Source organism: Vibrio profundum, from assembly GCF_050337555.1.
In the GTDB taxonomy this organism is placed as follows: Bacteria; Pseudomonadota; Gammaproteobacteria; order Enterobacterales; family Vibrionaceae; genus Vibrio; species Vibrio profundum.
Genome location: NZ_JAKJTA010000004.1, coordinates 57,672 through 173,014, shown reverse-complemented (window position 1 = coordinate 173,014; position 115,343 = coordinate 57,672). Strand labels below are relative to the sequence as shown.

Annotated in this window: 110 protein-coding genes, 1 tRNA gene and 5 pseudogenes (1 of these 116 only partly in view); 41 read left to right on the top strand and 75 right to left on the bottom strand. The window is 42.4% G+C overall.

The genetic code is table 11. From position 1 onward, the window contains the following. Nucleotides 1–51: 51 nt before the first annotated feature. The gene (gene glgC / locus L4C34_RS03380) at nt 52–1,284 is read left to right on the top strand and encodes a glucose-1-phosphate adenylyltransferase (RefSeq protein ID WP_428787940.1); all 1,233 of its coding nucleotides are present in this window, start codon (nt 52–54) and stop codon (nt 1,282–1,284) included. A 95-nt stretch (nt 1,285–1,379) separates the two neighbouring features. On the opposite strand, the gene L4C34_RS03375 is transcribed toward glgC, so the two are convergent. Further along, nucleotides 1,380–2,261 (bottom strand): AraC family transcriptional regulator, encoded by an 882-nt coding sequence (locus tag L4C34_RS03375; protein WP_428787939.1) that lies wholly within the window; start codon nt 2,259–2,261, stop codon nt 1,380–1,382. Nucleotides 2,262–2,438: 177 nt separating this feature from the next. On the opposite strand from L4C34_RS03375, the gene L4C34_RS03370 reads away from it, so the two are divergent. From L4C34_RS03370 to L4C34_RS03360, 3 genes are all read left to right on the top strand, one after another. Then, a complete protein-coding gene (locus L4C34_RS03370) occupies nt 2,439–3,587 on the top strand; it encodes an iron-containing alcohol dehydrogenase (protein WP_428787938.1) in 1,149 nt (382 codons plus the stop codon). A 142-nt stretch (nt 3,588–3,729) separates the two neighbouring features. Then, nucleotides 3,730–4,344 (top strand): lysoplasmalogenase family protein, encoded by a 615-nt coding sequence (locus tag L4C34_RS03365; protein WP_428787937.1) that lies wholly within the window; start codon nt 3,730–3,732, stop codon nt 4,342–4,344. Nucleotides 4,345–4,405: 61 nt separating this feature from the next. After that, a complete protein-coding gene (locus L4C34_RS03360; protein WP_428787936.1) occupies nt 4,406–4,861 on the top strand; it encodes a methylglyoxal synthase in 456 nt (151 codons plus the stop codon). A 68-nt stretch (nt 4,862–4,929) separates the two neighbouring features. Here L4C34_RS03360 and helD read toward each other — a convergent pair whose 3' ends face one another. Continuing rightward, nucleotides 4,930–6,999, bottom strand: coding sequence for a DNA helicase IV (gene helD, locus L4C34_RS03355; RefSeq protein WP_428787935.1), 2,070 nt, complete (start codon nt 6,997–6,999; stop codon nt 4,930–4,932). 240 nt (nt 7,000–7,239) lie between these two features. On the opposite strand from helD, the gene yccS reads away from it, so the two are divergent. The 5 genes from yccS (at nt 7,240) to L4C34_RS03330 (ending at nt 13,000) form a co-directional block, all read left to right on the top strand. Beyond that, complete coding sequence (yccS, locus tag L4C34_RS03350; RefSeq protein ID WP_428787934.1) at nt 7,240–9,438, top strand: YccS family putative transporter; 2,199 nt, start codon at nt 7,240–7,242, stop codon at nt 9,436–9,438. A 252-nt stretch (nt 9,439–9,690) separates the two neighbouring features. Beyond that, nucleotides 9,691–9,867 (top strand): hypothetical protein, encoded by a 177-nt coding sequence (locus L4C34_RS03345; RefSeq protein ID WP_428787933.1) that lies wholly within the window; start codon nt 9,691–9,693, stop codon nt 9,865–9,867. A 132-nt stretch (nt 9,868–9,999) separates the two neighbouring features. After that, nucleotides 10,000–10,314, top strand: coding sequence for a hypothetical protein (locus L4C34_RS03340; RefSeq protein WP_428787932.1), 315 nt, complete (start codon nt 10,000–10,002; stop codon nt 10,312–10,314). 348 nt (nt 10,315–10,662) lie between these two features. Beyond that, nucleotides 10,663–12,201: a glycerol-3-phosphate dehydrogenase gene (gene glpD / locus L4C34_RS03335; protein ID WP_428787931.1), complete on the top strand. Its 1,539-nt coding sequence runs from the start codon at nt 10,663–10,665 to the stop codon at nt 12,199–12,201. 103 nt (nt 12,202–12,304) lie between these two features. Beyond that, nucleotides 12,305–13,000: a PilZ domain-containing protein gene (locus L4C34_RS03330; protein ID WP_428787930.1), complete on the top strand. Its 696-nt coding sequence runs from the start codon at nt 12,305–12,307 to the stop codon at nt 12,998–13,000. A gap of 33 nt (nt 13,001–13,033) precedes the next feature. On the opposite strand, the gene L4C34_RS03325 is transcribed toward L4C34_RS03330, so the two are convergent. From L4C34_RS03325 to L4C34_RS03305, 5 genes are all read right to left on the bottom strand, one after another. Then, a complete protein-coding gene (locus tag L4C34_RS03325; protein ID WP_428787929.1) occupies nt 13,034–14,188 on the bottom strand; it encodes a conjugal transfer protein TraF in 1,155 nt (384 codons plus the stop codon). A 121-nt stretch (nt 14,189–14,309) separates the two neighbouring features. Next, nucleotides 14,310–15,407, bottom strand: a complete 1,098-nt coding sequence (locus tag L4C34_RS03320) for a sensor histidine kinase (RefSeq protein WP_428787928.1) — start codon at nt 15,405–15,407, stop codon at nt 14,310–14,312. Nucleotides 15,408–15,493: 86 nt separating this feature from the next. Next, nucleotides 15,494–15,790 (bottom strand): GIY-YIG nuclease family protein, encoded by a 297-nt coding sequence (locus L4C34_RS03315; protein ID WP_428787927.1) that lies wholly within the window; start codon nt 15,788–15,790, stop codon nt 15,494–15,496. 10 nt (nt 15,791–15,800) lie between these two features. Further along, on the bottom strand, nt 15,801–16,466 hold the full coding sequence (locus tag L4C34_RS03310; protein WP_428787926.1) for a YceH family protein: 666 nt from the start codon (nt 16,464–16,466) through the stop codon (nt 15,801–15,803). A gap of 67 nt (nt 16,467–16,533) precedes the next feature. Continuing rightward, nucleotides 16,534–16,731 carry a hypothetical protein gene (locus L4C34_RS03305; protein WP_428787925.1) on the bottom strand — a complete coding sequence of 66 codons (198 nt, stop codon included), beginning with the start codon at nt 16,729–16,731 and terminating at the stop codon, nt 16,534–16,536. A 189-nt stretch (nt 16,732–16,920) separates the two neighbouring features. Between L4C34_RS03305 and L4C34_RS03300 the strand changes: the two genes are divergently transcribed. Both L4C34_RS03300 and L4C34_RS03295 read left to right on the top strand, forming a co-directional pair. Next, nucleotides 16,921–17,238 (top strand): DUF496 family protein, encoded by a 318-nt coding sequence (locus tag L4C34_RS03300; RefSeq protein ID WP_428787924.1) that lies wholly within the window; start codon nt 16,921–16,923, stop codon nt 17,236–17,238. Between the two features lie 393 nt (nt 17,239–17,631). Further along, a complete protein-coding gene (locus L4C34_RS03295; protein WP_428787923.1) occupies nt 17,632–17,871 on the top strand; it encodes a YgjV family protein in 240 nt (79 codons plus the stop codon). 114 nt (nt 17,872–17,985) lie between these two features. Here L4C34_RS03295 and glpK read toward each other — a convergent pair whose 3' ends face one another. The 8 genes and pseudogenes from glpK to L4C34_RS03255 all read right to left on the bottom strand — a co-directional run bounded on the left by glpK (nt 17,986) and on the right by L4C34_RS03255 (nt 28,352). Then, complete coding sequence (gene glpK, locus L4C34_RS03290) at nt 17,986–19,506, bottom strand: glycerol kinase GlpK (RefSeq protein ID WP_428787922.1); 1,521 nt, start codon at nt 19,504–19,506, stop codon at nt 17,986–17,988. 138 nt (nt 19,507–19,644) lie between these two features. Continuing rightward, nucleotides 19,645–20,427: pseudogene (locus tag L4C34_RS03285) on the bottom strand (MIP/aquaporin family protein); the annotation flags it as partial. Between the two features lie 463 nt (nt 20,428–20,890). Continuing rightward, entirely contained in the window at nt 20,891–21,823 is a 933-nt protein-coding gene (locus L4C34_RS03280) for a DMT family transporter (protein WP_428787921.1), read from the bottom strand. A gap of 262 nt (nt 21,824–22,085) precedes the next feature. Next, entirely contained in the window at nt 22,086–24,515 is a 2,430-nt protein-coding gene (locus L4C34_RS03275) for a fimbria/pilus outer membrane usher protein (RefSeq protein ID WP_428787920.1), read from the bottom strand. 73 nt (nt 24,516–24,588) lie between these two features. Then, nucleotides 24,589–25,119 carry a spore coat protein U domain-containing protein gene (locus tag L4C34_RS03270; RefSeq protein ID WP_428787919.1) on the bottom strand — a complete coding sequence of 177 codons (531 nt, stop codon included), beginning with the start codon at nt 25,117–25,119 and terminating at the stop codon, nt 24,589–24,591. Beyond that, nucleotides 25,116–25,826 (bottom strand): fimbrial biogenesis chaperone, encoded by a 711-nt coding sequence (locus L4C34_RS03265; RefSeq protein WP_428787918.1) that lies wholly within the window; start codon nt 25,824–25,826, stop codon nt 25,116–25,118. The genes L4C34_RS03270 and L4C34_RS03265 overlap by 4 nt, the downstream gene beginning before the upstream one ends. Nucleotides 25,827–25,859: 33 nt before the next feature. Continuing rightward, complete coding sequence (locus L4C34_RS03260) at nt 25,860–26,453, bottom strand: spore coat protein U domain-containing protein (protein WP_428787917.1); 594 nt, start codon at nt 26,451–26,453, stop codon at nt 25,860–25,862. Between the two features lie 405 nt (nt 26,454–26,858). Continuing rightward, nucleotides 26,859–28,352 carry a lytic polysaccharide monooxygenase gene (locus L4C34_RS03255; protein WP_428787916.1) on the bottom strand — a complete coding sequence of 498 codons (1,494 nt, stop codon included), beginning with the start codon at nt 28,350–28,352 and terminating at the stop codon, nt 26,859–26,861. A gap of 245 nt (nt 28,353–28,597) precedes the next feature. Here L4C34_RS03255 and L4C34_RS03250 point away from each other — a divergent pair, with 245 nt between their 5' ends. Beyond that, on the top strand, nt 28,598–29,344 hold the full coding sequence (locus L4C34_RS03250) for an outer membrane protein OmpK (RefSeq protein WP_428787915.1): 747 nt from the start codon (nt 28,598–28,600) through the stop codon (nt 29,342–29,344). A gap of 297 nt (nt 29,345–29,641) precedes the next feature. Then, a complete protein-coding gene (locus L4C34_RS03245) occupies nt 29,642–31,180 on the top strand; it encodes a methyl-accepting chemotaxis protein (protein WP_428787914.1) in 1,539 nt (512 codons plus the stop codon). Between the two features lie 187 nt (nt 31,181–31,367). Here L4C34_RS03245 and L4C34_RS03240 read toward each other — a convergent pair whose 3' ends face one another. Both L4C34_RS03240 and L4C34_RS03235 read right to left on the bottom strand, forming a co-directional pair. Continuing rightward, complete coding sequence (locus L4C34_RS03240; protein WP_428787913.1) at nt 31,368–32,138, bottom strand: substrate-binding periplasmic protein; 771 nt, start codon at nt 32,136–32,138, stop codon at nt 31,368–31,370. Between the two features lie 370 nt (nt 32,139–32,508). Next, nucleotides 32,509–32,583: transfer RNA gene (locus tag L4C34_RS03235), tRNA-Gly, on the bottom strand. Between the two features lie 273 nt (nt 32,584–32,856). Here L4C34_RS03235 and dsdA point away from each other — a divergent pair. From dsdA to msrB, 5 genes are all read left to right on the top strand, one after another. Beyond that, the gene (gene dsdA / locus L4C34_RS03230) at nt 32,857–34,215 is read left to right on the top strand and encodes a D-serine ammonia-lyase (protein ID WP_428788130.1); all 1,359 of its coding nucleotides are present in this window, start codon (nt 32,857–32,859) and stop codon (nt 34,213–34,215) included. Between the two features lie 368 nt (nt 34,216–34,583). Further along, entirely contained in the window at nt 34,584–35,255 is a 672-nt protein-coding gene (locus L4C34_RS03225; RefSeq protein ID WP_428787912.1) for a 2'-5' RNA ligase family protein, read from the top strand. A gap of 15 nt (nt 35,256–35,270) precedes the next feature. Beyond that, nucleotides 35,271–35,987 carry an acid phosphatase AphA gene (gene aphA, locus L4C34_RS03220; protein WP_428787911.1) on the top strand — a complete coding sequence of 239 codons (717 nt, stop codon included), beginning with the start codon at nt 35,271–35,273 and terminating at the stop codon, nt 35,985–35,987. A 194-nt stretch (nt 35,988–36,181) separates the two neighbouring features. Next, nucleotides 36,182–36,370 carry a hypothetical protein gene (locus L4C34_RS03215; protein WP_428787910.1) on the top strand — a complete coding sequence of 63 codons (189 nt, stop codon included), beginning with the start codon at nt 36,182–36,184 and terminating at the stop codon, nt 36,368–36,370. 153 nt (nt 36,371–36,523) lie between these two features. Next, nucleotides 36,524–37,657, top strand: a complete 1,134-nt coding sequence (msrB, locus tag L4C34_RS03210; RefSeq protein WP_428787909.1) for a peptide-methionine (R)-S-oxide reductase MsrB — start codon at nt 36,524–36,526, stop codon at nt 37,655–37,657. Between the two features lie 95 nt (nt 37,658–37,752). Here the strand turns inward: msrB and L4C34_RS03205 are convergent, their stop codons facing one another. Further along, nucleotides 37,753–38,646: a LysR family transcriptional regulator gene (locus L4C34_RS03205; protein ID WP_428787908.1), complete on the bottom strand. Its 894-nt coding sequence runs from the start codon at nt 38,644–38,646 to the stop codon at nt 37,753–37,755. 143 nt (nt 38,647–38,789) lie between these two features. On the opposite strand from L4C34_RS03205, the gene L4C34_RS03200 reads away from it, so the two are divergent. Continuing rightward, on the top strand, nt 38,790–39,239 hold the full coding sequence (locus L4C34_RS03200) for a hypothetical protein (protein ID WP_428787907.1): 450 nt from the start codon (nt 38,790–38,792) through the stop codon (nt 39,237–39,239). A 120-nt stretch (nt 39,240–39,359) separates the two neighbouring features. Here L4C34_RS03200 and folE read toward each other — a convergent pair whose 3' ends face one another. Further along, complete coding sequence (gene folE / locus L4C34_RS03195; RefSeq protein WP_428787906.1) at nt 39,360–40,013, bottom strand: GTP cyclohydrolase I FolE; 654 nt, start codon at nt 40,011–40,013, stop codon at nt 39,360–39,362. A 163-nt stretch (nt 40,014–40,176) separates the two neighbouring features. Between folE and moeA the strand changes: the two genes are divergently transcribed. The 4 genes from moeA (at nt 40,177) to L4C34_RS03175 (ending at nt 43,403) form a co-directional block, all read left to right on the top strand. Further along, entirely contained in the window at nt 40,177–41,412 is a 1,236-nt protein-coding gene (moeA, locus tag L4C34_RS03190) for a molybdopterin molybdotransferase MoeA (protein WP_428787905.1), read from the top strand. Between the two features lie 11 nt (nt 41,413–41,423). Next, nucleotides 41,424–42,170 carry a molybdopterin-synthase adenylyltransferase MoeB gene (gene moeB, locus L4C34_RS03185; protein ID WP_428787904.1) on the top strand — a complete coding sequence of 249 codons (747 nt, stop codon included), beginning with the start codon at nt 41,424–41,426 and terminating at the stop codon, nt 42,168–42,170. A 77-nt stretch (nt 42,171–42,247) separates the two neighbouring features. Further along, on the top strand, nt 42,248–42,556 hold the full coding sequence (locus tag L4C34_RS03180; protein ID WP_428787903.1) for a hypothetical protein: 309 nt from the start codon (nt 42,248–42,250) through the stop codon (nt 42,554–42,556). 16 nt (nt 42,557–42,572) lie between these two features. Next, a complete protein-coding gene (locus tag L4C34_RS03175) occupies nt 42,573–43,403 on the top strand; it encodes a sulfurtransferase (protein ID WP_428787902.1) in 831 nt (276 codons plus the stop codon). Nucleotides 43,404–43,660: 257 nt separating this feature from the next. On the opposite strand, the gene trhO is transcribed toward L4C34_RS03175, so the two are convergent. After that, nucleotides 43,661–44,650, bottom strand: a complete 990-nt coding sequence (trhO, locus tag L4C34_RS03170; RefSeq protein WP_428787901.1) for an oxygen-dependent tRNA uridine(34) hydroxylase TrhO — start codon at nt 44,648–44,650, stop codon at nt 43,661–43,663. Nucleotides 44,651–45,149: 499 nt separating this feature from the next. Between trhO and L4C34_RS03165 the strand changes: the two genes are divergently transcribed. Together L4C34_RS03165 and L4C34_RS03160 are read left to right on the top strand one after the other, a co-directional pair. Then, nucleotides 45,150–46,832, top strand: a complete 1,683-nt coding sequence (locus L4C34_RS03165; RefSeq protein WP_428787900.1) for an ABC transporter substrate-binding protein — start codon at nt 45,150–45,152, stop codon at nt 46,830–46,832. A gap of 11 nt (nt 46,833–46,843) precedes the next feature. Further along, nucleotides 46,844–47,569, top strand: a complete 726-nt coding sequence (locus L4C34_RS03160) for a substrate-binding periplasmic protein (RefSeq protein ID WP_428787899.1) — start codon at nt 46,844–46,846, stop codon at nt 47,567–47,569. A gap of 669 nt (nt 47,570–48,238) precedes the next feature. On the opposite strand, the gene L4C34_RS03155 is transcribed toward L4C34_RS03160, so the two are convergent. Beyond that, nucleotides 48,239–48,733, bottom strand: coding sequence for a GlcG/HbpS family heme-binding protein (locus L4C34_RS03155; protein ID WP_428787898.1), 495 nt, complete (start codon nt 48,731–48,733; stop codon nt 48,239–48,241). Nucleotides 48,734–48,771: 38 nt separating this feature from the next. Then, nucleotides 48,772–49,515 (bottom strand): hypothetical protein, encoded by a 744-nt coding sequence (locus L4C34_RS03150; RefSeq protein ID WP_428787897.1) that lies wholly within the window; start codon nt 49,513–49,515, stop codon nt 48,772–48,774. Between the two features lie 297 nt (nt 49,516–49,812). Here L4C34_RS03150 and L4C34_RS03145 point away from each other — a divergent pair. The 3 genes and pseudogenes from L4C34_RS03145 to L4C34_RS03135 all read left to right on the top strand — a co-directional run. Beyond that, a pseudogene (locus tag L4C34_RS03145) lies at nt 49,813–50,010 on the top strand (IS1 family transposase); the annotation flags it as partial. A 184-nt stretch (nt 50,011–50,194) separates the two neighbouring features. Then, nucleotides 50,195–51,010, top strand: coding sequence for a hypothetical protein (locus tag L4C34_RS03140; RefSeq protein ID WP_428787896.1), 816 nt, complete (start codon nt 50,195–50,197; stop codon nt 51,008–51,010). A 138-nt stretch (nt 51,011–51,148) separates the two neighbouring features. Continuing rightward, a pseudogene (locus tag L4C34_RS03135) lies at nt 51,149–51,469 on the top strand (transposase); the annotation flags it as partial. 77 nt (nt 51,470–51,546) lie between these two features. Here L4C34_RS03135 and L4C34_RS03130 read toward each other — a convergent pair. Both L4C34_RS03130 and L4C34_RS03125 read right to left on the bottom strand, forming a co-directional pair. Then, nucleotides 51,547–52,302, bottom strand: coding sequence for a substrate-binding periplasmic protein (locus L4C34_RS03130; protein WP_428787895.1), 756 nt, complete (start codon nt 52,300–52,302; stop codon nt 51,547–51,549). Nucleotides 52,303–52,460: 158 nt separating this feature from the next. Continuing rightward, complete coding sequence (locus tag L4C34_RS03125; RefSeq protein WP_428787894.1) at nt 52,461–53,444, bottom strand: sugar-binding transcriptional regulator; 984 nt, start codon at nt 53,442–53,444, stop codon at nt 52,461–52,463. Nucleotides 53,445–53,833: 389 nt separating this feature from the next. On the opposite strand from L4C34_RS03125, the gene tal reads away from it, so the two are divergent. From tal to L4C34_RS03105, 4 genes are all read left to right on the top strand, one after another. Then, nucleotides 53,834–54,784 carry a transaldolase gene (tal, locus tag L4C34_RS03120; protein WP_428787893.1) on the top strand — a complete coding sequence of 317 codons (951 nt, stop codon included), beginning with the start codon at nt 53,834–53,836 and terminating at the stop codon, nt 54,782–54,784. Between the two features lie 99 nt (nt 54,785–54,883). Continuing rightward, nucleotides 54,884–56,875, top strand: coding sequence for a transketolase (gene tkt / locus L4C34_RS03115; RefSeq protein WP_428787892.1), 1,992 nt, complete (start codon nt 54,884–54,886; stop codon nt 56,873–56,875). Between the two features lie 171 nt (nt 56,876–57,046). Next, nucleotides 57,047–57,874 (top strand): substrate-binding periplasmic protein, encoded by an 828-nt coding sequence (locus L4C34_RS03110; RefSeq protein WP_428787891.1) that lies wholly within the window; start codon nt 57,047–57,049, stop codon nt 57,872–57,874. A gap of 193 nt (nt 57,875–58,067) precedes the next feature. After that, the gene (locus L4C34_RS03105) at nt 58,068–58,589 is read left to right on the top strand and encodes a DUF2058 domain-containing protein (protein WP_428787890.1); all 522 of its coding nucleotides are present in this window, start codon (nt 58,068–58,070) and stop codon (nt 58,587–58,589) included. A gap of 102 nt (nt 58,590–58,691) precedes the next feature. Here the strand turns inward: L4C34_RS03105 and L4C34_RS03100 are convergent, their stop codons facing one another. From L4C34_RS03100 to L4C34_RS03010, 19 genes are all read right to left on the bottom strand, one after another. Then, nucleotides 58,692–59,135, bottom strand: coding sequence for a GNAT family N-acetyltransferase (locus L4C34_RS03100; RefSeq protein WP_428787889.1), 444 nt, complete (start codon nt 59,133–59,135; stop codon nt 58,692–58,694). Between the two features lie 106 nt (nt 59,136–59,241). Continuing rightward, nucleotides 59,242–59,520 carry a putative quinol monooxygenase gene (locus tag L4C34_RS03095; protein WP_428787888.1) on the bottom strand — a complete coding sequence of 93 codons (279 nt, stop codon included), beginning with the start codon at nt 59,518–59,520 and terminating at the stop codon, nt 59,242–59,244. Nucleotides 59,521–59,610: 90 nt separating this feature from the next. Continuing rightward, entirely contained in the window at nt 59,611–60,531 is a 921-nt protein-coding gene (locus tag L4C34_RS03090; protein WP_428787887.1) for an SDR family NAD(P)-dependent oxidoreductase, read from the bottom strand. A 54-nt stretch (nt 60,532–60,585) separates the two neighbouring features. Then, nucleotides 60,586–61,368, bottom strand: a complete 783-nt coding sequence (locus L4C34_RS03085; RefSeq protein WP_428787886.1) for an SDR family oxidoreductase — start codon at nt 61,366–61,368, stop codon at nt 60,586–60,588. A gap of 235 nt (nt 61,369–61,603) precedes the next feature. Then, nucleotides 61,604–63,790: an ATP-binding protein gene (locus L4C34_RS03080; RefSeq protein ID WP_428787885.1), complete on the bottom strand. Its 2,187-nt coding sequence runs from the start codon at nt 63,788–63,790 to the stop codon at nt 61,604–61,606. Between the two features lie 1,275 nt (nt 63,791–65,065). Then, nucleotides 65,066–65,710 (bottom strand): two component system response regulator, encoded by a 645-nt coding sequence (locus L4C34_RS03075; RefSeq protein WP_428787884.1) that lies wholly within the window; start codon nt 65,708–65,710, stop codon nt 65,066–65,068. 522 nt (nt 65,711–66,232) lie between these two features. Beyond that, on the bottom strand, nt 66,233–66,502 hold the full coding sequence (locus L4C34_RS03070; protein ID WP_428787883.1) for an IS1 family transposase: 270 nt from the start codon (nt 66,500–66,502) through the stop codon (nt 66,233–66,235). A 349-nt stretch (nt 66,503–66,851) separates the two neighbouring features. After that, nucleotides 66,852–67,919: a DUF1521 domain-containing protein gene (locus L4C34_RS03065; RefSeq protein WP_428787882.1), complete on the bottom strand. Its 1,068-nt coding sequence runs from the start codon at nt 67,917–67,919 to the stop codon at nt 66,852–66,854. 155 nt (nt 67,920–68,074) lie between these two features. Beyond that, nucleotides 68,075–69,637, bottom strand: coding sequence for an inositol phosphate phosphatase SopB (locus L4C34_RS03060; RefSeq protein ID WP_428787881.1), 1,563 nt, complete (start codon nt 69,635–69,637; stop codon nt 68,075–68,077). A 2-nt stretch (nt 69,638–69,639) separates the two neighbouring features. Then, complete coding sequence (locus L4C34_RS03055) at nt 69,640–70,056, bottom strand: hypothetical protein (protein ID WP_428787880.1); 417 nt, start codon at nt 70,054–70,056, stop codon at nt 69,640–69,642. A 114-nt stretch (nt 70,057–70,170) separates the two neighbouring features. Continuing rightward, nucleotides 70,171–70,578 (bottom strand): hypothetical protein, encoded by a 408-nt coding sequence (locus L4C34_RS03050; protein ID WP_428787879.1) that lies wholly within the window; start codon nt 70,576–70,578, stop codon nt 70,171–70,173. A 43-nt stretch (nt 70,579–70,621) separates the two neighbouring features. Next, nucleotides 70,622–71,284: a hypothetical protein gene (locus tag L4C34_RS03045; RefSeq protein WP_428787878.1), complete on the bottom strand. Its 663-nt coding sequence runs from the start codon at nt 71,282–71,284 to the stop codon at nt 70,622–70,624. 19 nt (nt 71,285–71,303) lie between these two features. Further along, entirely contained in the window at nt 71,304–72,794 is a 1,491-nt protein-coding gene (gene sctE / locus L4C34_RS03040; protein ID WP_428787877.1) for a type III secretion system translocon subunit SseC family protein, read from the bottom strand. Nucleotide 72,795: 1 nt separating this feature from the next. Next, entirely contained in the window at nt 72,796–73,254 is a 459-nt protein-coding gene (locus L4C34_RS03035; RefSeq protein ID WP_428787876.1) for a SycD/LcrH family type III secretion system chaperone, read from the bottom strand. A gap of 7 nt (nt 73,255–73,261) precedes the next feature. Continuing rightward, on the bottom strand, nt 73,262–73,822 hold the full coding sequence (locus tag L4C34_RS03030) for a hypothetical protein (RefSeq protein ID WP_428787875.1): 561 nt from the start codon (nt 73,820–73,822) through the stop codon (nt 73,262–73,264). Nucleotides 73,823–73,870: 48 nt separating this feature from the next. Beyond that, complete coding sequence (locus L4C34_RS03025) at nt 73,871–74,230, bottom strand: hypothetical protein (RefSeq protein ID WP_428787874.1); 360 nt, start codon at nt 74,228–74,230, stop codon at nt 73,871–73,873. 136 nt (nt 74,231–74,366) lie between these two features. After that, nucleotides 74,367–74,822, bottom strand: coding sequence for a CesT family type III secretion system chaperone (locus tag L4C34_RS03020; protein WP_428787873.1), 456 nt, complete (start codon nt 74,820–74,822; stop codon nt 74,367–74,369). A gap of 137 nt (nt 74,823–74,959) precedes the next feature. After that, a complete protein-coding gene (locus L4C34_RS03015; protein ID WP_428787872.1) occupies nt 74,960–75,367 on the bottom strand; it encodes a hypothetical protein in 408 nt (135 codons plus the stop codon). 19 nt (nt 75,368–75,386) lie between these two features. Next, on the bottom strand, nt 75,387–77,051 hold the full coding sequence (locus L4C34_RS03010) for an SNARE domain-containing protein (protein ID WP_428787871.1): 1,665 nt from the start codon (nt 77,049–77,051) through the stop codon (nt 75,387–75,389). A gap of 239 nt (nt 77,052–77,290) precedes the next feature. Between L4C34_RS03010 and L4C34_RS03005 the strand changes: the two genes are divergently transcribed. After that, nucleotides 77,291–77,782, top strand: coding sequence for a GNAT family N-acetyltransferase (locus L4C34_RS03005; RefSeq protein WP_428787870.1), 492 nt, complete (start codon nt 77,291–77,293; stop codon nt 77,780–77,782). Between the two features lie 22 nt (nt 77,783–77,804). Here L4C34_RS03005 and L4C34_RS03000 read toward each other — a convergent pair whose 3' ends face one another. From L4C34_RS03000 to L4C34_RS02950, 11 genes are all read right to left on the bottom strand, one after another. Continuing rightward, a complete protein-coding gene (locus L4C34_RS03000; RefSeq protein ID WP_428787869.1) occupies nt 77,805–78,854 on the bottom strand; it encodes an EscU/YscU/HrcU family type III secretion system export apparatus switch protein in 1,050 nt (349 codons plus the stop codon). After that, nucleotides 78,847–79,638, bottom strand: coding sequence for a type III secretion system export apparatus subunit SctT (gene sctT, locus L4C34_RS02995; protein ID WP_428787868.1), 792 nt, complete (start codon nt 79,636–79,638; stop codon nt 78,847–78,849). The genes L4C34_RS03000 and sctT overlap by 8 nt, the downstream gene beginning before the upstream one ends. Beyond that, the gene (sctS, locus tag L4C34_RS02990; protein ID WP_428787867.1) at nt 79,635–79,907 is read right to left on the bottom strand and encodes a type III secretion system export apparatus subunit SctS; all 273 of its coding nucleotides are present in this window, start codon (nt 79,905–79,907) and stop codon (nt 79,635–79,637) included. The genes sctT and sctS overlap by 4 nt, the downstream gene beginning before the upstream one ends. Further along, nucleotides 79,904–80,554: a type III secretion system export apparatus subunit SctR gene (gene sctR / locus L4C34_RS02985; RefSeq protein WP_428787866.1), complete on the bottom strand. Its 651-nt coding sequence runs from the start codon at nt 80,552–80,554 to the stop codon at nt 79,904–79,906. Before sctR ends, sctS begins: the two co-directional genes overlap by 4 nt. Nucleotides 80,555–81,159: 605 nt before the next feature. Continuing rightward, complete coding sequence (locus tag L4C34_RS02980; protein WP_428787865.1) at nt 81,160–81,927, bottom strand: hypothetical protein; 768 nt, start codon at nt 81,925–81,927, stop codon at nt 81,160–81,162. 178 nt (nt 81,928–82,105) lie between these two features. Beyond that, nucleotides 82,106–83,155: a type III secretion system cytoplasmic ring protein SctQ gene (sctQ, locus tag L4C34_RS02975; RefSeq protein WP_428787864.1), complete on the bottom strand. Its 1,050-nt coding sequence runs from the start codon at nt 83,153–83,155 to the stop codon at nt 82,106–82,108. Next, entirely contained in the window at nt 83,145–83,654 is a 510-nt protein-coding gene (locus L4C34_RS02970) for a hypothetical protein (protein ID WP_428787863.1), read from the bottom strand. The genes sctQ and L4C34_RS02970 overlap by 11 nt, the downstream gene beginning before the upstream one ends. Next, nucleotides 83,635–84,024: a hypothetical protein gene (locus tag L4C34_RS02965; protein WP_428787862.1), complete on the bottom strand. Its 390-nt coding sequence runs from the start codon at nt 84,022–84,024 to the stop codon at nt 83,635–83,637. Before L4C34_RS02965 ends, L4C34_RS02970 begins: the two co-directional genes overlap by 20 nt. Continuing rightward, the gene (sctN, locus tag L4C34_RS02960; protein WP_428788129.1) at nt 84,018–85,346 is read right to left on the bottom strand and encodes a type III secretion system ATPase SctN; all 1,329 of its coding nucleotides are present in this window, start codon (nt 85,344–85,346) and stop codon (nt 84,018–84,020) included. The genes L4C34_RS02965 and sctN overlap by 7 nt, the downstream gene beginning before the upstream one ends. Continuing rightward, nucleotides 85,339–87,390, bottom strand: a complete 2,052-nt coding sequence (locus tag L4C34_RS02955; RefSeq protein ID WP_428787861.1) for an EscV/YscV/HrcV family type III secretion system export apparatus protein — start codon at nt 87,388–87,390, stop codon at nt 85,339–85,341. The genes sctN and L4C34_RS02955 overlap by 8 nt, the downstream gene beginning before the upstream one ends. Beyond that, the gene (locus tag L4C34_RS02950; protein ID WP_489686355.1) at nt 87,390–87,758 is read right to left on the bottom strand and encodes a hypothetical protein; all 369 of its coding nucleotides are present in this window, start codon (nt 87,756–87,758) and stop codon (nt 87,390–87,392) included. The genes L4C34_RS02955 and L4C34_RS02950 overlap by 1 nt, the downstream gene beginning before the upstream one ends. Nucleotides 87,759–87,909: 151 nt before the next feature. Here L4C34_RS02950 and L4C34_RS02945 point away from each other — a divergent pair. Beyond that, a pseudogene (locus L4C34_RS02945) lies at nt 87,910–88,524 on the top strand (transposase family protein); the annotation flags it as partial. Between the two features lie 64 nt (nt 88,525–88,588). Here L4C34_RS02945 and L4C34_RS02940 read toward each other — a convergent pair. The 12 genes from L4C34_RS02940 to L4C34_RS02885 form a co-directional block, all read right to left on the bottom strand. After that, nucleotides 88,589–89,668: a TyeA family type III secretion system gatekeeper subunit gene (locus tag L4C34_RS02940; protein WP_428787859.1), complete on the bottom strand. Its 1,080-nt coding sequence runs from the start codon at nt 89,666–89,668 to the stop codon at nt 88,589–88,591. Between the two features lie 15 nt (nt 89,669–89,683). After that, nucleotides 89,684–90,352, bottom strand: a complete 669-nt coding sequence (locus L4C34_RS02935) for a hypothetical protein (RefSeq protein ID WP_428787858.1) — start codon at nt 90,350–90,352, stop codon at nt 89,684–89,686. Continuing rightward, nucleotides 90,349–90,951: a type III secretion system domain-containing protein gene (locus L4C34_RS02930; RefSeq protein ID WP_428787857.1), complete on the bottom strand. Its 603-nt coding sequence runs from the start codon at nt 90,949–90,951 to the stop codon at nt 90,349–90,351. The genes L4C34_RS02935 and L4C34_RS02930 overlap by 4 nt, the downstream gene beginning before the upstream one ends. Nucleotides 90,952–90,953: 2 nt before the next feature. Then, nucleotides 90,954–91,673, bottom strand: a complete 720-nt coding sequence (gene sctJ / locus L4C34_RS02925; RefSeq protein WP_428787856.1) for a type III secretion system inner membrane ring lipoprotein SctJ — start codon at nt 91,671–91,673, stop codon at nt 90,954–90,956. Further along, complete coding sequence (gene sctI, locus L4C34_RS02920) at nt 91,670–92,011, bottom strand: type III secretion system inner rod subunit SctI (protein ID WP_428787855.1); 342 nt, start codon at nt 92,009–92,011, stop codon at nt 91,670–91,672. The genes sctJ and sctI overlap by 4 nt, the downstream gene beginning before the upstream one ends. A gap of 13 nt (nt 92,012–92,024) precedes the next feature. Further along, nucleotides 92,025–92,348 carry a DUF1039 domain-containing protein gene (locus tag L4C34_RS02915; protein ID WP_428787854.1) on the bottom strand — a complete coding sequence of 108 codons (324 nt, stop codon included), beginning with the start codon at nt 92,346–92,348 and terminating at the stop codon, nt 92,025–92,027. After that, nucleotides 92,345–92,560: a type III secretion system needle filament subunit SctF gene (gene sctF, locus L4C34_RS02910; protein WP_428787853.1), complete on the bottom strand. Its 216-nt coding sequence runs from the start codon at nt 92,558–92,560 to the stop codon at nt 92,345–92,347. Before sctF ends, L4C34_RS02915 begins: the two co-directional genes overlap by 4 nt. Nucleotides 92,561–92,600: 40 nt before the next feature. Then, complete coding sequence (locus tag L4C34_RS02905; RefSeq protein ID WP_428787852.1) at nt 92,601–93,305, bottom strand: helix-turn-helix domain-containing protein; 705 nt, start codon at nt 93,303–93,305, stop codon at nt 92,601–92,603. A gap of 131 nt (nt 93,306–93,436) precedes the next feature. Next, the gene (locus L4C34_RS02900; RefSeq protein ID WP_428787851.1) at nt 93,437–93,658 is read right to left on the bottom strand and encodes an EscE/YscE/SsaE family type III secretion system needle protein co-chaperone; all 222 of its coding nucleotides are present in this window, start codon (nt 93,656–93,658) and stop codon (nt 93,437–93,439) included. 9 nt (nt 93,659–93,667) lie between these two features. Continuing rightward, nucleotides 93,668–94,894: a type III secretion system inner membrane ring subunit SctD gene (sctD, locus tag L4C34_RS02895; RefSeq protein WP_428787850.1), complete on the bottom strand. Its 1,227-nt coding sequence runs from the start codon at nt 94,892–94,894 to the stop codon at nt 93,668–93,670. Nucleotides 94,895–94,903: 9 nt separating this feature from the next. Beyond that, nucleotides 94,904–96,379, bottom strand: coding sequence for an EscC/YscC/HrcC family type III secretion system outer membrane ring protein (locus tag L4C34_RS02890; protein ID WP_428787849.1), 1,476 nt, complete (start codon nt 96,377–96,379; stop codon nt 94,904–94,906). A 12-nt stretch (nt 96,380–96,391) separates the two neighbouring features. Then, a complete protein-coding gene (locus tag L4C34_RS02885; RefSeq protein WP_428787848.1) occupies nt 96,392–96,802 on the bottom strand; it encodes a hypothetical protein in 411 nt (136 codons plus the stop codon). A 162-nt stretch (nt 96,803–96,964) separates the two neighbouring features. Here L4C34_RS02885 and L4C34_RS02880 point away from each other — a divergent pair, with 162 nt between their 5' ends. Beyond that, complete coding sequence (locus L4C34_RS02880) at nt 96,965–98,827, top strand: ATP-binding protein (protein ID WP_428787847.1); 1,863 nt, start codon at nt 96,965–96,967, stop codon at nt 98,825–98,827. 357 nt (nt 98,828–99,184) lie between these two features. Further along, on the top strand, nt 99,185–99,478 hold the full coding sequence (locus tag L4C34_RS02875; RefSeq protein ID WP_428787846.1) for a hypothetical protein: 294 nt from the start codon (nt 99,185–99,187) through the stop codon (nt 99,476–99,478). A 233-nt stretch (nt 99,479–99,711) separates the two neighbouring features. Here L4C34_RS02875 and L4C34_RS02870 read toward each other — a convergent pair whose 3' ends face one another. Then, nucleotides 99,712–100,989 carry a S53 family peptidase gene (locus L4C34_RS02870; RefSeq protein ID WP_428787845.1) on the bottom strand — a complete coding sequence of 426 codons (1,278 nt, stop codon included), beginning with the start codon at nt 100,987–100,989 and terminating at the stop codon, nt 99,712–99,714. An 880-nt stretch (nt 100,990–101,869) separates the two neighbouring features. Between L4C34_RS02870 and katG the strand changes: the two genes are divergently transcribed. Together katG and L4C34_RS02860 are read left to right on the top strand one after the other, a co-directional pair. Beyond that, nucleotides 101,870–104,044, top strand: coding sequence for a catalase/peroxidase HPI (gene katG, locus L4C34_RS02865; protein ID WP_428787844.1), 2,175 nt, complete (start codon nt 101,870–101,872; stop codon nt 104,042–104,044). A 240-nt stretch (nt 104,045–104,284) separates the two neighbouring features. Continuing rightward, nucleotides 104,285–105,037, top strand: a complete 753-nt coding sequence (locus tag L4C34_RS02860; RefSeq protein WP_428787843.1) for a substrate-binding periplasmic protein — start codon at nt 104,285–104,287, stop codon at nt 105,035–105,037. Nucleotides 105,038–105,116: 79 nt separating this feature from the next. Here L4C34_RS02860 and L4C34_RS02855 read toward each other — a convergent pair. The 3 genes and pseudogenes from L4C34_RS02855 to L4C34_RS02845 form a co-directional block, all read right to left on the bottom strand. Next, nucleotides 105,117–105,539: pseudogene (locus tag L4C34_RS02855) on the bottom strand (OmpA family protein); the annotation flags it as partial. A 151-nt stretch (nt 105,540–105,690) separates the two neighbouring features. Beyond that, nucleotides 105,691–106,470: an SDR family oxidoreductase gene (locus tag L4C34_RS02850; protein ID WP_428787842.1), complete on the bottom strand. Its 780-nt coding sequence runs from the start codon at nt 106,468–106,470 to the stop codon at nt 105,691–105,693. A 229-nt stretch (nt 106,471–106,699) separates the two neighbouring features. After that, entirely contained in the window at nt 106,700–107,311 is a 612-nt protein-coding gene (locus L4C34_RS02845) for an OmpA family protein (protein ID WP_428787841.1), read from the bottom strand. Between the two features lie 146 nt (nt 107,312–107,457). Here L4C34_RS02845 and bamJ point away from each other — a divergent pair, with 146 nt between their 5' ends. Then, nucleotides 107,458–107,937 carry a BamJ family beta-barrel-assembly machinery protein gene (gene bamJ, locus L4C34_RS02840; RefSeq protein WP_428787840.1) on the top strand — a complete coding sequence of 160 codons (480 nt, stop codon included), beginning with the start codon at nt 107,458–107,460 and terminating at the stop codon, nt 107,935–107,937. Nucleotides 107,938–108,106: 169 nt separating this feature from the next. Here bamJ and L4C34_RS02835 read toward each other — a convergent pair whose 3' ends face one another. Next, complete coding sequence (locus tag L4C34_RS02835) at nt 108,107–108,706, bottom strand: beta-phosphoglucomutase family hydrolase (protein WP_428787839.1); 600 nt, start codon at nt 108,704–108,706, stop codon at nt 108,107–108,109. Nucleotides 108,707–108,743: 37 nt separating this feature from the next. Between L4C34_RS02835 and arfB the strand changes: the two genes are divergently transcribed. Beyond that, nucleotides 108,744–109,157, top strand: coding sequence for an alternative ribosome rescue aminoacyl-tRNA hydrolase ArfB (gene arfB / locus L4C34_RS02830; RefSeq protein ID WP_428787838.1), 414 nt, complete (start codon nt 108,744–108,746; stop codon nt 109,155–109,157). A 125-nt stretch (nt 109,158–109,282) separates the two neighbouring features. On the opposite strand, the gene L4C34_RS02825 is transcribed toward arfB, so the two are convergent. The 3 genes from L4C34_RS02825 to L4C34_RS02815 form a co-directional block, all read right to left on the bottom strand. Next, entirely contained in the window at nt 109,283–110,560 is a 1,278-nt protein-coding gene (locus L4C34_RS02825) for an LssY C-terminal domain-containing protein (protein ID WP_428787837.1), read from the bottom strand. Nucleotides 110,561–110,578: 18 nt separating this feature from the next. Then, nucleotides 110,579–111,307, bottom strand: a complete 729-nt coding sequence (locus L4C34_RS02820) for a glycosyltransferase family 2 protein (RefSeq protein ID WP_428787836.1) — start codon at nt 111,305–111,307, stop codon at nt 110,579–110,581. Between the two features lie 564 nt (nt 111,308–111,871). Then, nucleotides 111,872–113,641, bottom strand: a complete 1,770-nt coding sequence (locus L4C34_RS02815; protein WP_428787835.1) for a methyl-accepting chemotaxis protein — start codon at nt 113,639–113,641, stop codon at nt 111,872–111,874. A 302-nt stretch (nt 113,642–113,943) separates the two neighbouring features. Here L4C34_RS02815 and ylqF point away from each other — a divergent pair, with 302 nt between their 5' ends. Beyond that, a complete protein-coding gene (ylqF, locus tag L4C34_RS02810) occupies nt 113,944–114,879 on the top strand; it encodes a ribosome biogenesis GTPase YlqF (protein WP_428787834.1) in 936 nt (311 codons plus the stop codon). A 66-nt stretch (nt 114,880–114,945) separates the two neighbouring features. On the opposite strand, the gene iolG is transcribed toward ylqF, so the two are convergent. Beyond that, on the bottom strand, nt 114,946–115,343 hold the end of the coding sequence (gene iolG, locus L4C34_RS02805) for an inositol 2-dehydrogenase (protein ID WP_428787833.1). Its footprint extends 586 nt past the window's final position; 398 of the gene's 984 nt are visible here — the last part of the coding sequence; its start codon lies beyond the right edge, outside the window; the stop codon is at nt 114,946–114,948.

Sequence of the window (115,343 nt, the reverse complement as noted above, 5' to 3'; positions counted from 1 at the left end):
TTGTACGTATTACCTAACCATCAAAGTTGCACTATTTCTGGGAGAAAAGGAATGCAAGACTCTATCGCTATCGTCCTCGCCGGCGGGATCGGCTCACGATTAAGCCCGTTAACCGACGAACGAGCTAAACCCGCGGTTCCGTTTGGGGGTAAATATAGAATTATAGACTTTACTCTCACCAACTGTTTGCATTCCGGCTTGCGCCGAATACTCGTGTTAACCCAGTATAAATCGCACTCATTACATAAACATGTCCGCGATGGCTGGTCTGTCTTCAACCCTGAGCTAGGTGAGTACGTGACCGTTGTCCCCCCGCAAATGCGTAATGGCAGTAGCTGGTATCAAGGCACTGCAGACGCCATCTACCAAAATCTCTGGCTGCTTTCACGCAGTGACGCAAAATACGTCGTTGTCTTGTCGGGCGATCACATCTATAAGATGGACTACGCTGCCATGCTAGCCCAACACAGGCGAACTGGCGCTGAATTAACCATCGCATCAATGCAAGTCAAGCGAGCAGAAGCATCGGAGTTCGGAGTCATGAGTATTGAAGAATCCGGGCTCGTGACTGGTTTTACAGAAAAACCGAGCGAACCCGCACCTCTTCCTAGTGCGATAGATCAAAGCTTAGTTTCTATGGGGGTGTATATCTTTAGCACCGAAGTATTACAGCAGGCTCTCATCGAAGATGCGGAACATCCTTGCTCAGAGCATGATTTTGGCAAAGACATTATCCCAAAACTTATTGATAAACGTGGTGTTTATGCTTACCACTTTGGTGACGACCTAGGCCGTGTAGCTAAAGACAGCTATTGGCGAGATGTGGGGACTATTGATTCCTATTACCAAGCCAATATGGATTTATTGGAACCTGTACCTCCAATGAATTTATATCAACCTGATTGGGCGGTCCGCACCTATGAAGCTCAATACCCGCCCGCTCGCACTGTCTCATCCGCAACAGGAAATGAAGGGATTTTTATCAACTCTATCATTGCAAACGGCGTGGTAAACGCAGGCGGTTCCGTACACAGTTCCATCGTCTTTTCTAATGTTCAGATCCGCGACCATTCTACAGTATCAAACTGCATCATATTTGATGATGTCGATATAGGTGAAGGTTGCCAGCTTCGCAACTGCATCATTGATCGGCACGTTAAGGTTCCTGCCCAAACTAACATCGGCATTAACCCAAGAGAGGACGCCAAACGATTTCATGTTTCAGCCAATGGCATAGTCGTTATCCCTAAACACTATTGCTTTGGCGACTACAGTCAACTTTAGCGAACAGGCTCAACTTTAACGAATGCCGTCGTTTTCGACGAATAGGCTCAATTTCAACGAAAAACTGAGTCAGGCGCTGAGCGATCGCTCAGCCATTATTTGGCTTGCGCTGGCGTCTGATTGAAGTGGCGTTTGTATTCTCGGCTAAACTGTGATGAGCTGTTGTACCCCACAATCAAAGCCGCTTCGCTCACGCGCTTGCCTTCTATTTGAATGAGCTCCTTCGCCTTATTCAATCTTACTTTCTTAATGTATTGTAATGGGGACTCAAAGGTCACCGCCCTAAAAGCTTGATGGAAAGCCGAGACGCTCATATTTGCTTCATCCGCCAAATGTTGTACTGTCAGTAAACCTTGGTAACTGCTGTGAACTCGATTTAGCGCTTTAGCCACTTTCGCATAGGCCCCTTCATGATGCGCGAGATCAAACAATACGTGGCCTTTTTCACTAGTAAGGGCGCGAAAGATAAGCTCTTCATACAATAATGTCCCCATCATCTCTGCTTCGAGTGGATGACATAATGCTTTCACTAAACGTAAACACACATCTATCATAGTCTCGTTCATGTGTACTGAATCGAGCCCAAGTAAACCTTGCCCGAGCTTAGAGGTAGAACGGTGTTCCATATACTCTAATTTGTTGACCATTCTTTGCAGCATCGCTTGGTCGACAGAAATCGACAACCCCAAAAGTGGTCTCTGATTGTCTGCAAAAGCCTCGCATTCAAGTGGCAATGGGACGCCCACGACTAGAAAGTCGTCGTTGCCATAAGACATACGAGTCTCACCTAAGTAAATATTTTTACTCCCTTGCCCTAAAATCAAAATCCCTGACTGATAGGTAAATGGTTGGCGAGGATTACCTGTGCTGCTGCGATAAAAACGCACATTAGGAATCTGTGTGTCAGCCACACCTTCTAACGAACTCAAGCCATTCAAACTGGCGTATTGTTGCATCATAAACCCAAGCTGGGACATTGGTCGTTTCCTTATTAAACTTAAAAAGTCAGTATTTATTTTCTATGCGAAAATGAGAATGTAGAAATAGGCAAGCTTTATCCAGAATCTTGCCTTTTAAAGCTAACACTTCAAGACTAATATGCATATTACCGTCCGTTGAGACAGTCATCAACCGTTCATTCAGAGGTAGAGACCATGAAATTTAGTTATTCTAATCCGACACAAATTCATTTCGGCCAAGGCCAGATCGCCGAGATCTCAAAAGCAATTCCACAGGGGAAGCGTGTACTGTTTCTCTATGGTGGCGGATCGATTAAAAAAAATGGCGTGTATGATCAAGTGGTAGCAGGACTAGAAAATCATACTTGGGTTGAATTTTCAGGCGTTGAGCCAAACCCGACTAAAGAAACGTTAGACAAAGCAATTGCTACCGTACGTGAGCACAACCTTGATTTCGTTCTTGCCGTTGGTGGTGGCTCGGTCATCGATGGATCAAAATATGTGGCAGCGGCTTCTCTTTACGACGGCGATGGCTGGGATATCCTCACTGGTGATTACACTGTCACAAAAGCCCTGCCGATTGGCGCAATTTTAACGTTACCAGCAACTGGATCAGAATCTAACAAAGGTGCTGTAATTACTAAATCTGAAACCCAAGATAAACTTGCGTTTGGTTCACCACTTGTTCAACCTGCGTTCGCAGTTCTAGACCCAGATACAATGAAAACGCTGCCTGAACGCCAACTTATCAATGGTATTGTCGATGCTTGGGTACACGTTTGCGAACAATACGTCACCACCCCGGTTGGAGCAATGGTTCAAGATGGTTACGCTGAAACCTTGCTGAAAAATCTAAAAATGTTGGGCGAGCAGTATGCGAACCGAGACAACAATGAATGGCGTGCAACGCTAATGTGGACGGCCAACCAAGCGCTAAACGGCTTGATTGGCAGCGGCGTTCCAAACGATTGGGCGACCCACATGATTGGTCACGAGCTCACCGCTCTATACGGCGTTGACCATGCACGTTCACTAGCGATTATCCAACCGTCATTGTTTAGAAACCAAATTGAATCCAAGCGCGATAAGCTTGAGCAAATGGGTAAGAGTGTTTTCGGTCTAGCTGATCAAGATTCTTTGGCAGAAAAAACAATTGATGCCATCGAAGCGTTTTACAACATGCTCGACGTACCAACACAGCTAAGTACTCATGGTACCAGCAAAGAAAATGCTATCGAACAAATCATGGGACAACTGAGCGAACATAAGATGGTCGCATTGGGTGAAAACCAAGCAATCACCTTAAACGAAAGCCGTCAGATACTAGAACATGCGGTATCGTGATCATATTTCACGATCAAAAATCAACTTTCTATCGTATTTCTACTACTTCTAGGTAAAATAACTAAACAGCGCTTCGTGCGCTGTTTTTTGTTAACCCATCGCGTCTTCATGATTGAAGTATAGGAGAAGCTAGGAAGATGGTATGTGGCTGATTATTATTATCTTTTGTTGTATCCATTTATATTTGCTTAACCGAACACCTAAGTGGTTTTTCTCGATTTCACGGTTGTTACCGATTGCCCTTATATTAGGTGACGTTGTCACCAACACCCAGCTTTCCACAACAGCCACGCTGCTGCTCTCACTTGGATTGTTATGTGCTGCATTGGGCGATTCATTGCTATTTGGTACCGAAAAGACCTATACCCCCGGCTTTATTGCCCTATTGAGTGCACATTTGGCTTTTTTTGGATCGTTTGTCAACCAAATACACCACGAGCCCACTCTTTGGCTATCCGTCGTCGTTGTTAGCATCGGCGTTATCATTTACTTATTGCTGTTGCCAATACTAGGCGAACGTAAACTCCCTGTCGCGGCCTACCTAATAACCATCTGCCTAACCATATGGGCAACGACTGAGTATTGGATCAACACCCACAGCCAATCGGCGTTCTTAGGACTACTAGGAGGCTTCGCGTTGATCTTCTACGGTATCCTGATATCCACTCGGCGTTCACATATTTTCGGTCAGTACTCGCCATATATTATTACGCTCAGCTACTTTACAGCGCAAACATTACTGGCTTTCGCTATTTAACTGGCAATGATTCCCATATTGGCTTACTTAAGTTCCGCGAAATAAACTCAAAGGCTCTTGAATGAACAAAACAACTCGGACCATCGCTGCAAGTAAACATGTCGCATTGGTCGCCCATGACAATTGTAAGCAAGACTTACTTAACTGGGTGCAAACACACCAATATGAGTTACAACGTCACATGTTATACGCAACAGGCACTACTGGCCACTTGCTAACCAAGAATACACCGTTAGACATCACTAGCATGATTAGCGGGCCGATGGGGGGCGATCAACAACTTGGGGCTCTAATATCGGAAGGAAATATTGATGTGTTGATTTTCTTCTGGGATCCACTGAATGCCGTCCCTCACGACCCAGACGTTAAAGCGCTACTTAGAATCGCCAGTGTATGGAACATTCCAGTGGCGACCAACAAAGCCACTGCGGATTTCTTGGTAACTTCTGCCCTTATTAGCGAAGAAGTCGCCATTGAAATTCCAGACTACCAAGCTTACCTGAACGAGCGTACCTAAGGCCTAAACCTAAGATGAGTTCGCGCTGCTCGTAAGCCCTTGCTTGCTACCACCAGCGCGATTCATCACTATTTCTGTTTAACCACAGGGTAATCGCCGTCGATCAACTCTTTGACAAAGCACGAGCCGCTACCTGAATAAGTCACCCATACTTTTTCCTTTGCTCGCGTCAGCGCAACATAAAACAAACGCCGTTCTTCTGCGTAAGGGAAATCATCTTTAGTTTGGGTCAACGCGGTATCCAAATGCAGAGTTTTCACTTTTGCAGGAAATTGCCCTTCGTCCACCGATAAAACAATCACGAAATCCGCTTCCCGACCTTTGCTTGCGTGGCAAGTCATAAATTGCAGCTGTAGCATTGGATACTGTTTTTCCCAATCACTAAACAGTTCAGGCTTGTGATAATGATTTCGGCCGAGTAACAAAACAGACTTATCCTGATTTGCTTGACGGCTGATCTGTTCGAGAATTTTTTCAACGTTAGCCGATGGCGCTAAGTATACTGCTTTCTGTTTTTGTTGCTTGTAACTGACAAGAGGTTTGGTAATTTGATTCGGGTTTTCCTGAACAAACGCATTCGCCACCTCGCCTATTTTACTGTTGAATCGATATGTCGTATCTAAGTAATGTCGACTCGTATGTGTGAATCTCTGCTCAAAGTCTGTGGTCAGCTCAATGTCGGATCCAGAAAACTGATAAATCGATTGCCAATCATCACCGACTGCGAATAATACACACTCATCCACTTTATTAACTTGGTCACATAAAGACTGAACAAGATTTAGACGCTGCGGAGATATGTCTTGATACTCATCAATCATGATGAACTTCCAGCTCGACTTATAACTTCCTTTGTTAACAAGGTCAGCAGCCTGAGCAATCATCATATTAAAATCGATATGGCCACTTTCTTTAAACTCAGTTTTCCACGCCTGATAGCAGGGCCAAACCAACGACAATTCACTATTCAAGCGGGCGTATTGATCATGTTCGACTAAAGCTTGCTGGATGTGTTTTTTACTACACGTAAGAGCTGAGAGTTGCATTAGCTGTTTATCTAGCCATGCTATTAGCTTTTCATTTTCCACATGACTGCCCAACTCATCGTCGCCCGCAATATAAGCAATTGGCCACTTAGCCAGATGTTTTTTCCAGCGATTAAAGTTCGTTGGAGTCATCCAGTGCTTTTTAAGCCAGTTGATACACCACGCTTGACGGAGTTTATCATCCGTCGCCATCGGTGACAGCGTCACGTCAGAAGGGTTGCCGTCATTTATAATACTCAAGCCCAATTGATGGAAGGTTTTAACCTGGACGCCCTGTGCTGCTAACCCAACTTTATCATCGAGTCTCTGCCGCATTTCCTCTGCGGCTTTTCGGCCGTATGACACTAACAAAATATCTTCAGGCTTAGCTAAATGGCTTTGCAATAAATACGCAACGCGCGCACTAAGCACTGCCGTTTTCCCGGAGCCAGCACCAGCGAGCACCAAGTTGTTGTCATCGTTAAGTAACACGGCTTCTTGCTGGCTTACATTCAATGGTGAAGATTCGAGCTGAGCAAATAGCACTTCCCAGTTTTGACGTTCTTGTTCCATCCAATCGCGGTTGCGAGATTCCAACATTTGATTGGTGCTCTCTAACCAAGGTCGAAATATCTGTTCTTTATCGGGAAGCTGCCGCCACAGATCGGTATGAGAAAAGCCGATTTGATCGATTCCGTCTTGTACTTGCTGGGCCCAATTTGAAATTTTCCCATGGCTTAAGAATGCCGGTAGCGTACGTAACCGGTTTAATTCTTGTTCCCATACAGGATGAAACTGCTCAAGTTGTGCGCTCTGCTGATCGTGCCATTTTTGATAACACTCAACCGCTTGACGAGCAAAGTACTTACAGTCTCGCTTCGGTAATCCTTGAACAACCCAGACAACACTTTGACCATCGGCAGCATGAGCATAAAAATGCAAATCACTCCAAAGTAAGCCTTGTTTCACCAAGACCTGCCCATTCCAATCGTTAAACGAAATTTCTTCTTTGTTTCTGTGGGATGACAACACAATCTGTTCTGCGTCCAACAGCACACTATGATATTCGTTTTGTACGAGAAACTGCGCCGTTTTCGTTGCACTCAGTTCCATAGACTTATTTTCCTATTTCTCTTGATTGGCTACATGATATACCTAAACAGCGTGTAGATGTTATCCCGCAAAAGTAAAAATTCTATCAGATCAGCGATCTAAACCAATAAGGCTAAAAAACACAAATAGATTGAAGTCACACGGCAGAAAGCCGTAAAATTCTCGTTAACAACGTTTTCTCAACTTTAAGCAAAGCAGCCAGTAAAGTTCTTTGCGTAAATCAGCCTAAGAGTCATTTTTGTGCGCGTTTTCCACCAAATTCGATTGTATTCAGCTAACAAATCCCTACAAGACAGCATTCTAATGCTCATTGCCTTAATCGGCGTAGTGGCCGCAAGAGAGATATGGCAACTCAATACTTATGTCATTCCGCTAATTCTTGGCGTGATTGGCGGCGCATTATCAGACGACGACAGCAACACTCTAGGCAAAATCAAACTATACATTATGGCTCTCGCCTGCTTTGCGTTCGCTTCTTTCTCGGTCGAGATATTGATGCCGTATCCTTGGATATTTGCCTCGGGATTGGTTGGCTCCACGTTCGTTTTTATTTTAATTGGCGCCATAGGCCCTAGGTATTCCACTCTAGCGTTCAGCTCACTATTGATCGCTATCTACACTATGATGGGGTCAAACGGCTTTACAAGTCTTTGGTTACAACCCAGCTTATTGCTACTGGGGGCCGCTTGGTATTTCACTATATCGTTTGCTTGGCATTTACTGTCTCCCACGCACCCTATAGAAAGAGAACTCGCCAATATCTTCAGGGATTTATCCAGTTATATTGACTCAAAGTCAGAATGGTTTTACCCGACAACTAAAAGCCGGTCTAGTGCGCATAGCATCCAAGAATCAAAGTTTAATGCTAAAATCGTCTCGTCGCTGAATCGGTGTAAAACTCTCCTTCTCAATCGAACGCAGCATCGCGGGGCAGATAGCCGTACCGACGCCTACCTATCTACGTATTTTATCGCTCAAGATATCCACGAGAGGTTTAGCTCAAGTCACATAGAGTATCGCCAAATCGCGGCCAAATTCTATCACTCCGATGTCATGTTTCGATTCAAATACCTGCTGCAATCACAAGCAACCGCATGCCGCTCGATAGCGCGTTCACTCATTGTTGGCAAACAATACCAACACAGTCACGAGCTGTATTCTCACCTGCACGAAGTTGAGCAGTCGTTAAACTATTTGGAGAAACACACCCCGTCACTTGCCCCAGAGCTCGATAGGCTTAAATTGCTATATAAGAACCTTGGGGTCGTCGAGGCGCTTCAATCACAGGTCGCGGCTCCTGATGACTTAGGTCCTCCTGATCGTGTCTTGTATAACAGTCAGGCTTACTCTTGGCCAGCTATGTATTATCGAATGAAACAGGGCCTGAGCTTAGAATCTGCAATATTTCGCCATGCGGTTCGGTTGTCACTCGCGTTTCTAGTGGGCTATGGGGTGCAAAACGTCCTTGGGTTACAGCACGGCTTTTGGATACTGTTAACTATCCTCTTTGTCTGTCAGCCAAATTACAGCGCGACCAAACATAAAATCGTCGCCAGAGTAATAGGCACAATCGCAGGATTACTCACAGGCCTACCATTACTGTACTTATTCCCTTCTCCTGAAGGGCAATTAACCATGATAGTCATATCAGGTGTCCTCTTCTTTGCTTTCCGCGTCAGACGCTATGGCCTCGCCACTTTATTTATCACTTTACTGGTATTATTTTGTTCTACCCAGCTTGGGGAAGGCTTCGATGTTATCTTACCGCGCCTCATTGACACACTGCTTGGAAGTATTATTGCTGCGTCTGCCGTTACTTATATCCTTCCATCATGGCAATCCCATAAATTAATGACCGCGATTAGCGAAGCAATCAATAGCAATAGAAACTATCTCAATCAAGTGATTGCACAATATCAAAGCGGCCGACAAAACGACTTAGATTATCGAGTCTCCCGTAGACATGCTCACGATAAGGATGCAACGCTCACTCAAACGGTATGCGATATGATGGCGGAGCCTGGAAAACATCAATTTTCTCCAGAAAACAGTTTCCAGCTGCTCACTTCAAATCATGCTTTGTTGAGTTATATTTCCACATTGGGAGCGCATAGAGAGCAACTCACTGATGCAAGCGCCTTAACGTTGTTATCAAAAGCTCACCGAATTATTGATGACAGGTTGACGAAACTCACTTCTCGCCCTTCAATACAAACTCAGTCTTCCTCATCCATAGAGAAAAAAACTGGTGATGTTGAAGAACTCGAGGTCGGGGCTAATCCGCTAGAAACGAGCTGGTTCGAACGACACCTATCGTTTGCTAATAAACCGATAGAACCCGCGACCAGAAATGTCCTTCAACAACTGTTGTTAATGCAAAAATTGATGCCAAGGCTTGCCGAAATCATTACACAATTACCTGACGACAAAGGACGCTAAACCTGTTTTAGAATGGTTCGACATTTTCCATTTCAATATGTCCATACCTTCTATCGTCAGATCTATGAATAGTTACAATAAAAGTGCTCAGATTAACAATTGTAATACGTTGTTTTGACAATTCTCGGACAATCCATGGCTCTCATTTTTTATCCTAGTTAGTGCACATATAGTACGAGGGTAAGCGGATGAAAGGAGACGTCTCTTGCTTTCAAGATGATGCAAACTGCATTTATTTTGAGGAAAGATACCATGAACCAACAACAATTTGAGTTTTTCAAAGCTCAGCTCAACCGCCTAACCACTCAGCAGCTTCACACATTACAAGGTGAGATTCGAAGTCGTAATGAAGTTCGTCGCCCGGCAATCAAACCTGCAGCGCTATTAACCGAAGAAGAAATCAATGTGATTTCAAGCTTGTTCGCTTAACATCGCTTAGACGTAGGCAGAGCTACTCATTTGATGCACTTAGCACAACTTGCTAGATTTGCAATACCATTGTAAACTTTATGTGAGCCTAATTGGCTTCGAAAGTTAAATTACTTCTTGGGTGCGCAAATTATGTCCATGTCTGTCAGTAAGTCTGGTTACCAGATGATGCAACAGTCATCTCAGATGGCTCAAGAAGCAGCGCGGGACATCCAAGAAAACTCCTTACCTGTCGCCCAAGATAAGGATCAAGGCACTGAATTAGATTTCAATAAAATCGACGCTACCGCTCCTCCCCAACAGGCCGAAGAACGTTCTGATGTTCCTCAGTCGTATACCGATGCTCTAGTCAAATTAAATCAAGCAAGCCAATACAGTTCAGTGGGCGCGAATATGCTTCAACGTGATCAAGATATGATTGGTACCCTACTCGACGTCCACATTTAGTTCCCTACAGTTGTACCCTTCATTACTTCATTACTTCATTACTTCATTACTTCATTACTTCATTACTTCATTACTTCATTACCGATTATCAAGATATTGCTACCGCACTTCCAATCACCTTGCGACAAACCAAGAAGTCGACTTCAAAAAACCGCCAATACTCCCTCTCTCTCCAGCTAATTTGCTTATGTAACTTGTCAACATAAGAGCACAGAACGCACATCCGACATATTTTTGCTTTCATATGTTGAGCTACATCAAATAATAAAAAATTCATCATACCTTTATTGACTAAACTTTGTTTATATACGAACATTAAAAGCGCGTACGAACATAAAGGAACAAGACATGACCATGAGCGTTATTAAAAACGAGCAACAGAAAGACGAAATGCTGGATCTTATCGTGGTTGGAGGCGGTATCAACGGGGCTGGTATCGCAGCTGATGCTTCTGGGCGAGGCCTGAAAGTTGGTTTATATGAAGCGAAAGACTTCGCAAGTGCGACTTCCTCTGCAAGCTCAAAACTCATTCATGGCGGTCTACGTTATCTTGAACACTATGAATTTAGGTTGGTAGGAGAGGCACTTGCAGAACGTGAAGTGTTGCTAAAAAAAGCGCCTCATATTGCATTTCCAATGCGCTTTCGTTTACCACATCGACCATTTTTGCGCCCAGCCTGGATGATTCGAGCAGGTTTGTTCCTATATGATCACCTAGGTAAGCGCACTTCTCTACCTTCTAGTAAGAAAGTGGCACTCGACGCTGGGAATGTCACTAAAAGTGAAATGAAAGTCGGTTTCGAATATTCAGATTGCTGGGTGGACGATGCACGCTTAGTTGTGCTCAACGCAATGCAGGCAAAAGAATACGGCGCTGAAGTTAAAAACTATTGTTCAGTGCAAGAAGCTAAAAGGCTCGACGGACACTGGCAAGTCACCATGTTCGATCACCGTACACAATCGAGCTTCACTCGACGTTGTCGAGCACTGGTCAATGCGACAGGCCCATGGGTTAAAGAGTTTATCGACGAAAACATCGATATCAAATCCCCATACGGCATTCGCTTGATCAAAGGTTCGCATATTATCGTGCCGAAGATTCATGACGAGAAACAGTGTTACATACTGCAAAATGAAGACAAGCGTATCGTCTTCGTGATCCCGTATCTAAACAAATTCTCTCTGATCGGTACAACCGATGTTGAGTACAAAGGTGATCCAAGAAAAGTCTCTATTTCAGATGAAGAACGTCAATATCTACTTGATGTGGTCAACAAGCATTTCGTCAAACAAGTTTCTCTTGATGATATTGTCGGCGATTACAGCGGCGTGCGACCATTATGCGACGATGAGTCTGACTCTCCGCAGGCAGTAACCCGTGATTACACACTATCTCTCAACAATGACGGCGACAAGCCACCGCTATTATCAATATTTGGCGGCAAATTGACCACCTATCGTAAGCTGGCAGAATCTGCAATGACCCAACTCCAGCCATTTTTCGCCAACATGGAATCACCTTGGACTGCCGATTCTTTGCTGCCGGGCGCAGAGTCATACGATAAAGCGGCACTGATTAAACAATATAAGCAAAAGTTCCCATTTTTGAATTCAGAGATGCTAGAACGATGGACGAACACTTATGGTAGCCGTATCAACCGAATGCTAAAGCATGTTTCTCATATTGACGATTTGGGTACAGCGTTTTCAGATACCGTGTATCAAATAGAGATTGATTACCTGCTAGAGAATGAATTTGCATTGAATGCGGAAGATATATTGAAACGTCGCACCAAGTTGCATTTGCTGCTGACACAAGATGAATGCCAAGCGATTAAAGACTACGTTCATTCCAGTTCAGATGTCGATCATTTAGTTTCTGCATAATCAACGTATTATCCAATAATGGGCGACTAAAAAGGGTGTTTTTCGGGAAAAAGTAACTGCACCAGTCTATAGTATTGATAGTTTTATTTATTAAAAAGACTGTATGATTCCGACTAACACCCCAGCTCAAGATCTCTTTACGCTCCTCACCCCTGGGATGAAGCTGTCTGGGGTGATAGAATTCGGCCCGAAGGATCATTTTAACTTCAACTCATCCTATCTAGGTGGCAAGCTCGACCAATACCTTATCTTAGAATTTCCTGTTAAAGCCAAAGAGCAACTTATCATGCGTAAAGTCGCGAATACTCGTGTGGTTGTCCGAGGAGTTAGCGATACAAAAGACGGCGATGTCATCGCATTCAAAACCAGTACACTCACGTTGCTACATAAACCCGTTGGCCTGCTGTTTGTCCGGTTCCCACAGAACTTCGCCTCCAAGGCTCTCAGGGAGCACGAAAGATACAAGGTAGATATCACTGCAAAGCTAGAAATCGATAGCCAAATGTATGAGGCCAAAATCCTCGACATATCTCTGTCGGGGGCCGCATTGATTGTCGACCACGGTGAAGAGATACATGAACATGACTCGATAAAGATTAATTGCGGACTGGATAAATTTCTCTCTTGTCCGCTGCAATGCGAAGCGATGTCCGTGACCGTAACAAAACAAGGCACCAAAATCGGTGCCAAGTTTAATGAAGTGATCACTTTGTCTGACTCGCTCAAGGCCCAACTACTCCAAGAAACATTCAATGCGACCTCTCCAACATGTTGCCAAGCATTGGATAAACTCGATTAAATGGTCTTAGAAACCAATCATCAGCCAAGAGACCTAAAAGGTAAATTCTAAATTAGCCCCGACGCCAAACTCATGCTCTCCGGCATAGCTCCCCGCAATATCGATACTAACCAAATCCCCTGGGCTCAAACCTACACCAGCGGTAAAAGAGTTATCAATCGTATCTTCCATATCAATTTGATAGCCCGCGCGAAGTTGCACCCAATCCCATGCGTTACCTTCAACGCCAAAGCGCCAAAACTTAGTGTCGTCATTTACGTCAATAAAGCGAGATTGCTTGGTGAGATCTAAGTCACTGGTCACCGTCAACATCCGCGTTGCGTAGGCCCCAGAAACAGTCACTTGTGTGTCGAGTTTATAGGTACTCACCCCACTTACGTCCTGCGTATCAATTTTTTGCGAAAATAGATCTTTCACTGCCATACCCGCTCGAAATTGATCCTTAAACCACACGACACCTAAATCCAAGTTGCCTGATTTTTTTGATGTTTCCGTCGTGTCATAATCGCTGAGATCAAACGTCTCAACGTTGATGTTTTGCTTGTAAGTTTTTAACTGCTGCGCTTTGGGCGTAATGCCAAATGCCATATCCTGCCCGTACACTGTCATTCGTTTCGCGAGGGCAACACCAAATTCCGTGTAGCCAAACGCGATCAAATCTACCGATGATGATTGATAACGTGTTTGAACGTCTGACAAGGTGCTCCCTGTATTCGCCGCAACATCGGGCGTACCAATAATTTCAGCATATCCACGTACAAATACGTTGGCAGAGAACAATTCAAATGGCACAGCAAAAGCCGCCCCCGCCCCCGCGGCGACATTGAGAGGTTTGTTGGTTGCAAGAGTATCTAAATATCCATTAAGTTCATCTAACCTTGCTTGGCTGGTATCTCCCCCCTCAATGGCATTGATCGTATCCTGCATATCATCAACCAAATTCAAGGTGTCATCGCTATCTCTGATCTCAGCGCCTATTGCAGGCAACAACATGCCAAACTTGTCCTTATCTCGATAAACCGCGACTAGCGCTGGATTATAAAAAGGGGCCATGACATAGCTTGCGGTAGTAACGCCAGTATTACCCATTCCGTTACCGCGGCCGTCCGCCACGGTCGATGCCGATTGTGCAGCAAAACTGAACATGCCAACCGCACCAACCAAAGACACTGCTAATATCCGTTTCATATCCTTATCAACCTTTTATTAGTATTCACACTAAAGATTAATACATGGAGTTAGATTCAGCATGTAAATACCAATAAGAGCTGAGGGTAAATAATGAAAGGAGGCTCTGGGTACTCTACGGTCAGTCGTAGCTAACTTTGGTCTCAATATGAAGGTTGGGTGAGTCAGAGTCTCCATCTGTCGCTATTTCTTTCCCATCAAAGGGAATAACGATATGAAAGTGCGCGCCTTTTCCAACTTCACTATCGCAACGGATGTTGCCATGCAGCTTATGAGTAACCAAGTTATAGATAATATGGGTGCCTAACCCACTCCCACCTTGGCCACGCTTTGTCGTGACAAAGGGATCAAACAATTTTGGCAATAGCTCAGCATCAATACCCATGCCGTTATCGCGATAATCGATGATTAAATTCCCTTCTTCTCGAGACAACACGATGGAAATCTTGTGCGGCATATTGCTCTCGTCGAAACCATGCAAGATCGAGTTAAGGACTAAATTGGAGTAAATTTGTGTAAATGCACCGGGGTAGCTATCTATCTCTAGCTCTGGGCTACATTGCCATTCGATCTCTGCATGACTTTTTTTAAGCTTATGTCGGAGAGAGGTAACCACCTGCTGCAAATGTTCATCTAAATGAAAGAGATAACGTGCTTCAGAGGCTTGATCGACGGCGACTTGTTTAAAGCTGGTGATAAGCTCTACCGCCCGCTTCAGATTGGTTTGCATTAATACTACAGATTCACTGACATCTTCAAGAAATTGATTCACAAAGCGTTCAGATAGTTCATCAGACGTTAAATGTGCTTTAAATTCATCGACGTTTTCTTGAATATAAGAAGAGGCGGTCATGCTAATACCGATGGGTGTGTTCACTTCATGTGCGACTCCGGCGACCAAAGAGCCTAACGCCACCATTTTTTCTGACTCAAGTAACGTTTGTTGAGCTTGCCTAAGCTCTTCGTTTGCTTTTTCCAGTTGCTGCTTGTTCTGCTTGTCCATTTCTGCGGCTTTGGAAGCCGCCATCAAGGCAGATTTTTCAGAGACCTCCTTCTGGAGAAGGTGTATTCCCCGATACCCACACACCAGCAACAAAACAATCAATATCGAAAGAGCCGACCATGACACTTGTGGTGATCCGGAAAAAAAATAGCCCAGCAGCATCGACAATAGTGCGACGACTACGACGAGGAAAATGAGCTTTTTGTCAAACGTCATTGCCAAGCCTCGGTTAATGGATCTTATTTCATTAACTTTAGCCTGTTTACCCTAAAAAACCATTGATAATATAATTATCAATAAAGTTATTCTGTTAGGTCTTTTAAGTGCAGTTCATCACTAACGAGTGCTTCCTTTCGAGCTTTTGAGATTCGCTTGATTCGATATTCCAACTTCAGAGCTTGAGAGTGGCACATGCCGTCTTCACTATGCCAAACCAATTCAAGCGGCCCTCTTCCTCGAAGCGCTTTCGCGCCCTGTCCGGCGCTATGCTGAGCGAAGCGACGTTCTAAATCTGTGGTGATCCCACAATACAGTGAGTTTACCCGCGTACGAATGAGATAGATGTACCAGTTGTCTAGAGGCTCCGTAGAGTCCGTCATCTATGATGTCCTATAACAATCCGTTGACAATTTCTCGCAGTTCCTTCAATTCAGCTCTAAGTTCGGCTACCTGCTGTTCGAGTGCCTGAATTTTCTCTGGCTGACTTTCCCTAGGTTCAAACGACGACAGCGGCGTGGACGAATGATTCTCAGCCTCCACTTCAACCGCACCACTAAATAGATGCTGGTAGCGTGATTCTCTTTTGCCTGCTTCCCGAGGTAGCTTAACAACTAAAGGGCTACCTGAACGCTGAGCCAGTGCTTCTAAAATTGCTTCCACTTCTCGCACATCTTCAAACTGGGCTAAGCGATTTGTACGGGTGCGGAGCTCTCCCGGAGTCTGCGCTCCACGCAATAGTAAACAACAGACAATTCCCTTCTCTTGTTCAGTTAGTTTTAAATCACCAAACTCTGTGTTGCAGAAACGGTGAATAAACTTACTCGTTCGACTATTAAAGCTACTTTCATCACTCATTAAATGCCGCGCAATCAACTGATCAACGCCTTGCTGAACATCAACATCCGACAGTGCCATGACAGGCTCTCGATTGCTTTTCTGGTTGCAAGCACTCGTTAAACTATTGAGAGTCAATGGGTAGTAGTCTGGTGTCGTGATCTCTTTCTCAATCAGACAGCCAATAATTCTCGCCTCAATTGGAGCAAGCTCAATGTTCATCTTCGATCCTTTGTTGTTTTCTCTATAGAGTTCTAGGGCAGTTTTTCCAGACCCGCCGCTAAATTATTTAGTGATCTAGAAATAATGGGTGACGGATAATATTGCCTTTGCTATCCAGAACAATCACTTTACTGCGGCATATCTCGACTTCAGCTAATTCAAGCCTGTCTCTTTCACTTAAATAGCTACTAGCAAACTTGGATTGCTCCTCCCATGTAGGTTCCTTAGTCGCCACTTTAGGAACCAAAATTTGTGACTTTTTCATATCAGAACCATCTCCTTATCTTCGCTTACCCGCATCATATAACGGTCGTGAGAACGAATACAATCCACTTGTAACAAAGCGGTCATTAAAGCATCAAACTAAGGTCAGTATTGATCTTATCGCTGTTCTCATAAGACTTGATGTGATTTAATCAACGGCAATAAACATTTACCTAAGGGGCCACAGACTATGAATAGTGTATTTGAAATTGTCAGCCAAGCACGCCAGAAAAACAAACTAAAGCGTGAACTGATCGACAACGAGAAAAAAGTTCGCGACAACAGAAAACGTGTTGATTTGCTAGAAAACTTGCTTGATTACATCAAACCGGACATGACAACTGATGAGATCTTTATCATCATCAAAAACATGAAAGCGGATTACGAAGATCGCGTTGACGATCACATCATCAAAAGTGCCGAGATTTCTAAAGCTCGCCGTGATATTAGCCGCCGTATCCGCGAGCTAACCGCTGAAGATAAGCAAACGATCAAAGGTAAAAAATAATCACTTCTGCCACCTAGGCTGTTAATCTTTCGCTAAGCTGAATTCGTCCAGAGCAAGCCGCCGGGCTCTGCTTAAACGGTTATTAGATGATTATGGCCCTCTATCAAGAGGGCTCCTCGCTTCAAGCTTCTAAAGCTCTAAAGCTCTAAAGCTCTAAAGCTCTAAAGCTCTAAAGCTCTAAAGCTCTAAAGCTCTAAAGCTCTAAAGCTCTAAACTTTAGCTACCTTTATCACCTTTCCAAGCCCGTTTCTCGAATGCCTGAACCTGATGACTCTCCTCAGAACCTAATCTCCCTCACCAAGCCAGTTGACCAATTACTGCTATAGTTATTTCTAGCTTACCCAAAGACCTCTTGACGTTAATGACAGGTGAGCACTGACGCCGAGGAAGATTATGGAGTTGACCCAATTTTTAGGCTATGCAGCATCCGTTATGGTCGCAATATCGTTGACTATGCGAGATCTAGTGCGACTGAGAATTCTTAATTTCGTTGGGTGTGCGTTGTTTATCTTCTATGGGTTCGCCATTAGTGCGTGGCCAATCGTCCTGACCAATAGCTTTATCGCTATCGTTAATCTCTACTTTTTGACCAAAGCATACAAAGCTTATGTGCGTCATCGCCCCTATCCATGACCCATAATGAAATTTCCCTTACAGCACAGAATCACAAAAGGCCTCATAACGACGTTATGAGGCCTTCCAATTTCCCTATGGACTATGCCATATCGCTACATACTAAATAAGCGATTAAGCATCCTCTTCATCGTGCAGTTCTGCCCAAACCTGCGCGCATTTAACCGCACGTTTCCAACCGCTGTAACGGCGTTGACGTTTGGTTTCATCATTCGCTGGGGTAAAGTTCTTTTCAATTTCGGCTTTACCTTGCAGCTCTTCCAAGCCGTCCCAGAAACCAACCGCAATACCCGCTAGGTAAGCTGCGCCAAGCGCCGTCACTTCCGTTACTTTCGGGCGATTCACTTCGGTATTTAGAACATCCGATTGGAACTGCATCAAAAAGTTGTTCGCCACTGCTCCGCCGTCTACTCGTAGGCCAGCTAAAGTAATACCGGAATCCGCTTGCATTGCGTCCAGCACGTCACGAGTTTGGTAGGCAATGCTTTCTAGTGTTGCGCGAACAATATGATTAGAGTTAGCACCACGCGTTAAACCAACAATAGTGCCACGGGCATATGGGTCCCAGTATGGTGCGCCAAGACCGGTGAACGCAGGTACAACATATACGCCGTTGGCTGTATCGACTTTCGTTGCAAAATATTCTGAATCTGTCGCATCTTCAATCAGTTTCAATTCGTCGCGTAACCATTGAATTGATGCACCGCCCATGAATACTGCGCCTTCCAGTGCGTATGTCGGCTCGCCTTTAGGGCCGCACGCTAAAGTCGTTAGCAAACCATTATTCGAGGTGACTTTATCTTCACCCGTGTTCATGAGTAAGAAACAACCTGTACCATAGGTATTTTTCGCTTGACCGGCACCCACACACATGTGGCCATACAGAGCCGCTTGTTGATCTCCAGCAATACCAGCAATTGGAATACGAGTGCCGCCTTTACCGCCAAGGTTCGCTTGACCGTAGACTTCGGAAGACTTACGAACTTCAGGCATCATCGACAACGGAATATCAAACTCTTTGAGTAGTTTCTCATCCCATTGCTTCGTGTTGATGTTAAACAGCATAGTTCGAGAAGCGTTCGTGTAGTCAGTAACGTGTACACGGCCGTCAGTCATTTTCCAAACTAACCAAGTGTCGACTGTACCAAACAACAGTTTACCTGCTTCAGCGTCTTCACGAGCACCTTCCACATTGTCTAAAATCCATTTGATCTTGGTGCCAGAAAAGTATGGGTCAAGAACAAGACCTGTATTCTCTTTAATGTAGCCTTCTAAATCTCTTGCTTTCAGCTCATCACAAATTTCAGCTGTACGACGACACTGCCAAACAATCGCGTTATAAACTGGCTTACCCGTCTCTTTGTTCCAAACAATCGTCGTTTCACGTTGGTTAGTGATGCCGATTGCGGCCACTTCATCAGTGTGAATATCTTTCTGGTTCAGAGCTTCCGTTAACGTTGAGCTTTGCGTAGCGTAGATCTCCATTGGATCATGCTCTACCCAGCCCGCTTGAGGATAAATTTGAGTGAATTCGCGCTGAGAGGAGCTCACGATATTAGCATCATGGTCCAACACTACCGTTCTTGAACTTGTAGTACCCTGATCGAGGGCAACGATGTATTTCTTCTCAGTCATGTCTATCTTCCTTATCTTTGTCGGTCGTTTGACTTTATCTTTCTATTATTAATTTTAGTTTGAATATCGAAATGCTTACGCTTTTGAATCTGCTAGTTCTTGCTGTGCAGAGCCTTCCGTCGTTTTATTCAAGTTAGCTGGCAAGTAAGGTGCAATAAGGTTCGGGTAAGCCCAGCCACCAAAACAAGCGCCTAAAATTGGTGCAACGATTGGTACGATGAAATATGGAATTTGTTTCCCACCAGATAAGGCGTAATCCCAACCTGCAAGGTAAGCAAATAGCTTTGGACCAAAATCACGTGCAGGGTTCATCGCAAATCCAGTTAGTGGGCCAAGTGAAGAACCGATCACAGCAATCAATATACCGATAAGTAGCGGAGTCATCGCGCCACGGTTTACGCCATTGTTCGCGTCAGCCAGTGCCAAAATACCGAACATCAGAATAGCGGTAATACTAAATTCTACAGCCATTGCGCCCATAAAGCTTAAGGCTGCGTTAGGGTAAGTTGAGAAGATACCCGCTGTCGCCAATGCCGCTTCGCTGCTGCGCGCAAAGTGGTGAGTAATTTCGTAGTTGGTAAACAGGTTACTATACAGACCATATACAAGCGCCGCAGAGCAGAACGCACCAGCAACTTGAGCAACGATGAATGGAGCTACTTTCTTTTTATCAAAACCGTGGAAAAGTGAAAGTGAGATGGTGACGGCTGGGTTAAGATGCGCTCCTGATACACCTGCAGTGCAATAAATAGCGATAGCAACACCCAAACCCCAAACAACACTCACTTCCCACTGACTAAGTTGAGCGCCTGTAAGTACAAGGGCAGCAACACAGCCAACTCCAAAAAATATTAGTATGCCAGTGCCGATGAATTCGGCAATACATTCGCCCAGCAACGATGGCGTTTTATTCACACTCATTTCCCCTATTCTCCTCAAATCCTGTAATTATTATTCGCACTCCAGTTTGCGTGCTTGGTGTATTTTGCATAATTTGGCATAAGAGAAAACGTTGCCACCAACCAAATGAGCGTTCGAGCACACTTTTACTAACTCATTGTATGCTTTTTGTTATTAAGATCTATCTTCGCTTCTTTTTTGTTCTCTTTCGAACAATTAGAGTTGGTGTTCTAGTCAGGAGGATTTGCCAAGGAATGTCGCCCTTTCAAGATAAAAAGTAGCGGCTGGGACTAAGACGAAAGTAGCAAGAGCCAATTTCATAAAGATAATTGTTTTCGTTCGCGCATTTTTACGTTAATACGAGATCGCCTGTGCTAAAACGAAAAAACCTGGCTAGTTCACCAGGTTCGTAGGGATGCTTGTCAAGCTGTTAGCTGATGCAGAGCTATTAGCCTATGTAAAGCTATTAGCCAATATACAAAAGTTAGCCAATTTGACCTTCATGCTTGCTAGAACGCAAATTGAACCTTTGCAACAGTTTATCAAACGGCAGCTTAGTCACTAAAATTCCGCTGAGCAATGGTACGAGCATGAGCAGCGACTCTCTAGACATCGTTTTGTGCGTCACAATGTCAGACAGGCCCAAGGCAATCAGTGGGAAAATAAGGAAACATATCGATGCTGTAAAAGGCGTTGATACTTGTCCCAATTTGAAGTAAGCAACGATTCCTCCAACGCTGGCTATCACTCCTAAGTATACAACCGCGAGAATAGAGTGAGTGGTAAAGGCTGCGAAATGTACGTTCTCAGCAAAAAACGACGTCGCGAATAGGCACATAGAAGCAATGTAGCATGGCAGCGCATTGTAAGTAATCACTTGGATACCCTTACACTTAGTTTGCACAAATACATACATTAACGAATGAATGATCACGGCCAAAATAAGAGCGCCAGCCCCTAGTAATACGTTGTCACCACTAATTCCTAATTCATTAGACAAAATCATGTAGAGGCTGAATACGGAAATAAAAATCCCAACATACTGGTGCGGCTGTAAACGAAGTCCTAAGAAGACCATAGATGTCGCCATCACAGCAATCGGCATGTTGGCAAAAATAACCGACGCTAGGCCAGAAGAAATATATTCTTCACCAGCAATCATCAAGGTGAACGGAATCGCAAAGTAAAATATTGCTATAATAAACATCCACTTACGCTTACCTTTAGGGAACATTAATGGCTGCTTAAACGCTTTCGATAGCAAAATAAGAATCGGTGACGCGATGAAGAAACGCATACCCGTCGCAAAGATAGGCGGTATGCTGCTCAGTGCGACTTCCATCGCTAACCAAGTTGTCCCCCAGATCAAACAAACCGAGCAGAACAGTATTGGCAATAACATCTTGTTATTATTCATGATTTTCACACTTATTGAATCTTCTGCTCTTAAGCAGAATACATTTAAATTATGTGAATAATATACGTTTAATGACGGAGAAATACTTTGCTAACCACAAACCAAACGCCGTATTGATTGGAAAATTTTTCTCCACTTTCACTGAAAATGGAGAAAATACCTCTCACAGAGATCTTGATTGATGAAAGTTAAATCTTATTTATAAAACCGATAGTTAGCGACACTAAGTTGACAATTAATCCGGGATATCTAGAGAAAGCCTTTAGCTTGTAGGAGACAAGCAAACGGCAGAGGTACGGACAACGACGTTCTCGGTCGGGTTGAAATCAACAGTAAACTCACCGCCTTTACCTTTCCCAGATAACACTTCCCCGTGAAAGTGATGGCCACTATGCGCAAAATACAGCAAGCCATTGGTGCCAATAACACTATTGTAAAAGTTATCGCCTCGCCCTACTTTCACCTCAGTTCCAAGCTTCAGTGGAACGCCATCTTTAGTCGTCACTCGAACTAGGATCTGGTGTATATGCTGAATATCAAAATCCGCGATGACGCCGGATCGATAGGATGGCATCACCTTTTGTTCTTGCTTGCTCGCCTTCAAATCAAGCGGTAAATTTGGCGAGAGTGTTATCTCACTGGCCATATAGGAGGGTAAATTCGGCACAACAAATAAGCCATCTTTATCTGATTTACCTAAGTACGCGCCATTTTGATAAATACCGACTCCAGACACCCCAGATGTATCAGCAACCGAAAAACCGCTATTCAGAGTAGGTGTCATAAAGACATGATTATCCATCCAAAGTAACCCGCCATTCACCGTCGCTGTGATTTGATTTTGCGTCCCGTATTGATAGAAACGCGCGCTATAATCTCCGGTTGATGTTCCTCCTAGATACATGGAACCGTTGAGCTGATTTTGATCATCAAGGCTGTTCTGAGAAACCGATAGGTTACTCGATAAGTATTTTCGACCGGGCAATCGGTAGTTGTTCGAATATGACATGAGCTGAGTGTCCGATTCTTGGTCTTGCTGATAAGACGTCATCACAGAGCTGTTTTGACCAAATTGATAACTAATATTACACCCAAGGTTCCACAGGTGACTGTCGCCAAAGTTCGCTTGGTAGCTCCCCGTTAAACTTAGGTTCCGAGTGACACTGGCTTGGAACGTAGACGTATAAACATGGGACGAGTTGCTACTTTCAGAATTCTCTCGCTGGTAAAGGGCACTAACACCAAAAGTCCCCCAACCCCACAGTGGCAACGTCGCGCCCACACTGGTTTGAGAGCCGTTGCTATTATCAAGGCCAACCGATGACACTTGAGTAAATAGGGAGGACGTTAATTGATAATTACTATATAAATCAACACTACTGAAACGATATTGGTAGCCGAGGCCGATAAGGCCACCCACTCCTGAAGAAGCGTTGCTTACAGCGGTATCTGTGGTAACGATTCCGCGACTCCCTAGACGATAAAATTGTGTTGAGGCGAGAGTTTGTTGCTGTTTGAGTAAACTGGTGTGCAACTCATAGGTCCAATCCGAAGAAACCCCGCACATATAATTCGCAGTCGCCACAGCTTGCCCATAGTCAAAGCTTTCTACGCCATAGTTACGCCGTATCCAACCGAACTGGTAAGAATAACTAGACATCCCCGCTCGAAGAAGATCATCATCCACAAAGTAAGGAACACTGTAACTGGTGACTTTTCCATCTTTGTCTTTTGTTTGTACCGTAATCAAACCGGAACCATTAGATACTGGAATATTATAAAATTGATACGACCCCGGGTTCACTTGATAATTAGCAATGGGTACGCCATTCACCTCTAGCTGCATGTTTTGAGGTAAATTTGAATTTCCAGTGATTGCTGGCAGAGAGCGAATGTCGAGTGAAGGTTGGAGTGAGAAGTTTTTGTAATAACTGATACCAGCAAAGTTAACACTGCCGCCCCAATGAGCGTTGCTGGTTGTGCTGTCGCCCAACTCCAATGTATTCAAATGGTGCCAGTTATCCTTTCGCCAAGTGCTATCTAACCTGAGCCATTGGGGAGCCTGTGTGTCGCTTACGACTTGTGACGCTTCTTCGTTTAAAAGTTCTGGGGTATACACACCAGTTTGCAGGAAAACACCTTTATCCTTGCGAAATACTCCCATTTCTCCGGTTGCAGAAGTAAAGTGCCCGCCAGATTGATTAACCACCGTGGTCATCACACTATAGTTCACAAACTCTCCGCTGGCCGACGATGGTTTTGTGGGGGTGGCAGGCACGCCATCAGTCCGCTGCATATCAGTTGCGCTGCCCGAAAAACGACTGCTATCTAAATGTAAGGCCAAGTGTTGTATTTCCTTATTCCAGCTCAGTCCTTTAGATGGAATATCCATTAAGACGAAAGTCTGACCTTGACGCTGGATAACTCGCCAGCCAGAATAATTCAGAACGTTATGCTGAGAAAAAATCTCTTTTGGTAACCAAACTATTGGTCCTTTTTGACATACAGGCCAAACTTGAGATTCTTCCCCGTTGACGGATACAGAAGGCAAAAAAGCGTTAGCATGCTGGCTTAAACAGATAGCAGGAACATTGTCTGGAGAAGCAGATACTCCTAGAGAAACAAGCATGAGAATAGCAAGTAACGCCGATTGCACTCGTCTATAGTGCACTTGTCTGTGAACGTGCATCATTATTCTCATTAAATCTGCGATTCGGCGACTTTTGGCAGGGACGTATTGGGAAAAATCAAAGAAAAACCTAAGGTTACTTATATTGTAGCGTATAGTTAACCGTCAAATTCTTAGTCGCGACTGTATACTCATGCAACTTCTTGACATGGAGGACGGCATATATTGGCACCCATGGTGTCTCGCCATGATGGTCATGAATAATGAGATCGCCTTCAATAGTTTTGCTTCGCCAACGTCCATTACCCACGAGGTGACGGTGGCTAGCATCAGAATAGAGCGCAAAAGTCATCCCCTTCACTAGTTTTCGCCTGGAAAAGGAGCCTAGACCTTGAACAGGTATTTTGACCTTGTAAGACACCACACCATTCGCTAAATTAGCAGAGCCACATACGATCTGAAACGATGTCTGATGGTCAAGCGTAGCCGGTTGATAGATATTGCCAAAATTGAGCACGCCCATGTTTAGATTACACGCAGTCGAGAGACGATGTGAAGCAGCTCTAGCGACCCCAGTTAGCGTGATGCTTATCCCTAAGACCACAAGCAATAACTTGATTGCAAAGCAAATAGGCTCTTTAACCTGTCTAAACCATGTAGGTTTCATAGTGATACTCGGGCGGTGATATTCGTCTTCAAGTTATTCACTGTTTGCTCAATGGTTTGTATATGCCAGCTCGGCTTTAATGGATAGCGGATTGATTGTCCAGGCAATACATAACGTGCGCGCCGCATCTTGTGCTCAGCCCCATTTTCATCGAAAAAAACCAGTTTATGTAAGCTAAGTACACTACCGCCAGTGTTCACAAATTGCAGAGCACCAGAATCTTTCGATATGAGCCAGTGCCAACTATCTTTTACTGGTTTGCTCGGGTAAACAAATATGGGCAATGATATATCGTATAAAATTTGGACTTGGTGCTTGTCCTTATTTGCTAATCTAGAGCTATCTGTTGGAATCTCTTTCAGATCAAGGCGATAAGTACCCACTTTTTCAGAACTGTTTTGTACAAACAAACCGACCCTGAGATGGCGCGTTTTATGTGGTTCAATTGTAAAAATGGTTGGTGACGGAAATAAATCTTGTGTCGGATTCAATGCTTGAACGTTATTATCCAACACCCACCGATACGCGCTGACCTGCAAGGTAACAGGATGACTCATCTCATTGTGCAGGCGCAATGTTTCCAGCCGACTCTTACCCTTATAAGTTAAAGCCACAGGAGAAACTTCCAACGCCGGTGATGGACAAGATAGCGCCACCAGCGACATTCCAAGCAAACAAAGGATCAGTTTTCGTACATTAATGCTCATCTAATTTCTTATCTTAAAATTTAACTCTGCACCTTAGAGAACAACCTGCACCGTCACCGTTTGCTCAAACGAACGACCAGCAACTTTCGTAAAGTTATTATTCTCTTTCGCCGGAAGCCGTCCATAAATAGTTGCCGTTCCACCACCATTGGTAATCTTGATAGAGTCGAAGTTTCCCGAATTATAATTTGTGCCAGTGTAAGGAGAAAATAGATTCTTATGAGCGTTATCTGTATAAAGGCCATAATGTAACGTAGGTGCATTCCTTTCATTAGAAGTATCATTTAGGGTGAAATCATTTTGTCCACCTGTAACCGTTGGTGTTTTTACGTACATCAAGGGCTCTTCGCTGTTCAATGTATAACAATCACTGACAGTAATCGTGGCATCTTTATCGACATCAGTAGGGGTTCCAGGCTGAACTGTACCGAAATCCAATACACCTGAGCTAGACACTTTACAGCTGACAGGAACCGATGCCGTTACTTTTAAGGTGGTGCTTTTCTCAACATGACCAAGGTCATTCGCAGCAAAGCTAGTCACTGGAGCAAGTAGTGATAACACACTTAATGCTAGGCATCTGGCTCGTTTATTAGCTAACGGTTTTTTGTTCACTCGATTTCCCATAGTCATACTTCCTATTCACCTTATCTATTATTATCTCGTCGCTATGTCCATGCATGGACCGAAGATTAAAGGGTGGCTAATGTAACTAGGTAGGTTTCGTTATTCAATAGTCTCTGCTCAAAAACTTCTCAAAATACAACAAAGTGATGACATTAGATAAAATAGATGAGCTCAGGAGTGGAAGTGTGCAAACTAACACCTAGTGTGTACTATTAAAAAACCATAAATTCATTGATTACATAGATTAACCACGAAGATTTACTGATGAATCGTTCGGATAGGTTACTAAATAGTCACCAAGTATCCGATAGGTGAACTATTATCAGGTGAACCAACAAAAAAGGTTACGGCGTAACCGTAACCTTTGGGGTTATAAAGAAAAGTATTCTCTCTAATCGTTAGCAATTAGCGCCATACCCCCCATTGACCAGTCGCCCCGGGCTCCTCCCCTTGCGTCCACCAATGCGCCGTCCAAGTTTTACCATTGTGCAATACGACATCATTCGCTTCGTAAATTTGAGTAGCACTCCAGTTACTGTTAGTCGGCTCCTCGGGCACAGGTACGCCACCGTCAGAAGGCTCAACAACAAACGAATATATTGCTTCGTCTTGCTCATCACCATTACTCACTAATAATTTAAATGTGAGATTACTTTCTACGTCAGCCAACTGAGAGGTATCAATAAGCAGCTCTTGGTTTGGCCCTATTGAGGTTACAACGGGTGTTCCATTGGTTTGAACCCATTGGATACTACTGGCCTCGCCAAAACTGTCCGATGGAGACAACACGATCAGATCGCCGTTAACCACTGTGGCGTTTGTTAACTCTTTCATCACCTTAGGTGAGATAACGGCTTCAAGTTGTTGATTGCCGACCTGAATCGAAAGTTCTCCTTTCATTCCGGCATCTCGGCCGTTGAAGTAGTTTCCATACAAATCATTTTTAAAGTACATATAGTGCTTCATTTCATCGTGCCATCGACCGAGAAACACATCCCCACTATGGTTCGCTTCGTACCAACCATTGATCTGTGCGGCAAGTAGACGATCCCAATCATTTTTATTATCTTCAGTAATCACCAACTGCTGTGAGGCATGTTCATCGCCTGAGGTGCCAAATACTTTATAAGTCACGGTATCACCAGCCAATACGGAATCGAGTGTAATATCTTGAGGAATAAATTGGTTACCTTGCATTAGGTAAGGGCCTACCGGAGTTTCATCATCCGGATCGTCAGGTGCCGGGGTATTACCGTTTACAATAGTGATATCGCTACAGTTGTAAAACCCTTCACCCGCTGAGTCTTCTCTTTGCCACCGGACAAATAGGGTCGCATCGCCAATGCGGTTTTCCGGTATCGTGACATCCATACGATACTTGCCATTTTCAACGGGCACATCCCCCATCTCCTGAATCAATTCCAAATCCCCCCATTTTAATGGTTGCGATACATCGACACCGGGCTTAGTGAGATAAAATTGCCAAAACGAAGGGTTATGTGGCGCAGTTGCGTTGAACACAAACTCGAATTTTCCGGCGCTCACATCCGTGCGGGTCCACGCACTACTCGCCGCGCCCATACCTTTCTTCTGTGGATCATTGGCATAACACAAGGTCCCGTTGGGAATGGCTCCTTTTACGACTTGCATATCGTTGTAATCAGTAATGTTAATTGAATATTCGTTCCGCTGCACAAACGGATACGATCCTGAAATTGCTTTGGCTTGCGCACAGGCGGCATTTGGCGGCGTACCACTCCAAATACCACCTTGTTCATAACACAACTCTTGTCTTGCAGGCGGAAATTCAGACCACCCATGTGCAAACGCTTGTCCAGATACGACCAACAAAATCCAAAACGGCATTGCCGTCACCACATACTTGAATACCCGAAACATACTCTAATCCCTTATCCATGAGAGAAGCTTTCAGACTACTAAACTTGAAGCATATTCATGTGAGGTTTGTAGGAAATTAACACAGCCGGATGTGACTCAGAGCCAAGGCTTAAAAACAATAGAAATGCACCATTTATCGGACGTCATCCACACAGACACTATGCCCCACCTCGAAGTCTAATTGAATAAATGTGAAACAGAGCCTATACCTTCAAATACTCAAGTCATACCCAGATGTGCCAAAGATGTTGAAACGAAATCTATTCGCTGCCGTGTACTTATCCTTGTTTTTTTCTACCCAAGCCTACAGTGAATATTTGTATGGCTGGGCCAATACCAGTATTAACTACCTAGATTGGTCGAGCGGCACGCAAGTTCGAGCTCCATTTCAAGACAACTACCTTTACCCTCAAGTTGAAGGAGGCGCAAGCTTCGACTGGGGGGAATTGTATGGGTTTTATGAAATACAAAAGATCAATAGATCGTCCGAGACTTGGGCTACTGCGTATAAGCCCAAGTTATATTATAAATTAGGACTAGGAGAACTGCGCTTTTATGCGCAGCATTACGCGAAAGATGCGCCAGACTTTGCCCTCTCCAATACAGTTGGAGGACTCACCTACCGCTTTTCTGGAGAAGGTTGGTTTTTATACCCTTGGGCTGGCCCGCTATTCTCAAATCTCAATCGATTTGGTAGTAGTTATACTGGGTTTAATGGTTATGTCGCTGGCCTTACGGGCGTTTACAAGTTTAGCGCGTATGAGCAAAATTTTCAGATGACGATGTGGCACGAAACAGAATTTCTACGCAAACATGAATTTTTAACTGTTGCGAACGAGGAAGATAAAGGCACGATGAACGGTGCACTTGGTATCTGGTGGTTGGCGACAAAAAAAGTCTCTTTTGGAGTGCAGTATCGATATGCGTATAACAAATTCGCCACATCGGGTAATCAAAACGCCATGATTTACTCGGTTAAATACAAGTTCTAACCACGGTGAATCATTCTGAGACATATGAATTTTAGCCAGATACCAGACTAGATAGTTAGCGTAACGCATTGAAAAATTAGTCGATGAGAGGCTCCCACTTGGTTCTGGAACGCACTTTACTTCACTCGAACTCAGGTAATTTCTCCGCCGCTCTACCCCATTCGTAGTCTGTATCTACGTAAAAATATGACAAATTTTAAGGGTATCCATTCAAATGCAGATATGACGAAAATAGTATTGTCTGCTATACACATATAGAGCTCGATCGGAATTTGTATACAACAAGGATAGTTACAAATGAAAAACTTAAAGGCGGCCTTTCTACTCCAAGTTATCGCATCTGTGACCGTGGTGTTGATCATATCGTCTTTCATTAAATATCATAACTTTAAGAGCAACCTAGAACAGGATCTAGACTTGAGTGTCAACAATGCCGCACTTAGGTTGAGCCTGAGTCTGCCATCATTAATCTGGGATTTTGACTTAGAAGCGGCCAAATCATCTATTGCGGCTGAACTCAACAGCCCAGGGATATCAGCAATCCAAATTATTGATACAGAAGGAAAAGATGTCTTATTCTTACACCATGGTATTGTTGATGGTCGTAAGAAGCTCACGACTGTAACTGAGAACTCGGATATTGACCGTACGAGGGTATTCAACGAACTCCTTACTTTCACCGAAGATGATGAAGACAACGAAGTCGGTGAAATAAATGTCTATTTCGATGCCACCAGTATGAACGAAAAATTGTCACACTCGCTCAAGATTAATATCATTGAGTTAGTGATTTTAGACCTAGTCATTTGTATCACTGTAGTGGTTGCACTTTCCGCGAAAGTACTGAACCCTCTCAAGCAATTAACCGAAAGAATTCATGCGCTTTCCTCAGGTGAAGGTGACTTATCCAATAAAATCGAGAAAGCGAAATATAGAGAATTTGACGCTATTACATCGAGCATCAACAAGTTTACTGACGCCCTTAAATTGATTGTAACCGATGTGAAACTGGCTTCGATATCACTGGATGATAGAGCAACGGCGAATGGCAACGCTGCTCGCGGGAACGCTGAAAAGCTCGAAAATCAAAAAAATCAGTTAATGACAGTGGCTGCCGCCGCCACTGAGCTTAGCCAATCCGTCAGTATGGTTGCTGACACCGTATCTGAAAACGCGTCACAAGCCCACGACGCCGCTGACTTAGCCAATAACGTCAACACCGTGATGGAGGCATCCTCACAGGAAATTTTGAATATGCGTGAAGAGATGGAGCACGTAAACGCCGAAATGCATACTCTGGTTGAAGAAGGCGAAAAAATCACCACGGTCTTGAATGTGATCAACGATATCTCCGAACAAACCAACCTACTCGCGCTAAACGCAGCAATTGAGGCAGCACGCGCCGGTGAACAAGGGCGCGGCTTTGCTGTGGTTGCCGACGAAGTTCGTAACTTGGCAGTCAAAACCAGTAAATCAACCGAGCAGATCCAAACCAATATATCTGCACTAAACCAAGCGACCAATTCCGTTGAGTCTGAAATATCACGGATCGCAACTATGCTTGAGAGCACCGCATCCAAAGTTGCAGACTCACGTAGTTCAGTTACGGATGTTCAAGGTTTGATAAGCACCCTATCAGAGCAAAGTGGCCAAATCTCCCATGCCACCGAAGAACAAAGAACTGCGGTAGAAGAAATCAGTCAGGCGATTGTCGAAGCCTCAGACGCCTCGGAAGAAGTATCAGCGACGGCTCTGCAAAATTCAGCGAACTCAGAGGAAGTGTTGAGACTAAGCCAAACTATCGCCCAACATATGGCGAAATTTAGAACCGAGTAAGCTGTTTGTACGAGTAAACCGTTTGTACGAATAAACTATTTGTAACTGGATAAAGGTAGTTGGAAAGTTAGAGCTGAATAAGAAAGTTAGAATTGAATAAGCATGTTAGCAGTGAATAAGAACTCCCCATTTTAAAGCCGTGTATTGCACACTATTTTCAAAATGGGAAGTACTGCAAGAGTCGCGACTATTTCATGAACTCTTTGATAACGTTATCGATTTCACCACTGGCTTTCATCTTGGTTAAAATCTGCAAATATTTCTGCTTGAAGTCGGCCTTATATGGAAATTTTTTTCCATCGGTAACGAAACCTAGGTAACCTTGCTCAGAGCTAATCACTGCCCCCTCTTTAACACCGGACCCGCTGTACTTACCTGTTTCCTGTAATTTTTTTAACTCCCATTGAATCGAGATCGCATCGTTCATGTAGCAATCGACTCGTCCAGCAATGAGTTTTAATAAATTTCGTTCCGTTCCTTTGGTTTCATTGATCTTAATTTGACCTGCTTTTACTGCGGCATAAAATTTATCACCCCCAGCAGAAAAACCTGAGTTGTTACCGATCGTCAGTCCCATATAATCATCGGGCCAGCTAGGTCGAGGTTGACTCAAAACCTTATCACGACACACCACAACCAATTTCTCATCTAAAATTGGCATGTCATACTGCATATATGGCCTTGCCTCGACACGCTTGTATGGTGGGTAAAGGGCAAAAGTCTTTCCCTCTTTAATCTCCGCCAGCCCTCTTTTCCACGGCACCCCATGAATGGTTACCTTGTACTCTGGCATTTGGGCGAATATTTTCTTTAAGATAACCGTGTAGATCCCTGTCATTTTTCCTTTCTCCTGATAGGAGTAAGGGGGGTATGAATCGTCCCCATATACTTTCACATTCGTCGCCGCATAAGTGGACAACGAAAAGCACGTGCATAATGCTATCACCGTTTTTTTCATAACCTATCCTTGTCGTCTAACTAAACTCAGCATGTTCATGTTTAGTAATAGTTAAGATTGACAAGATCATCAAAAAATGATCACTGTATTTAAGACGAGCGTTCATAGTTACATTCATAATGTTTCTATATACTCCAATAGAAGTAAGTCGAATTGACTAGATATTGGTAAAAAGGGGTTGGTAAGAAGAGATTGGTGAGAAATAAAGTAATAAGGTCGTGGATGGTGTGTTCGAATAAACAAAGTTAAATTAGAGATGTCAAAATACGCAATCAGAAAATTTCGTCTGAAACCGATATGCTTAATGCTTAGCTGTATTTTTGTAAGTACAGAAGTAATTTGTTGCTAGGGGTTTGATAGGGTAGTGAACTGGAGCGTGCAGCGGGAATCGAACCCGCATCATCAGCTTGGAAGGCTGAGGTAATAGCCATTATACGATGCACGCCTCGTGTTCATCTACGTTTACTATGCCACATCTTCCTGAAAAGAAAACCCTTTTTTATTCCAAAACCAACCAAGTGGTTAGATTGCGACCGACAAGGGCAAGTTTTAAACGATATAAATAAGCGTGAGATAGCGTGATTTTAAATGACCTCTGCTTTATCCACCTACTTGGTTATTTCCTTGAGCTGTGAATCACAGTATTCAAGCTAATTTTTCCGCATAGTGCTGAGCTCTACAACTGACTAAACTCTCAGCTCGATTATAAGGAAGTACTATATTGAACCGAATTGACACGCTTTGCCTCCGCTACCCACTGATCCACGACCTGATCGCTTTACGCGAAAGCTGTTGGTGTAACGCGAACCTTCATACTTCAACTCAAAACTGGCCCGATTTAGAAGTGAACAAAACAGGCGTCGCGGATGCAGCGGCACGTTTATCTCGTTTTGCTCCCTACTTCACTGTAGCTTTTCCTGAAACAGCGGCTAACAATGGTTTGATTGAATCTGAACTTGTGCCGATTCCCAAGATGCAATCGTATTTACAGTCCTTTTCAGACTTGCCCCTATCTGGAAAGTTACTGCTGAAAAAAGACAGTCACTTGCCTATTTCTGGATCAATTAAGGCTCGAGGTGGTATATATGAAGTTTTGTTAATCGCTGAACAGATTGCGATCCAACATGGCAAGCTAACTGAGCAAGACGATTATAGCTGTCTACAACACGCCTCATTTAAAGCGCTATTTAGCCAATACACTATTGTGGTCGGGTCAACGGGTAATCTTGGCATGTCAATTGGCATTATTTCAGCAAAGCTCGGTTTCTCCGTTACCGTTCATATGTCTGCAGACGCAAGGGAATGGAAAAAAGCAAAACTGCGCTCCGTTGGCGCTAAGGTCGTCGAACACGACTCAGACTACGCGATTGCCGTCGCGCATGGCAGGGAACAAGCCAATGCCGACTCAAACAGCTTTTTTATCGACGACGAGCAATCTAAAAGCCTATTTTACGGCTACTCGGTTGCTGCTGAGCGCCTAGAACAACAGCTGATGTCAATGGATATAAAAGTGGATAGCCAGCACCCTCTGTTTGTTTACCTACCGTGTGGCGTCGGTGGAGCTCCGGGTGGTATAGCCTTCGGCCTAAAGCTAATCTTTGGAGACAACATCCACTGCTTTTTCGCCGAGCCGACGCATTCCCCATGCATGCTGTTAGGTGTCCATACTGGGTTACATGATAAAATCTCGGTACAAGATATAGGCATCGACAATGTCACTGCCGCAGATGGTTTGGCCGTTGGCCGCCCTTCTGGTTTGGTCGGAAAAACTATCGAACGTCTGGTCGATGGCTATTACACCATCAGTGACCAACGTATGTATCAACTTCTCGCATCGCTTGCCGACGAAGAAGGCATTGAGTTAGAACCCTCTGCCTTAGCGGGTATGTGGGGGCCATGTGTGATTCAACAACAGCATGAATACCTCAAACGCATGGATATCACGGCAGATCAAATGGCCGGCAGCACACATATCGTCTGGGCGACAGGCGGCGGCATGGTGCCTGATGAGGAAATAGCGAAATATATTCTGCAAGGCCAACACTCCTTAGCTGAAAAAAAAAGTTCGAGCATGTAACAACTTCCCTCTCTTCTCAGAGCTCGTTTGCCTAATGTAGGCGAGCTCTTTGCTCCCCTCACGATTTCGCTAACTTGAAGAAATCAAGCACTGCAGATGAATTCAGGCATAACCTACAAAAATAGTAATAACTGTTTTTATGGTATTAGAATTATCTTAACTTGTTACACCGATCCTGTTTCCCTGCCATAACTCTGATAATATTCGCGCGTTTATTTCAGTTCTCAGTGACCAATGTCATTAAAATGCCATCTTGAATTTGGATATTGCTGTGAACCAATACCTCGCACTTCAAGATGCATATTCCTGAACAACTTGAGTTTATTTAACTTGAGGTCAGCTGGGTTCAATGAAAAAGGAGATTAAACATGCGCAAACGCATCATTGGTAGTTTACTGTTATCTAGCTGTATTTCGTTGCCTGCTTTTGCAGGTAATATCACCTATAACGTATTTTTGATTCCGGCAAAAACCGTCGACCAGACGGTTAAGAATGTGAGCGAACGGTTATCTCGTCACCAGCTCGATTCCTTATACAAAAAAGGGTATTTGCCTCATGTCACTCTGTATCTCACCGAGTATCCGGAAGGCTCCTTAGCCGCGATTGAAAAACAGGCTAAACAACTCGCAGGCCATTGGCACTCGTTTTCACTCACATTGGATGAATTGCAACGAACCAAAGGAGATTGGCTGATGCTGGATGTAGAAAATAGCCGAGATCTACAACGTTTAGCCGATCAAGCCACTCTCGCGATGGAACCCTTGAGAGCGACCAACCCTCAGCTTCCAAGTTGGGTGAGCCAATATCCAAACAAGCTTGAATCGTTTAAACGTTACGGTAGCCCGAACGTATTTGCCAACTTCCAGCCACATATTACTTTGCTACCCAAAAGTGATTCGATAAAGCTCGACAGTTTTATGAACAGCTATGGCGCATCGTTTAAACCGATTAAGACTGAAGTAATTGGAATTGGGATTGCTGAAGTCAACAAAAATGGTCAGGCACGTAAAGATCTGGCTAGCTACTATTTCCAAAAATAATCATATGGACAAAAAATGAAACAATTAAAAAAAATCAGTGGTGCCCTTGCGTTGTCTATCAGTGCGGCCTTCATGGTAGCTCCTGTTGCTAACGCACATGCAGCCGAGCTCAACCCTGGCGTGACGATGAACCAAATGACGAACCGTCAGCCAATTCATTGGGTATCCGTTGAGCAAATTGCTGCAAGCTTAAAAGGAAAACCGGCCATGTCGGTTGGTTTCGATATTGACGACACTTTACTGTTCTCTAGCCCTGCATTTTTCCATGGTAAACAGAAGTTTTCGCCAAACTCAAATGCATACCTGAAGAACCCGAAGTTTTGGGATGAGGTGAGCAACGGCTGGGACGCATTCTCTATTCCTAAACAATCAGCAAAAGAGTTGATCGCACTTCACCTGCAACGCGGCGATCACCTGTACTTTATCACGGGTCGCCCTTCCCCTCAGTCTGGTCATGAAACTCTGACGAAAACGCTTGAAACAGACTTTAACATTCCAGCTAACGTGATGAATAAAGTCATTTTCGCGGGGACCGGTCATGGCGCAAAAACAAGCTTCATGAAAGATCACCACATCAAACTTTACTATGGTGATTCTGACGGCGATATCTTAGACGCACGCGCGGCTGGCGCTAAGGCAATTCGCGTGTTACGCCCACTAAACTCCACCAACAAGCCGATGCCACACAACGGCTCACTGGGTGAAGAAGTATTGGTCAACTCTCAGTACTAACCAGAAAGTAGAGTTTTATTTCCGAGCCTTATTCTGGGCTCGGTTTTCCTACTGAATGCCTCTCCGATTTAGACCGAAAAATCCTCCCCAAAGCTCCTGCCTTGTTATCAAATTTGCTGATCTGAACTATAATCGATCTGAGAATAAGTAAAACTTTTCTGCTTTAGTACCAGATTGGTACAAGGAGGCTTGCTATGAAAATTCACGATAGCATGAAAGCCTTGGAACAAGAGATTTATGTCGCCTGTTCGGAAGGGAACTATAGCACTGTTAACGTGCTGGAAAATCAGTTAGAACAACTCAGAGACCGAATGGAACACCCGCTCGACGACGATATTTTTTCTTTAGAAGGCAGACCATTTTTAGAAAATAAAGAATGGTAATCAAAGCCCACTCAGCGATGCGCTGAGTGGGCTATTTTGTTCGAGTTTTGAGCACAAGATTTTTGTTCGCAATTGCGACCAGCGAAATTTATCCGCAAGAACGCCTTTCTTATATCAAGAGAACTACACATCGTGGTCTTTTATGAGGTGTCTATGAACATAAAAATTTATCTAAAATTACTCACTGTGGTGAGTACGGCGCTCGCCTTTGCCTCTCCTGCCTATGCGGCAATTACCGAACAGCAGGCAGTGAAGAGCGGTTACCAAATTGCGACCTTGGCTGGTGGGTGTTTTTGGTGTACGGAATCGGACTTAGAGAAGCATCCGGGAGTCATTGAAGTTGTATCCGGTTACTCAGGAGGAAAGATTGATAACCCTTCCTACAAACAAGTTGCCTCAGGAAAGACCCATTACATAGAAACGGTTGATGTGTTCTACGACCCTCAAGTCACTACCTATGAGCAAGTCTTAGACCAGTTCTTCCGTCATATCGACCCAACCGACGATAAAGGCTCGTTTGTCGATAGAGGCCCACAATATCGGCCCGCGGTTTTTTACCGCAACCAAGAACAAAAACAAACCGCTGAGCAGTTAATCCAAGATATCAACACTCTTGGAGTGTACAAAAAACCACTCAAAACAGAGCTTATTGAGTTTAAAAAGTTTTGGCCTGCAGAAGACTACCATCAGGACTATTACAAGCGTAACAAAATCAGATACACCTATTACCGCTATTCATCTGGGCGCGACCAGTACCTAGATGACATCTTTGGCTCAGATAGAAATACCCACCCTGTCACTCTACGCATGCTTATCGACGACCATAAAGCGCTAAACGAAGTGAAGTCTTACGTGAAACCCACTAAAGATGCGATTAAACAAAAGTTAACTCAGGAGCAGTATTACGTTACGCAAGAAGAAGGCACCGAGCGTCCCTTTAAAAATGAATTTTGGGATAACAAAAAAGACGGAATTTATGTCGATATCGTTACAGGAGAGCCGCTATTTTCTTCTCGTGACAAATTTAAGTCGGGAACAGGGTGGCCAAGTTTTACTAAGCCTATCCATCACGGTTATATCACGGAACACACCGACTACAAGTTTTTCTCTCCGCGTACGGAAGTCAGAAGCCGATTTGGAGATTCACACTTAGGCCATGTATTTAAAGATGGCCCTGCTCCAACTGGGCTACGCTACTGCATCAATTCAGCCTCACTGCGCTTTATTCCGCTGGCTGACCTAGAGAAAGAAGGCTACGGCGAATATCAACACATGTTTGATAGCTAATAGCCGTCGCTAAGAACTAATAGCTAAAAGCTAAAAACTGAGGACTAAGGACTAAGGACTAAGGACTAAGGACTAAAAGTTACACCCACCAGAGCTTATTCAGACGTTGCCTTATACGCCTGAATAAGCTCGTGCCAGAACCTCTCCGCGACAGGCCCTTTCTGACTATCTCGCTTACGAAACATATACATCATGGCCTCGGTTCGTCTCGGTATGCTCTCAACATTAATAGGTTCTAGCAGCCCCGAGGCGAGCTCTTGGCTGATTAAGTGCTCGGGGAGTCGTCCCCAGCCAAGGCCCGCTAAAGTCAGATCTTTTTTTGTTGCCATATCACTGACACTCCAAGACTCGCCACTCGGCGACACATACATCGAAGCTTTATCGGAACGCTTAGCACTGTCTCGCAGGGCAATCTGGTCGTATTCTCTCGCCTCCTCCAAACTGATATCTCGCTGATTGGTCGTTTTAAAATAACCGGGAGCGGCGACATTAATAAAAGCGACAGGCTCAACCGGTATTTTTTCGTGTGACGTATTCAAGCCAAATTCAGCGCCGAAAGCTAAATCAGCTTCACCGCTATTGATAGGCTCAACCACACCATTTAATACCTCAGTGGTTATGTGGAAACGGGTATAAGGAAAACTATCTATTACGTGCTTCAACTTCTTTAACAAAGAAGGCAACGGGCAACTAGCGCTAATCACAATGCCAAACCTTGGCTCTACACTGCTGGCTAACTGATGCCCCATAATATTGAGCTGCTGAAAGTGATCCATGGTCAGCTTGGCTCGCTGGTAAAACGCTTCTCCCGCAGTAGTTAATTGCGGACGGTAATGACTGCGATCAAAAAGCTCCAAACCAAATTCGTCTTCCAACGTCTTGATTGCCGCGCTTACCGCTGCCTGCGTCTTGTAGATCGATTTCGCCGCTTTGCGAAAGCTCCCCTGCTCGACCACAGCTACTAAAACCCTAAGTTGTTCATTTGTCATAGAAACCATCAACATGATAAAAATTACTTTTCATGTTAACAAATATTAGTCGCTATTTAATATTCATCACTAGATTTATAGTAGTTACCAAGTCGAACGAAACACTTCTAAGATGAAGTAACATAGAATAAAGGTAACAAATTATGAAACCATCAACATTACTAAAAGCTTCTTCAGTACTCTGGCTGATTTGGGGCGTATTTCATTTAATGATTGGCGTCGGCATGATTTACTTACTATCACTTGGTAACGAAGCATTATCACTCAGCTTTGTCGCAAAAGACCCGCTCACCTCTGATATGATTCGTGAATATGCACCGATAGTGACTGCGAGCCTCAAACAGCACTCTTGGAATCTTGGTTGGTTCGGCGTTGTCGCTATCATCGGTAGTGTTGGTGTGTGGAGAAAAAGTGCTTCAGCCATTTTTGTAACCGCTTTGGTCGCAGGTTTAGGAGATATGGGTTACTTCATCTTTGTTGACATGGCCGACCTAGCACCACCAGCAGGCACTCTGATGACCGTATTCAGCAGTTTAGCCATCATCTTTAGCTTTTACGCTTACTTTAGCAGTAACAAGTTACAAGACGCTTAATCGCGACGGGACTCAAGCAAACAAAAAACCAGCACATCGGCTGGTTTTTTGTTTGCTTAGAGATAACGTTGTTTGCTGTTAGCTATATAGCATTTTCGGCTAACTATAGTTCACTAAAAATTAACGCAAGCCATGCAAAAATTCATGTCGAGTCGCGGCATTCTTTTTGAAAATTCCACCAAGAGCCGTCGTCGTGGTTACGCTTGTCGCATCCATCACACCCCGTGATTTCACGCAATAATGGGTCGCATCCATCGTTACCGCAACATCGTCAGATTCCAATAAGGTTTGTAGCGCAACCAAGATTTGCTGTGTCATCCGCTCTTGCACTTGGGGGCGCTGAGCGAAGAACCGCACGATACGGTTGATTTTCGACAATCCAATAATTTTTCCACGAGGGATATAAGCAATCGCCGCTTTTCCATCAATGGTAACAAGATGATGCTCACAGGTACTGGTTACCGTGATATCTTTAACGCGAACCATTTCGTTCACGTTCATTTTGTTTTCAATCACAGTGATCTTTGGAAAAGTGCCATAATCCAAGCCAGAAAAAATCTCGTCGACATACATCTTAGCAACACGATGAGGGGTTTCTTGCAAACTGTCGTCAGTGAGATCTAAGCCTAGAAGCGTCAAAACTTCATTCATGTGATGTTCGATTTTTTGCTTTTTCTCTTCACGGCTAAAATCGTTCTCATGCATAGGGGTTTCTAGTCCGCATTCTGCAAGAGCGGCTTTTACTAACTTCGCTGACTCACTCAGGCCCGACATGTCATTTCCTCTGGTCAAAAACTTGCAACTTTGCTGGGGGCGACAAGGATACTCGCATTTTACACTCATTACACCCTTATTTTATTAGGACTAAATTCAGAGCCAGTCAAATTATGTTACAGTTCAAGCTCTAAGCACATGCAAGGTTAATAAAGGACTTCTTATGAGCAGCTGCGATTCCCCAGGGTTAATGTCTATCGACGATGCAATTAAAACCATGCTGGCATCTGCCACCACAATACAAAACACAACGACTCTAACCCTGCCAAAAGCGCTTGGATTCGTACTCGCAGAAGATATCTATTCTCCTGTCAACGTCCCTCCTTTCCACAACTCGGCAATGGATGGCTATGCTGTACGTCGCGCTGAATTGACTCGAAGCAACGTATTACTTCTTGCTGGAAAATCTTTTGCGGGGCAGCCTTATTCTCAAGATTGGCCTGAGGGCACCTGTATTGGCATTATGACAGGGGCAAAAATTCCATCGGGTTGTGATGCTGTGATCATGCAAGAAAATACCGAAATCGAAGACGGTGGTATTCATTTTCATCAAACAGACGTCAAACTCAATAACAACATTCGACCAATTGGCGACGATATTCAGCAAGGCGATCTGGTTTTAGAGTGTGGAACACGTCTGACGGCACGAGACATGCCAATGCTCGCCTCTTTAGGTGTGAGTGAAGTGCGCGTTTATCGTAAGCCGAAAGTTGCGTTCTTCTCCACGGGCGATGAACTCAAACCACTTGGCGAGCCGTTACTCGATGGTCAAATTTACGATAGCAACCGCTACGGCATTGCACCACTTATCGAGGCATTTGGCTGCGAAGCCATCGACCTCGGTATTATTCCAGATAACCAAGAAGCACTACAACAAGCGTTTGAACGTGCTCAATCTCGCGCCGATGTCGTGATTACCTCAGGCGGCGTAAGCGTTGGTGAAGCAGACTATACCAAGGATATTTTGGAGAAAATTGGCGAAGTTGGATTTTGGAAATTGGCGATAAAGCCCGGAAAACCCTTTGCTTTTGGTAGCCTAAATAAGGCTCTCTTTTGTGGTTTACCCGGCAACCCTGTTTCTGCGTTCATTACGATGTATGTATTGGTGCAGCCGCTCTTGGCTAAGTTAGCAGGTCACACACAGTGGCGAACTCCTGAACTTCTGAGTGCCACGACTCGTTGCCAGTTTAAAAAGTCCCCAGGCCGCACCGACTACCAACGCGGTATCTACAAGATAGAAAACGGTGAACTGGTTGTCGAAAGCACAGGGAACCAAAGCTCGGGTGCGTTCCGCTCCATGAGCCTAGCAAACTGTTTTGTTGTGCTCGAAAAAGAACGAGGCCGTGTGGCAGCAGGCGAAAAAGTGCAAATCCAACTGTTCAATCACGCGCTATATTAGGAGAATACGACTTGGAAGCTTTATCCGACCAAGAAATGCTCCGTTACCATCGGCAAATCTCTCTAAATCAATTTGATTTTGAAGGACAAGAAGCGCTAAAAAGCGCTTCTATCCTGATCATTGGTGTGGGAGGCTTGGGCTGCGCAGCTGGCCAATATCTCGCGACCGCAGGAGTTGGGCAACTCACTTTAGTAGATGACGATATCGTTGAGCACTCTAATTTGCAGCGGCAGGTTTTACACAGCGATAGTAATGTTGGCCAACGCAAAGTCGACTCCGCTGCAGAATCGCTCAGACACCTCAATCCAAATATTCAGGTGAATTCGATTGCGAAGCGCCTTGCTGACACCGAGTTGATGCCACTCATCAACGCACATTCTCTGGTGCTTGATGCCAGTGACAACCTCGCCACTCGCAATCAGTTAAACCGCCTTTGCTACCAAACAAAAACGCCGTTCGTATCAGGTGCAGCAATACGCATGGAAGGTCAAGTGAGCGTGTTTACGTATCTCGATAACGACCAGCCATGCTATCAGTGTTTCAGTGATCTCTTTGGCAACCAACCGACATCTTGCGCCGAAGCAGGCGTGATGGCTCCCTTAGTCGGTATTATTGGTTGCATGCAAGCGCTAGAAGCTATTAAGGTGATTGCGAATTTTGGGCAGCCTATGATTGGCAAACTACTATTGCTGGATGCGATGACCTTAAAATGGCAAGAACTCAAACTGAACAAACGGGCTACCTGCCCCGTATGTTGAGACTAACGACATAACGTAAATAAATAACGTAACGACATAATATAACTAGATAGCATAAAAAAGAAACGCCCATAACTATGGATAACCCAAAGGTTTACACCCTGTGCCTATTGGCTCTAGCGCTGCTTCTCGCTGTGCTCATTCAACATCCAATCGAGCGTAACCTGCCCGGAGTCAGTAGCGCTAAATTACTCCACAAAGAGCAAAGGCAATCTCTTGATGGCATGCGACAGTACTTTCTGTTGTCTATCAACGGCGGCCCCCCTTTTAATTTGCAGGTCAGTCCGAAGGTACAATGCCGTCTGAACGACGTCGTTATTCTCAGAAAAACCGTCAACACTATTACGCAATCTCAGTATTATCAGTTTCAATCCTGTCACCCATAATTACCAAAGGACTCTTATGACTTCTCTCGTATCGGCTCAATGGCTCCATGACCAACTTAGTTCAAACGATATCGTTATTCTCGATGCCAGTATTGCATTTCAAATCCCGAGTGAACCAGAAAAAGACAAACAAAACGTTATTCCCAGCGCTCAGCGTTTTGATTACGACAAAGAATTTTGCGACTTAGATTCACCACTTCCTCACACCATGCCGAGTCAGCAGCGGTTCAACCAACTTGCACAGCAGCTCGGTATTAATAATGACTCAACGATTGTCGTGTATGACAACAGTGGCACCTTCGCGTCACCAAGGGCATGGTGGATGTTTAGAGCCATGGGACACAACAAGGTGTTTGTACTCGATGGCGGGTTAACAGCGTGGAAGCAAGAAGGGTTCTCCGTCGAGCAAGCTTATCGCAAGATGGAAACACAAGGAAATTTTGACGGTCGCTTTAATGAATCAATGATCCTGCAAGCCGAATCGGTCAAAGAGAATATCGACAATCCAGTAAGCCTGACCGTAGATGCCCGTTCCAAAGCACGATTTTCTGGCCAATCTCCAGAGCCACGAAAGGGCATTCGCAGCGGGCATATCCCGAATTCTGTATGCCTACACTTTTCCCAATTGATGGACGAACATAAATTAAAATCCGTAGAGTTATTACAGCCGATCGTCAAAGAAGTCATGGCACCAGATTTGGATCAATACATCTTCTCTTGTGGTTCAGGTGTGACTGCTTGTATCGTCGCGCTCGCAGCAGAGCAATGTGGCTATGAAAATTTAGCTATCTACGATGGGTCATGGACAGAATGGGGACAACGTATCGAGTTACCGATTGAGGTTTAACGCGTTAATTGCGCTCTGCTATATTTCCTATAGCTCGATGAAGGTAAACCGCCAAACATCGATAACGACAGCCACTTAGCAGTCTCTTAAACTCCACGGAGAATAAGTTACGTAACAAAGTAAGTTGTGTAGCGAATGATACGTTGTGGATGACGTACATTGTGGGTGAGCTACATGGCGGCTCGGATACATAACGGCTGAGTTACATAGAAAAAAACAAGCTCTTATTGAGTATTTCGATAAGAGCTTGAATGGTATTATTGTACTTTCTTTCCTGAACGTTGCTGTTCTTTCAAGGCTAGTTTTTCTTTTCTACGCTGTTCTCTTGAATAAGCAGCTTCACCGCCGACGTGGGTTTCACCACGAGCATTTGACAATCGCACTTGCTTTTCACGTTCGCGAAAACGGGCTTTTTGCTCGTCGCTGTGTTTATCAATACACTTAGGGCAGCTAATGCCTTTTTCGAAATGCTCAGACTCTTGCTCTTCACTCGTGAGAGGTAATCGGCAAGCATTACAGATATCATAACCACTTTTTTCTAGCTGATGATTTACCGCAACACGACCGTCAAATACATAGCAATCACCTTCCCACATACTTTCGCTTGCTGGCACTTCTTCCAAGTATTTAAGAATCCCACCTTCAAGGTGGTACACTTCATCAAAGCCTTGCTCTTTCATGTAAGCAGTTGATTTTTCGCAGCGAATACCGCCAGTACAGAACATTGCAACTTTCTTATGCTTGGTTGGGTCTAGATTGTCTGCGACGTATTGTGGGAATTCGCGGAACGTTTCGGTGTTAGGGTTCACAGCATTTTTGAATGTACCGATATCCACTTCGTAGTCGTTACGAGTATCAACTAATAGTACTTCTGGATCAGAAATCAGATCGTTCCAATCGTTAGGCTTAACATAAGTTCCAACGACGTTGAGAGGATCGATACCTTCTACTCCCATCGTCACGATTTCTTTTTTCAGTTTGACCTTGGTACGGTTGAAAGGCTGTTCTTCATTAAACGATTCTTTGTAAACAACATCCGCTAGACGAGTATCTTGTTTGAACCATTGGAGCAAAGCGTCTATTGATTCACGCTTACCTGCAACAGTACCGTTAATCCCTTCGCTAGCGAGTAGCAAAGTTCCGCGGATACATTTTGCTTCAAGAAGATCGGTTAAAGGTTGACGAATTTCTTTATAATCATTAAGTGTTACAAACTTATATAGCGCACATACAACATATTGAGACATGGTTTTTCCTTCAGCGAGCTGGAACGTAAATCCAGAGCGTGTATTAAAATCACGCGGATTATAGCTAAGTGTAGATATGGAGTAAACCTATATACTACAAGGTTATACTGTCTCAGCTCCAGCTCGTTGACATATGCTAGGATTCCATATGTCAACAATAGTCATGGCCACCATTGCAGTGCCTTGCCGGTTTTTTTGAGCAAGCCAAACCATTGAAAAATATGGACTAAGCATCACTTACTGGGCATCGGCATTTCCGTTATCTCGACTGTAGACGTACGTTACAACGGAATTATGCACGGAAGGCTAGGGTTAAACACATTTTTGTCCACTCATTCAAAAAGAAAAACATCAAATCCTTTCAGAACTCGACTAGGTTGCTATCTCCTTTCAGCATCAATTACAAAATCAAAGCATTAGTACTACTATTTTATAGTAACCAAAATATATGATGGATGCTTAGAAAGTGATAAATGTTTGCAAAGTGTGTATTCCAGTGATGACCGCGTGTATTTCTATGTTTTATAGCGAGTTTTCGTCATCTGGAATTGACGATGCAAAACGTTGGATCGAGAGTGAATTTAGGCAAAGCACATTAACCAAACATCAACAACTTAAAGAAATGTCTTGGTTTATTGAAGCAGCTAAACCATATCACGGCATGACGATAAAAGTTGTTTCTGAAAGAATTGATACTCACTGGTATGAAGCAAATACACTGACTAAAGCCTTTGAAGATATTACTGGAATTAAGGTTATTCATGAAATAACTGGAGAAGATGATGTTGTTAAAAAAATATCCACTCAAATCGACCTAAATTACAATATCTATGACGCGTATATAAATGATAGCGACCTAATTGGAACACATTATCGCTCAGGTAAAGTAATAGCATTAAGTGATTTCATTAATGCTGAAGGAAGAGATGTTACTCTCCCAACATTAGATCTAAACGATTTTATCGGGTTAACATTCACTACAGCTCCAGATGGTAAACTTTATCAACTCCCTGATCAGCAATTCGCCAATTTATATTGGTATCGACATGACTGGTTTACACGTTTAGGCCTAAAAACCAAATTTGAAAAAATTTACGGCTACGAATTAAATATTCCACAGAACTGGTCTGCATATGAAGATATTGCTGAGTTTTTTACTGTTCATGTAAAAGAAATTGATGGAAAAAAAGTTTATGGTCATATGGACTATGGTAAATATGACCCATCGTTAGGGTGGAGATTTTCTGACGCATGGCTGTCAATGGCCGGTGCAGGAGATAAAGGCTTACCAAATGGTCTTCCTGTCGATGAATGGGGGATACGAGTTGAAGGCTGTCATCCAGTAGGCTCTTCCATTTCTAGAGGTGGAGCATTAAATGGTCCCGCAGCCGTATACTCAATACGTAAATACATAGAATGGTTGAAGAAGTACGCTCCACCGAAATCACAGGAAATGAATTTTTCTGAAGCAGGATCATTACCTGGACAAGGAAATATAGCTCAGCAGATCTTTTGGTATACCGCTTTCACCGCATCGTTAACCAATCCTAATTTACCGGTAGCAAATCCAGATGGTACTCCAAGATGGCGTATGGCTCCTTCCCCCAAGGGCGTCTATTGGGAAAAAGGAATGAAGTTGGGGTATCAAGATGTTGGGGCTTGGACATTTTTGACCAGTACACCATTAAAACGTCGTAAAGCGGCTTGGCTGTATGCACAATTTGTCGTTTCTAAAACTGTTTCGCTAAAAAAAACATTGGTTGGTTTAACTCCCATACGTAAATCAGATATTGATTCAGACATCATGAGCGAAGCCACGCCTAAATATGGTGGTTTGGTTGAATTTTATCGTAGCTCCGCTAGAAATATTTGGACGCCGACAGGGACTAATGTACCGGACTATCCGAACTTGGCTGAGCTATGGTGGAAAAATATTGGCCTAGTCTCAAATAACAAACTTTCACCACAAGCGGCGATGGATAAATTGGCTTCTGAAATGGACGATGGACTAAGAAAAGTTGCTGATAAAGGACAAATAACTTGCGCTCCGAAACTTAATGTCCCGAAAGACGCTCAATTTTGGCTATCTCAAGATGGAGCCCCTAAGCCAAAAATTGAAAATGAAAAGCCTCCAGGAGTCACTCTATCCTACGAAAAATCTTTAAAAGCGTGGGAAAAGTAATCGAGAAAATTATGAATAGGTATCTATATATATTGGCTTTAGTCACGCTATGTATTTATTCAATATCTGCGAAGGCAGAAAGTTATACGTTATTTACTGCGAAACTTCCGCCATATGCCGACAAAGTCGGAAATCAACTAACTGGAGTGGCAATTGATATAGTATCTCAACTTTTCAAAAACTCAGGGATCCAGTTTAAGGTTGAAATTGTACCTTGGAAAAGAGCTTATAATGCTGCTTTGAGCGAAATGTATTCATGTGTATTTCCAGCACAGAGAAGCCAAGAGAGAGAGGTGCTCTTCCAGTGGGTTAGTCCAATATTGATTTCACATTCTGGTTTCTATACAAAGCAAAATTCACCGTTCAAAATCAGGACTCTTAATGATGTTAAAAAACTAACAATTGGAACTTATTTAGGAAGTGCAACGGCCTTATATTTAACTAGTCAAGGTTTCAAGGCTGAGCAAACAATTAGAGACAGTCAAAACATTCACAAATTAGATAAAAATCGGATAGATGTATGGGCAACTGATACGATGGTAGGTAACTATCTAATTGAAAGCACTAACATGCGAGGGAGAATTAAGAAGCAATTAGAATATTTAACCACGCTAAGAGGGTTAGCTTGCAACAAAAATACCCCTCCAGAAGTAATTGATAAACTATCGAAAGAGCTTAAGATTATGTACGAAACCGGCGCAATCGAAAGTATCATACAAAAACACACTTCGTTATAGGCCCGCACTCGTTTTAGATGTTATATTTTAAGTAAAATAGGACAACTCTACTCTACTCTACTCTACTATTGAAGTAACTCTGATGACTAAAAATAAACATAATCTAAATAAACGGCTCCGTTGCAAAGTTTCTCTAACAACGGAGCTTCCTACTTTTCTATCTGTTTAGAAGGTAAATTCACTTTCAATGAGGTGCACTTCTTCCAAAGGACCCTTAAAGTCTGACATGGTAACCCCGAGCAAAAAGATATCTATTCAGTTTGGTTCAACAGGCAAACTTTGCAACGGAGCCTAAGTTTGATACAACGACGCTAGAAGGGAGGTGCGCCCATAACATCAACGCCTCTGGTTTATATTTAAAAAATGTGCATGGTCACCATTGAAGTATCTTGTCTATTTTGAGAACAAACTGAACCAATGATAAAGGGCTTTGTTGAAGTGCTCAATATCCATCCAACTTTGATGTGAACATTTCAACAAAGCCACCCCGCACAAATAAACGAGAGCTTGAGCTTGCAATAAAGAATTTTTTACAGATGCATTACCGAATATCGCCAGCTCTCTGTGTCTCGAATTAATGATAATTTTCAGCCCCTCAAACCTACACCTTCAAGTTGAAAGCGTATAGACTTAGATGTTTGCGCAATATAGTGACGGGCTTATCTGAGTCTACGGAGTTATACTTTTAACACCAACGGCTGCACATGCCTCGTCTTTATCTCCCCCTGGTGCTCCGCCCACACCGATACCTGCAACTAAAGACCCATCAATCACTATTGGAAGCCCTCCTCCTTGAATCACCATTCGGGAATCCATATCACGGAGTCCATCCATATCTCTTCTATCCGAAATGAATTTCGCTAACCCCATAGTGTCTCTCCCCATACTAGCTGAAGTGAATGCTTTGCCTATGGCACTAGATGCGGTGTGTGGCCCAGTGTTGTCGCCTTTGAGCAACACTTTAGTTTCACCAGTTCGGGCAACAACTGCGACGGAGACGTTGTATCCATCTTTTATGCATTGTTTCATCGCGGCGTTTGCAGCAGCTTGTGCGAGCTCTAACGGTAGATATGGAGCGGTAGGTAAAGACTTCGCAAACAAAGTGCTGGAGAAAAGCAAACTGGTGGTTAAGATAATTGATGGTAACTTTTTCACATTGTCCATTTTATAACCCTTAACAATTAAAAACATAGAACCTTGAGCTATTTAGAAAGTCCATATTTCTTTAGTAGGTTCTCGTAGTTTTGGTTGCCACCCTTTGATATTTGAGAATTTATATAATCTCTGACATCAACAAGGTCTTTAGTGACTAATATTTTCCTTTGATATTTTTGATGTGGTTTTTTAGATATATAGATATCCTTCTTTGCCCCTTTTTTATTCATTATATGAAATAGTTCTCCGCGAGGAATAACGATTACATCCAATCGCTCATTGATTAATTTGTCAAAATTTTGTTGAAAAGATGAAGTATCATTGCGAGTAATTTGTTTTGACTCTACATATTCATCTATATCTTTATAGTAGTGGCCAAACACTCCTCCAAAACGCTTTCCTTTCATTGACTCTGGGCCAGTATATTCAATGCTGCTTCCTTTGAGGGACACTATCTCGTTTTGCCCCCAAACGACTCTTTCCGTCCAATCGTATTTACTTTCCTCTTTGTCACCAAACCATACCGGCGATGCCCACAACACAATACCACTTTTCCCTTGTGCTAAATTATGATTTATTCGCTTTCGGGGTAGATATTTTGGTTCAAATACCCATTTACCGTTGCTTTTATTGGTAAGTTCTTTACAAAGGATCTGGGTTAAACTTAGCCCATCTTTGGGCACAGAAAATGGAGGCGAAGGATAGTAGGTCCACACATTGATTTTAGTTTCTGCGTATGCTCCGGGTATCAAAAAAACAAGAGAGACAATACTAAATGTAACTCTATTCATATTGTATTGTAGCCTTTGACAAAAAATAGTTAGATTTAAGTATAGTTGGTTACGTTAGTTTTTGTGCATAACTCCAAGGTATTGATATATGGTATAATTCCACAATTAGGCACGTGACCATGGCTACCATTGAAGTACCTGCCGATTCTGTTCGCAGGCTCACCTTGTGCGAAAACACGATACAGATTCAACTGGGCAACAGCGTTACCGTTGCTTCGAGTGTAAACGTACCTTCCAACTAGATGATGAATACGAAGCGTGGAAGCCCGACGTTAAAGAAAAAATCAAGCATTCCAAAACCTATTGCGGCTCTTATCCTCTTTTCCAATCAATTTTTACTGCACCGACGGCTTCGCTGTCTACGCATCCACTTTGCCACGAGAGAAGCATATTGTTGGGAAAAGGTACACGCCGAGAATTGAGCGCATCAACTTGACCTTACGAACACGACTGAAGCGATTAGCGCGTAAAACGACCTGTGATTCCAAATCATAAACGATGCATGATAAGCTCATCGGGACCTTTATTGAACAAGAGTATTGCACCTAACTTAACGGGTTGGGGTTGGGGTCACGACCGTTCGTCTCATTGAGAGTGAAAAAAGTTAATTTATTTAAGAAACAACGCCGTTGATAGCTATACTTAGGCTGTATGGGTAAAATGTATTATATAATCAGTTATGTTTATTAGTGCTTTACGAAAAAATATTCTTATTTTTAGTGTCCTTGGACTTGTTCTTGCAGAAGTCATTACCAATCAAGCTACGGCTAAACACATTGTTCTCTCTTTTTATCAAAAATCAATCCCCTTTGAAACTTCCGAAGGAAAAGGCCTATTTTATGATTTGATTGATTATTTCAGTGCTAATGACCCTAACAATACTTATGAGCTTAGACATATTCCACGAGCGAGGATTAATCGCCAAATCGAGACTAACCTTCTCGAATTCGGGGTTGTAGGTGCGAATCCAGCATGGTTTAATGATGTAGAACAGAAAAAATACTATTGGACTCGAGCTATACTAACCGATAAGAATGAAATCATTTCAAGCTTAGAACGTAAGTTCGAATATCGTGGGCCTCAATCCATGATCGGGTTGACATTAGGTGGGATAAGAGGACATTACTACGTTAATATCGATCCACTCGTTAAAGCGGGGAGTATCGTTAGAAAAGATGTTAATAATGTAGAAACTAACATTAAACTTACTATTTTCAATCGGGTTGATATATCGATTGTTAATAAATTTCACCTAGATCTTTACATAAAAAACACAGGTCAAAGAAAGTTTCATATCTCAAAAGAACCTCATACAGTTCATGACAAAAGTATACTTATACCGCTAAGTCAAAAATATGAATACCAACAAATTGATAAACTGCTTACTCAGGCGAGGAAAGATGGTTCATTAGAAAAAATCATAGGCAAGTATCAAGACAGGCGTACCACTACCCTTGAAAGGAAAAGTGCCAAGGAGCCTGTTAATGGGTTGTGACTCCAGTTGGTTGAGCTAATAATAAAACTCTCACTCGATGAAAGTACCAATCACCTTGTCGTGCATGGTTTCTGACTTAGGGCTCCGTTGTTAGAGGAACTTTGCAACGGAGTCCTGAAACTCAAAAAAGAGTGCCATTACCACCCGTTAGAACAAAAAGTTCACATTATCTTAGATTGTGCGGGAATCACTGAACGGAATTAGTACAAAATGCGGCGAAAGTTCTCAACATTGAACTTCATTATATTCCTCCCCTATCGCCCTAATTTAAACCCAATTAAGCAGATCTGGAAAGTAATGAATGAGCAGGTTAGAAATAACGTTCATTTTGCTAATAAACGAGAATTCGAGTCAACAATAAAACATTTTTTCACGGCGATATTACCTGATATTGCCGACACTCTTTCATCTCGGATTAATGATAATTTTCAGATCCTCAAACCTGAACCTTCAAGTTGAGTGGATATAGAATCCAGAATATCCAAACCTAGATTAATTAACATTCGATTAGCAAACGAGTGTAAGGAAATAAAACATCAAAACCTTGCGTATCTTAATTTCAGCTTTTCTATCAAGTCTTGGTATGAACCATCCTCCTTCATTGTTCGTACAGCGTCATTAAATTTAGCCAAAAACTCTTTCCCAAAATCAGATTTTTTAGATAACAGAAGATAGAAGTCCATTTGTCCGAACACTTTAGGTATCGTATCTATTTTACCAGACAACCCCATTTTACTTATTTCATAGTAAGCGGCTGATTCTGAGTGAATAAATATATCAACTCGATTTTTGGCTGCTAGACCAATGCACGCTTGCAGATTTTTAACGGTATGATAGGAAATATTGTGTGTTTTATAGAAATTCTCCCCCCATCCATTGCCCAAAATCTCACAGACTCGGAGCGGTTTTAAGTCTTCTGGGGTGTTTAACCTTAACAGTTGCTCTCGTATGGGGGAGCTACCGCTAATAAACGACTTTAATTTGATTTGATAAACAATTTCACTGGATTTATATGTAAATTTAAGCCTTTCCTCGGTGGCGGCTGTGATGTAGGCATCATAGCTTCCATTGTGCACCATAAGTTGTGCTCGTTTCCACGGGAAACCAGTATTGACAACAGTAGTATTTAATTTGGTTTCGATGATGTGCTCCACCAATGCGACAAGTATTCCATCCGAATCGTTAATACCTGATGAGTATGGTGACCAAGAATTGTTGTATGCGATTTTGATCTCTTGAGAGTTACTGACTATTGGCCAGTAAAGTAATAGGCAAATAAGCAGCTTACACATTATCCATTCCATTCGATTACTGAGCATGTTTCTAAGTAAATTGTAGTTTAAGAATGGGTAAGCTCCCAGAACGTGTGAAAACGTTTCTTCTAACACATGTTAGCCGTAGGTACGATCTGGGAGGCCTTAGGGAAAATTGAAGTTAGGGCTAATACACGCTAAGAATTAAACTGCTCATCTAGATTGAGCACCGTCAACGCATTACTCACGCTCGTTGCGACGACATCAATTGCGCCTGTTCGTAATGCGCCCAATAATGCTAACGGTTTACTGTTTTCTGCCACGATCGCTATCACTTGTGAAATTGCTCGATACTCGTCCATTCCTAAACCAATAACTCGGTCATTCATCGCGGTATTCATGACTTTCCCTTGGATATTAAAAAAATCGTAGCCTGCAAAATCTCCAACTACCCCATCTTTCAAACGAGATTGTACGACTTCTTCTGGAGTGAACCAGCCAAGGTCAACCATATAACTATTTTCACTCATGTCACCGATACCGACTAACGCAACATCGGCCTTCCGTGCTAGATCTAAGGTTTGTTTGATCGTGGCATTTTGCATGAAAGCGAGTTTTTGGTCTCGGTTTTCAGCGTAAGCGGGTGCATACAGAGTTTCAGATGTCCCACCATACTTCTTGGCCATTTGCCTAGAGATATGGTCAGCGTTGTAATCTCCCCCCCTAGGGTGGATACCGCCAATTCCACAAACAAATTTGCAATTTTTGGGGCTAATTACCCCAGTGTAATGTCCTACAGCAGAAACATTTCGCCCCTGACCAATTGATACAACCATACCATTCTTCAAGGTGCTTGAAAGGTATTTAGACACTAGCCCCGCGACCTGTTCGCGTTGCAACTCTTCGTTTGGCTGGTCTAGTGCGATGAGCGCACGTTTAACGCCGAAACGTTCCATCATGCGCTGCTCAATTTTAGCGCTAAACACTGGGTGATACTTTACTGTGATTTCCACTATACCTTCATCACGCGCTTGCTTAAGCATTCGGCCTACTTTGGCGCGTGAGATAGAAAACTTCTTAGAAATTTCTTCTTGAGTGGCTCCTTCTTGATAGTACGCCACAGAAATTTCTGTGAGAAGATCAGTCAGTTCGCTTGGAGATTCAGGGTTTACGACCGGCATAAAAGCAACACCTCTTAATTACATCTGATCAGCATTGTTACATATTCTCATAAAAATCCTAGTAAAAAACATGTCCAAAACTGACTAAAAACACAACGAAATGTATGTCCACGCACAAATAAAACGGGTATTTTCTCGATTTACAAGAATTCAGTCACTTTACTTAAGCATAGTGAATTGACTTTTCTCCGAGATACGATATATATGAAGCCATCATTTACTCAGCAATTGAACATATGCACAGAGCAAATGTTACATGTGCTGATTTTTGTTTAAATTAACGACAGCGCTCCTCATATAGATTGAGAAAGCGATACGTTGAATAACAACCGAACCTAATTTAAGCCGAATATCCGGTTTGGTTAGCCCAGGAAATAGGATCATCGATTATGAGCAACAAGTTAGAGCAACTTCGCAAACTAACAACCGTAGTAGCAGACACTGGCGAAATTGACGCTATCAAAAAGTACCAACCAGAAGACGCCACTACCAACCCTTCTCTAATCCTCAAAGCCGCTCAGATTGCAGAATATGCGCCACTGATAGACCAAGCAATCGAATACGCAAAAACACAAAGTGATGACAAAGCGCAGCAAGTACAAGACACTTGCGACATGCTTGCGGTTAACATCGGTAAAGAAATCCTAACCACTATTCCTGGCCGTATTTCAACAGAAGTTGATGCTCGCCTATCTTACGACACTGAAGGCAGTGTGGCTAAGGCTCGTCAGCTTATCAAAATGTACAATGATGCTGGCATCTCAAACGACCGTATCTTGATCAAACTAGCTTCTACTTGGGAAGGCATCCGCGCAGCTGAGATCCTAGAGAAAGAAGGCATCAACTGTAACCTAACGCTACTATTCTCTTTTGCTCAAGCGCGTGCTTGTGCCGAAGCTGGCGTATTCCTGATTTCTCCATTCGTTGGCCGTATCATGGATTGGTACAAAGCCAAAGAAGGTCGTGGATTCGAAGCACAAGAAGATCCAGGCGTATTGTCTGTTGCTAAGATCTTTGACTACTACAAAGAGCATGATTACCAAACAGTCGTAATGGGCGCAAGCTTCCGTAACATTGGTGAAATTCTAGAGCTTGCAGGCTGTGACCGTCTAACAATCAGCCCTGCACTTCTACAAGAGCTAGAAGAAGCAGAAGGCGAAGTGGTCGCTAAACTAAAAGACACTGACACTTCAAACGCTCGCCCAGCAGCAATGACGCACTCTGAGTTCCTATGGGAACACAACCAAGACGCAATGGCTGTTGAAAAGTTAGCTGAAGGCATCCGCAACTTCGCTATCGACCAAGGCAAGCTAGAAACAATGATCGCTGACAAGCTTTAATGATCGCCGACAAGTCTTAATGTTTCTTCCGCTGGGTTACACCGTAACCTAGCGGGTATCTAATTTAAGAATTTCACTATTTTATCTTCGGAACTAATTATGAACCGCAAACATCTCGCAAATGCTATCCGCGCTCTCAGCATGGACGGCGTTCAACAAGCTAACTCTGGTCACCCTGGTGCGCCTATGGGTATGGCTGACATCGCTGAAGTACTTTGGCGCTCTCACCTAAACCACAACCCAAGCAACCCGAACTGGGCTGACCGCGACCGTTTCGTTTTGTCGAACGGCCATGGCTCAATGCTTATCTACTCTTTGCTACACCTTGCCGGTTATGAGCTTCCAATTGAAGAGCTGAAAAACTTCCGTCAATTGCACTCAAAAACTCCGGGTCACCCAGAATTTGGTTATGCACCGGGCATTGAAACCACCACAGGCCCTCTAGGCCAAGGTGTTAGCAATGCTGTCGGTATGGCGATTGCTGAGAAGTCTCTGGCCGCGCAATTTAACCGTGATGGCCACGATATCGTGGACCACTTCACTTACGCATTCATGGGCGATGGCTGTCTGATGGAAGGCATCTCGCACGAAGCATGCTCACTAGCCGGTACGCTAGGCCTAGGTAAGCTGATTGCATTCTGGGATGACAACGGCATCTCTATCGATGGTCACGTTGAAGGTTGGTTCTCTGACGATACCCCTAAGCGTTTTGAAGCCTACGGCTGGCACGTTATTCCAGCAGTAGACGGTCACGATGCAGACGCAATCAATGCTGCTATTGAAGCCGCTAAAGCAGACCCACGTCCAACGCTTATCTGTACTAAGACCATCATTGGTTTTGGTTCTCCAAACAAATCAGGCTCACACGATTGTCACGGCGCACCTCTAGGCGTGGAAGAAATCAAAGCAGCGCGTGAATTCCTAGGCTGGGAACACGGTCCATTTGAAATCCCAGCGGACGTTTATGCTGAGTGGGATGCGAAAGAAGCTGGCCAAGCAAAAGAATCCGCATGGGATGAGAAATTCGCTGCCTACGCGGCTGCTCACCCTGAATTGGCTGCAGAATTCAAACGCCGCGTAAACGGTGACTTGCCAGCAGAATGGGAAGCAAAGACTCAGCAAATCATCGCTGACCTACAAGCTAACCCAGCCAACATTGCCTCACGTAAAGCGTCTCAAAACGCACTTGAAGCATTTGGCCAAATGCTCCCTGAATTCATGGGCGGCTCTGCCGACCTTGCGCCATCGAACCTGACTATCTGGTCTGGCTCGAAGTCACTAACGGCTGAAGACGCATCCGGCAACTACATCCACTACGGTGTGCGTGAGTTCGGTATGACGGCCATCATCAATGGTATCGCGCTGCACGGTGGTTTTGTTCCTTACGGTGCCACTTTCCTCATGTTCATGGAATACGCGCGTAACGCCATGCGTATGGCGGCACTGATGGGTGTACAAAATATCCAAGTGTACACGCACGATTCCATCGGCTTAGGCGAAGACGGCCCTACTCACCAACCGGTTGAGCAAGTGGCTTCTCTGCGTCTAACACCAAACATGAGCACATGGCGTCCATGTGACCAAGTCGAATCTGCAATGGCTTGGAAACTAGCGATTGAACGTAAAGACGGCCCAAGCTCACTTATCTTCTCTCGTCAAAATCTTGCTCAGCAAGACCGTAACGCAGAGCAAGTAGCAAACATCGCTAAGGGTGGTTACATCCTGAAAGATTGCGCAGACAAGCCTGAGCTTATCTTGATTGCAACCGGTTCTGAAGTTCAACTGACTGTGGATGCAGCCGCAGAACTCACAGCAGCAGGCAAACAAGTACGCGTAGTCTCTATGCCATCGACTGACTTGTTCGAGAAGCAAGATGCCGCGTACCGTGAAGCGGTTCTGCCATCAGACGTGACGGCACGTATCGCAGTTGAAGCGGGCATCGCTGACTACTGGTACAAATACGTTGGCTTAGAAGGTCGCGTGATTGGTATGACAACGTTCGGTGAATCTGCACCAGCGGGTGAGCTATTCAAACTGTTCGGCTTTACCGTTGAGAACATTGTTGATACTGCTAACGAGTTATTAGCGTAAGCTTTCATAACAGCATAAACGACAACTCAAATCCCTCAGCCAAAAGCTGGGGGATTTTTTATACCATTCAAATTTTCTATTCATGATGAATATTGACGTGCCATCAACTCTCAACTTAAATTGAGCTAACGGGAAAGGAAAACACCTATAAGCTATTGCAGGTAACAGCTCATGAAGTTTATCATTATCATAGTCTGTTGCTTACTCATTGGATGGTCTCCCCATAGTATCGCCAAAGAAAATAGCATCCTATTTGTCACTTCTCCTTATCCACCTTTTTCAGGTAAAGATCTTCCAAATCAAGGTTTTCTCGTCGAATTGACGAAACAAAGCATGAACAAAGTCGGCTATAATGTAGCCATTCGATTCGCCCCTTGGGCGCGAGCGGTCAAATTGGTAGAATCCGGTGAAGCGGATGCCGTGATAGGTGCCTATTTCACGAAAGAACGCACAATATTCGGCTTATACAGTCTCCCATTGTTTACCAGTCGCGATATTTTATTGGTACGTAAAGACAGTGACGTCCCCAAGAGGATTAAAAATTTAGAAGAGCTTGATCATTACAGCATTGATGTTGTGCGAGGGAACTCACATGGACCTGCATTTGATAATAGTGAGCTTTTGTATATAACCAATTCAAACACCTATATACAGAGCATCAATAAATTGCTCAAGAAACGAGTCGACATTATTGCTATCCCCGAACCTTCAGCCATATACGTTATGAATCATCATTTCACTAATCAAAAGAACCAACTACAGAAAATTAGCCCTCCTTTATCTTCCAATGCGACCTACGCCCTATTTTCTAAGAAGTCGCCAAATGCAAAACAATATGTCGACGACTTCAATACTGGATTAGAGATGCTAAAACAGGATGGAACTTACGATAAGATCATGCGTGCAGCGGGATTCGCCAATTATCATATTGATATACAAGGCACGCCAGAAGATAAAGGTGCTCAGCCACTTATCGAAGCGACACCTTGGATTTTATAAACACCTTGGATCTTATCAATAACGTGTTGTTGATATTTAGGGTTTAACTTGGAGTGCTTTTTAAGACAACTCTTCGGTAGTTGTCCCTTCCCTACGATGAAAAAATAGCCATGAAAGACTGACACCTTCTAAGAGACTTTTCTTGTTCTTCGCTAAGCGCTACACTGTGCCAAAAATTTCTTTGGATTAAGTCATGGCAAAATTAACGCTTCAAGAACAAATGCTCAAAGCAGGTTTGGTAAACGAAAAAAAACTTAAAAAGGCCAAAAAAGGTTCTAAGAAATCCCGTGTCCAAGCTCGTGAAACACGTGAAGCCGTTGAAACTCAAAAAGCGGCACAGTTAGAGCGTGATCAACAGCTCAACCAACAGCTAAAAGAGCAGCAGCTTACAAAAGAAGTCCGTTCGCAAATCAAACAACTGATTGACATGAATAAGCTGGAGCTCAAAGATGGTGATGTGAAATATAATTTCACCGACGGTAAGTTCATCAAGTCAATCCACGTTGAGCCCCTAATCCATAGCCAGTTGGTCAAAGGTATCCTAGCCATTGCCCGTTCTGGAGAGAGCTATGTTGTAATCCCAAACTCAGTTGCCAAGAAAATCGCCTTGCGTGACCAAGAAGTCATCATTGAGAACAACACTGCTACCGAAGAAATCCCAGCAGAAGACGACCCGTACGCTGATTTTGTCGTGCCTGACGACTTAATGTGGTAAGCACGCGAGTCACATGACTCAATGAATAAAATCAGGGAGCACAATCAAACAATTTGGCTCCCTGATGTCTTTTCATCGAACAAATACAACTTTCTTATACACCTATAGCGTTAAGAAGTAGTGGTAGTATCTCGTATCCTTCTGATAACCAAGTGTTTCATAAAGGTGCTGTGCCGATACATCATCATGTGCTGTTTCAAGTGCTATCCCTTTCGCTTTGGTCCCCTCTGCAAACTGTTTTGCAGCGTTCAGCAAGGCTTTCCCTACTCCTTGCCCTCGAAAATCACCGTTTACAAACAGATCATTAAGAATCCATATTTTTTGCACTGACACTGATGAGAAACTCGGGTATAGCTGAGTAAACCCGACGGCCTCTCCGTTTGAATCGAGAGCGAGGAAAACAACCGATTCATTATTTGAGAGACGCTCTCCAATAAACTCTTGGGCCAATTTCAAATCGCTTTCAACCCCATAAAATACCCGGTATTGGTTAAATAAACGGGCTACATGGTCAAGGTGATCGGTTGTCGCTTGAAGGATATTCATATTTAAATCCCTTTGTAAATAAACGTAATGCCTAGCTAAGCGCTCTGACGCAGCTTTGATTTCACTAGATCATTTAATCAACACGTTACTTTAAGTGCGAATCTGCCTAAAGTTCACTAATTTGGTAATGACGCTCAACGTTGGCTGCAACTTTTCCCCAAACGGAAGCTTTTACTCTGTTCTGATGAAGTTGAAACGATTCGAGATCAATAAACTCTTCATAAACGCTGAACATGTTTTTGTTTTCTTGGCTCTGGAGCACTTCAAAAAGCAAACAACCCTGCTCTTTCTTCGTAAGTTGGATATGAAGAGGAAGGGCTTCCACGACCGCAACAAGATCTTCTTTTGGCACAATAATATGCCCGTGCAATAAAATTTTTGGCACTTCCTATACACCCTGTCAAAAAAGTTTGATAACGAACGTCCGTTACATACAACCTTAGGCAGCCCGGTTTCTTGACAATGTTTGGGTTAGTTAAGAGATAAAGCGCAACACTGCTTGCCTTGCATTGTCTTGAAACTCTTGGTTTGCCAAATCAGAAAGGTGGACAACTTGGTCACATATCTCGCCGCTCGCGCCTTCTTTACTGGCATAAAATATCCCAGTTTTGTAGGAGTCATCTAGCACACCATCCACTAACCGTTTCGCGCCCACTTCAACCCCGTGCATCTTGCCCATCATTTGAGCAACACGCATCATCACTTTGAAATATATCTGCTTGTGCCACGCCATTGCACTGGTTCCTTCAGTCCCCGTTGTCGCTCCCGGACTCATCGTTATGAGTCGTACATCAGGGTACTGGCGTGATAATGATGACATCCACATGGTTCCCACGTACTTAACCGGTCCGTATTGAACCATAGGATCAGTAGCATCTGGGCCGTAAAAGAAGGAACCACTGGCAATAGAGGCAAATTCATCTGGGGAAGAGGTGGCAAGATCCGGTTTTTTCATCCCCATATCGGCATATCCGCGAGACGCTTCCGTACCGACAAACAAACCCACTTTGGTTAACTTGCCTGCTTTCAGTAATTCTTCTGCCAACACAACATGCCCAAGTACATTCACCGCGAAAATTTGCGTCACACTGTCTCGCGTTTTGTTCACGCTACTAGCGCCACCAATCCCTCCAGCATTCATGATCAGGCCTTCAATAGGATCTTCAATCTTTGCAACAGCGGAGCGAACGGATTCTAAGTTAGACACATCGAGAAGTACTATTTCAAATACTGATTTTCCGGTAGTTTGTTCTAGTTCCTGCTTGGCTTGTTTCGCTTTGGCTTCGTTTCGGCAACCTAAGTAAACTTTCTCAACACCTTGAATCGCTAACTGTTTGGCACTTTCTTTACCAAGCCCAGCGTTCGACCCTGTTATCAATACACTCTTGAGCATCATACGTCCTCAGTCTCAGTTCATTTCTACTCAAACTATCATAGGCTGATACGGAAATTAACGCCCCATCGCTGAGTGCATTGCCGCCAAATTTTTGCTCAATTGTTTCAAAATAAACTTAGGGAAAAATCGACCCATAAACCTAAGCTGGTTCGACTGCCCAGGACAAATTTCATAATTATCTTTAGCAAAGCCCGCCATAAAGATAGCAACCATGTCCGGTGTAGTCATAGCTGTCGTGCCCTCCATGTCATCCTCACTAAATTCGCCCAATATATCGGTCTCTGTCGCAGGAGGAGCCAGCTCAAACACAGACACCTGTGTATTCCGCATTTGCTCACGGAGTGACAAAGTGTATGAGTGTAATGCAGACTTAGTGGCGCAATACACTGGGCTAATAGGAAGAGGTACAAATGCAAGGGCAGAGCTGACGTTAACCACCGCAGACTTCTTTTGCTTTTTCAAAAGTGGCAAAAACATATCCGTCATCCATATTGGCCCTTTTACATTGATGTCAATTTCTTGCGTCAAAGCCTCAGGTGAATGCTGGTGCTCTTGCAGGTTTACCTTTTTCATGATTCCTGCATTGTTGATCAAGATATTCAGGTCGGGATGATCTTGCTCGATTTTAAGATATAATTCACGAATGTCATCTGGGTTACCAACATCACTTTGGATGGCCACGACACCATTGAGCTGGTCTTGCGCTTTCTCAAGGTTTTTCTGGTCACGCCCTGTGATAATGACTTTATTCCCCTTTGCTAAAAACTGCTTAGCGAGCTCAAGACCAATTCCTCTGGCCCCGCCTGTAATCAGTACTGTATTACCGCCTAGTTCCATGTTTATCTATCCTTCTGCCAATCCATACTAAAAGCTGCTAATGAGCAATGTAGCAGATCCAGCAGCAGGAGTGTGAGCCTATCGCACAAAACTAGGCGGGCTCAATGACGAAATATTACTTACTATTACGCGACTCCACTTTTAGTTCTTCTTCGAACTGCATCAACAAGTTGCGGTAATTGATAAGTAACCTCGACAGTTACACGGCATTATTTACAGGCCTGAATAAAAATCATTAACTATCTTTCACTAAGCTTTCCAATGTATTTACTTGATCGCTTCTTAACTCCCCTTCAATATTTAAATACTTATCAAATTCTTCCGCTTGCTGATAGAGATCACGATACCCACTCTGTCCTGCGCAGCCCTTAAAAGAATGGAGTACATGCTCACACTCTTTCCAATCCATCGCTTCAATCGCGATCCTGAGATCAGAAATAAACCCAATCAGTTGACTCTTTGCTTTTTCTCGCAATTCAGGTTGATTGAGCAGCGGTTGATTAAGCTTTTCATTTGGAATCAAATCAATAAATCTAACTTGTTGAAAGTCGATGACTTGTGAAATAGTTTGGGTTAGTTTCATTAAGCTAACGGGCTTAGTTACACAATCAAAAAAACCTGATTGAGAGATACGAGCCTGCTCTTCTGGTTTAGTATCAGCGGTTAGTGCAATAACGGGGCAATCAGGATCAAGAATCCCTGTCTCTTCTTTCCTCCAATGGCTTAAAGTCTCGACACCGTCCATGCCCCGCATTCGAATGTCCATCAGTACCAAATCATAAATATACTTTCTACCTTTATCTAAAGCATCTTGCCCGTTAGACACCGTTGTGACACTGTTGCCTATCGACTCCAACATTTGTCCTATGATTTCACGATTATTTTCTACGTCGTCAACCAAAAGAATTTTCAGTGACCATGGTTGAATTGGTATGTTCTGAAAGTGACTATCAAGGCCTTCTACCCCTTCCAAGATTTGTTCAACGCGTTTACGTAGCATATTGGGTAAATATACGTAATCCAAAGAAGAAAGAGGGCAGTCTTCTTCATCACTTTGTTCAAATGTTAACCCCCAAATTTCCAACTGCTCACGAAGGTGTGCCGGAGCTCCCACTGTGCCTTCAAGTTTTTCCCCGTAAGTTGCACCTTTTACAGGTAGCGTCAAGATAAACTCTGAGCCTTGGTTCACTTGGCTCGTTACGGTAATATCGCCACACATAAGTAGGGCTAGAGAGCGTGAAATTGGTAGACCTAACCCCGTTCCAACACGCTCTAGGTGTTCCCGAATATAGGGTTCAAAAATATGCGGGAGAATCTCTTTAGAGATACCAATGCCAGTATCCCGAAGCTTGAATTTGAGTTGATCGTCTTCTTGATGAACGTCTAATTGGATAGAACCTTTATCAGTAAACTTAAGCGCGTTGGCCAACAAGTTAATCAAAATTTGCCTAACTTGCAGCGAATCCAACTTCAAACTGTGAGGTACTTCCTCCCGAACCAATACTGAAAATTGGACATCTTTCTCCTGCAGCCTTGGCTGTATCATCAATACAGCCATGTCAATCAACGATAGTAGTTTCGTTTGACTTTCGGTTACCTTCATTTGACCTTGCTCGATACTTCTAAAATCAAGCAAGTTGTTAATCATTTCAAGTAACGAGTGAGAACAGCGTTTTGCAGTATGGACAAGGTTTGGATTGTGATTCACTGGATTAGCCTCTATTAAATCCAGAGCCCCTATGATTCCATTAAGAGGCGTCCTCACTTCATGGCTGATCATAGCGAGATGCATACTCTTGAGTTCATTTTCCTGTTCAGCTGCAATACGAGCGCTCTTAAGTTCTTGTGTTCTTAACGCTACCTTAGCCTCAAGATTTTGATAATTGAACTCAATGGTGGACAACAGCCTATTGTATGCTTTAGCAATCATCCCCAATTCATCTTGGCGCTCATAGGGTAAACGATACTTAAAGTCCCGGGCGTTGGTTGAACTAATAATACGGATAAACTCTCGGAGTGGTTTTGCAAGCCCATAGTGAAGCGTCATCAACAGAATACAGGCTAAGGCGACCAACAAGCCAATTCCATAGGGAATATAAGAAATAAAGTGATTAATTTCTATTGAAGTCACTTCGGATTCTGGTGCAATCCGAACTAAATACCACGTAGGTCCATAATAGCTCGCTATCGCGATCAAACTGTCCTTTGTTCGCCAATAACTTCGATCCGCTATACTCCTTCCATACAGCAACTTATCAAGTGAAGATTGATTAAAGCTAGGTTTTGGAAGTGACAGCAGTTTCCCTTCTTCATCAATAATTACATTGAAAGACCTATTAGTCGATGACAGTCCTTGGTGTGGGAAATTTTTCAAATAAATAGAATATCCAATTAATAAATGCCTTCCATGTCGATCTAACATCTTTCTCCCTACCATAACAGACCATGACTTGGACTTTTCGTCGTAATAAGGCTTTCCCCATATAAACCCCCGAGAATTTTTCTGAGTACTATAAAGATTTTCAATACGTTCATTTAAGTTACTAGTCTCGGTCCCATCATAAGAATCACAAAATCGAGGAGAATACATTATTACCCACTTACCTTTATTGTAAACAAAACCATTCGAATATGCATTAGGGGACGATGTACCAATCATTTGTATTGCTTGGGCACTAGTTTGATAAAAGTTAATATCGGAATCTACTCGTTTTTTTCCTAACACCTTATAACGACAATTCTCAATGCTAGGCAAATCGAAATCCTCATTAAGTCGTAATTCTATCCACAAATCACCAAGGTGATTGACATCAATTTCGCCATTCTCAAGACCTATGCTTTCTTTTGCCGCTTCTAGGGTAGCAAGCTTAGAATTGTAGAGCTCGATTTGCTTCCATTTAAATCCATAGACATTGTAATAACTGTATATTGCTATAAATTGGGTCACGATCCATAAGAAGGCGATCATGACCATTAAGCGTATAGTTAACCGAGTAACGAAAGAGGACTTCCAAGATACCTTCATGCTTTAATATTATCTCTCATATTATTTGTGGTTTATCCAACGCGACTACATGAATACTATTAACCACCAACCCTGTGTACAAGTTCTGTTCAAGAGAGTCTGCTTTCACCCAGCATACCTTCTGTTTACTTACCACGCTGAACTTACTTTTATCTTTACGAAGCATATTCACCGATAGTTGACGAAAGTATAGCTAGGTTTTCTGCTCAATGGTCTTTACAAGCCCCCACAGCCACCTTGATAAGCTATCATCTAACTTACTTATATGAAGCGACCATTCAGGGAATAAAATGTTGCCAAATTTGTTAGGGAAAATACGCAGATGATGTGCAAAAACTTGTCTTCGATAGGAGTAGATTCAAGCTGCCTCCCACAACAAGACCAATCACATATAGCTATGAACGTAAAGACGAAACTGCGCTCTAGTAATGCTCACACAAAGTGTAACAAAGAAGATATTGAAGAGTGAATACGTGATTTTTTGGGCTGTTCGGGGTCCATTTTTCCTTCAAAATATTCAGAAAATTAGTTGATGTATACGAAATTCACCTGCAAAAGAAAGGGTAAGAGCAGAGGGGGAAAATGATGGTCATGACCATTCTCAAAGTATGATATTGCGTTATATCTCAACGAACTGGAGTCATGACCATTTTCTATGCTAGATTAACTAAGTTAAAGGCCCATTCTACGCGCCCAATGAACTACGTCAGCAATATTATGTGCACCCAATTTTCGCATCAGGTTTAATCTATGTGTTTCAACTGTTTTTAAGCTGATAACCAAGGCTTCTGATATTTCTCTATTTTTCAATCCTTCACTAATCAGTTTCATAATCTGAGTTTCTCTAGGAGTAAGACTAGGTAGAAAGCTTTTTTCATTTAACGAAGAGGAATAAAGTAAATCAGTATCTAAAGATGGATCAATAAATTCCTTATTTTTTATTACCGATTCAATAGCACTTAACAAGGTTTGTTGGTTGCTTTTTTTCAGGACATAGCCTTTCGCTCCGGCTTCTAGTGCTTCTTTAACCTTATATTCTTCCGATGTCGCCGATATACATAAAACGATCATATTCGGCCAACGCTTCGTTACTCGTTTAATCACGTCTACTCCACGCATGCCTGGTAAGTTAAGGTCCATGAGTATAACGTCCGGGGAAAGGGATTGGCATTTTGAATAAACATCTAAACCATTTTCAACCTGTCCGACAACACTAACACCAGTAAAAGGCGAAAGTAAGTTGCGTATACCATCAGAAATAAGAGCGTGGTCATCCACCACAAGTAATTTAGTCTTTTTATTCTGACAAATATTCATAATAATCAATTCCTACAAGCACACATATTATAAGCAGGATTCGTTATTTCCCAGCAGTATCTTTAGTGAAAAACATCTAACTTACAAAAGTATAAGTTATGTAAAATTACCGTCAATTATACCATTGGTCAAGGAAAAACAAAGAATTTTTGTCATTAATCACACTAAATCATGTTACCAAACTTATTTTTTATCGCAAACTATCACTCAAAATAAAATACCCTCTAAACGTTCATTGCCCAACATCTATAGATGATGTACCTAACTAATTGTTATATATAATAACGATAATGCTATGATACTACCACCATATTGAATTAGGACTAAAATAGTAGTCAGATACAGCCTCTTCCATTTAATGGTTATTTAAAACAGCACCTAATAACACCTTGATTAATAAGTAGTTGCATTGTAAACCTGAGAGAATGATGGGATCACTACTCCAATTAGCTGGTTCAATGGCGCAATAAAAGTACCATTCATCTTATCGTACACGGATTCTGGCTAGAGAAGTCCCATATTTTATTTCGCCAATCGCTTAAAGCGAGTTTGCAGCGTGAAATTAGCTCGCTCTATTCTCTGCGTGTAACGTTTCCCACAATATACCTTTACAGGAAGGTTAGAAACATAGGAATAAAATCCATCGCTGCAGAAAGAGTTGTTAAAAAGGATGCAGTAAACGTTGTAACTGCATAAAAATTGTCTGTTTAGTTTTCTAGATACGTGAGAAGCGATACATCTAAATTTTGGTTCCAATGCATGCCAGGTCCAATGCTGTTTTTCCTTATTCACAAAAGAGCATTGTTTATAGGAAAACTGAAGGAAGACCAAGGTTTCACGTTAACGATGGCTATATAGAAATACAAGGGTTACACTGAAGATTATACAGTGGGAACAAGATTGAAGAATTGGAGTTGTGAGCGATTTCTATAATATTAAAAGTTAAAGAAATAGAAACAACTAATGAGGAGGATACTATTTACCCGCTGTAACGGTAGATTTATAGAATAACACCTTAAACGAGTAATATATAAGTCAACTTAGGGCTTCGGTAGCTTTAAAATAACTTAGAAAGGTACAGATGATTGTTAATCGAACGCAGCTAAATAATAGATATTTCAGCACTATCGAGCCCTTAAAATTATCTAATTATACCGATAATATCTTTCAGAGTATCGATTAACTTACTTAGAATTGCAGATATATTTTTCTGAATATTACCCAGGTTTTGTACATTTTGTGACAACATGGTCTGTTGATTTTGACCGACTTGGTTTGCATTAGATGCTGCTTGATTCAAATATCCATTTAACTCAATAATATCTGATTTCTTAAGATATTGACCTTTACTATCTAACCATTCTTGAGGGTCTTCACCATTTAACTTAACGTTTAGATTTTTCACTTTATCGATTATAGGTTGCACTTCAGATTTTGGGACATAGGACTGGTTAGCAACAAATTTAGTGACTGAACCCTCGGCCCCCACCTTATAGATATCACCATCTACAGTATTAGCGTCTTGATCAATACCATCAAGTGTTACATTGCTCATTTTTAATGTTTGATTTGTGGGATTAGTGCTATGTCCATGATTAACACCTTGCACTTTGATACACTGGTTACCGCTGGTAATCGTTAACCCTGATGTCAAGTAATGACCAGTTGTTCCGATTTGCTCTAAATTAGCGCTAATCTTAGTATCATCGCCAAGTACAAACGTAGAATTCTTGAAGAACTCAGTCTCTTCAGCAATATTGTCCTGATTTTCTTTTTCAATATGAGGATCTCCCCAAATCGTAACAACTTTCCCTTGTGGAGTGTGAATTTGCCACTGGCTCTCGTTTGTATGTGCACCTTTATCAAAGGTAATACTGTAACCATTATCCAATGTTATAGTGTTTTCAGCTCTATTCACTATCCATGTTGGCGACTTAACTATATCACCTCCTGATGCGCCACCTTTAAAGCCTTGGACCACCGAAGCCTGAACCTGAATATCTGCAGCAGTGTTGTTGTTAGCACTGACCGACGTCATCAAACCTTGTATTGATTTAGCCGCATTATCTCGCGTATCCATTAACGTAAGAATGACATACTGTAGTACATTATCAATTGACATAGAGTTCATATCCAATGTAGATACATCGTCGCCTGATGATACGTATGTTTTTACTACTTGGTTACTATTGTTTGACACATTTTGCATATCGAGCCTCTCTTCACGATTTTAATTATGGTCATTTTTCTAAGACCTAACGACAAAACAATATCAACAATGTCGACAAAAAACTCTTAAAAATCCATTTCCGTTAACATATTTAATCAATGATTACAGACTCAAACACCTAGCTAGAATAAAATTTACGAATGGTTTTTTAACGATTTATCTACAAATGGCTTATATTGCTCACCTAGGTCCTTTTTAATACCACGGTAGAAATACATATTTCCCGGTCGGCCTGTATTACGTTCACCTGTATGGCGAGTGTCTGACTGTGAAATGACACTGCGAAAAATTTCCTGGTCTGAGAGGCTACTGAAATTAAGCAAGCTATTCTGAGTTACGCTGCCAACATCATCGCAACTTTTCGCCCATTTTATCTCTTGTGCCTGAATCACCTCATCTAGCATCGTGGCCCTATCTTTATTACTTTTACAACCGAAACTCGCTGTCATATCTACTGCGTGAGCTAATTTCAACATCAGCACACCAAGCATCATACCATCTAAACCGTAAGCTGCTTTTGTCGCTGTATCGCCTTCCCCATCGTATATGTTGTCATAAACCTCTCTAGCTCTAGCAAGTAACTGGATTGCCCCTTCACGATCCTCTAGGTCATAAATACGTTGTTGAAGGTCATTGAGCGTTTCATCTATTCCTTGCCTAGCTTCGTTCCATTCATCCTTAAATTTATTTTGTTTGTTGTTGAGGTATATAAATATGGCAGGTATGGAAACAATAAAGCCCGCCACCGCGATTAATCCACCGATTACTCCCAACGTACTCATCAGAATAGGGTGTCTGCTGAATGCGAGCTCAAGACCCCGACCAACCATCTCCGGTTTGGTCATGTCATTTGAGTTAACTGGTAGTGTACAAGTTGTTATCTCCCTATCCGCTTCACGTTCAGACAAGCGGTTCGCTGTCACTATTTCCTCTTTATGCGTTTGGTAGAGAGAACGCTCTTTTTTGGGGTCAAGCAATCTAATATCTAGGTGACCTACGCGAAGAGCCTTCTCCTCAGCACTATGAACATGTTGGATTTTATCCACCCCTCTAGCAAACAAGCCTCCTTGACCGGATGACAAAGCGGACATCCTAGCAAAAGTAATTTCTTCTCTCCCTTCTACCTGCACCTTACGTAGTATTGGGTTCCCCAAAAAATGACTGTGGACATTTATCCCTCGTACATTTTTCGCATCTTTATTAGTAATACCTCGGGTAAAAACTTCGTTTTTTTCGGCTACCTGTATAGAATCTACTTTGTAATGGTTTGGCCGTTCATAGGGAGCACTAGCGAAGTCATTAGAGATTGACTTCTCCCCTATATCACCACCTTGAATCTTTCCCAGGCCATGTTCAGCATCATTCGCTATCCGAATAGCTTGTTTAACACTCTCTTCGAGTAACGCTTTACTAGCCCGTTCATCCGAACAATCTGAACGAATCGATAGAGCATATTGATGAACTATCTCTTTGGTACCTTTTAACCCAGAATCACTTCCATCGAGGCTCGGTAGTGACATCACTATTTTTATTGGATCAGCTCGTTCTCTTATGTCCAGTCCACAGTTAATCTCAGCGATGTATTTAACGACAAGTTCCTTGTCTCGGTCATATTGACTAAAAATCTCAAACTCATCATTTACGTTACCTGCCAAAACTGGCACGTCTATACTTCCATTTAGTATGTTGTTTTTCATATTTAGCGACCTTCGTTAATTGCTTGAAGCTCACCATTACAGGTGATAATTTCGCGAGTAAATGTTTCATACAAACTCAATACTTCAGGAAGCTCAAGGTTTTGATAGCTGAATTTAGTTTGGGCCATGATTATGGAATTGCTAACATCATCTTTTATTAGACAATAAGTTGCGTCAATCTGTTGTTTATAACTATTTCTTTGCAACAACCATTCTGACATTGTGTTGGGTACAAAAGGTACTCTAAGCTCTGAAACCAAAGCAGCGTACTTATCGTCAATGGAAAAAAAAGCCACGAGCATAGTGTTAACTTGTGGCGAATCAAGTTTTACATGGTAAACATCCGAAGGAGCATAGGTAAATCCATAAAAATCAAAAACCTGTTGTATCAATTGATTGAATGTCTCCGTGTTTCCCATAGCATACCCATTAATATAAAAGTTAATTCATAAGAGTTATTTTATGAAAAACAAAAGTAATATCTATTACATTTCCGACCATTTTATGATTTTTATTTACCTAATCCAAAGGATTCATTTTCCTAAATTGTATATTATCCACGTTAGATTACCCTCTTGTTGATAATAAGCACCGTGACTAATATATGCGTCTTGAAGACGTTTTAGTTTCTGAATGTCTTCAATACCTCCTAGATAATCCAAAACCATTCCTTTAACCATCAAAATTCCAGTGTCCATTTTTTCAAGTGAACGAATTAGCTTAAAAAAGTTGAGCACTGCACCTGCAAGCCCAGCGGACTGATCGATAGATCTAATCTGACTAATAATTAACACGTCACCTTCAACACTATAAATCAAATCTAAGTCGTTAATCTGCACTTGCATACCACTGATAAAATCACTTCCGTAATATCGGTGTGGTGTAGGACTATAACCTCTTTTTTTTAGAAGGTTACTAAGTGGATCATTGCTGGTAATCATGCCGTCTCCTAAGGGTGGCCACCCACCCCATAAATATCACGCGTTACTGTGAAATTGGAACATATAGTTGACTAACACTTTGGCGGAGCTGGTCGTTTACAGAACCAAGCTGGCTGCTCATCTCCCCCGCACGCTGTGCTACCTGAGAAATTTGCTTTTCCCACGTTTCCAAGATTTTATTTTGTAGCTGTACATCTGCACTTTTGTCTTTCGCATCTCTAGTCATTGACGCTGCGTCTCGTATTGCAAAAAACTTATTTATTTCAGCAGCCCCAGTAAGGATTTGAGAAGAAACATCAGCTACGCCTTTCGCTGCGTCTGTCGCTCGGAAAGCCGCTCCAGCACCAACAAAACCGCCAGTTACAGAGGCGACACCTTTCGCCAAATCTGCCCATGATTCTCTGTAAGCGGCATCGCACTCTTTCTGGTTTGCACCTTTCTGCATCTTGTTATTGGATACAGCTTGGTTAAGCATTAGCATCATCCCCTTTGCCTGAGAATTACTTAAGGTGTCACGCCATTCCTGAATAGACTCGCGAATCATTTGTAACGCTTTATTAACTAACGCAGCAAGTGAAGATAAGTTATCAATTAAGTTACTAATGTTTTTTTGGTGGCTGACACCAACATTCAAATCAGCAGAAGCGCCAATGGCGTTCGGCTTCGCCCCTGGAACATTGTTAGTGTGAATAATTGAGTTTTGCATAATACCCTTCCTTATAGAGTTAAACTTTTGCCATCATGCCAGCCATCATGCCGTTTGCACTTGATAGCTGTTGAATATTGCTTTGGGTAGTGCTTTGTGAGTCTGCTACCATTTTCAATGTTTCTTTTACACGAGTTCTTTGCTTGTCCATAAGCTGATTCAGAACTTCAAGAAATGCATTTGCCATTTGTTGATCCGCAAGCAAATCTTTAATTTCTTTACGTAGCTGGGCCATTTTTCGATTCATTGCAAAGTCTGCAATTGACTGCGCTCCAATAGTAACGTCTTTAGTTGCCGCCATAACACGGTTGAAAACCGACATATTAATTCGATTAATTCCTTGGAATATTTCTTTCTTAAGTGAAGATTTCAACGATTTGACTATTGCCTCATTAAGAGCATCGGAACCAACTTCCAAACCCTCTTTGGCAAGCTTTCTTGAAGCTGTTTCTGCCGACTTCTCTACAGCTTGTTTAGCAGCTTGCTTAGTCAGCTCTTTAGCCTGATCTTCTGCGACATTTTTTGAGACATTCTTTACGGCTTCCTCCGCCATTTCACGAGCAAGCTCCTTTGCTATTTGCTCCAAAATAACGTGCAATTCAGCTTTCGTTATCTCCCCGGCAGATTCTGCAGCAACAGCAGCAGCAATTTTCGTTCCTGCATTAGTTGCATTAGCGGCCATTTCTCCAGCTCTTGCAGCTTTTGAAGCGGCTTGCATCGCTCGCGCTGTTTCCGTTATATCCAGAACAGCAGCTACGACCTCTAACGCCATTTGCGCGTAACCAATTTTTTCAGCAATATCTCTAAGTTTTTCAGCTTTTTCAGGATCATCTTCACATAATGCTGCCGTTTCTAAAGACGCTTTCACCATTCCAAGAACACCGGCAGATAACTCGGCGGTTCCTCCTGCAATTTCTAGAGGGTTACCCGCTAGCACTCCCCCAACTATTTTTAGTGTCCCCATCGTTACTTCTGCAGCAGCAACCACCCAATCCATCACTGTGGTAAATATATTATGCTTCTGCGATTGATGGGATGCCTCAATATTTTTATTAATAGCGTCAATTTGATCTTGCAATTTTGTTGAGCTTTCTCTCTTTTGAGTATCATGCAATGCATCAAGCGCTTTTAAAATATCCTTGGCTCGAGAATTAAGACCATCCGTTACAATAAGGGAAATATATAATGTCAAAGAGTCTATCGACAAACCAGATAACTTATCAGAAGTGGATCCTTGAGGGAGTTTACCTGGCGGTATAAGTAGACTTTGCAAAATCAAGCCTAGTGCTTTATCTGCCTGTTCCTGAGAAGTTTTTTTTCTTTCTTTTGGCTCCGGTAATTGTATTCCTAACGTGTTTCTGTCTAAAATTTCAGAACGTCCATTGACCCAAGCACTCGGTTTGAGTTTTATACCTCCCATCTCATTATTACTTTTATAATTCAATGGTGAGGAATTTTGATCAATAAAAACCCGTCTCAAATCATTACTTGTATTTATATTTTGAGTCATACTAAACCTCCAACATAGTTCGTGCAAGAGCACCTGAGATTTTTACTTTTAAATCTTGATATTCAGGTTTATCACTACACCATCGAACCGATGCATTAAATGCCTTCCTCGAGTACTCTTTATTTCCTAGGCACTGATAACTTAAACCTGCATAATAAGACGATCTAGGATCTGAAATTTCTTTCTGACCAGAACGGCTGAAGCAATATATAGCTTGTTCATGCTCCCCCATTTTTTGATAGCATATACCTAGTGCCAAAAGATAATCGAAGTTCCACTGATCCATGTTCGCAAGAAAATAAAACAAACGATGCGCTTCTTCTATCTGCTCACTTTCAAATAAATGAAATGCGTAGTTATAGACAGAATCTAATGCAGATTCATCAAGTTCACACAATATCTTAAGTGAGCCTCCACGATTCATAAATTCAATACGCGATGCGTAATCAAGTTCGTTCATGTCAACGTTACCGAATAATGTTAATAATATCTTTTAGAATATCAATCAGCTTACTAAGTACCGCCGAGATATTCTTCTGAATATTTCCCAAGTTTTGTACATTTTGAGACAACATGGTTTGCTGGTTTTGGCCAACTTGGTTTGCGTCTGAAGCAGCTTGGTTCAAGTATCCATTCAACTCAACTAAATCAGACTTTTTAAGTGGGTCTGATTTACTATTTAACCAAGCTTGTGGCGTCTTCCCGTTTAGTTTAACTCCAAGGTTTCCACACTCATTAATGGTCGTATTAATGGAAGTCTTGCTTACAGTATCTGTGTCTTTGGATGGAATTAGCCCCTGAACTTTCGAGGCTTTATTTTGTATATCACTTGCATTCTTATTGTTGGCTTGAACAGAGGCCATCAGTCCTTGAATCGACTTAGCAGCATTATCCCTAGTTTGCATTAGAGTTAATACAACATACTGCAAAATATTATCGATAGACATTGAACTGATATCCAACGTAGAAATGTCTCCATTTGATATATTGGAAACCCCTTTCACGCCATTATTATTAACATTATTCATAAGGCTTACTCGCTTTATACTCAGTCGCTAAAATTAAAAGTTAAATTATTAAACAAGCTGACTCAGCTTACACTTTTTATTGCCTTTATCATTCGATGATGACTCTCTACCCTCATTAGAAAACTCAAAGTCCTGTTGCAATTTCAAAGACTGTTTCTTAATGTCGGAAAACGCAGCCTTTACCACTTCTCCATTAGGACCAACTTGGTTTTCCAAGACTTTGTGAACTTGCATAAGTTTCTCCGAAAAGGCTGAGCTATGTTTCGCTTTTGACTCCAATGATTGCACTTCGACACGTAATAACTCAAAGTCATTAATGAGTTTTTCCAATTCATTGTGCTGCCGTGTTAGATCTGCCATTGACTTGTCGATTGATGTTGATGTTGATGTTGATGTTGATGTAGTCATTTAATACCTCCAGATTGACTAAGCTACACAACTAGGTTATCAATATAAATAACAATAATCTTTCAAATAACATCAATTGTGGCGAATGGTAGTAAATATGTATTAGATCGTATTGAAAATCAAAAGGAAATGAATATTATACAAACCTTAACCCATGATGGAAATTATCTAGGTTTGAGTTTGAGTTTGAGTTTGAGTTTGAGTTTTTAAAATTAGATAATTTTGATTTCCAATATTCAATCTCCGTTACAATCCTATCAATTCTAGGTTCATTCATATGTAGTTGAGAGTAATTCATATTTAAGTGCACTCCTATAAAGCTCCCATCCTCAGAGAGTGAGAGCACTGGGCGATCTTGCTCTCTACTTTTTCTATTATTCAAAAGCATCTTTTTCAAAACATATTCTTGCAGTTCTGAAACATGGAACCCTCCCATTAAACCCAGATCAGTATTATTATTCTGTTTAAATATTGATAGGAATATATCTTCATCTAAATTAATATTACAAAACCTTTCTTTATCGAATTTCAGTTTTGGCATTCCGATTGACTTGCCGAGTTCTAGCAGCCAATCATCTCTATGGTCGTGCATAATCCTTTCCTATATCACTAGAAAAATATAATGTTTTTCATCTTAAGATTTGTGAAATATAAAACAATCAATAAGCCGCTTACATTATATAAACGGCGCAATCCATTCTATAATTCATTACTTAATTTATTAATGGGCTATGTATTAGTTTTACTGATATTTTTATCTAACTCCAACTTCCAATACTCGATACATGCTACGAGTTGCTCCAGAACCTCTTCTCCATGCTCTAACAAGCTATTGGGTACTGCACAGTGAGCTTCTAGTATACTTCCATCCCTTTCCAACGATAATATTGGGAGCAAAGGATTAATACTCTTGAAATTGTCAATTAGCATCTCCTTCATCATGCTTGATGATAAATTCGAAGCATCAATACAACCAGAAAAAAACACCCCATCATTGTTAGGTAACTTTTCTAATTTAACCGACACTGAAGATGAAAAGTTAATATAGCAAACTCCAGCAGATGAAAAACAAAGTCTATTAATTCCTAGAGTCGGCTTCAAGCTAGCTAACCATTTATCTCTTAGATCGTTAATCATATTTCCTCTTTCCTAGATATCACCTGAAGAATTTAGGTATCCCAAAAAATAAAGAATCAATTTTGTTTTGCTTTTCTAGCTTCGATGCGGTTTCGTCAAATACTTTAGAAGTATCCTTAAGAAGAGCTGACTTCTCCTTCACGGTATCTATTATCTCACCTCGTTTCACGGCTTTATGAATAGCATCTGATAGAGTTGCCTTAGTCTGATCTGTTAATTCGTTTATTTCATCTATTTTTCTATCTAACTTCTCGTCAAGTTCCTTCCTGGCTTTGTGAAGTGGGTTCTCTATTGTCGCTGGATGGTGTCGGTTACGGCCAGCATATTTATTCCTTTTCTTACTATTTGATTCTTTCAACATGTCTTCAAGATTATCAACCCTCTCTCTTACCTCTTGAAGTTGCACGGAGCTTAGACGATTGGTCTTGCACATTTCCACATCATTTATTACAGAGTTAATCATTACTTGTGTTTGCTTTTCGTAATAGTGCTTCTTGAAAGGCAATTCACAGCCTGAACTTGCTGCTTGGATGTTTTGGCGGTAATCATCAAATCCAGGCTTGCGATCTCCACGATAAACTTGCGCTTCCACTTCATATATCCGGTTTAATATAGATTTATGTTGAATAGCGTTCACAAACAATTCTTCAGCGCGGTTTGCTCCTTCAAATGCATCTTTAAACTGTTCACATGTAGCCTTCGTATCACGAACTACTGCATCTAATTTATGAACAGCCTTCATGAATTCTTTGCCTTCTTTCTCACACATTGAATGTAGATGTATATCATTTCTCATCTTGCTATTGAGTAGTCGGTTGGCAACTTGCAAATACGTCTCACCGGTTCCAATAGTGTCACATTTCGATAATAACAACGCACTGAGATCATTTTGACTTGCTATTCTGCTGTTCAAATCCTCTACTTGATCATTACTCAACTCGGATAAATTACTCGCACACTTAGTCAACTCCTCTGTCATATGCCTGAAACGAGAACCAAGAGTCTCTTGAGCACGATTGTAGTCAACCTCTCTGTCAAATGCGGATAGGGCAAAAAGTTTAAATCCAGTGGCAGATTTACTTGAAAGACCTATTAAACTCTCCAGTCGCTCTATATCTTGTTTGATTTTAGCTAATGCGCCTTTATCAAAACCCACAACTTCCTCGTCCGAAGTACTATCAATTCTATCACTTAGAGCATAAACTCTATCGATCAATGCATTTTGCTGCGTTTGTAATTCTTTTATAAGCGGTAGGTTTGTTTGTCCAAACATGCCCTTAACGATACCTTTTCCACTTTTTCCTAAAAGGTTCAGAGTACTCACCCTATCGTGTAACTCATTACAATTTTCTTTTAATTCGTTTCTAGTTTTTTCGCAATTTATCTTAGTATTAAGTGCAGTCTCTATTTGATCTGCCCACCTTGGAACTGGCCCGTTCCTATTTTCATAACTTCTTGAAATTTGATTAAAAAACTTTAAAGCCTTACCCTTTTTATTGTCATTAAAGTGACGCTGAACAGAAACAGTGTCATCATCATTAACAGTAACTGTATATTCTTTTACTCTATCTATTTTGCCACTTATATTTATTCTTATTGTCCCCTGTCCATTCTCTTTTAGAGCATTGACTTGTTCCATAGTCAATTGTCGTGCAGCATTTAAACTAGTTACCGACTCAGTCATGCGTTCTTTCCTATTGGGGTGAAATAGTTTAACTATAATTAGTTTTATTGGCCTGGTCTTACATAAAAGACCTTCTCCTTTAAAATATCCAACTTTCATATTCATACTTTTCAGATAAATTATGATTTTTATCATTCACTATCAGGAATCTACAATGGACTTTTCATGGAAGTATGATTGACTTGTTCTAACGATACTTCCTCGTCATACTAGAGCTTGTAGACAAATTAAATTTTATTATGATAAACATCATCCCCTTCTCTAGATCTCATATAATGAGTTTTTATTATTCATTTTATTCAATAGTTAACGAAGGTATTTACTATATTAATACTGAGACTCCAAAACTAGATTTGGTTCAGAAGTGGTGCGAACGAAACCTTAGTCAAAACCTACTGCATTTGGTTGTTATGGAGAGAAACACTCTAATCGGATCTTGTGACATATACTCTCGTCAGTTCGAAGGAGCACCTCATATTGGTGTGATGGCAGTTTTTGTAATTAAAGAGCATAGAGGTCGAGGTATTGCATCGAATCTTATTTCAGCGATCCTTACACGAGCTAAAACAAGAGGCATTGAAAAACTTGAACTAGAAGTTCTTGCATCCAACGAGGGGGCTATTAACTGCTACGAAAAATTTGGTTTCGTACATGAAGGCACACGTAAGAACGCCAAAAAAATGCAAGATGGGAGTTATTCCGACGTAATTTTAATGGCTAAGTTTCTCTAAGTAGCCAAAATGTATAGGTAGTTTAATCATCACTATCGTAGTCAAGACCACTCACCATTCGAAGCAACTCAGCAACAGGTTCGAATAGATGCTCCGGAATATAATGATTAGCTTCTACTCCTGACATTAAAGCCCTAGCTAATGGCACATTTTCTACAACCGGTACATTGAACTTTTCGGCCAGCTTGCTCATATGCAGTGCCATTTCTCCTTTGCCTTTATCGAGTACTTTAGGGAGAGGTGTCTCCCCTTCTTGGTAATATAGGCAAACGGCTAAATGTGTTGGGTTTCGGACCATAACAGATGATTTTTTTACATTGTCAGCCAGACTACCACTTTGAATTTCTTTGTGCGTTTCTTTACGCTTCTGCTTGATTTCTGGGTTACCTTCTGAGTCTTTATGCTCTTGTTTAATATCCTCTTTTGACATTTTAAGTTGCTTCATCATAGTGTGTTTTTGAAACGCAAAATCGAGCGCACCAAAAACTATATAAAAGCCAATAAGGCAGCCCCACAACCAACGGCATAAGGTAGTGGTTACAGACAGCCCACAACTTAGTCCGCACAGAGGTAAAAATTGCAGTGAACTACTGTATTTATTTAAAATATAAGCAAAAATTATGGATAACAAACATACCTTCAGACAAGACTTTAACAACTCGAACAAACTTTTCATCGAAAAGATATTCTTAAAATTGCTCATTGGGTTTATTTTCTCACCTTTTGGCTGAATAGCTTCGGGAGCGAATAGAGGTCCTACTTGTGCAATGATTGTAAATAAGGTGATAAATATCAGCATTAAGGCCAGCTCTACCCCAAAATGTAGTCCAAATCCAAAAAACACACTAAGAATATTGCCAAACGCTCGTTCAAGCGGTTGATTGAGTGAGTTAAGTGTCACTGTAATAATATCCTGCATTCCCACCATTAATGCGGTACCTTGGAAGTAGAAAAAGAGCAAAATAGCGGCTAACTGTACGCCTGTTGTCACTTCGGTACTTTTAGCAACTTGCCCCTTTTTCCTAGCATCTTTTATTTTTTTCTGGGTGGGCTTTTCAGTTTTCTCAGCCATCGACCCCACCTCGCATTTTCAAGATCAAATTTTGAACCTGATGTTCAAATAAATTCATACGCTGTAAAAAATGGCCAAAGGAAAAGTTTAAGCTTAATAAAATCAGCAAAATAGCCATGGCGGATTTTATTGGCATTGAAAGGAAAAACACGTTGAGTTGCTGAGCTGATCGATTAATCAAACCTAACGCCAAATCCACCATCAACATAATCACCATAGCAGGCAGCGCAAAGCTGATGGCCAAATCAAACATAAGATGCCACTCATGGCTTAAGAAGATAAAAAAACCTTTACTAAGCTCAATATTCTTCCCGATTGGTAAGTTATTGTAAGACCCGTATATTCCATTCAATAGCTTGTTAAAACCGCCAGTAACAAGAAATAATACCGTCAACACTTGGCTAAACAATATGCCGAAGACTGAAGCCTGTGTGCCGAGTAGTGGATTGTAAACAGTAGACATTGATGCCCCACGCATCGTATCGATTACAAATCCAGCGATGTCGATCGCCCAAAATGGAATAGCCGCAGAAAATCCAATGCACAAACCAATAAATATTTCACGTAGCATCAGTTCAATAAATGGTATCATTTTCGGACTGGTTAACATGGGTAGATCTTTGTACACAGGCAGTAGTGGTAGCGCAATAAGGATCACTAAAGCGTTACGAATTAATATCCCACCTAAAGACTTCTGTGAAAACAACGGTAAAAGTAGCATTACCCCCAGCGGGCGCAACGTACATATCGCTAACGTGGAAATCCATATCATCAACTCATTCATTGCACCCCCATATGACTAATTTGATCAAAGGCCATATTCGCATAATTCAAAAGAGTTCCTCCCATCCAATGATAACTGATCACCAGAGTGACGCTCACCGCAATAAGTTTAATTAGAAACTGAACGGTTTGATCTTGAACCTGAGTAAGGGCCTGAATCAAACTGATCAGGACACCTACAACAGACGCGACAACGACCACAGGTAAAGACAAAAGCAAAATTAGCCAAAGTAACTCCGAAGTGAGGTGGATAATTATTCCTTGGCTCATGAGTACGACAGCATTAACTGAGTGAGTAGCTTTTCCCAGCCCCCCATAAGAACGAAAATAAGAAGTTTAAATGGCAATGAGATGGTCATTGGAGACACCATCATCATACCCATCGCAAGCAACACATTGGATACAATCAGGTCGATGGCAACAAATGGCAAAAATAGCAGTAAACCAATTTTAAATGCTTCCACTAATTGGCTGACAGTAAACGCTGGAATCATCACCAATAACGACCCCTCATTGAGTTTTTTTTGGTAAAATTTCGGCCATAACCTGTGTCCAACTTCACTGAAAAAACGTACTTGTTTGCGATCGGTATGCTTAGTTAAGAACTCTCGATAGGGCTCTAGTGCGCCGCTATCGATCTGCTGAAAGAAATGATCTGAAGTCAGATCCACCGGATGTTGTTTAAAGTTATCTTCAATTTGAAAACCAATGGGCGCCATCACAAACATAGTTAGAATCAGTGCCAGCCCATATATCGCCATATTAGGAGGGATTTGCTGGATCCCCAACGCATTGCGCAATAAAGAAAATACAACTGAAAGCTTCAAAAAAGATGTGCCCATCACCGCAAACAGCGGTAATACGGATAGCGCAAAAAGTATGATGATCAGCTGTAGTGGATGATCCAGTAACGACATAAAATTTTCCGACTCTGTATGAACTCACACTAAGTTTGTGCTTATTCTCATTCAATCCCTATACGTTAAACACCTTATATAGAGAGAAGTTTGCAAGCGTCCCAAAGAGGAATACTGAAAGTTGGATCCGAAAACGTGAAGATAGAGCGATGCTGAGCACAGGAAGCCGCAGTCGAATGGATTTTTTTAGCGCTTTAACCGCTTCGTTTCTTGGACTCCCCTTCGTTCCAGAAGCCCGCATTATTTCGTAGTGGCGGCGTTATTCTTTTTCATTGTAACACGTTATAGTACTCCTCTATGTCGTACGCTCCGTCGCCCGATGCCGTATGAACCTTTCTTCGAAGAGAATTGAATAGTATGGGTAAACATTTCACTGTTTCCTGCATGGACGAAACTGACTTCAGCACTGATGTCGCTGGATGTCTCGAAGGTCTACCCCGTACTTTTTAACGAGGTTAATCTCAAAAATGGCATTTCACTTCAATGACAGTCATAATTAAAACCATATAAAGAGAAAGATGATACATTAACTCACCAGTTTTTTACATGACCCATTCCATGGCTTTAAACTCTAGCCCCTTTTCTTAAAATATAAGTTCTTCGTTTCAATACATATCTTCCAGTTCCTCATCATAAGTATTAGTTGAGGATATTGATATTGAAGAACACCTTAAATCTCGACCACTATAATTATTAGATGAGCTAAATGTTGAGTTAGGAAATAGAGAGTCAAATAAAGGTGATAACCCCTGCATAAAGGCACTCCACCAATTTGGTTCGATAGCCTTTTCGTTATACATGTCTATATTATCTTCATAAGGCGATAACATGTTATCTACAACATTTCTTATTTCTATGATCCGGTCTGGAGTAGGAATATTACCTATTGATTTACATGCGATTGCCACCAACATGGTGTTCTCTGCTAAAAACTTGTCTGTAACAAGTTTTGACTTATCTTTTTCACATTGAAAGGATTGACCTTGAATCAATAGATCCTGTGTTTTTGAGATGGCAAGAGCGGTACTGGTATCGTTTGCTTGTATATTATCGAGAGCGAGACTTGCCAATGCTTCTTGGGCATATACTTGTATTTCAGCTCGACCTTGATCTAGGCCATCATTTCCTAAGCCGAAAGCCATATTTATGATAAGCTCAATAGCTTCAGAGTGATTATTTTCTGCTGAACGATGTAGTCCATCAAGTATGATTCTTGCTGTCAACTGAGTATCGTTATATTTATGATCAAGTCCTTTTGCAGAAAGTAAATGACCCAACAGGCCAGCTGACCGAGTGGTGTTATCATAAATACTTCCGTTGTTTACGCTAGATATATTTTCCATAAAACCTTCTTTATCCAGTTCAATAATCAAGGTGTTTTCTCATATTAACACCCCTATTACCAACAAGTAAGTAACTATATTATTGAGTTTAGTAGAATCTCGAACGCTTAAATCGACCTAAAATCATAACAGGATGATGGTGCACTATCTCCTAGAATACTTAATACACTTTCAAATTTTAACGATTATTAGTCTCAATAAAAATGACTTAATCGGACAATTGATCGACTCGGACTCCTAGGCGGTCGCCTACTTGCAGTAAACTCCCCAAACCAATGACTTTGCCATTTGCTTTTAGACGTACTTTTGGTTCCGCTTTTAGTTCCGTTTCAAGAATTTTTCCTGAGTGAAGAGTGGCTAGCTCACTGATAGCCAGATCCACATGCCCGACTTCCAACACTAAAGTAACCATGAGTTGATCCAAGTTCACAGGCTTTTCTTCATGGTTTAACCCTGTAAATGTGTCGTCTGCGGATAGATCCAAAAGATCATCAAATTCATTCATCGTCTGTCCCACTATAAAACTCCCGCTTTCTTGATATCTAATGGATGAAATCGGCTGGTTTTGGACAAGTAATACTTCTCCTTCATAAAAGTTACTGCTCCAATTCAATAAAACACAATCACCGACCTCAAGGCTTTTTAGCTCGCCTAGAGTCAACACACTAAGCCCGACGGCGCAAGGTATAGGTAGTTTCACCCCTTCTGCTGGACCTTGCTTCGGCGACATATGGCGTGCCATGATCTTCAAATTCTCGTTTGAAAATCCGCATAGAAAACCACTGAGTTTTTTGTCTAAACAAAATGGTGACGTAAAGGTTAAACGGATTTCGCTGTGATTCCATTGCTCTTTATCACCGGCTTGAATCGAGCCAATATCTCCAACTTCCAGCTCTTCCTCAGCAGCCCAAGCACATAGTCCAGCGAAACTCACTGAAGACAAAACACCACACAACTCAGAAGGTATATTAGCAAATTTATCGATAGGTAACATTTCACTGATATATTCAAGCCATTGGTTTTCAAGACAATAAAACGTACATTTTTCTCCCAATAAAGTGATACCTATACTCAACCAACTCGAATTTTTTTCCTTTATCGGTGTAATAGATATTTCAATCTCGCTCCCTGAATCTGAAAAAGAACACAAGCCGTGCCCGACTATCTGATAAGCCGCTAATAATTCTCGCGAGTATTCTGCCAATTGGATAGTCGTTGACTGTAAATTACCGTTCGAAGTGGCTTGGCTATTTTCCATGTACTTTTTCCAACTGTATTTCAACTCGATATTGGCTAAACTGATTGAGCTTGCATTCAAGCTTATCTAATCGTCTAGCTAACTGTTTTTTATGCGTGTCGTTGGCCGATTTCAACCGCATTTCAATCTTGCCCACGTGTATACTGGCCTGTATTTCTAGCCCACTAAAAGGCCCACTCATCAATCGAACATTAATTGATTGATGACCAACGCGTTTTATATAAATATCTTTAGAGTGGTAGACGCAGCCAACAGCTTGTAACGCAATGACTCTATCTGACACTCCAAAAGATTTATCGTTACTTTTTTCTAAAATGGCCTGCTTATTTATTTCTTGCATAAACAGCACAGCCATCGGTACAGGCTCAACACCTGATGGTTTTGACTTCTTCTTGAGCACTTTTGAAAACGCTTCCTGTCGATCAGAGTCAGAGCTAGTTTGATCTTCACTGGCTTTGGTACTTCTAGAAAACGAATGATTATTTTCGGTGATTTGCACTCATTTCATCCTCTATTAGGTATTTCAGCTTCTCTTGCTCTTTTCGGTTCTTTTGTAGTGCAGATGAAAGATTCAAGCGGTCATCCATCAATTTTTGTCGCCTCTCTTGCAAGTTGTTAGTTTCCTCGCCCATTTGCAAATCGCGACGATAGAGATCAGCCATAACCGATTTAAATGTCATTAATTTGCTGTGGTCTAATACACCGGATTGGTTGCATCTCTTTCGCCAGTCTTCCCACAAATTCAACCGAATAGTCTTTAATTCTGCTTGCAGAGCCTTTAACTCTTTATTCCTATAATCGATTTGAGCAATTTTCCCCCTCAATCCTCGCTCTTTATGCTTTTTGATTTGTAGCAACCTAACTAGCATGTTCCCTCCACACAGGCAGCTAGATCAGTTTGAATTTGTTCGAAGCTGAATAGCTCATTAGTTTGCTGACATAAAAAACGTTTAATACCTTCATGTCGGTCTAACGCCTCATCCGCATGTGGATCTTGACCTCGTTGGTATTCTCCCACTCGTACTAAAAGTTCTATTTCCCGATAACTGGCTAACAGACGACGGAGTTTTCCAGAGTGTTTGCGGTGTATCGGATCACTGATTTGATTCATGACCCGACTGACGCTAGCTAAAACATCAATCGCGGGATAATGATTCTCTTCTGCTAATTGACGAGACAACACAATATGTCCATCTAGAATGGAGCGAACCTCATCGGCAACAGGCTCATTCATATTATCTCCTTCAACTAACACAGTGTAGATCCCCGTAATGCTACCTATAGGTGCTGGTCCGGCTCTTTCTAAAAGTCGTGGCAGTTGTGCAAACATGCTCGGCGGATACCCACCAGCGGCTGGCGGTTCACCAGCAGCAAGACCAATTTCACGCGATGCTCGCGCAAAACGTGTCAATGAGTCCACCATTAACAGCACGTTTTTACCTTGATCTCGAAAATACTCCGCTATGGTCGTTGCAGTAAATGCCGCTTTCTGACGTTCAAGAGCGGGCCTATCAGAAGTTGATACAACGACGACCGATTTTCTGCGAGCCTCTTTTCCCAGCACTTGGTCCAAGAATTCACGTACCTCTCGCCCCCTTTCACCTACTAGTGCTAATACAACGACATCAGCTTTACATCCAGCAGTCATCATGCTCAATAAGGTACTCTTTCCGCCTCCTGCTGCAGCAAATATGCCTATCCTTTGCCCTTTTCCACACGTGAGTAGCCCATCGATAGAACGAATACCTAAGGGCAATACTTCTTCAATCAAGCCTCTTTCCAGCGGTGCTGGGGGATCAGCAATAATCGAGCGATGCTCTTTTATTTCTACTGGTCTATCACCCACATCGATTAATGCACCGAGCCCATCAACAACAGAACCCATTAAATAGTCCCCTAGCGCAATTTGATGGCCTTTCCCTTGTGGCCACACTGCTTCACCACAACGCACGCCTATGGGCTCAGAAAAAGGAGACAACAATGCCTCATCTCCGTCCAAAGCGACCACCTCAGCAGGTAAACCCTCACCAACTTGGCATAGTTCCCCCAGCCCTACTTGAGGCATATGTGCACCAATAAGAGTTTGTCCAACAGAGGTAACACGACCTGCGACCACCATGCTTGGTATCAGCCGAGGTTTAGCACTAAGATTTAGGCTAAGTTGCTCGGCTATACGACTCATATCAGGCAGCCGCATAAGAAAGCTCCTCCCCAATCAAGTCAATACTACCTTGAACCTTAAGCTCCACTTCTTCTCCCAATTCTTGGAATGAAAGAACCGGCAAAGTGTATAAATCTTTCTCTATGATTTTTCTTAGATAGCGCCGGATATCAATCGCCGTGAGTAACACAGTTTCAACGTCACTGTTAAGAGTATATTGCCTAATCTTATCCAGTATTAGCTCGTTTTGTTGTGGCGATAAGGCTGAATAACCACCTGCTGATGTTTGTCGGATAGACTCACGAATCATATTTTCAATGCCATCGCCAATAAGGTGGCAATAAATCCATGCAGAATTTTTCTGATGTCGTCCAACAATATGACGTCTTAGTCCAACCCTGACATATTCCGTTAGCAACACTACATCTTTCTCTTTTTGTGACCATTCCAAAAGCGCTTCAAAAATACTTCTGAGATCTCTAATCGAAATACCTTCAGCGACAAGGCGCTGAAGAATCTCGGCGATTTTACCAATAGGTAACTGCCTTTGTAGTTCCTTAACCAATTCGGAATATTTTCCTTCCATACCATCCATCAAAAAGCGACACTCTTGTACTCCAATAAACTCACCAGCGAATCGGTCTAATACGCGGGATAAGAGCGTAATGGCTTGCTCTGGTCCTTTAAAAATAGTGGTCCCCAAAGCCGATATAGATTCGCCTTGAGCGATATCGACCCAACAACAACGGGGACCACCAAAATGTAATGGTTGCTCTGTCGCATTAACGAAAGACTCGGCACTTCCTTCAACAAGAGCCTGATTCTCAGGTAATTGAACCGTTAGTACGGGCTCTTGGTATAGGAATATAGACATGGCTCGGCCTGATAAACTTGAGTCCTGTTGAAGAATAATTTCCGGCAATGGCACACCGAGACGTTCAAACTTCTGCCATCGCAACTCATCTACAGCTATTAACAGATCCCCTTCTTTCGAAAGCTGAGCCGACACTTTCAACATTAACGGCACAGCTCCTGGCGAAATTACACCTGTTCCCAACTCTTCTCCCTGTGTCGATGATGCCTGACCTCCCATGACTTGGGTTTTATTGCGCTTCATCAGCCATAAGGCCGCGCCAAGCAGTAGCCCTGCGAGTGCTAGAAAGACGAAAAATGGAAAACCTGGAATGACGGCAAATATCAGCAAAACGCCAACTGCAATAAGTAATGCCTGAGGCTGACGGCCTATTTGGCTGGTAAGATCTTTCGCTAAGTTTTGTTTTTCTTCTCCAGGTACTCGTGTAACAATAATACCGGCAGTAATAGAAATTAATAACGCTGGGATCTGCGCGATCAATCCATCCCCTACCGACAAAATGGAGTAAGTCGATGCCGCTTCAGACGCACTCATTCCATGCTGCAGCACCCCGACGGTAATTCCGCCGAGAATATTAACCAATATGACAATCATGCCTGCAATGGCATCGCCTTTGACAAACTTCATCGCGCCATCCATGGCCCCATAGAGCTGACTTTCTTTTTGGACTAGCGTTCTTTGCCGTTTAGCTTCTGCTGCATCAATGATTCCCGCACGCATATCACCGTCAATACTCATTTGCTTTCCGGGCATGCCATCAAGCGAGAAACGTGCGCCGACTTCGGCAACCCTTTCCGAACCCTTGGTGATAACAATAAATTGCACAATCGTGAGGATGGCAAAAATAATCATACCAACGACCAGATTGCCACCAACCACAAAGTTACCGAAGGTATAGACGATCTCCCCAGCATCGTGTTGGAGTAGAATCAATCGACTTGTTGATATAGTTAACGACAATCTAAACAGCGTGGTAATCAATAGCACTGATGGAAAAACTGAGAATTCTAGCGGCTCTCGAATATACACCGCGATCATAAGAAGAATAATAGAGAATGTGAGATTCACTGCAATGAGTAAATCAACTAACTCGGTCGGCAACGGTAAGATCATCATGAAGATAGCGACCATCAACATGACAATTAGAATAATATCTTGCCGACCAGCCACAGCTGACAGAAATTGACTTACCCGTTTCATCAATTATTCCTTACACATTTATTTAGCAGTCGGTGCAGGTATTGATATAGAGGATATAGGGAATCACCACTAAACTTCTCCTGAGGTATCGATACCGAACACACCAACAATTCTCGTAAACAGAAACAGCGAATCGGTAATCCATACGTACGCTCTAAATTTAAACGCGGCATGATCCACATCTGGGCTTTCTGAATTAGATCAGACTCAATAGGTGATGCAACTGAAAACAACACATGATTTGCCTTTTGCTCAAAGAACAGGCATTCGTTTTCTCTGCTCAGCTCTAGGTACTCATCGGCAATGACGTCTTCTATTCCTAGTAGCTCCATAAATCTATCCAAATTGCGCTGAGTCTTTAGATCCATACCGTCCACAACTTTGATTCCACTTTGAGTGTATCTTCGCTCTACTTGACTCAGGAAGCCATCAGGTGAAAACCTGAGAATGGCGTTGTTGATCCGTACCGGCAGTTTTGGACACTGAGTTAAGTGAGTACAAGCACTAACGAGGTGAACCATAAAAAGCCAAAAGAAACGTATACTCCATTCTCCTGAATTTAAGCCGGAAACCCTGAAGTTGGCAGATAAAGTCGGCGTAACTGCGGCAGCAAGGCAGCTTTCCTTACATGGTTCTCAGGTTTACGCTTGGCGTAAAGCAGTAACGGGGAGTACTAGTACCAGCCAACGGCAAGCTATTCGCCAAATGCTGATACAAAGGTCAAAGAGGCTTTTAATACTAGCAAAGGAAAGGATAGTTCTAGACGCATCCGTAAAGAACGGGCTGAGAATGGTAATAGCCATAATATTAAGACCATGGCCGCCAGTATGAAGCGTCAAAGTCTAATACCGAAAGCCGCACGCAAATTTAAGTGTACGACAGACAGCAAACATAAAATGCCTATCGCTCCGAACCTGCTAGCTCAGGATTTTAACGCAATCGCACCGAATCAAAAATGGGCGGGTGACATCAGCGACATCGCCACAAATAAAGGTTGGTTGTATTTGGCTATTTATTCACTGTAGGCAATCGGTTGGTCTATAAATACCAGAATGACCGCAACTCTAGTCCACTATGACTTTATTCTGTCGAGCGTTTCCTGAGCAGGCCATCTCGCTTAATGAAATGTCCAGTCTGGCTGAAGCAGATCAAAAAATCCTTTTAGGCAACAACACCCCGTAGAATTATACGTAAACTGCTATTCCATATCTGCATACATTGAAAGTACTTCAGAACAAGACTCTACAATTTGCTGACGCTGGTCTTCTTCACTAAAACAAGGGTCAGGCATATACTTAATAACATCCCTAACATTTCGTAAGTAATTATTTTTATGTGGAAACTCTGTAAGACCTAGTTGCTGAACTCTTGAATCTATCCAATCGGCATAAACCCAAGCCTGATCTGTCATTATAATGAGCTCTTCCACTACGTCTATCCCAGTTAAGTGTCCGCCAAGTTTAGTCATCTGATTGGCAATTTTCTCACATTGCTCATCCAAACCAAAAAATAACAACAGTTTGCGCAGGTCTTTAATAATCGAAGAAAGTTTATTTCCCTGCGCGACTTCACCTTGAGAACACAGCTCGTAGGCAAGCCCTCGAATTAATGCTTTTAACTTCTTACGACGATCCGGCAAGTCTTTTAGTTTCATAAATAGTTCGGCTAACTCAAGTCCTTCATCACACGCCTGCTGATAGATTTTTTTCAATTGAGCGGCGACTTGCGGCATAGCTGGGCCAAAGTCTAGATATGTAAACAGTTCAATACCAAGACCACCAGACTGTTCTAGCATGTTTCTCAGAGCTTTTTCTAAACGCGTCCTTTGTTTCGGACTTAAGCCTCCCTGACTTAGGATGAAGCTAAGTGCGAGTGCGATTTCGGAAGAAGATGCACCTGCCTGTCGTAAAAAGGACAGTGGATCTTCTGAATCCGAGGCACCAGGGTATTTCGCAACGAGTTGCGTGAGTTGAGCGGGATCGATTCCTGAAATTTGTTTAATCAACTTGTCTAGCAGCTCTTTGCTTCTATCTAGTTTCGAGCGTGACTTGTCCTTGTCTAATTTTAAATCTTTAAGCTTCCCTCCTAATGCTAAACTCGCTTCCTCCATTGTTTCTTCAATTGCACCCTGCTTAATATCCACCAAAGCAGCCTGAACCGACTCTTGGATTGAACTACCAGGGAAGTGCTGTGTTGCGCCTTTAGCCTCCGATGAATCGGTCGGATTGGTAAAGAGTTGAAGGTTGGAAAAGCCAGTCGTTTTTATTGGGTTATCCATGACGTTTCTCCTAGCTCAATATGAACTACAAGTATGTGATTTTGGTTCACCGACCAAGTTATCTAAGACCGAATGCAGATGCCGATCCAAATCTAAGTCCATTCTCACCAACATGGTTTCAAGGCACGCTTGCCTTTCAGAAAGGGAATCATCAGCGATAAGCTCCAACCCATTAACCTTAGATAATTTAAGTTCTATAAAAGGAAGGACCTGTGAATTTACTTTAAGTTGAACTTTCCCTTGCGATAATTGCTCTTCAATTGGCCTACTAAGTCTGCGTACCAATATTTCACTGACGTCTTGCTGCGCAGAGTACTGTGTGACTGCTTGAGCAACAAGAGAGCGTATCCTCTCGTTCATATTAGCCGCCACTCGTTGTTCTAACGACATCTCATCAACAACCCATTGAATAGTATCAGCAATTGCTTGATCGGTAGCCTCCTGTGCGATGAGTACTGCGTCTTTCTCTGCTTTTACCTTCGCTTGTTGGATCATTTGTTGAATATCTGACCTTGTTGTATTTAGCTCAGATTCAGCAATTGCACGAATTTGTTCGGCTTTACGTTTGGCATCATCCAAGATGGTTTGTGCATTTTCTAGTTGTTCAAGCTCCTCTCTAGAAATAATATCTCCAACATAATTGCACTCCTGCAAGTGAGATACAGAAAGTTTAAACGGATTCATAATAACCTCCGAAGGCGAACATACCATCGTTGCAACAAGCCAAAGGCATCATCGTTTGCCCCCTCAGCTACGAAATGAGCTGGAAATAAAATGGCTACTGCTTGCCAAATCAGATCAGATTGACAAATGCCTGACCAACCAAGATACAGCGCCAACTGAGGCAAATACTGCTCGCTGATCGGTTCAGCTTGTACCTTCAACCGGCTATCTATAAACTGCTCTTCGGGAAATATTGTCAGTAATTGTTCGAGTTCTTCGATAGTCAAATACACCTGTAGCGCAGTTTTAAAACGGCGAAGCATGAGATAATCGGGCCTCGCAAGCCTAATTAGGCCCAGCGCGGTGAGTAATTTAGGCAACCTTTCAATATCTTCGAGCAAGGTCTTTTGCCAATTCGTCGATGGTCGAAATAGGTTGTCGTTGGGAAAGCCTCGTTTCGTGCATATTAGTTCATCCAGTGCTTGTTGGCACTGAAGCGATTGCGAATAAAACCCTCTCCACTGAGAAAGCTCTAGAGCTTCCCACCATGACGAGGACATCCATTTCCCAGGTGTATAGGCCAACTGATACCAGCGTGACGTTGCTAAATCCAATTCCATACTTAGTGAGTCCTGCTTCTGAGTAGTAGCAAGATACTAAATAAAGCAAATACAGCGCCACCGATACCAGCATACAGAATTAAGGTATCCGTTTTATCAGAATACATTTGTGTACTCCCCGTTGTAGATTCACTTGAAATATATCTAAAGGTGGCTGGGACCATCATTATGCTGATATTGTCATTGCTGATTCCAGGGATACTATCGTGAATCAGGCTTTTAATTTGATCCTGATAAACTCTGATATTCACCTCCGGTGAGTATTTAATCAATACAGCTGCAGATGGAGCCGTCTTTTGCCTGCCGGTGTCATCTGTTTTATCCGACGCTATGGATACACTGCTTTCAATAACGCCATCCATGTCAGCAAACATTTGTTCCAACTGCTGCTCTTTCAAGTAATTCATCTTGGCTTTTTCTTGTTCAGGAGACGTCACCAACTGCCCGGATGGGAAAACTTGACTAATATCTACATGCTTGCGTCTCGGAAAACCATTTTGTCGCAGTAGTTCAACCGCATTTATAAACTGGTTTTTATCCACCGCGAGCGACACAGTCCCATTTTTGTCCACTTCTTTGGCGGCTTGAATTTTATTTAACATTAAGAGCGCTAACATCTGGTTCGCTTCCTGTTCCGGTAGATTGTTGTATAAGTTTTCTTTACAACCAACCAAAAGAAATACCACTAAAATTAAGCTCCATCGAAAGTGAACTAACTTCATTGCATACTCGTCAATTTAGTGAAAACTTGTGAAGCCGAACCTGCCATTTTTGCGACAAACTCAACTTCAACAACAGATTGAACAACGTTGAGCTGAGTCGCTACCATTTTCTCTGGATCTAACTGATGAATCGAGTCGACATTTATACTTTTAAAAGTAGATTCAATATGCTTACCGATTTCTTGTATTCCGGAGATCATATTCTCCGCTGGACTCTTCTCTGCAGAGGGAGCCATCATTTTATTAAATGCGTCAACATGATGGGGGCTAGGATCCAACCACTCCTGGCCAACATCACCGGTAGACTGAGCAACTTTTTGGATCATAGTCACGTCCATATCAACACTCTCTTTATTTTGACAACAATTTGATAAGGTGCACTGCTGGCTCTTGGTCACTGAACTTGTCTAATTCAAGGGAATGTGTCTCACCAAGCATGATTCTTATCGCTTGCGCTTCGATCATACCTGACCCCTGAATTAGCTCGGATGCGCGCGTATTTTTCCGCATACCAAAGCACAGGATCGATTGGCAAAGCTTACATAACGTCTCACTAAGCCCCACTTTCGGCATAACATCGTAAAATTGCTCCGCTTCGCGTCGGAGGTTATTATTGACGGCAGCAAACGCGACCTCAACAAGCAACTTTGATAACTCTTTTCCCGCCTCACTCATATCTTTTGAATAATCCCGCTCAACATGTCTTTTATCGTCTTTATAATAGCGCTCTCATAGTTGACGAACGTCGAGTACTGCTGAACACTAAATTGCGCTTGCAGCAGCTTGTCTGGATTTTGCAGATCGGTCGCAGTCATTTTGCTCTGAATTTCCTGCGATGCTTGTCCTGCAAGTGTTGATAACTGACCTGTAAGTTGTTGTAAGTCCATATTACCTCCATTTGTTCAACACGAAATGCTAAGTGAAGTTTCAGTTAGCTTTAGTCACTTCTCGAATATGAGTTGGTGAATACCCATACTTTTTCTTGAAACAGTCAGAAAAATGAGCGTGGTTGCTAAATCCGCAGTCCATTGCAATATCAGAGATTTTGGTCCTAGTTGCGAGCAACATCTCTCGCCCGTGCTCCAATCGCCTTTCAATCAGCCAGTGCTTGGCCGATATTCCAAACTTTTCATAAAACAAAATATTTAGCTTTCTAACAGTAATTCCTAGCTCTTCTGCGTATCGCGCTACTGGCCATGGGTTTAAAAAACTGCTTTCCAAATACTCGAAAAATTCTTTGTTCGCATCAACTAATCTGTGCAGTAGCTGAGAAAAGTACTGTCTATCCATCCCCAAACAATAGGAATATATAAACTGCAAAAGCGTCTTTCTACTAACTTGTCCTAGGTCTTGAGAGACTTTGATAAACTCACTATCAACTGGCACATCGTAAACTTCACAAGCATTGGGGCGAGTAAACGAACTCGGTTCCAAAAGGTCATATAGGTCTCGATAAACTCGTTGAAAGTCTCCAATACAAAACAAATAGCTCGCCCAGTTATCTCTGCCAGCACCCGATACTGAAGCCGTGTCATCAGTGACGACTAAGCTATTTTGCGTGAAAGCATAAGGTTTATCTCTTACAACGACTTGAGTCGGTCCCTTACAAAAAATAAACTGAATTGTTTTCATTGGATAACCCCACTGTCGAAATTAATGATTCCTATTGATATGAAGTATAATGACCTTTCTTATCAAGAAGCTCTATCAGGTCTACACCTTAGATCCAACATCTTGTAAGTTAAGGTAATATTCTTCTCTCCTTATCCATGATAACGTCTCCAAAGCGTCGTAATTACCTGCTTTGACGTTTTGCACGCGCGAATTTGCGCTTGATGTTTTTCGTAGACGTCAGGCTCACTTCCTTTTCGACAACACGCCTCTAAACGAGCAATATGTTCATCGAGGACAGTAAGCAACTCCTGACGATGTAATCCTGAATCATCTGATTTCAGTTTGTCTTCCAATTGAGTAATACTTGCCATGAAATACCTCTATAGGGCCAAAGGGATATGTAAGACCTGACCATCTTTTACAAGCTCAACACTTGTCGTATTCAACTTAGAGACTTCAAATCCGTTGGGTAAACGGGTTCCAATCTGAATTCTCATACCATTGGCCAAAATAAGGTATGGGTTTTTAGCATTACCAGCAAAGCTGCGAACAGCAGATGGAAACAGGCGCAGCATCGACTGACTTATCGGTATATTTTGGTATATAACACGATGTTTAGTTATATCATCACGTCTATATTGGCTAAGCACCTTACTAAGCTCTGACTCTTCTTCATCCGACAAGTGACCTGTGATGGTTATAGTACTGTTATTACGTAAAAGGCTTAATTTATCGAGTAAGTTAGCTTCCCTAAGCTTTTCAACAAGCTCACTAAGCCCTTCGTCTTTCTCGCTCCTCACCTTCCAAGACTGAAGCCCGTTCACTTGAGCGATAAGCTGGCTGACCGATTCCCACTGTTTATCTGCAGAAATATCTCCCGAAATCACTACCGTGCCTAGTCGTTTGCCTGAATGAACTAAAACGTGTGAATAACCATTTTGTTGCAGCACAAAATACACATTGTGCACAATGTCTTCTTGGCATAACGCCTGATTTTTATAATGAATACCTAAGCCGTTCAGCTTTCCTAGCAAAGACTGATACTTGGAAACACTTCTACAATAGCCACCTATGGTCAAAATGCCGTTGTCCGACCAAGATAACTCTAGGTTTCCGTAACCAGTTTGTTGAACTTGCTGCTCAATCCATGCCTTAGGATCCAACTTTATCACTGGTGGCGTATTGAGATTCATCCAGGAGAATACCGCTACCCCAATCGCAAACACTAAACACGAAGACAGGCAAACTATCGCTAACCAGTTCTTTCCACTACTCTTGATGACTTTCTGTCTTTCTGGGACATCTGCTAATGTTAATTCTTGGTCTCCAGCTCCTAGAAGAAAGCAAAAACCCGCTAAGTCAATGATAGTGGAAGGAGGTATAGAGGAGGCAGCGAGTTGAGCTTCCCCCTCGTACCACATTGGTACAGACTCTTCTTTGACTCGAATTTCTTCTTCACTGACCAACAAGGTCACTTGCTTATCATCGTCCAGTTGTGCTGAGAGATCCGCGTCTTTCGAACCGATAGTAAACTCGCCTTCAGGAAGCTTGAGTTCACGTCCCCTCAAGTGCCCAGTAAGAATCAGAAATTTCCACCCAGAGCGCATATCTTCTCCTTATCCAAGCGAAATTGGCGAAGCTTTTATTAGGAACAAACGAATCACACTACTTTTAGTATGACTATCGCTCTTAAATAAATAGCCAAGCAAAGGGATATCGCCTAATAGAGGAATTTTCTTCTTAACTTCTGTATCTTCATCTTGAACGAACCCACCCAATAGCAAACTTTGACCCGGTTTAAGCGTCGCTTGCGTGGCAATTTCAGAGTTTTGTACCTGGGGGAGCTCACTGGTTTTCTTAGGGACTTGGCGTCCGTCTTGAATATTCAATGTCAAAAGTATTTTTTTACCACCTTTGTCATTGATTAACCTCGGTGTGACACGAAGCAAAGAGCCTGTGGTTACTGATTTAAGATTCGCTACCTTCTCACCAGACACTTTAGTGTAGAACGTGATATTTCGGTCTAGGATAGCTTGTACATTGTTTAGCGTTACCACAGAAGGCCTTGATAACACTTTGGCTTTTGAGTCTTGTTCTAGAGCACTTAATTTCACCAAGAAGCTACCTGTATCATTCACCAGCGTTGAAAAACCACCGTCGTCGGGACTTAATCCTGAATTGAAATCAACATGTCCACCACCCAGTTTTGCCGACACAGACCAGTCAATACCGAGACTATTAAGATTTCTGGTATCAACATCAATAATTTCTACCGTGACTTGGATTTGAGTTTGCTTCTTATCAAGTTGACTAATCAAATCTTTATATAAAAGCATGTTTGCTTGCCTATCACGCACCACTATCGCATTTTGCCTTGGGTCCGCTGAAAATATGGGTACCCTCGCCCCTGACAAAGAGGATTGTTTGGCTTTGCCATCAATCGGTAAAGAGCGATTTTCTGTCATTTTTTCTAATACTGAAACAACACCAGGCACTGTCACTTTCTGATTTCGATACTCATAGACATTGTCCGAGGCAGAAGCGTACTTCAACGGAAATACACGAATTGTCTCTTTATTCTGAGCTTGTTGTAATACCTTCTCATCAAGGCTGGTCACTAATTGAGTGACTCTATTTACACATATAGGTACACCTGAGATCTCTAGGGCGTTCACTTGCGGCACTTTTTTAAATGAGCAGTATTTAGAAGAAGCAACCCCCATATTCTTTAGATATGCCTGAATACTATTAACTTGCATGTACTTAGGACTGACAATTTGATGCTTTATTTGGCTGGATTTATAAACATAAAGAGATGAACCATCGTAATAATAGGCCAAATTATAGGTGAGAGATAAATATTGGAGTATATTTTCTGGCGACTCGCTTTCAATTCGTCCGATATAAGTATCTTTAATGCTTGGGTCAATGATCATCGGTACGTTATAGTTGGCACCCAACGCTTCTAACAAGGATGAGAGCCTCATGCCTCGCGTAATCATGATGAAATCACTACCATTCCAGGGAATTGGGGCAGCTATTGTGGTTAAAGAGCAGCAATAACAGAGTAAAAATAAGAGTAAACGCTTCATATGTGGGGCCCTTTAAACCAAATTGATAAGCTCAATAATATCTTCTCGATTTTGGATTGTGCTTTGGCACAATCCGGAAGAAATATATTTCGCCAATAAATGATGAGTTTCCAGATGTTGAGTCAATTCGTCCGTGGATAATTCTTCATGGTAGCGTTGCCAAAGAAACCACCGTTCTGAATCGGGAAGAATGGTTTGGTCTAAGGTTTCATCACTGGCCGCCAATAGTAAACACGCTCGATTTAAACTTACCTGATTAAAGGTTTCGAACTGTATTTCAATGCCGACACACAAACCGAATTCGCCCTGAAGTGCTTTGGCGTAGCAGCCAGAAATATCTAAGACGGCCTGATTTTTTAGGCATGATTCCATCAACACTAAATCGCAGTTCAGAAGGGATTGCCAAGTTGAGGAATGTCTCATTCAATCATTCCGCTTTCAAATAATGTCCTTATTTTCTAAAATTCCCCCAGAGGTTCCTATCAGGTATTTACCTTAGATAAAATAGAATGCATAAATTTAAAAGCCTCATTCTTTCACCATTTGTCATAATGCAAACAGTTTCATTCAGAGAGAGGTTCATAAGTGGCTGGGTTCACAAGAAAATTTCGATTAGTTTACGTATTTCTGATCATCCTTTTTATCATCGACCTAGCGGGGTTATTTAATGCAATTCCAGAAAATCAATATGGGAACTCGTTAAAAATCAACCTACAAGCCATAGAATATATGTGTAATAGCCCACTCTATTATGAACTTTTTCCTACTCATATTATTCATATATTTATCTTATTGGTCATCATACTGGCATTATTCATTCCGTTAGAAAGGCATACACTCAAACAAGTTCGTGAAAAAAAACAGTTGGAGTTACAAAGTCAACTTAAAAGTGAGTACTTAACAACAATAAGTCATGAAATACGTACACCACTAAATGGTATTACCGGAGCTTTAGAACTCCTTAAGCATTCAGATCTCGATTACTCTCAATCTTATCTCGTAGAGCTTGCGGCTCAGTGTTCAGATGGATTATTTGAGGTCATTAATAACGTATTAGACTTTTCTAGAATCGAAGCTGGACAAATGAAACTAGCTATGAAAAGCACTGAACTTCTGCCAATATTTGACCAAGCTATGTTAACAATAGCGACGAAAGCAAATGATAAAAATATACAGTTAAGAATATTGGCTACAAAGCAGGTCCCACAAAAGTCCATTGTCGACCCAACTAGAGTCAAACAAATACTAATCAACCTACTAGGTAACGCCATTAAGTTTACTGAACAAGGTTTTATATTTTTATACGTAGACAGCACTGAGCATCAACTTCATATTTCTGTTGAAGACTCAGGGGTTGGTATAGCGAAAAAAATGCAACACCAAATTTTTCAACCTTACACCCAGTGTACTGATGATAGCCAAGGATCTGGGTTAGGCTTGGCCATCACTCGTTCATTAGTAGGCTTAATGGGTGGGACGATTAACCTAAAGAGCGAGTTGGGACACGGGACAACCGTTTCAGTAAATATCCCCTTAAAAGGAGATTTACACCCCTTACGTTTTCCTAATTTTCCTATCAGAGCACCTTTAGCGTTGCACTCACAATTATCGTTATGGGGCATTACTCCCATTCTAGATAATGAAAGTCCGCTACAAAATCCAGATTTTGAGTTTCTATGCGGTAGACTCTACCATACGGTTCAAGACATGTTTATTACTTCGCAACCCGACTCTGAACCTGAAGAAATACCACAAATATTCTGGCGCCTAAAAATATTGATCATCGATGATATCGAAGCGAATTTAGATATCATCGGGCAAATGATAGAAAAGATGGGACACAATGTTTATAAGGCATCCAACGGCTTCGATGCGCTCAATATGGCTAAGAGGAAAGTTTTTGACTTAGTCTTCATGGATATTCGAATGCCAAGAATGAACGGACTCGAACTAATTAAAAAATGGAGAAGCCTTGCAGAAGTACTCGACCCTGACTGTTTTATTGCGGCGCTAACCGCCAATACTCACCCAAAAGAAAAACAGCATATCCAGCAGGCTGGCTTCAATGACTACTTACAAAAGCCGATGAAAATGAACGCTCTACATCAAGTAATATTGAATGCTTATCATATACAAGTTTCTAGGGGAATAGACTTTACCCCAGCGGTTGGTGTAGATCAAAGGCTGCTGCAATCCAACAACCCAGAAATGAACAAAAAACTGATGTCTGATCTTAAAAAACAGCTTAACTTAGCATTAAAATATCATGAATTTGGTAATACAGAGAAATTAATGAACCATATTCATACGATCAAGGGGTCAGCTGCGCTAGGTGGTTTTACTCTGCTATCAGAGGCCGCTGAGCAACTGGAGTCTGAATATCGAATGGGGCACGACATTACTCAGAAAAAGATTTTAAGCTTAGAAAAGCTCTTTTTCTCCGCTTAGGTGAGCTTCATTTGGGGTTATGTTGAATTGTATTAATTCGAACTAATACGGGTAACTACACAGTCTTTTAGAAAATCAAAAGTGCCAAGAAGTTGCGACTCGGTACTATACCCGTCCTCATTGAAGATGGCTGATCTTTCAAGCGTTACGTATTCATGAAACAGCGGTACTTTGTCATCGTAATGATTTCGAGTAATTGGAAAAGCTGAAGCCTGAAAATGGTGGGTCTAATCGCCACCTTTCTGTCGCTCAGGCAATAGCGCTTATTGAATACCTTTCAACGCAGCTCTACCACCATACCCATCAAATTGTTTCTTACGTAAAGCAGAATTTGATATCAATTACACCGTATCAGGAATGAGACAATGGCTCATCACAACGGGTTTAGTTATAGGCACACCACATAAGGTTGATGAGAAAAAACAGCATAATTTCATAAAACATTGCGATGAGCTAAAAGGGACGAGTCACCCAATCTTATTCTTAGATGCTATCCACCCGACTCAAGCCACCAAGATCAGCTATGGTTGGAACCGAAAAGGTGAAGACAAAGCGATGGAGACCACGAAAAGCCATAGTCGAATGAATCTTGTTGGCACTTTAGCTCTCGATGAAATCGGTAATACGTGGTTGAAAGTTACGATACAATAAACAGCGAGAGTATCGTTAGCTTCTTCTAGCGGCTCAGAAAAGAGAGTCATTATACGTTAGAACGTAAAGTTCGCACCAAAAGATTATTGATTGAGAGTCAGTGTGCAATTTAACTTAGTACACCGAATTGCATGAACAGCTAGCCAAGCTGATAACCCTGGCTCAAGTAAGTTGAGTATTAATTTCCCGCCTAAAATTTAAGAGCCCTAACGAGCTCTTAAATTATTCATAATTTACCCCTCAAATCCAGAAACACCCAATGGAGCCCCAAGACCAGTCACGAGATCGTAACCTGGTTCTGCATATTCATGTAATTTGTTAGATCCTGAAGTGACATCGTACCAACTGGAAGAAGGGGCATTATAGATTTTCTCTAACATTTGATAAGAAGTTAAGTCAGCAGATACGTTCGCATTCACAATGACAGCAGCTAGGATTGGTGCTGCAGCACTTGTACCACCGACAACTTGCCATCCACTGCTGGTGTATACTGACACTCCACTCGCTGGATCGGCATCAGCCGATAAGTCTGGTGTTCCTCTCATACCATTTATCATGCTATGTGCTTTGGCGTTATCAATTTGGTACTGTGGTTCATACTCATAAGAGCTGGTTCCACCATTACCACCCCAATTGGAGTTAGCGTCATAGCTCCAAGCAACTTGACTACCATCAGAAAGTATTTTGGTCCCTCCCGCGGCAATAACGTTTGGTGAAGTCGCTGGGTAGCCCGATTGACCTCCATCATCACCAGTCGAAGCAATATAGACAACCGGATTATCAAAGTAGCTATCTTTTGCACTTTCACCGCTTGAATCTTGACCACTCCAACTCATAGAAACAACTCCCCCACCATTATTTTCTACAATTTGGGTCGCCACGGTTACCGCATCAAACATATCGTTAAAATTGGCGGTTGCCGCCTCAACCAAAACAACTTTGGCATCTGGAGCCATAGCGTGAGCCATTTGAACATCAAGGTCAGCCTCGCCAGCCCACCCTGCATTTGCTTGAGGCTTGGCGCCGGATGCATAAACCACGGAAAAATCAGCCTCAGGAAGACCAAATGTTTGCGAGTAATGACTTAATTTCGCTGCCGCGTTGACGTCATGGTAAGCGTCAACGATGGCTATTGTCTTCCCCGCTCCACTCGGTGTTATTTGATAAACAGAATGTAGTTTGCTTGGGCTCACCCCTTGTGGAGACAACGTATTCGCACCTGCTAAAGGAGCCACATATAAAGTGTTGGTATGCGCCATTCGTTCCGAAGGAGATCTGCTGGCTGTTAACGCCTGTGGCGTAACTTGGCTTTCATTTGTACTAGGGCTAAATACACGTAAGCCATTTACTTCTTTGTATGTACCGTAAGCAAATATGGACTTTTGATTTGATGTTGATGTTGATGTTGATGTTGATGTTGATGTTGATGTTATTTTATCCGCAGCAAATGTATTAAAACATACGACAGTTAACGCAATACTAATGCTGATATTAATCGGTGATTTTTTCATTTAATATACTCCTAATTTAAATTACCACATACCCAATATATATTATTTTCACACCCTATCATTTAACCACCGTGAACAATAAAATTATATTTATTGAAGATAATAGCACCACCTATAGATGCTACTGTTACCTCATTCCCATCCACAATAAATTATCAATTAGATGCTGCCAACGACAATAGAACACAGGGCCACGACAACTTCTTTCAAAAACTAACCAGATCTTTTATATAATGTAATAATTTTCATAATTACCGACTAAATCACAACATGATTTTTCCAATCGACTAGCTGACTCTGGGATATGGCAATATCAGTAAACAGTGTATTCAGCAAGCCCTCCTTGCCTTAAAGAAACATCATAAGTGATGATATCTATCGAGTCGATTCTATGTTTTCTCACTTCCTTAGTTTATTCACAAACCCACAAGGAATTTGTATATCGGTCATAAGCACCACAAAAACATGGAGCCAATGCATATATCAACTCGTTGGGGTTACAAACAATTGAGTATTAATTTTTATCTAAACCACCAAAAAAAACCAATAAGTACTAATATCACTACGACGTCTAAACATAAAATCATGGAGTTATAAAACATAAGGATTATTTTTTACATCAAACATTAGAATAAGTTGAGAAACAAAGATATTCACCTTATAAAGAAAACACCAATTGGCATCGTGTAATAATGAGAAATTATAAAATCACGATGTATTTCACATTAAGAAAAACAGACATCCCTTAACATAAAAAGACAAAACATAACGTACAGTTATAAAAGCAACACTCATTACAACAGAGCAACTATAATTATAGACAGTCTACAAATGTGTATCTAAATAACCAAAAACATAGAGTTATGTAATAGGAATACTTATGGAACGTAAAGATCATACCGCTTCAGGGACTTGCCCATTTGGACACGGTAGTGCCACTTCTTCAGAAAAAACCAGCAAAAACTGGTGGCCAAAAAGTTTAAACTTAGACATTTTGCACCAACACGACACCAAGACCAATCCTTTAGGCACTCACTTTAATTATCGAGAAGCACTCAAAACCCTTGATATAGACGCCCTTAAAAGCGACCTAAAGTCCTTAATGACCGAGAGCAAAGAGTGGTGGCCCGCTGATTGGGGACACTATGGTGGTTTAATGATCCGTATGGCATGGCACTCAGCTGGGTCTTATCGTGAAGGAGATGGGCGAGGTGGCGCAAGTACAGGGAACCAACGTTTCGCTCCTCTCAACTCATGGCCAGATAATGCAAACCTTGATAAAGCAAGACGCCTCTTGTGGCCAATCAAGAAAAAATACGGTAACAAGATCAGCTGGGCCGATCTGATGATTCTTGCTGGCAATATTGCGTATGAGTCAATGGGGTTAAAGACCTTCGGCTTTGCATTTGGCCGAGAGGATATATGGCATCCTGAAAAGGATATTTATTGGGGTGCGGAACAACAATGGCTTGCAGAAAGTGACTCTAAAAATAGCCGTTACTCAGGCAAGCGTAATTTAGAAAACCCACTCGCTGCGGTCATGATGGGGCTAATTTATGTCAACCCAGAGGGTGTAGACGGCAACCCCGACCCGCTGAAAACAGCCCAAGATATGCGAGAGACTTTTTCTCGAATGGCCATGAACGATGAAGAAACGGTCGCGTTAACAGCCGGTGGGCATACCGTCGGTAAAGCGCACGGCAATGGCGATGCGTCCGACTTAGGACCAGAGCCAGAAGCCGCCGACATATCAGAACAAGGCTTAGGCTGGAACGCAAAATCTGGCCGAGGCATCGGGCGTGACACTGTGACAAGTGGTATTGAAGGCGCTTGGACCACAAACCCGACCCAATGGGATGATGGCTATTTCCGTTTGTTGTTCGATTATGAATGGGGATTAACCAAAAGCCCCGCAGGAGCTTGGCAATGGGAGCCGGTCGATATCAATCGGGAAGATAAACCTACAGATGTAGAAGACCCATCCATTCGAAATAATCCTATGATGACCGATGCTGATATGGCATTAAAAGTTGACCCTGAGTTTAGGAAAATATCAGAGCGTTTTCGTAATGATCCTGAATATTTTTCTCAAACCTTTGCTAGAGCTTGGTTCAAACTGACTCATCGCGACATGGGACCAAAATCGGCCTACGTAGGAAGTGACATCCCAACTGAAGATCTCATTTGGCAAGATCCAATCCCGAAAGGCTCTACCAATTATGATGTAGATAAAGTTAAGCAGCGATTGGTTGAAAGTGATCTAAGCATAGGCGAAATGATATCCACGGCATGGGACAGCGCCAGAACCTATCGAAGTTCAGATCGACGAGGTGGAGCCAATGGCGCTCGTATTCGTCTTGAACCTCAAATTAGCTGGCCAGGTAATGAACCGACAAGACTTAACAAGGTGTTAAACGTTGTTGAAAAGATCTCGCAAGAAACCGGAGCTAGTGTCGCAGATACTATCGTGATTGCTGGGAATCTAGGTGTAGAGCAAGCCGCGAAAAAAGCAGGCTTTGCCATTAGTATTCCGTTCTCATCAGGGCGCGGAGACGCCTTGCAACAAATGACTGACATCGGATCCTTTTCTGTACTCGAACCTTTAACTGACGGCTTTAGAAACTGGCAGAAAAAAGAATACGCTGTTAGTCCTGAGGAAATGCTGCTAGATAGAGCACAGCTGTTAGGCCTTAGCGCGATAGAAATGACGGTGCTTGTTGGCGGGTTGCGTGTTCTCGGTACCAACTACGGCGAGACGGCACTCGGTGTCTTCACCGACAACGTTGGCACCCTTAGCAATGACTTTTTTGTCAACTTAATGGATATGTCTTACGCCTGGGTCCCTTGTGGTGCAAACCTATACGAAATACAAAATAGACAAACCGGACAAGTAAAATGGAAAGCCACACGTACTGACCTTGTCTTTGGTTCAAATTCTATCTTGCGTTCTTATGTTGAGTTTTACGCGCAAGACGATAACAAAGAAAAATTTATCCAAGACTTTTCTGCGGCTTGGGGGAAAGTAATGAACGCCGACAGGTTTGACTTAATGTAGAGTGCAGAAGTTACCTTTTTGATGTTCCGAAAGCAGAACCGCACGGCTCTGCTTTGTTTTTTCGAATAGAAAAAATGCCCGTGCTATGGAGAGAAAGGCAGTTTCATCCAGTTCTGATACACTTGAATAGTTAGATCCCGACTAAAGGAAAGTACTCGTGACCAAGTTATACCACTCGCTCCTTTATCTGAGAAGCACGGAATAATAAGCATTAAATCATGGTTGTTCAGAGCGTATTCTATGCGTAGCAATGTATTTATCATTCTCATTTCATTGACTTTTTTTAGCGTCAACGGTGTTGCAAAAGACACACTAATCATGTCAGGTCATCCGGATTTCAACCCCGTAATGTATCGACAAGACTCAGAAATTATCGGTATCGGGGTTGAACTGGCTGAAAAAATCTTTAGCGAACTCAATATAAAAACAGAATCTATATACGCTGGACCATGGAAACGGGTGCAAAAAAGAGCAGAATCTGCGGACATAGATTTTATAGTGGGTATCTATAAGAACCGAGCTCGCGAACAGTACTTAGACTATATTCCAACACCGTTCATGGATAACCCCGCATCAATATTCGTGATGAAAGAAAAACAGTTTGAGTTTAGCCAATGGGGAGATTTGATAGGAAAAACAGGTGGACAGGTTCGCGGGGATAAATATCGTCAAGACTTCGAAGATTTCCTGATAGAACACCATATAAAACATCAGCTGGTCAACACTATGGATCAAAATATAGGCAAGCTGCGCAACGGTCGAATTGACTATTTTGCCTATGGTACTTATCCCATCCTAATTAAACTCAAAAAAGAGGGACTTTCTAATGAAATTGTTCCGTTAGACACGCCTCTCTATGTAGGGCAGTTTTACTTTGCTTTTTCCAAGCAGTCGCTATTTAAAAAACACATCAATGCGGTAAACGACAAAGTCATTGAGTATAAAGGTGATGGCACGATACAACGGATCGTTGATAAGTGGTTGAACAAATAGTGAAACAACACAGGGTAAAGATAAAGTTTTTCAGGCGTAAACCTTGAAGAAATAACTAGGGGAAAGTTAAAGAACTAAACTAATTATTCGATACGATAAAGGTGACTTCAACGCGGCGATTGCAAGCTTTTCCTGTTCGAGTTTGATTGGTACAAGCGGGTACGTATTCACCAAAACCACGAGTATAGATAGCATCTTGAGAGACTCGTTGTCCTGTCAGTTTCTGCTTCACGGCTTTGGCTCTTTGTAATGAGAGCTTGTCGTTAAACATTAACAGGCCTGTGCTATCGGCGTGACCAGATATAACAATGTCGATACCCGGTGTCGTTGACAAATATTGACCCATAGTATTTAACCACGCTGAAGACTGCTGAGAAACAACTGCCGAGCCCGTTCTAAATTTAATGGTATCCGTGACTTTGACCATGATGTGATTGCCGGGCAAGACTTCATAATCGATGCCATTGCTTTGTAGAAAATGCTCCAATGAACGGTAAGAGGTATGTGACACACGATACGTACTGTGCACATTGGCCGTTTCTGACGGCTGTACTTTACCCCTACACCTCAAACTAATCGCCTACAAAGCAGGAGCAACTATGTAAGCTATGTAAGCTATGTAAGCTATGTAAGCTATGTAAGCTAATCAATTATCACCGCATATCAGCATGCATTGCCGCTATATTTTTACTCAGTTGTTTAAGAATGAAATTCGGAAAAAAACGACTCATGAATTTTAGTTGATTGGATTGGCCCGGCCGAATCTCATAATTATCTTTCGAAAACCCTTTAACGAAATCTGCCACCATGTCTTGCGTCGACATAATTGCCGTACCATCTAGATCTTTTTGGTTAAATGCTCCCAATATATCTGTTTTCGTGGCTGGTGGAGCAAGTTCAAATACCGATACATTGGTGTTACTAAGCTGCTCTCGAAGAGAAAGCGTGTAGAAATGCAGGCTAGACTTAGTAGCGCAATACACTGGGCTAACGGGCAACGGAACAAATGCCAGCCCAGAACTGACATTCACGACTGCCGCTTTGGGCTTTTCCTTCAAGTGAGGCAAAAATGTATCCGTCATCCAAATCGGGCCTTTCACATTCACATCAATTTCTTGAGTCAACTCCTGCGCAGATAGCTCATGTTGCTGCAGGTTGATTTTTTTCATTATTCCCGCATTGTTTATCAGCACGTTCAATTCTGGATGATTTTTTTGAATATTCTGGTACAGGCTTTTAATATCATCTGGGTCTGACACGTCACTCTGAATCGCAACCACACCATTTAATTGATCTTGGGCTGCATCGAGCTTTTTTTGGTCTCGCCCTGTAATAATGACCTTGTTACCGTGATTCAATAGCTGTCTAGCAAGCTCAAGTCCAATACCACTTGTTCCACCTGTTACTAATACCGTGTTCCCGCCAAGTTCCATTTTCTTCCCTTCTATGCTGTAAATAAGCTTCCAAACTCAAACCACGTTGATCTAGCTCTTATTTGCTAGTTCTGTAGCTACGCTAACTAGCTGATAAGTGTAGCACCACTTAGTTTGGAAAAATGGGAAACTAAGACGCAAAATGGTGGAGAGTTTCTAATAATTTTTGGCGGGGGTTAGTTCAACTACACTAGAAGACGAGGGGTGATATATAGATTATAAAAATCAATTAGTTGGAAACAATAAATGTAACTTCCACACGGCGATTACATGCTTTTCCTGTTCGAGTGCGATTAGTGCATGCCGGAACATATTCACCAAAGCCTCGGGTATAAATAGATTCGTTTGAGACACTTTGCCCAACGAGTTTACTCTTCACCGCTTTCGCCCGTTTCAAAGACAATCGATCGTTGAACATCATAGGGCCAGTGCTGTCCGCATGACCCGAAATCACGACGTCAATATCTGGCTTAGTGGATAAATATCGACCCATTGTGTCCAGCCACATCGAAGATTGTGTAGAGACCACCGACGAGCCAGTATTAAATCGTATCGTATCCATCACTTTCACCATAATGTGATTACCCGGTAAGACCTCATAATCAATCCCATTTTGCTGCAAAAAGTGTTCTAGCGATCGGTAGGAGCGATGAGCTTGCTGATATGGGCCTGAAACACTGGTGGATGCTGCTTGCTGTGATTTGCCCCATGATGGATACATAAGGTCTGTACTGTGGGCTGGAGCGGTTTTTAACATGTTACGATCGCCGTAAAAGTCAAACGGGATGGAGACACAGCCATTTAGCATCATTAGAATTATCGATAAGATAATGAACTTCATTGCAGCACCGAATAAATAAATTAGTCACAAGCTCTATATCGGCGAATTTGTCGATACTTTAACTGTAATACATCCTCAATCAATGATTGACCTTTTTACCTAACTATCGATAATCGGGCTAATACTCATTCTGTAATAGGCCCACAATGGACAAGCTAAACACCGTGTTATCGGTTATTTTATTCCTGCTACTGCTTTTTATGCTTTATCGCCGCTGGCAGCGCCGCCAAAATACCAACACCAATATAGAAAAAGGGCACGCCTTTTTAGAAGAAAACGCCAAGAAAGAAGGCGTGACAGTGACAGAAAGTGGCCTGCAATACTTGGTGCTTGAAGAAGGCACCGGAGCGCTCAACCCTAAATCGACCAGTACGGTCAAGGTGCATTACCATGGCACCTTAATTGACGGTTCGGTTTTTGACAGCTCAGTAGAGCGTGGCGAACCTATCTCATTTCGCTTGAATCAAGTCATCAAAGGGTGGCGTGAAGGCTTGCAGTATATGGTGGAAGGGCAAAAAGTACGCTTATTCATTCCTTATCACCTCGCCTACGGCCGTCGACGTGCTCGCACGATTCCAGCCGCATCTACTTTGATATTCGATGTTGAGTTGCTCGAAGTTAAATAATTGATTTGCTAGGAAGTGAGTAGGTTAAGTTGTTATACGTTAACTCGCGGGTGTTAAAAGTTAACTCGCGAGCTTTAACCTACTCAAATACAAGTTCTAACCTACTTAAATATAAAGATAGCCGCCAATCAGGCGGCTATCTTTATTCGGTTACGAGCAAGTTATTCGGTTACGAACAAGGATGATAAGAGAGATCCTGCCCTTCAATCAGAACACAATCCATTCCAGCTGCGTGTGCTGCTTGCATGCCGAGTGCCGTATCTTCAAACACCACGCAATCAGCGGGTGCAACCCCAATTTTTTTAGCCGCTAATAAAAAAGTCTCGGGCTCTGGCTTGTGTTTATCTACATCCGTTGCAGTCACTAATGCATCGAGTTTTGGCAATATTTCACTGTTTTTAAGCAATTTAAGCGCGCTGTTCCGCTGACTGCCTGTACCGACTGCAATCTTTTTCTGACCTCGGTAGCGCAGTAAAATATCGTGAGTAACATCAATAACCTCACCATGGCTTTCCATATGTAGAAACACATCCATTTTGAACGCAGCAACTTGATCGGCATCCAGTGTAAGGCCATGCTTTTTATTGATTTCGAGTGCTATTTTATTGCTTGGCATTCCACCAAGGCTATATAGCCATTGCTGGTTAAAAGGAAAATCAAACTCGCCTGCGGTTAGCTGCCAAGCACGCAAGTGCGCTGGCATGGTATCGATTAACGTACCATCCATATCAAAAATGAGGCCTTGATACTTTTCCAAATCAATGTACATTCTCGTTGTCCTAATCATTTAATCAACGCCACCCAGTATGCTGAAAATATCCAACACTGTCACTCTACAAACTTGGGAGATCCAACTGACCGCAATTCGCTCTCAAGGCGCTGGTGGGCAAAACGTTAATAAAGTCTCTTCTGCCATTCATTTGCAATTTAGTATCCCCCATTCCACTCTACCTGACTTCTACAAACAAAGGTTATTGGCATTAAACGACAGCAGGATATCTAAGGAGGGCGTTATCACGATAAAAGCGCAGCAATATCGTACTCAAGAGCAAAATAAAGAAGATGCACTCAATCGTTTAGCTGAGCTCATCAGAGCGGCCACTGTAGTGCAAAAGACGCGTCGCGAGACCAAACCGACACGGGGCTCCAAAGAACGCCGGTTAAAAGCGAAGAGCGTTCGGTCTAGTACTAAATCGCTGCGCGGTAAATACAGGGACTAAAGAGCCACTCCAAGCAAACCCTGAAACCACAAATCCAATGTGGCATGATACTAAGTGGAGTGACATTCAGTGGAATCGTTCTCAGTGAATTGGCTCTAAGTAAATTAGCTCTAAGCGAAACAATACTAAATTAACGTTGTGGGTGTCACGTTGGTCTGAATCACCAAAATGCGTCCGTCACTGTAATAATCATGTGCTGCATCTAGCGCCGTTGGAGATGTTAAACGTTGGTATATCACGGTTTGAGACGGTATTGCCATCATCATTTGCTGAGCCAATTTGTCTCGTTGTACGTCGACATTTGGTTCAATACTGTGTAGTACGGTTACAATTCCAGAATATAGGGTCATTTTCAACCCATTATCATAGCTCAACGCACCCACCCAAAATGGCTGTTGAGTAGTAGGGTCTACCCCGCCTTTCCACCACCGAATATGATTACGTTTCATCAAATCTCCAGGAAGTTGAAAAGCCATATCTTGTGGTACACCATTCCAAAATAAGTCGGATACTGGCGGCGTGCGATTCTGCATCAGTTTAATATAGCCAGAAGGTTCAATGTCATTGCGGGAAAACGTTTCGTTTTCAATCCAGCCGAGCGAGTTCATCAGATCCCGTGGCGATTGGCCAAAATAAATCACATTCACCGCTTGAGCAGAAAATATTGGCGACTTCCCCGGATACGCCTTAAAATTCACATTGTTAACACTCATTACCTGAGTAGGCGCGGGCTTCTTGGCCAAAAAATCATCAGAGAAATAAAAGAAATGCGCATAATTTACATAACACATCGATAATAAAGCGATAACCGTAAACTTGGTAAACATGAATCGCCACTTGAGCCGCTTGCCAATGAGAAAAAATATAATGCTTACTGCCAAAGCAATCAATGTCGCTTGGTGTTCAATCAAGATCGCTTTACTCTCAGCAATGAAAGGTAAATTATCGATGCCATAAGAGATGGCGTATCCCCACATAACAAACTGTCCGATTCCAAGAACTAGGCCGATGGTCGAATAGAAAGTAAATCGCCCCCATGTAGTTTTATTTGTTCCTGCAATAAAGGGAACAACCCAAGCGATAGGCCCGAGTAATCGAGCAAACGCGAGAACATAATTGCCTTTTTTCGCCACTAAATATCGACATCGAGCAATAGGGCGACGAGTTTTAGGGCACCATCTCATTAATTTTCTTTGCGCAGGAACCCCAAATTTACGACCAATGAAGTAGCTTGATTGATCCCCAATAAAGCCTCCTAATAATACGGCAACCAAACCTAGCCAAATCCCCTGATGAAGCTGGTACCCTGCCGCAATAAAGAAAGGCTCTCCAGGAACAAATAAGTTGGGGCCAATCAACGCATCTAGCAAAGCCCCAAAAAACAAGCTAATCCCTTCAAACATCACAATTACCTCCGATCATTACTGTTCTTTATAATGATCAAATTCGTAATTCATTTCGTTGTTGCGCATTTCCCCAAAGACCATGCGGCGTAGATTCGCTTTAAGGTAGGTTCCACCCATCTTAAAAATGCCATCTTGATCTAATCGGCGTGGGTCAAAACCAAATGTTAGTTTGAGGAGGCGGAAGCGCCATGTGCTGCTTGCTCTTTTTACATAGTCACAGTCTTCGCAAAGAACGATCTCTTCATCGAAGCCATCGATTTGTTTATGAACTCGCTTGGTGGAAAAGACACACGCGCCAACAGCGGTTGGAAAAACAAATTGCGTCATAAACAATCCCATATTGAATAAGCCATAACCTAACTTATGTACAACGGGAAGATCCTTCGCTCCCATATAAACACCAGCGACTTCTAGCTTCTTCGCTTCCAGTTGGCTGATGGCGTTAGCAAGAAAGTTAGCTTCAAGCCTGACATCCGCATCCAAGAAAAGTAAGCGTTCGTGCTTCGCTAATGAAGCACCCGTATTCCTACCAAGGCTTACCCCTCGTGTATCCATTTTATGGACAGTCAACTCTGGAAGTACCTTCTTATAGGCTGCGGCAACTTCTCTTGTGGAGTCTTCGCTATTTGAATCGACAAGAATCACTTCAAAATCGCGGTGAGTTTGTTCGCCTAAATCCTCCATCAAGCGCCCGATACGTTTCTCTTCGTTTAAGCTGATAACAATAATGCTTATTGGTCCCATAATCTTTACCCTGTTCGTTAGTTTCATGTTCGAAAAGAAGATTACATCGATAGGGGTGAATGACTCATGAGAGGGTTGTTCAATTTTCATTCATAAACATAAGTGAGATAAATGAGCCTTCTACCAAGTCAGGCTTATTAATCTGATATTCTATGCGAAATGGTCCTTTTCATGGGATTACGAAGAAGCAACGACGGCGTTGTTATTAAGAGAATAAGTTGGTTGTGGTATTACTAATGCTTTGTTCGTAAATTTACTAATAGGTGGGATATCGCAACTCTCCATTATCTATTGATATAGAAATCAAAAAGATCCAAAGTATAGATAATATACGGATAGTCTGGGCTAATGTATCTGAGTCGTGTTCTTGTCTAGATTTGGTGCTCTCTACTGCCCCTCTTTCAAATTCACTAAAGTGCACTTGTTCACATCGGCGCTAGTGGAAATTTTTAGGCTCCCCTTTTGAATGCAAACGCAGCTACTTTAACCAAAGTGGGCAGTTCTCTTTTGATAGATCCAATTTAAGCTGACACCATTAAGACCTATCCATTAGATGAGTCTATTTCAAGTTTTGTTAGTTTGAAATTCAGCGACGGCGGTATCCATATCTTTCGATTGAGCAGAAACTGCATCCACTTCAGTAAGACACTGCTGCGCCGAGTGCATATTATTTTCTGATATCGTATTGAGCTCCGTGATTGAGTCACTCACCTGATTCATCACAATACCTTGTTCTTCAATCGCGGCAGCAATGCGCTCGGAATTGGTTTGGATATTGCCCATATCGTCAATAATCTGGCTGAGGCTCTGATCCAAGGTTTGCGACGCTGTCAGCGTTTGTTGCCCTTGATCATTACACTTATCGATATTGACCACGACCTCAGACATTTGATTCTGTATCGCCGATACCACTTTAGTAATATCTTCGGTCGATTGGTGGGTTCGACTCGCTAGCGCGCGAACTTCATCGGCAACAACGGCGAAGCCTCGCCCTTGCTCACCAGCTCGCGCAGCTTCAATCGCAGCATTAAGTGCCAATAGATTCGTTTGTTCCGCGATTTCTTGAATAATCGTTACCGCGCCACCGATTTTTGCAACATGCTCGTTGAGAGACGAGATTGAAGTTTGACTTTCACTCAGAATACTTGATAGTTCATCAACGTTTTTCACTGTCGACTCTACAACCTGCCTACCCTCTTGCGCATTATTTGATGCTTGCTGAACCCCTTCAACCGCAACGGCGGTACTTTCAGATATCTCGTTAATAGTCGATACCATTTCCTGAACTGCGGTCGCCATAGAAGTCGTGTGATTCGCTTGTACATTAAATTGCTCAATCACCCCTTCCAATTCATTGTGCATATTACCGGTACTGTTCGACAATTGAGTTGATTTGTCTTGGGTGCTTGAAATAAGGGTTTCCAACTTTTCTAAAAGTCGATTGAAGTACTTAGCAATCGACACTAGCTCGTTTTTCCCTTTCAGATTGGCACGCATGCTGACATTATTAGTTCTAGAAATATCTTGAATAACAGTGAGTAACGAGTCGACTTGACTATTAATAGAACGAGAAATCTGATAAATAAGTATTACTATTAAAAGTATAACTACCAATGTTACCCCTTGCTTTATGGTAGACAATCGAGATTCTTCAGATACAACCTGTTCATTGAGCGCAGCGGAAAAAGAGTTAAATTGCTCTTCGACAGCATGAGAAAGCGCCCGAGTTGCCCCCAGCGCACCTTCGTTATATTTTAATCCTATTACTTTTTTCTGGCTTACCAAATCATTCGCGGCGGCTAACGTGGCACCAGAACTTGACGAAGGTAATAGTGATTTATCTACCTGACCTTGTTCGACTTTTTCTGTAAACTCAAACAGTTTTAACAATTGCGCATTGCTTAAACCCGATTCAAGAGAGTTAACACTCGAATAATAACGACCAGCCAAACTTTGATCTTTCTTCAACCCATGCTTTTCATATGCCGCCACTAGCGATTGAAAGCCTTTTTGATAACTTAGAATGTCACTCTTCAGTTGATCACTGGGCGGCAGGCTGTTACGGACCAAAATAGAAGATAGCTCATCGACCAAAGAAACGAATGTCGACATATTTTTATCAAATTTGGCGAGATACTTGGTATCCTTACGTAATAGAAAATCTTTTTCATTACGTCGCAGGTTCAACAAACGAATTTCAAGCTGTGCAACTAAGTTACTCGCTTGATGAAGCTCATCAGTCGTTCGCGAGAATTGAGTGGTAGTCGCAACAACCGCGACAACACCAAATATCGCTATAGCGCCTAAAGAATACAGCTTGTTCTTAATATTCATAGAACCAACAAAGTTACAGATACACCATCTAGTTATGGATATAGAACGAAATTCTGTCAATGTTTCGGCACATCGGCAATTGGTGCATGAACGGCGCAGGATGTATCTCTTCCCTTCTTTATATGTGTTCGAATAGGGTCAACGACCGTCTTCCTCAGCTGATTCACTGACTCTAGGACTAAAAATTGAAGCAGTGCCTTTTTACATGTGCAGCGTTCCCTTAAAGATAACGTCCATCAAACGCTTTACTCTGTTTGATTTACCCTTACAATGAGCGAAAATTTACAATCAAGGTTATTACCATGTCTATCCAATGGTTTCCGGGCCACATGCATAAGGCTCGCAAAGAAATTGAAGAAGTGATCCCACAAGTCGATGTGATTATCGAAGTGTTGGACGCCAGAATCCCATTCAGCAGTGAGAACCCGCTAATCTCTCACCTGCGCAAAGACAAACCTTGTGTAAAAGTATTGAACAAGCGCGACCTTGCCGATCCTGCAGCGACTGAGCAATGGATTGAGCACTTTGAGAAAGAAAAACACGTCAAAGCAATTGCTATCACCACGTCTATTCAACAAGAAGTGCATCAGATTATGGAGCTTTGCCGCAAGCTCGCTCCGCACCGTGAGAACATTGGAAAAAATATTCGCACCATGATCATGGGCATCCCAAACGTGGGCAAGTCAACCATCATCAACGTGATCGCAGGCAAGACCATTGCAGTAACAGGCAACCAACCTGCCGTTACCCGCCGTCAGCAGCGGATCAACTTGCAAAATGGCATCGTACTTTCTGATACCCCAGGAATCTTATGGCCAAAAGTAGAAAACCCGCACAGTGGTTTTCGACTAGCAGCAACGGGCGCAGTGAAAGATACTGCCATGGAATACGACGAAGTGGCCTTTTATACCGTTGAGTATCTTGCGCAGCAATACCCTGAAAAGTTAAAAGATCGCTATCAGGTCGAAGAGCTACCAGACACCGACATTGAGTTAATGGAAGCCATTGGCCGTAAACGAGGTGCGCTCCGCTCAGGTGGACGAGTTGATTTGCACAAAGCATCAGAAATTTTGCTTCACGAGCTTCGCGCGGGAACTTTAGGCCAAGTAACCTTAGAGCTACCTGAAATGATCACTGAAGAATTGATTGAAGTAGAGCTAAACGCTGCAAAGAAAGCCGAAGAACAAGCCAAGAAGAAAGAAGAACGCCGCAAACGCTACCTTAAAAATAAACGCTAATCGCGACGAACTTTAGGTAGGGGTACCCGTTCTCGGATACCCTTACCTATCAATATAATCCCTAGTTTACAACTGAACCGTTTGCCCTGTTCTCAGCGACTCTAAAGCGGCATCAGCCAAGCGCAGAGCATACTCTCCATCTTTACCGTTACAAGCGGATTCAGCGCCGTTTAAGACCTCGACAAAGTGTTGCCACTCGGCGATATACGCCTCTTTATAACGCTCTAAGAAGAAGTGCATCGGTTTTGCCGCATGTTGCCCACTTTCGGTCCATTGGCTCACCAAGTTTTCCTGACGGTTACCCGCCTGCAACATCCCTAACTCGCCATGCAGTTCGATTCTTTGGTCGTATCCGTAGCCTGAGCGGCGGCTATTTTGGATTGTCGCCATCGCGCCGGATGGGAAATGCAGCACCAGCACTGCAGTATCAATATCACCCGCTTTAGCAATGGTCTCATCGACTA

Excerpts from the sequence above, each read along its gene's own strand:
- glgC (WP_428787940.1), top strand. The coding sequence starts at position 52 with ATGCAAGACTCTATCGCTATCGTCCTCGCCGGCGGGATCGGCTCACGA.
- L4C34_RS03375 (WP_428787939.1), bottom strand. The coding sequence starts at position 2,261 with ATGTCCCAGCTTGGGTTTATGATGCAACAATACGCCAGTTTGAATGGC.
- L4C34_RS03370 (WP_428787938.1), top strand. The coding sequence starts at position 2,439 with ATGAAATTTAGTTATTCTAATCCGACACAAATTCATTTCGGCCAAGGC.
- L4C34_RS03365 (WP_428787937.1), top strand. The coding sequence starts at position 3,730 with ATGTGGCTGATTATTATTATCTTTTGTTGTATCCATTTATATTTGCTT.
- L4C34_RS03360 (WP_428787936.1), top strand. The coding sequence starts at position 4,406 with ATGAACAAAACAACTCGGACCATCGCTGCAAGTAAACATGTCGCATTG.
- helD (WP_428787935.1), bottom strand. The coding sequence starts at position 6,999 with ATGGAACTGAGTGCAACGAAAACGGCGCAGTTTCTCGTACAAAACGAA.
- L4C34_RS03345 (WP_428787933.1), top strand. The coding sequence starts at position 9,691 with ATGAACCAACAACAATTTGAGTTTTTCAAAGCTCAGCTCAACCGCCTA.
- L4C34_RS03340 (WP_428787932.1), top strand. The coding sequence starts at position 10,000 with ATGTCCATGTCTGTCAGTAAGTCTGGTTACCAGATGATGCAACAGTCA.
- glpD (WP_428787931.1), top strand. The coding sequence starts at position 10,663 with ATGACCATGAGCGTTATTAAAAACGAGCAACAGAAAGACGAAATGCTG.
- L4C34_RS03330 (WP_428787930.1), top strand. The coding sequence starts at position 12,305 with ATGATTCCGACTAACACCCCAGCTCAAGATCTCTTTACGCTCCTCACC.
- L4C34_RS03325 (WP_428787929.1), bottom strand. The coding sequence starts at position 14,188 with ATGAAACGGATATTAGCAGTGTCTTTGGTTGGTGCGGTTGGCATGTTC.
- L4C34_RS03320 (WP_428787928.1), bottom strand. The coding sequence starts at position 15,407 with ATGACGTTTGACAAAAAGCTCATTTTCCTCGTCGTAGTCGTCGCACTA.
- L4C34_RS03315 (WP_428787927.1), bottom strand. The coding sequence starts at position 15,790 with ATGACGGACTCTACGGAGCCTCTAGACAACTGGTACATCTATCTCATT.
- L4C34_RS03310 (WP_428787926.1), bottom strand. The coding sequence starts at position 16,466 with ATGAACATTGAGCTTGCTCCAATTGAGGCGAGAATTATTGGCTGTCTG.
- L4C34_RS03305 (WP_428787925.1), bottom strand. The coding sequence starts at position 16,731 with ATGAAAAAGTCACAAATTTTGGTTCCTAAAGTGGCGACTAAGGAACCT.
- L4C34_RS03300 (WP_428787924.1), top strand. The coding sequence starts at position 16,921 with ATGAATAGTGTATTTGAAATTGTCAGCCAAGCACGCCAGAAAAACAAA.
- L4C34_RS03295 (WP_428787923.1), top strand. The coding sequence starts at position 17,632 with ATGGAGTTGACCCAATTTTTAGGCTATGCAGCATCCGTTATGGTCGCA.
- glpK (WP_428787922.1), bottom strand. The coding sequence starts at position 19,506 with ATGACTGAGAAGAAATACATCGTTGCCCTCGATCAGGGTACTACAAGT.
- L4C34_RS03280 (WP_428787921.1), bottom strand. The coding sequence starts at position 21,823 with ATGAATAATAACAAGATGTTATTGCCAATACTGTTCTGCTCGGTTTGT.
- L4C34_RS03275 (WP_428787920.1), bottom strand. The coding sequence starts at position 24,515 with ATGATGCACGTTCACAGACAAGTGCACTATAGACGAGTGCAATCGGCG.
- L4C34_RS03270 (WP_428787919.1), bottom strand. The coding sequence starts at position 25,119 with ATGAAACCTACATGGTTTAGACAGGTTAAAGAGCCTATTTGCTTTGCA.
- L4C34_RS03265 (WP_428787918.1), bottom strand. The coding sequence starts at position 25,826 with ATGAGCATTAATGTACGAAAACTGATCCTTTGTTTGCTTGGAATGTCG.
- L4C34_RS03260 (WP_428787917.1), bottom strand. The coding sequence starts at position 26,453 with ATGGGAAATCGAGTGAACAAAAAACCGTTAGCTAATAAACGAGCCAGA.
- L4C34_RS03255 (WP_428787916.1), bottom strand. The coding sequence starts at position 28,352 with ATGTTTCGGGTATTCAAGTATGTGGTGACGGCAATGCCGTTTTGGATT.
- L4C34_RS03250 (WP_428787915.1), top strand. The coding sequence starts at position 28,598 with ATGTTGAAACGAAATCTATTCGCTGCCGTGTACTTATCCTTGTTTTTT.
- L4C34_RS03245 (WP_428787914.1), top strand. The coding sequence starts at position 29,642 with ATGAAAAACTTAAAGGCGGCCTTTCTACTCCAAGTTATCGCATCTGTG.
- L4C34_RS03240 (WP_428787913.1), bottom strand. The coding sequence starts at position 32,138 with ATGAAAAAAACGGTGATAGCATTATGCACGTGCTTTTCGTTGTCCACT.
- L4C34_RS03225 (WP_428787912.1), top strand. The coding sequence starts at position 34,584 with ATGCGCAAACGCATCATTGGTAGTTTACTGTTATCTAGCTGTATTTCG.
- aphA (WP_428787911.1), top strand. The coding sequence starts at position 35,271 with ATGAAACAATTAAAAAAAATCAGTGGTGCCCTTGCGTTGTCTATCAGT.
- L4C34_RS03215 (WP_428787910.1), top strand. The coding sequence starts at position 36,182 with ATGAAAATTCACGATAGCATGAAAGCCTTGGAACAAGAGATTTATGTC.
- msrB (WP_428787909.1), top strand. The coding sequence starts at position 36,524 with ATGAACATAAAAATTTATCTAAAATTACTCACTGTGGTGAGTACGGCG.
- L4C34_RS03205 (WP_428787908.1), bottom strand. The coding sequence starts at position 38,646 with ATGACAAATGAACAACTTAGGGTTTTAGTAGCTGTGGTCGAGCAGGGG.
- L4C34_RS03200 (WP_428787907.1), top strand. The coding sequence starts at position 38,790 with ATGAAACCATCAACATTACTAAAAGCTTCTTCAGTACTCTGGCTGATT.
- folE (WP_428787906.1), bottom strand. The coding sequence starts at position 40,013 with ATGTCGGGCCTGAGTGAGTCAGCGAAGTTAGTAAAAGCCGCTCTTGCA.
- moeA (WP_428787905.1), top strand. The coding sequence starts at position 40,177 with ATGAGCAGCTGCGATTCCCCAGGGTTAATGTCTATCGACGATGCAATT.
- L4C34_RS03180 (WP_428787903.1), top strand. The coding sequence starts at position 42,248 with ATGGATAACCCAAAGGTTTACACCCTGTGCCTATTGGCTCTAGCGCTG.
- L4C34_RS03175 (WP_428787902.1), top strand. The coding sequence starts at position 42,573 with ATGACTTCTCTCGTATCGGCTCAATGGCTCCATGACCAACTTAGTTCA.
- trhO (WP_428787901.1), bottom strand. The coding sequence starts at position 44,650 with ATGTCTCAATATGTTGTATGTGCGCTATATAAGTTTGTAACACTTAAT.
- L4C34_RS03165 (WP_428787900.1), top strand. The coding sequence starts at position 45,150 with ATGACCGCGTGTATTTCTATGTTTTATAGCGAGTTTTCGTCATCTGGA.
- L4C34_RS03160 (WP_428787899.1), top strand. The coding sequence starts at position 46,844 with ATGAATAGGTATCTATATATATTGGCTTTAGTCACGCTATGTATTTAT.
- L4C34_RS03155 (WP_428787898.1), bottom strand. The coding sequence starts at position 48,733 with ATGGACAATGTGAAAAAGTTACCATCAATTATCTTAACCACCAGTTTG.
- L4C34_RS03150 (WP_428787897.1), bottom strand. The coding sequence starts at position 49,515 with ATGAATAGAGTTACATTTAGTATTGTCTCTCTTGTTTTTTTGATACCC.
- L4C34_RS03140 (WP_428787896.1), top strand. The coding sequence starts at position 50,195 with ATGTTTATTAGTGCTTTACGAAAAAATATTCTTATTTTTAGTGTCCTT.
- L4C34_RS03130 (WP_428787895.1), bottom strand. The coding sequence starts at position 52,302 with ATGTGTAAGCTGCTTATTTGCCTATTACTTTACTGGCCAATAGTCAGT.
- L4C34_RS03125 (WP_428787894.1), bottom strand. The coding sequence starts at position 53,444 with ATGCCGGTCGTAAACCCTGAATCTCCAAGCGAACTGACTGATCTTCTC.
- tal (WP_428787893.1), top strand. The coding sequence starts at position 53,834 with ATGAGCAACAAGTTAGAGCAACTTCGCAAACTAACAACCGTAGTAGCA.
- tkt (WP_428787892.1), top strand. The coding sequence starts at position 54,884 with ATGAACCGCAAACATCTCGCAAATGCTATCCGCGCTCTCAGCATGGAC.
- L4C34_RS03110 (WP_428787891.1), top strand. The coding sequence starts at position 57,047 with ATGAAGTTTATCATTATCATAGTCTGTTGCTTACTCATTGGATGGTCT.
- L4C34_RS03105 (WP_428787890.1), top strand. The coding sequence starts at position 58,068 with ATGGCAAAATTAACGCTTCAAGAACAAATGCTCAAAGCAGGTTTGGTA.
- L4C34_RS03100 (WP_428787889.1), bottom strand. The coding sequence starts at position 59,135 with ATGAATATCCTTCAAGCGACAACCGATCACCTTGACCATGTAGCCCGT.
- L4C34_RS03090 (WP_428787887.1), bottom strand. The coding sequence starts at position 60,531 with ATGATGCTCAAGAGTGTATTGATAACAGGGTCGAACGCTGGGCTTGGT.
- L4C34_RS03085 (WP_428787886.1), bottom strand. The coding sequence starts at position 61,368 with ATGGAACTAGGCGGTAATACAGTACTGATTACAGGCGGGGCCAGAGGA.
- L4C34_RS03080 (WP_428787885.1), bottom strand. The coding sequence starts at position 63,790 with ATGTTAGATCGACATGGAAGGCATTTATTAATTGGATATTCTATTTAT.
- L4C34_RS03075 (WP_428787884.1), bottom strand. The coding sequence starts at position 65,710 with ATGAATATTTGTCAGAATAAAAAGACTAAATTACTTGTGGTGGATGAC.
- L4C34_RS03065 (WP_428787882.1), bottom strand. The coding sequence starts at position 67,919 with ATGCAAAATGTGTCAAACAATAGTAACCAAGTAGTAAAAACATACGTA.
- L4C34_RS03060 (WP_428787881.1), bottom strand. The coding sequence starts at position 69,637 with ATGAAAAACAACATACTAAATGGAAGTATAGACGTGCCAGTTTTGGCA.
- L4C34_RS03055 (WP_428787880.1), bottom strand. The coding sequence starts at position 70,056 with ATGGGAAACACGGAGACATTCAATCAATTGATACAACAGGTTTTTGAT.
- L4C34_RS03050 (WP_428787879.1), bottom strand. The coding sequence starts at position 70,578 with ATGATTACCAGCAATGATCCACTTAGTAACCTTCTAAAAAAAAGAGGT.
- L4C34_RS03045 (WP_428787878.1), bottom strand. The coding sequence starts at position 71,284 with ATGCAAAACTCAATTATTCACACTAACAATGTTCCAGGGGCGAAGCCG.
- sctE (WP_428787877.1), bottom strand. The coding sequence starts at position 72,794 with ATGACTCAAAATATAAATACAAGTAATGATTTGAGACGGGTTTTTATT.
- L4C34_RS03035 (WP_428787876.1), bottom strand. The coding sequence starts at position 73,254 with ATGAACGAACTTGATTACGCATCGCGTATTGAATTTATGAATCGTGGA.
- L4C34_RS03030 (WP_428787875.1), bottom strand. The coding sequence starts at position 73,822 with ATGAATAATGTTAATAATAATGGCGTGAAAGGGGTTTCCAATATATCA.
- L4C34_RS03025 (WP_428787874.1), bottom strand. The coding sequence starts at position 74,230 with ATGACTACATCAACATCAACATCAACATCAACATCAATCGACAAGTCA.
- L4C34_RS03020 (WP_428787873.1), bottom strand. The coding sequence starts at position 74,822 with ATGCACGACCATAGAGATGATTGGCTGCTAGAACTCGGCAAGTCAATC.
- L4C34_RS03015 (WP_428787872.1), bottom strand. The coding sequence starts at position 75,367 with ATGATTAACGATCTAAGAGATAAATGGTTAGCTAGCTTGAAGCCGACT.
- L4C34_RS03010 (WP_428787871.1), bottom strand. The coding sequence starts at position 77,051 with ATGACTGAGTCGGTAACTAGTTTAAATGCTGCACGACAATTGACTATG.
- L4C34_RS03005 (WP_428787870.1), top strand. The coding sequence starts at position 77,291 with ATGATAAACATCATCCCCTTCTCTAGATCTCATATAATGAGTTTTTAT.
- L4C34_RS03000 (WP_428787869.1), bottom strand. The coding sequence starts at position 78,854 with ATGGCTGAGAAAACTGAAAAGCCCACCCAGAAAAAAATAAAAGATGCT.
- sctT (WP_428787868.1), bottom strand. The coding sequence starts at position 79,638 with ATGAATGAGTTGATGATATGGATTTCCACGTTAGCGATATGTACGTTG.
- sctS (WP_428787867.1), bottom strand. The coding sequence starts at position 79,907 with ATGAGCCAAGGAATAATTATCCACCTCACTTCGGAGTTACTTTGGCTA.
- sctR (WP_428787866.1), bottom strand. The coding sequence starts at position 80,554 with ATGTCGTTACTGGATCATCCACTACAGCTGATCATCATACTTTTTGCG.
- sctQ (WP_428787864.1), bottom strand. The coding sequence starts at position 83,155 with ATGGAAAATAGCCAAGCCACTTCGAACGGTAATTTACAGTCAACGACT.
- L4C34_RS02965 (WP_428787862.1), bottom strand. The coding sequence starts at position 84,024 with ATGCTAGTTAGGTTGCTACAAATCAAAAAGCATAAAGAGCGAGGATTG.
- L4C34_RS02955 (WP_428787861.1), bottom strand. The coding sequence starts at position 87,390 with ATGAAACGGGTAAGTCAATTTCTGTCAGCTGTGGCTGGTCGGCAAGAT.
- L4C34_RS02950 (WP_489686355.1), bottom strand. The coding sequence starts at position 87,758 with ATGGATCTAAAGACTCAGCGCAATTTGGATAGATTTATGGAGCTACTA.
- L4C34_RS02940 (WP_428787859.1), bottom strand. The coding sequence starts at position 89,668 with ATGGATAACCCAATAAAAACGACTGGCTTTTCCAACCTTCAACTCTTT.
- L4C34_RS02935 (WP_428787858.1), bottom strand. The coding sequence starts at position 90,352 with ATGAATCCGTTTAAACTTTCTGTATCTCACTTGCAGGAGTGCAATTAT.
- L4C34_RS02930 (WP_428787857.1), bottom strand. The coding sequence starts at position 90,951 with ATGGAATTGGATTTAGCAACGTCACGCTGGTATCAGTTGGCCTATACA.
- sctJ (WP_428787856.1), bottom strand. The coding sequence starts at position 91,673 with ATGAAGTTAGTTCACTTTCGATGGAGCTTAATTTTAGTGGTATTTCTT.
- sctI (WP_428787855.1), bottom strand. The coding sequence starts at position 92,011 with ATGGACGTGACTATGATCCAAAAAGTTGCTCAGTCTACCGGTGATGTT.
- L4C34_RS02915 (WP_428787854.1), bottom strand. The coding sequence starts at position 92,348 with ATGAGTGAGGCGGGAAAAGAGTTATCAAAGTTGCTTGTTGAGGTCGCG.
- sctF (WP_428787853.1), bottom strand. The coding sequence starts at position 92,560 with ATGGACTTACAACAACTTACAGGTCAGTTATCAACACTTGCAGGACAA.
- L4C34_RS02905 (WP_428787852.1), bottom strand. The coding sequence starts at position 93,305 with ATGAAAACAATTCAGTTTATTTTTTGTAAGGGACCGACTCAAGTCGTT.
- L4C34_RS02900 (WP_428787851.1), bottom strand. The coding sequence starts at position 93,658 with ATGGCAAGTATTACTCAATTGGAAGACAAACTGAAATCAGATGATTCA.
- sctD (WP_428787850.1), bottom strand. The coding sequence starts at position 94,894 with ATGCGCTCTGGGTGGAAATTTCTGATTCTTACTGGGCACTTGAGGGGA.
- L4C34_RS02890 (WP_428787849.1), bottom strand. The coding sequence starts at position 96,379 with ATGAAGCGTTTACTCTTATTTTTACTCTGTTATTGCTGCTCTTTAACC.
- L4C34_RS02885 (WP_428787848.1), bottom strand. The coding sequence starts at position 96,802 with ATGAGACATTCCTCAACTTGGCAATCCCTTCTGAACTGCGATTTAGTG.
- L4C34_RS02875 (WP_428787846.1), top strand. The coding sequence starts at position 99,185 with ATGAGACAATGGCTCATCACAACGGGTTTAGTTATAGGCACACCACAT.
- L4C34_RS02870 (WP_428787845.1), bottom strand. The coding sequence starts at position 100,989 with ATGAAAAAATCACCGATTAATATCAGCATTAGTATTGCGTTAACTGTC.
- katG (WP_428787844.1), top strand. The coding sequence starts at position 101,870 with ATGGAACGTAAAGATCATACCGCTTCAGGGACTTGCCCATTTGGACAC.
- L4C34_RS02860 (WP_428787843.1), top strand. The coding sequence starts at position 104,285 with ATGCGTAGCAATGTATTTATCATTCTCATTTCATTGACTTTTTTTAGC.
- L4C34_RS02850 (WP_428787842.1), bottom strand. The coding sequence starts at position 106,470 with ATGGAACTTGGCGGGAACACGGTATTAGTAACAGGTGGAACAAGTGGT.
- L4C34_RS02845 (WP_428787841.1), bottom strand. The coding sequence starts at position 107,311 with ATGAAGTTCATTATCTTATCGATAATTCTAATGATGCTAAATGGCTGT.
- bamJ (WP_428787840.1), top strand. The coding sequence starts at position 107,458 with ATGGACAAGCTAAACACCGTGTTATCGGTTATTTTATTCCTGCTACTG.
- L4C34_RS02835 (WP_428787839.1), bottom strand. The coding sequence starts at position 108,706 with ATGTACATTGATTTGGAAAAGTATCAAGGCCTCATTTTTGATATGGAT.
- arfB (WP_428787838.1), top strand. The coding sequence starts at position 108,744 with ATGCTGAAAATATCCAACACTGTCACTCTACAAACTTGGGAGATCCAA.
- L4C34_RS02825 (WP_428787837.1), bottom strand. The coding sequence starts at position 110,560 with ATGTTTGAAGGGATTAGCTTGTTTTTTGGGGCTTTGCTAGATGCGTTG.
- L4C34_RS02820 (WP_428787836.1), bottom strand. The coding sequence starts at position 111,307 with ATGGGACCAATAAGCATTATTGTTATCAGCTTAAACGAAGAGAAACGT.
- L4C34_RS02815 (WP_428787835.1), bottom strand. The coding sequence starts at position 113,641 with ATGAATATTAAGAACAAGCTGTATTCTTTAGGCGCTATAGCGATATTT.
- ylqF (WP_428787834.1), top strand. The coding sequence starts at position 113,944 with ATGTCTATCCAATGGTTTCCGGGCCACATGCATAAGGCTCGCAAAGAA.